This window comes from Patiriisocius marinus, assembly GCF_008974325.1.
Taxonomy (GTDB): domain Bacteria; phylum Bacteroidota; class Bacteroidia; order Flavobacteriales; family Flavobacteriaceae; genus Patiriisocius; species Patiriisocius marinus.
This window is the reverse complement of record NZ_BKCG01000001.1, coordinates 807402-922744: the sequence shown is the minus strand read 5'-3', so window position 1 is coordinate 922744 and position 115343 is coordinate 807402. Positions and strand designations below refer to the sequence as shown.

Here is a 115343-nt window from a genome sequence, read left to right as displayed (position 1 = left end):
GTTGTAGATTCATTCCGCTTAGAAAAACTGTTGTTTCTTTTAAAATCATCTTTATGAGAATTGCGTTGTTCATTCACATGTTCTGAAACAACTTGAGTACTATTCTGCTGTACAGCAGTTGCGTTTAAATTAGTCGCCGCATTACCTTCTTGCTCATTTTGAGAATCTTTAGTCGATTTTTCTGCAACTTCTATAGCGTTATTGGTAGTCGTAAATTCTTTCTCCGTATCTATTTGAGGAGAGATATCATTAGCTGCTTTTTCAATCTCGTTGGTTTGTTTTACTAAACTATTTGTTTCATTCGTATTGAAAACAGTTGAGCCAATAGTAAATAGAATCGCTAGCAAAGCTGCGACTCCTCCTACTTTCCACCAAAGTGGAATTACTTTTCGATCTTTCTTTTCCTCACGCATTGCCGCTTGGATATTTTCCCAAACTTGCGGAGCAGGTGCTACTTCATGATTCTTGAAGCGCTCCTTAAAAAGTTGATCTATGTTTTTTTTGTTACTCATTGTTACTTTATACTCAAACCTACTCTTGTTGAGACCTATAGGCCTCTATTTTTGTTTTTAATATTCCTCTAGCTCTGGCTAGATTAGATTTAGACGTACCGTTACTAATACCTAACATTTCGCCTATTTCTTTGTGAGAATAACCATCCATAACATACATTGAAAAAACCAACCTATATTGATCTGGTAATTCTTGGATAATTCCTAAAAGATAATCTAACGGCAATCCTTCATCAACAATGTCATCATCAATTGTATCCTCAATTTGTCCTTCATCTTTAATATCAAAAACCTTTTGTTTTCGGTATTTCTGAAGAACAGTGTTTACGGTAATTCGTTTTATCCATCCTTCAAAAGAACCTTTGTCTTTAAATTGTTCTGCTTTATTAAATATCGTTATAAACGCATCCTGCAAATTATCCTCAGCCTCAGTTTTATTAGGGGAATAGCGCAAGCAAATAGAGAACAATACGCCACTGTAGCGCTTGTATAATTCACCTTGTGCCCTAGCGTCCTTCTGTTTACAACCGTGTATGAGTTCCTCTAAAGTCAAGCGTAGTACGTTGGTTTAACAATTACAAAACAAGCCTTAAATAGACGTGCCTGAACCATAACAACCTTGGTTTCTACAGCAAGTAGATGCTTGAATATGAAGAGGGTTGCGTTCAGGTTGTTGGTATTTTGGTTAGTTACCCAAAGTTAACAGTTCTAATTAAACATTTAGTATTAAAACACTAAAAGATTATTTAGCATCAAAAAAGGAGTCAATTGCTATGAGGCATAAATACAAGTAAGGTTTTAAATAATTTCACTAAAACAAAAACTTCGGAAATGCTAAGGGTTCTTAGTATTTCCGAAGTTATAAAAATTGTGCATTTTTTTAACTCTCAGCTAATGCTTTAATGCTGTCCTTAATTTTAATTTCTAACTCCTCCATTAAATCTGGATTGTCTAGTAATAAATTTTTAACAGCATCTCTACCTTGCCCTAGTTTTGTATCGTCATAGCTAAACCAAGATCCTGCTTTATTAATGATTTCAAAATCAACACCAAGATCAATTATTTCTCCTACTTTAGAAACTCCTTTCCCGTACATTATATCAAACTCAACCGTTTTAAATGGTGGTGCTACTTTATTTTTTACCACTTTAACACGGGTTTTGTTACCCATAACATTACTGTTAGTGTCTTTAATTTGAGTTGAACGGCGTATATCTAAACGTACTGAAGCGTAAAATTTAAGTGCGTTACCTCCTGTTGTAGTTTCAGGATTCCCGAACATCACACCAATTTTTTCACGTAATTGGTTAATGAAAATTACTGTACAATTTGTCTTTGAAATAGAACCCGTAAGTTTACGTAATGCTTGAGACATTAAACGTGCATGAAGCCCCATTTTACTATCTCCCATTTCACCCTCAATTTCACTTTTTGGAGTCAAAGCGGCAACCGAGTCAATTACAATAATATCAATTGCACCTGAACGAATTAAATTATCTGCAATCTCTAATGCTTGCTCTCCATTATCTGGCTGAGAAATTATTAAGTTTTCAATATCAACGCCAAGGTTTTTTGCATAATCTGGATCGAAAGCGTGCTCAGCATCAATAAAAGCGGCAATACCACCTTTCTTTTGAGCTTCAGCAATTGCGTGAATAGTTAATGTTGTTTTACCTGAAGATTCTGGACCGTATATTTCAATTACACGCCCTCTTGGATATCCTCCAACTCCTAATGCAACATCTAGACCTAATGAACCTGAAGGTATAACATCTACCTCCACTACAGGCTTATCACCCATTTTCATTACGGTTCCTTTTCCGTACGTTTTATCAAGTTTATCAAGCGTAAGTTTCAATGCTTTTAATTTAGCATCTTTTTCTTTATCTGACTTATCTGCTGCCATGTATCTATATATTTATATGTAAAATTTAAAAGTTTAAAAATACTGTTTCAAAAACCGAAAGGCAATAATAACTATTCCTTGAAATGGTAAATTATCAACAAGTATTTTTAATTTTCTTGTGCACAAATATATAACTAATTTGGAATATTTCCTAATTATGGATATTTTCCACAAAAAATGCATCTTTGTTGAAGAAGACGCATTTTAAATTATAGACATTAATTTACTCTTTGATAATTTTATGCGTAGAAACTAGACCTTCGTTTGTTGTTATCTTTACAAAATAAACCCCTGCTATTAAATCTTCCGTATTAATCGACACCTTATCTGTAAATGATGTTTGTTGTTTTACTAATTGCCCTGTAATACTATAAATTTTTAGTTGATCAATGACAGCAACTGTTTTCAGGTATAGTTCATTTTTTACAGGGTTAGGGTATAAAACAACATTTTCTAACTGTTGTTCATTGGTATTTAACAGTTGGTTTGCATACAGCGCTTTGTTACCATTTGCATTTGTAAACTCTAAAAAACGAATGCCGTTGTCAGTTGTTATTTCATAGGAGTAAGGATTAGCCCCATCTAAATGCTCTTCTAAATAATCAAAATAAATAACATGAAAGTCGTTATCGTCTGGGTGGTTACAGCCAAAACCTAATTCTGTAAATCCATTTATATTGAAGCTACTATCAGTATTAAAAATTATCTCACAAACTAAACCATCACAATACCCTGTTTCGAATATCATATCATTCTCAAAAAAAATATGTTCCGTTATAGGATTTGAGTTATTTGGTGGGAAATAACCCATATCACTTATGGTCAGTTTTTGTAAGTACCACGTATCTTCAAAAAGCTGTGGGTCTTGTGCTAAAACTTGAGTGCTTATAAACACCCAAGCTAATAATATTAGATTTTTCATATTAATTAATTTTTAAAAAGGTTTTTTGAGGCTACAATCTCACTGTCACACACTAATGCAATTGCATACACACCATTTTCATAGGTAGAAACGTCAATATTTATGGATGTTTGTTGCGTATCTAGAATATAATTATTAGAAGTACTATTTTGAGTACCCACAATCATTAAAAGAAGTAACGTTGATCTTTTCATAATTGATAATTTAAAAGAGCATGGGAAGTTTACATCGTACAATATATATATATATATATAAAACCAACCCCAGTGGAAGATTAAACTCATTTTCCCTATTTTTGTAGTCTAGAATATTTCAAAATAATTTTTCAACCTTAAACCAGTATAGCATGCAACTGTACAATACCTTAAGCGCGAAAGAGCGAGCAGCTTTGCTCGAAGAAGCGGGACAAGACCGCTTGACGCTCTCTTTCTATCAATATGCCAAAATTGGCAATCCAGAACTTTTTAGAAACCACCTATTTATTAAGTGGAACGAACTTCAGGTACTAGGACGTATCTATGTAGCAAACGAAGGTATCAATGCCCAACTATCACTTCCTGCAAATCAATTTGAAGCTTTTAAGGAGTTTTTAGACGGCATTTATTTTCTTGAAGATGTTCGCCTAAACATCGCTATTGAACACGATCTAAAATCGTTTTTAAAACTGAAAGTGAAAGTGCGCAATAAAATTGTTGCAGATGGATTAAACGACGAAACTTTTGATGTTCGAAATAAAGGAATCCACGTAGACGCTGAAGCTTTTAATGCCCTTATTGAAGATCCAAATACCGTACTTGTAGATATGCGAAATCACTACGAAAGTGAAATTGGTCATTTTAAAAATGCCGTTACACCAGATGTAGATACTTTTAGAGATTCGTTAGATATTATTGAAGAACAACTAAAAGACCACAAAGAAGAAAAGAAACTAGTAATGTATTGCACCGGTGGAATTCGATGCGAAAAAGCGAGTGCTTATTATAAACATAAAGGATTTAAAAATGTATTCCAACTAGAAGGTGGAATTATTGAATACGCCAGACAAGTAGAAAACAAAGGACTTGACAACAAGTTTATTGGGAAAAATTTTGTTTTTGATCATCGTCGTGGCGAGCGTATTACAGATGATGTAATTGCACAGTGCCATCAATGTGGAACGGCTTGCGATAACCACACAAATTGCGAAAACGAAGCCTGCCATTTACTATTTATTCAATGTGAAGAATGTGCAAAAACAATGGATAATTGTTGCTCAACAGAATGTCAAGAAGTTATTAAACTTCCGTTTGAAGAACAAAAAGCATTACGTGCAGGAACTCATAACAGTAACAAAATATTCAAAAAAGGAAGGTCTGAAAAACTGAAGTTTAAAAAGTAAAATTCCTACAAATACAGTTAGTTTTAATTCTGAAATTTTAATGCGGTAGCACTTGTTCCGCTGCATTATTAATCGGTTTTTAAGATAATGGCAACCATTATTAAAATTTCAGAATTAAAAAAGTACCTTTACCTATTACAATTATTGTTTAATTTTTCGAGAGAAATTCTTTAATAAATAATGTTGTTTGTCGAGCAATTTTGGTCATTAAGTCGCGTATTTATTGACACTGTGAAAACTACACGATTAAGATTATGTAGTAAATTTAACCGTTTTCACTTAAAGCTCCATCTGCATTAAAATTATTTCTCCTCACTATATACTATATAATTTATGGGCTGTACAAGCTGTGCCTCTGGTGCTGATGGACAACCTAAGGGATGCAAGAACAACGGTACTTGCGGAACGGACGGATGTAACAAACTAACAGTATTTGACTGGCTTTCAAATATGGCGCTCCCAGCAAACATGACTCCTTACACAGGGGTTGAAGTTCGCTTTAAAAATGGACGCAAACACTTTTATCAAAACAACAGTGATCTTTCACTTTCTATAGGCGATGTGGTTGCCACAGAAGCTGAATCTGGACATGACATAGGCCAAGTAACCTTAACGGGTGAACTAGTTAGAGTCCAAATGAAGAAGAAAAAGGAAAATCCTGACGCTACAAAACTTCCTAAAATTTATCGCAAAGCAACTCAAAAAGATATTGATATCTGGCAAGCTGTGCGCGATCGTGAAGCTGATGTTCAAAAACGTTCTCGCGAAATTGCTATTCGCTTAGGATTACGAATGAAAATTAGTGATGTAGAATTTCAAGGAGATGCCTCAAAAGTAGTTTTTTATTACACCGCTGAAGAGCGTGTAGACTTTAGAGAATTAATTAAAGAGTTTGCACGTACATTTAATTCGCGGATTGAAATGAAACAAATTGGTTTCCGTCAAGAAGCAGCTCGTTTAGGAGGAATTGGATCTTGCGGTCGTGAGCTTTGTTGTTCAACTTGGCTTACTGATTTTAGAACTGTAAATACCTCAGCAGCTCGTTACCAACAACTTTCGCTTAATCCTCAAAAACTTGCAGGACAATGCGGAAAGCTTAAATGTTGTTTAAATTATGAGTTAGACACGTATATGGATGCTCTTAAAGAGTTTCCAAGAACCGATGTGAAGTTAAAAACTGAAAAAGGATTTGCAGCTTGTCAAAAAACTGACATTTTTAAAGGCTTAATGTGGTTTGCTTACGAGAAAGATGGAATGAATTGGCATACGCTAGAAGTAGCGAAGGTTAATGAAATTATTGCCATTAATAAAAAAGGAAATACCGTTGCTAGCTTAGAAGAGTATGTAGAGGAAGTAGTGATCAAAGAAGCGGAATTATACAGTAACGTTGTAGGACAGGACAGTTTAACGCGATTTGATCAACCTAAAAAATCTAGAAACAACAAGCGACGTAATAATCGTAAACGCACACCAGTTGCAGCAGGAACTGGTGGAGGCAACAATCGCCCTAAAAAACAAGGGGGGCAAAAGCCAAATGCAAAAGGAGCTACACCTAAAAAAGGTGGCACGCCTAAAAAGGCAACCGCACCACGTAAAAAAAGACCTGCAGGAGCAAACACTAATCCTAATAGTAAGAAACAAGGAGGTGCTCCTTCTAACAACCGAAACAGAAAACCTAATCCTCGCAAAAAAGGGGGCAATACTCCAAAGGAATGATCAGAACAATGCTTTTGATTTTTATGTCACTGTTACTATTAAACAGTTGCGACACTAATACAATCGCTGGAGATTTACAGTCGATGCAGTCTGAACGTTGGCCAGCATCACAAAAAGTTAATTTTGAGTTTCCGAAGTTAGATAGTATTCATCCGTTTAATGTGTATCTAAACATTCGAAATACCAATGCCTATCCTTTTAGCAATATCTTTTTAATTGCTGAATTAGAATATCCTTATGGTAAAATCAAGGTCGATACATTAGAATACAAAATGGCAAATCCTGATGGAACTTGGTTGGGAACAGGAATAGGTAGTATTAAAGAAAGTAAACTCACTTATTTAGAAAATTTCAATTTTGATGAACCTGGAACGTATAAACTTTCTATAAGTCAGGCTGTTCGCAATAATGGTGATACACAAGGCGTTAGCCAACTAGAAGGAATTACAGATGTTGGATTTACCATTGAAAAAACAACCAATAAATAGTATTTCTGAAATATTCAAAATTCGAAAACAGCTAATAACAACACACTTACACGTTAATTATTAACGCTTACTATTTTTAACAGTAATTAGGTAGATTCATTGCTTTAAATTTGCCTAGAAATAAATCGTAAATAGCCGTCTTGAAGTTTATAATATTTCGGCTAAAAAAGTAAATTAATCAGTATGGCTACTACACAAGCAAAAAAGAAGAAATCTAAATCTAAGTGGAGTCCGGCACGTATTTTCTGGACCTTATTAGGTTTAGGAATTATAAGTGTTCTCCTTTTATTTTTACTAGCTTCAATTGGAGCATTTGGGAGTCTTCCAGATGAAACAAGTCTAGAAAATCCGGAAAAAAACTTAGCTACCGAAATTATTTCATCTGATGGAAAAGTAATTGGGAAATTCTATAAAGAAAATAGAACTCCCGTTCCTTTTGAAGCATTACCAGATCATTTAATTAATGCATTATTAGCAACTGAAGATATTCGTTTTTACGATCACAGTGGTATTGACGTTCGTGGTACACTTCGTGCCGCAGCATTTTTAGGTACAAAAGGAGGTGCAAGTACCATCTCTCAACAATTAGCAAAACAGCTTTTTACAGATCAGGTTTCTAGAAATAAAATACAACGTGGTCTTCAGAAAATCAAAGAATGGATTATTGCTACGCGTTTAGAACGCCGTTATACAAAAGACGAAATTCTAACAATGTACTTTAATGAGTATGATTTTCTTAATCAAGCAATTGGAATTGAATCTGCTAGTAACATTTATTTTGACAAACCACCAAATGAGCTAACAACATCAGAATCTGCAATGCTTGTTGGGATGTTCAAAAACTCTTCACTTTATAACCCACTTAGAAACCCTGTAGGAGTTAAAAACAGACGTAATGTAGTACTGTCTCAAATGGAGAAGTACGATTTTATTACAGAGCAAGTAAAAGACTCACTACAAGCGTTACCACTTGAACTTAAATATACCCCTCAAGGTCACGTAGAAGGTATTGCTACTTATTTTAGAGAGTATGCAAGAGCTTTTATGGCAGACTGGACAAAGGCAAATCCACGCAGTGACGGATCTAATTTTAATATTTACCGTGATGGTCTAAAAGTCTACACTACCATAGACTCCCGTATGCAAACTTATGCTGAAAATTCTATGGAGAAGCATATGGCGAACCTACAAGAAGAGTTTAATAGTCAAAATAAGAAAAACAAAACCGCTCCTTTTAGAGATGTAACTGAAGAGGAAATCGATAAAATTATCAATAATTCAATTAGAAGAAGTGAACGCTATAGAGCAATGACCGAAGAAGGTAAAACAGAAAAAGAAATTTTAGCTAGTTTCGACAAAAAAAGAAAGATGTCAATTTTTACTTGGAATGGTGATATTGATACAATAATGACTCCGCGGGATTCCATTAGATATTACAAACGTTATTTACAAGGTTCACTTATGTCAATGGACCCACAAACTGGTGAAGTAAAAGCATATGTAGGAGGAATTAACTATAAACATTTTAAATACGATATGGTTAAAACTGGTAAACGCCAAATAGGCTCTACGTTTAAACCATTTGTTTACGCTACAGCAATTGATCAAATGCATATGTCTCCTTGTGATACATTGCCAAACACACCGTATTGTATTCCAGCAGGAAAACGCGGAAATACAAAAGATTGGTGTCCTAAAAATGCTAGTGGTAATTATGGTGGTATGTTATCATTAACTAATGCACTTGCAAATTCCGTAAATACAATTACAGCACGATTAATTGATCGTGTAGGTGCAGAACCTGTAATTGAGCTTGCGGGAAAAATGGGAATAGACACAAAGGATATTGTCCCTGTACCTTCTATTGCTTTAGGAACAGCAGATTTATCTTTATACGAAATGGTAGGTGCCTACAGCACATTTGCTAATGAAGGAGTTTATGTAAAACCTTCATTAATAACAAGAATTGAAGATAAAAACGGAACTATCTTATATCAAAACACTCCTGAAACTAAAGATGTTATAAGCAGTGAAACAGCGTATGTAACAATGAAATTAATGGAAGGTGTTACACAATCTGGTTCTGGTTCTCGATTAAGACACAGAGGAAGAACAAGTGGAGCTTATAAAAAAGCCGTTACAGGATATCCATATCAATTTACAAATGCGATTGCTGGTAAAACAGGAACTACACAAAATAATAGTGATGGTTGGTTTATGGGTATGGTCCCTAACTTAGTTACCGGAGTATGGGTAGGTGGTGAAGATCGTTCTGTGCATTTTAGTACAACCTCTTATGGACAAGGAGCTACGATGGCGCTACCGGTATGGGCAATGTATATGCAAGATTGTTATAAGGACGAAGCGTTAAAAATTAGCAAAGGGAATTTCAACAAACCAGAAAATGTAACAATTGAAACAGATTGCGAGAAATGGAAAGAAGAACAAACTCCTATTGAGGAAGTTCCAGACGAATTTGATTTCTAGTTTATAAAATAAAAATTATTGAAACCTCTTAGTTCCTAAAACTAAGAGGTTTTTTTCTGTATTTTTATGAAAAATTAATTACCAATGATTGATAAAACAGTCGCTAATGTGACAGAAGCTTGTAAAGGAGTTTCAGACGGAATGACCTTTATGTTAGGAGGTTTTGGACTTTGTGGAATCCCAGAAAATGCCATTGCACAACTAGTAAAACTAAATGTGAAAAATGTAACCTGCATTGCAAATAATGCTGGTGTAGATGATTTTGGCTTAGGTTTATTACTTCAGAAACATCAAATCAAGAAAATGATTTCCTCTTATGTAGGAGAAAATGCTGAGTTTGAACGCCAAATGTTAAGTGGAGAGCTTGAAGTAGATTTAATACCACAAGGAACATTGGCACAACGTTGTCAATCTGCTAAAGCAGGAATACCTGCTTTTTACACACCTGCAGGTTATGGAACCGAAGTTGGTGAAGGAAAAGAATCCCGAGAATTTAACGGTAAAATGCACTTATTAGAGCACGCATTTAAAGCGGACTTTGCTTTTGTAAAAGCTTGGAAAGGTGATACAGCTGGAAACTTAATTTTTAAAGGAACTGCTCGAAACTTCAACCCAAATATGGCTGGTGCAGCAAAAATAACTGTAGCCGAAGTTGAGGAACTGGTCCCAGCAGGAACTCTAGATCCTAATGATATTCACGTACCTGGAATATTTGTACAGCGAATATTTCAAGGAGAAGTTTATGAAAAAAGAATTGAGCAATTAACAGTGCGTAAAAAATAAAACATGGCATTAAGTAAAGAACAAATAGCACAACGCATTGCGCAAGAAGTAAAAAATGGATATTACGTAAATCTTGGAATTGGTATCCCTACACTTGTTGCAAACTTTGTACGTAACGATATTGAAGTAGAGTTTCAAAGTGAAAATGGAATTTTAGGTATGGGGCCTTTCCCTTTTGAAGGGGAAGAAGATCCAGATTTAATTAATGCTGGTAAACAAACAATTACTGCATTAAAAGGAGCATCATTATTTGACTCAGCTACAAGTTTTGCAATGATTAGAGGGCAACATGTAGATTTAACCATACTAGGAGCAATGGAAGTTTCTCAAAACGGAGATATCGCAAACTGGAAAATTCCAGGTAAGATGGTAAAAGGTATGGGGGGCGCTATGGACCTTGTAGCTTCCGCAGAAAATATTATTGTTGCAATGATGCATACAAATAGAGCTGGTGAGTCTAAGCTTCTTAAAACTTGTTCTCTGCCATTAACAGGAGTTAATTGCGTAAAGAAAATAGTAAGCAACCTTGCCGTTATTGAAGTGATTGGTGGAAAATTTAAATTAATAGAGAGAGCACCAGGAGTTAGTGTTTCGGAAATTGAAGCTGCTACTGAAGGAGATCTTATTATTGAAGGCAAAATTCCAGAGATGAAATTTTAATAAGATGAAAATAGGTTCATTAACCAATACATTTACTTTATACGCTTACCAAGAAGACCGCGATTATAATGCAATTGCAGATCGTTTTACACGAAACACGCATATTGCTTTAGATTTTTTGGTTAGAACAAACATCCTAACGTTACCATTTGAAGACGATGGTATTGAAGAAAAAATTGACATAATTGATGTCCTTGTTGCAGATACAACTAACAACATTACAATCGTCCCTGGAAATCGTAACGCTTATAATCATAGATTGAATAGTGTCATGTTTCAAGACACTCACGGCGTTCTATTTAGAAAGAACCACCGTAAATCTTGGTTTAGAAAAAATAAAGGGGTGAACAGTCCCGTAGCACTACTCTCTCACGAATTGATACATTGTTATAATGAACTTTATGACAATGAAGACTATCTAAGCCGTAAAAAAGATCATTCACACCGAGGTCAAAAACTAGATTTAGATGGTCACGATTTATCGTTTCCTAATGCAGAAGAGGCTTTTGTAATTAAAATGACAAATCTAGTAGCAAAAAGATTGGGCGAAGATAAACGCTCAAACTACGGTCGCACCTACTATCCTACTCAAGGTGTTTTAACTACAAAACGAAAACGTAAAGGGTAATACACCCTGTTTAGCAAAGCTGAAATTTTCTTCAAAAAAACACTTTATCCGATTAAAAACAGCAATTATCGGTAAAGAGTGTTAAAATTTAGTGTGTTTCGTCGAAAATATATGTTTTTAATCGTTTTAGTTTAGAAAGAGCTTGTATGTTAGCAGTCCCAAACAAAAATGAATTGCCTACTATGCAAAAGGTTTTAACATCTGTAAAAGATACCGTAAGGTTAACAAAGAGCATATTTTATATTGCAATGAAAGTATTTTTAGTTTATTAATAGTTAAAAAAATACCCCCGAATCTGCTACGATACAAAAACAGATAAGGATATAAGCCCGTTCTTTGTGAGGTTAGAACGGGTTTTTTTATGCTTTAATTTTTCAGAACAAATTAGTAATCTATACTAATTGTGTCGTTAAGAAGTTGTTTTAGCCTTACCAGGAATAGCATTTATTAATCGTTGAGTGTAGGGTTTTATTGGATTTGCATAAACTTCATCTGCATCACCCATTTCTTCAATTTTACCAGCATTCATAACCACTAATTGATCACTCATATACTTTACAACTGCTAAGTCGTGCGAAATAAATATGTACGTAAAACCAAAATCTTCTTTAAGTTCGTTTAATAAATTAAGCACTTGAGCTTGCACCGAAATATCTAAAGCAGAAACACTTTCGTCACAAATAACGACTTTGGGTTCCATAGCAATTGTCCGTGCGATTCCAACGCGTTGTCTTTGCCCACCAGAAAGTTCGTGTGGGTATCTATAATAGTATTCTGAAGAAAGTCCAACACGCTCTAATAAAGCCAGTGCTTTTTCTTTACGTTCTTTTTGGTTGATTCCTATATTATGAACTTCCATAGGTTCGGTAAGTGCCTTTCCTATTATTATTCTTGGGTTTAACGATGAAAAAGGATCTTGAAATATGAGTTGGATATCTTTTCTAAAGCTTTTTAATTCATTTTTTGTTAGCGAATTAATTATTTTACCTCGGTATTTTATTATACCGTTTGTTATATCTTCTAACTTTAAAATGACTTTTCCTAAGGTCGATTTTCCGCAACCAGATTCACCTACTAGACCCAAAGTTTCACCTTCGTAAACATTAAAACTAACTCCTGCCACCGCTTTCACATTTCGGTCTTTATTAAACAAACCTCCTTTTGTGATATACGTTTTAGAAACGTTATTAATTTCAAGGATAGGGTTTTTAGTGTAAAGTTTTTTATGAGCTATAGCTCTTTGGTTTACGCCTACAATTTGTTTTTTAAAGGTTTCATCTTGTATTGATGCAATTGTTGGCAATTGTTTAAGACGTTCGTTAAGCGAAGGTCTTGAGGCTAATAATGCTTTAGTATATGGATGTTGAGGATTATTAAAAACGTTTTTAGCTAATCCTTGTTCTACAATATATCCATCTTTCATAACAAGAACGGAGTCTACAATTTCAGAAACCAAACTCAAATCGTGCGATATAAAAAGTAAACTCATTCCATAAGCTACTTGAAGTTCTTTAAGTAGTTCTAAAATCTCTTTTTGAACGGTAACATCTAGTGCAGTTGTTGGTTCGTCAGCGATTAATAATTGTGGTTTGCATGCAATAGCCATCGCAATCATTACTCGTTGCATTTGTCCTCCACTTATTTGATGAGGGTAACTATTGTAAATTTGGTTAGGGTTAGGAAGTTTTACTTGCTCAAAGAGATGAAGGGTTTCCTTTTTTACTTCAGAATTCTTAACAATTTTATGTTGTTTTAATATTTCGGCTACTTGAAATCCACAGGATAAACTAGGGTTAAGAGCACTCATAGGCTCTTGGAAGATCATAGAAATCTGCTTTCCTCTAATTTTTTGGAACTCTTTGAGTGATAGATTAGTTAATTCTACTCCATCAAAAACTATACTCCCCGCTAATTGCACTTTTTTCTTAGGCAATAAACCCATCAATGCCATAGAAGTAACAGATTTACCACTACCCGACTCCCCTACTATTCCTACAATTTTATTTTTAGAAATTTCGAATGAACTGTCAAATATTGCCGTATTGATGTTCTTTCCATTTTTAAATGAAATGCTAAGATTTTCAATTTTTATTAAGGTGCCATCCATATGGGTATAAAGATACTTAAACAGGTTTATTATAATTGCAAATCACAAAAAAGGAGGTAGTACATCGAATAAAATTTTGTTTTATCGATTATTTACTTTTATTTACAAGACAAACCTTAATATTTTAACTAAAATTTTAAAGATTTATGAATTAAAAGAACAAAATGCTAAACATTTCTTCAACCAACAATTGATTCTTTGTATTAATAAACGAAAATTTATATGCGCAACACCGTATTGATATAAAAAGAAATGTGAAACAATCACCTCATCTAATAGATTGAAACAAAACCTATTTATCACGTTTTGACAATCAAATGATGATAGTACCCTAAATGTTATAAATACGTGTAACACTTCAAGAATATCTACACCATTTACTAACATTTTTTTTTACTAATCTAAAATACCTAACTACGATGAAAAACAATTATTCACTATTTAGTTTAATCGCTTCAGGCCTTCTGCTTGTTTCCTCAGGGGCTTTAAATGCTCAAACAACAGCAGAACGACTAAGTATCCAAAATAAGTCAAACGTTGCTCAACTAACTATTCTCGAAGCAGATTTTAATCAACAATACGACTCACAAAAACAAAGTGCAATCCAACTTGCACAATCACAAAACATTCCTGTAAAATTAACACTTGAAGATGGTGGTTTTGCAGAGCTACAACGTTTTGCTGAAGATGGAAGCCCTATTTATTATCGTACATTTAATGTTGCTGCAGCTAGGTCAACTAGAGCAAATCACCTTAACATTGGCGGTAGTTTAGGTCTAAACTTAGATGGTCAAAATATGACTGCATACGTATGGGATGGAGGTCACGCTCGTGCTTCTCACCAAGAGTACGATGGTGCTGGTGGTACAAATAGAGTTACCATTCAAGATGCAGCCTCAGAAGGTGGAACACAACTTAATTTTCATGCCGCGCATGTTACCGGAACAATTACCGCATCTGGAGTACAGGCTTCAGCAAAAGGAATGGCTCCACAATCTAAGGTAAATGGTTATATGTGGAATAATGATGTAGCTGAAGCTACAGCCGCGGCTGCTAATGGAATGTTACTTTCTAATCACAGTTATGGTTTTAGAAGTGACTTAGTTCCAGATCAATATTTTGGTGCATATATTCAAGATTCTAGAGATTGGGATAATGTTATGTATAATGCTCCTTATTACTTGATGGTTGTTGCAGCAGGTAATGATGGAAGTACTAACTACAACGGAAATCCTCTAGGGGGAAACTCTGCTTACGATAAATTAACTGGTCACGCTACTTCAAAAAACAACATGGTTGTTGCAAATGCACAAGATGCAAATATTGCTAACAATGGAGATTTAATAAGTGTTTCTATCAATAGCTCAAGTAGTGAAGGTCCAACAGACGATTACCGCATAAAGCCAGATATAACTGGTAACGGAACATCTGTTTATTCTACATACGAAAGTAGCAATACTGCATATGCAAGCATAACAGGAACATCAATGGCATCGCCAAATGTTACAGGATCTTTGTTATTATTACAACAACATTACAATAGCTTAAATGGAAGTTTTATGCGTTCTGCAACATTAAAAGGTGTCGCGTTACACACAGCTGATGATGCTGGAGCGACAGGACCTGATGCTATTTATGGATGGGGATTAATGAATACAAAAAAAGCAGCTGAGGTTATTTCAGCAAATGGAGCAGCTACTAAAGTTGAAGAAAGAGTTTTAAACTCTGGTCAATCATATAGCGTACAAGTTCAGTCTGACGGTGTAAACGATTTATTTGCTTCAATATCTTGGACAGATGTTGCAGGAGCTGTTAATAATGGAACAAATTCAGGAACCGCAGCCTTAGTAAATGATTTAGATGTAAGAGTTACTCAAGGTGGTGCTACATTCTCTCCTTGGAGATTAACAGGAGTAACAACAAACGGTAAAGGAGATAATACTAAAGACAATTATGAGCGTGTAGACGTAGCAAATGCTTCTGGAACATACACTATAACTGTAACTCATAAAGGATCATTAAGCAGCGGTAGCCAAGCTTTCAGTTTAATTGTTACTGGTCTTGGAAATTCTGTAGCAGATACTCAAGCACCTAGCACACCTACTTCATTAGTAGCTTCAGGAGCAACAAGTAGCACCGTTGGATTAAACTGGAATGCTTCTACAGACAATGTAGCTGTTTCTGGATACGATGTATATCAAGGAACAAATGTTATAGCTACTGTAAGTGGAACTTCTTATACAGTTACTGGATTATCTCCTTCTACAGCTTATTCTTTTAGAGTACGCGCTAAAGATGCAGCAGGAAATGTTTCTGGATATAGTAATACAGCAAATGCTACAACAACTGTACAAGGAATAACCTATTGTTCATCTGCAAGTACAAATACTAACGATGAATATATTTCTAGAGTTCAATTAAACACTATTAATAACGCAAGTGGAGCACAGTTTTATTCTGATTTTACAAATATCTCTACAACCTTATCACAAGGTAATCCTTATACCGTTACTGTAACACCAACGTGGACAGGAACTATTTATGATGAAGCTTACGCTGTATGGATTGATTATAATAAAGATGGAGATTTTACAGATGCGGGAGAATTAGTCTGGTCTAAAGCTCCTTCTAAGGATACACCTAACAGTGGTTCGTTTACTATTCCTACAAGTGCATCACTAGGAGCCACAAGAATGAGAGTTGCTATGCAGTATAACGCTATCCCAACTTCTTGCCAATCGTTTACATATGGTGAAGTTGAAGATTATACAGTGACAATAGCTGCTGCTGCTGCAGACACACAGGCACCAAGTAATCCAACAAACTTAACTGCTTCAAATATAGCCGAAACATCAGTAACATTAAACTGGACTGCTTCAACGGATAATGTAGCGGTTGTCGCATACGATGTGTACCAAGGAACAGCACTATTAGGGGAGGTAACTGGAACATCTGCAAACGTAACAGGATTAACCGCTGCTACTGGTTACTCTTTCAATGTTAGAGCTAAAGATGCTGCTGGTAATATTTCAGGAAATAGTAATACACTTAACATTACTACACCTGGAGGTTCTTCAGGAGGTTGTATAAATGGAATTGCAGCATTCCCTTACAGTGAAAGTTTTGAAAGTGGATTAGGATCTTGGTCACAATCTAGTGATGATGATATTGATTGGACTCGCGATTCTGGTGGAACACCATCAAGTAGTACTGGACCTTCAAATGGTGCATCGGGAACTTGGTATATGTTTGTTGAAGCTTCAGGAAGTGGAACTGGATACCCTAATAAAAGAGCAATTTTAGACTCGCCTTGTTTAGATTTAAGTGGAGAAACTCAAGCTTTCGCAACTTTTAGCTACCATATGTATGGTGCAGCAGATATGGGAAGTATTACGCTTGAAGCTAGTTCTAACAACGGTAGTTCATGGACAGCCTTATGGACTAAAACAGGTAATCAAGGCAATACTTGGTTAGAGGAAACTGTAGATTTATCTGCATATACTGGCGGAAATGTTCAATTACGTTTCAATAGATTAACAGGGGCAACTTGGCAAGCTGATATTGCAATTGATAATTTTAGAGTAGCTACATCTGTAGATCAATGTGCTGGGGTTGCAGCATATAATAGCAGTACAAGTTATTCAACAGGAGATAGAGTAACGTACAACGGTTCTCTTTATGAGCGTACAACTTCTGGATGGACTAACCTAGGTTCTTGTGGAACGCAGAGCTCAAACAGCACGCAATCTGAAGGAATTACAAATGACGGACCTCCAGTAGGTAATTTTACAATGTACCCTAACCCAGTAACTCAAGGTGTTTTAAACATTGAAGTACTAGGGAGTACTGCTAAAGACTATGTTGTTTACAATCTAACGGGACAAGTTGTTTTGTCTGGCGCTTTTACACAAACACTAGATGTTAGTCTTTTAGCTAGCGGTGTTTATATGCTTGAAGTACATACAGATCAAACTACTTTTGTAGAACGATTTGTAAAGGAGTAATACTAAATACCATTATTAATAGAAAGAACCCCAGCTCATTTGAGTTGGGGTTTTTTATATGTATGGCAAAGCCGAAATATTATTAGATTGACATTCGTTATTCTCAAACAAACTTTAGTTCATTTTCAACTAATAATGGTTCATTTCTAAGTTTTAATAAAATTTGGGCTACCGTTATGGTATCTTTTTCGCAGTAGGTTGCTATTCGGTCAATATTACCGTCGTTGTAAAACACATCTCTAACTTGACTTCCGTCAATATCATCCTTTGGAGAAGGTATTCCAAGCACATGTGCCATCAACTTTAAAGATGTAAATGTTTTATAGTCTCCAAATTTCCACAACTCAAGTGTATCTAAATGCGGAATTTCCCAGGGCTTTTTTCCAAACAAATTTAGCTTACTTGGCAAATCAATTCCGTGGATAATCATTCGTCGTGCTATGTATGGAAAATCGAATTCTTTCCCATTATGAGCACATAATAAATGATTCGATTTTTTAAAATGAAGCTCTAGTAGGGTTTTAAAATCTTGTAGAATATTTAATTCCTCTCCTTTAAAAGAAGTGACTCTAAAATTTCTAGTGTCTCCTTCAATTTTAAAGTAACCTACAGAAATACAAACTATAATTCCAAATTCAGCCCAAATTCCTGCACGGTCATAAAACTCTTCAGCAGTAAATTCTTCTTTACGTTGATACTTGGTTTTTTGTTCCCAAAGAAGCTTGGTTGTATCATCTAAACTTGAATAATTTTCAAATTTGGGTACAGTTTCTATATCCAAAAAAAGGATGTGTTCTAGGTTTATTCGTTTAAGCATAAAGGTGATATTCTTTGTAGGGGAGTCTAGTTAAAACTACGGAAAATAAAATTAATTGAGTTTTAACATTGCATATGCTTCTTCAATATATGTATAAAAGTCAGTAGTAAAAGGCAATCCTGATGGGCCTCCTCGTTGATGTCCTAGTCTAACAATTATTAAATTATCTTCCGGAATGGTAATTACATACTGTCCTAAAATACCACGCATCACAAAAATTTCCTTGTCTAAATAGTTACTTAACCAAAACCCATAGCCGTACTCAGGACTCACTTCAAATCTAGGTTTTATTGCTTTAGCTACAAATGTTGAATCTAACAATTGTTCCCCATTAAAATTTCCGAAGTCTTTAAAAAGTTTACCGAATCGCGCATAATCCCTAGCATTACTCGCTAAGCAACAATACATTTTAGCCAGGCGATGTTCAGCATCATCAACTTGCCAAGTGGCAGGTTGTTCAAATCCCATTGGCTCATAAAAAGCTTGTTGCAAATAAGAACTAATAGTCATGTTAGTTGCTTTCTCAATTACCATTCCTAGTAACTGAGTACTTCCGCTTAAGTATTCAAAAGATTCTCCCGGAGTTTCAGTAATTGCCAAGTCAAACATTGTTTCGGCTAGATCATCATCATAGTAGGCTCTTGCGGTAGTACTAAATGGGCTTTTATAACTCTCATCCCAGTTTAAACCAGATGCCATGGAGGATAAATCGCCTACGGTTACACCGTTACCAAACTTCGGAATAAAATCGGCTACTGGTTGATTTAAGTTTTTAATAAAACCATCTTTTATTGCTTTTCCCAAAAGTGCCGTAATGATACTTTTAGACATTGAAAAAGCATTAGTTTGAGATGTTACCGAATAATTTTCAGCATAATTCTCATAAATTATACTATCATTTTTAATAAGTAGAAATGCTACTGTACCTAACTCATCATTTATAGTAGTTAATGTATTGGTGGGTTTTATTTTTCCTAGCAATGTGTGCGATGGCCAAGGTTGAGGTTTAGAACTTGCATTTATACTGTCATTTTCAAAATGTGGCGCATCATCAATGTAGGCAGTTGTTCGGCCTGTTAGATACACAACCCTCACTCCTTTTAAAATGTAATCGTAATCTGTAATATATGCTAGGCTTACAATAAAGGCTATAAAAATTAAAACGCTAATTAACAGTTTCTTCATGTAGTTATGGATGTGTTTCGGTTTAAAGATATTTATCTTTACGAAGTTAAATCCTATTTGATGAAAAAAATTTCGCTATTATCATTATTACTAATTTCATTTATAAGCTTCTCACAAGGTATTAAACTGGGAAATGAATATAACGACGGTGTCGTTGTTCTTAAAGATGGCGAAGTTGTAGAAGGGAAGATTTCCGAATTTTTAAATGTTGTTTTTGAAGGAAGTGAATGGGATCATCCATTTGGGAAATTTGAAGAACATTTTGGTCTTAACGATGATAAATTTGAATTACTAGATACTAGCTTTAATCGTCGTGTTTTTTACGCAAAAGATGTTGAAAGTGTCACTATTACAGATGAAAATGGCACTCGAACATTTAAGCAGTATAAAGTATTACTAGCCAATGGTGATATTGAAATCGAGGATAGAAATAGAAAATTGTGGATGCAACAAATCCATGAAGGAAATACACTAAATCTTCATGCCTTTTTTATTAGTGCTGGAGGAAGAAAAAAGAAGAATATTAGGTTGTTTTATATACAAAAACACGGTAGTGATACAGTAATGTTTGCTTTTGACTATGGTTATTTCACTGTAATTAAAACAAATAAAACCAAATTGAGAACTGAAAAGGCACTTAAAGAAGCTTTCAAATCTTGCCCTAAAATGTTAACCTATTTAGAAAGTTTCGATGTTGAAACACTAAGAGTTCCGTGGAAAGAACTTAAAAAGGAGCTTAAAGAAATTGAAAAAAGAACTAAAAACTTTAGCGAAGAAGTTCAAGAAGATGAGTTAGATGCGCATTATTACAAACGTGTTTCTCAACCTATGATTGACCTAATGCTTAAATACGATTCCATTTGCGGTGGAAACTAAAATAGTGACCCCTGAGTTACTGGACTTTCTAATGCTAACAACCATTTTTTTCGATGTAACCCTCCGGCATATCCCGTAAGTGAACCATCGCTACCAATTACCCTATGGCAAGGTATTATTATTGAAATTGGATTTTTTCCGTTAGCTGAAGCAGCCGCTCTAATAACTTTAGGATCTCCAAGCTCGTATGCCATTTGCTGATATGATTTTGTTTTACCAAAATCAATAGACCGTAAATGTTGCCAAACTTTTTTCTGAAAATCTGTTCCCTGAGGGTTTAATTTCAGCTCAAAGCTTTCGCGTTTACCATCAAAATATTCTTGTAATTGTCTAACGGTTTGTTTGAGGCTATCAGGTATTATATCTGAAATATTCTGGGGTGAATCAATAGCAAAAAGAACAGAAAATAATCCCTCATCATTTCCTTTAATTTCGAGTATTCCAATTTCAGTCTGTAAAAAATAACAATCCATAAAAGCGAAGATAGTATAAGAAGTGGTGTTTTATTACACATTGTTTTTGCTAGGAGCCTAGAATTGTTAAATTTGGGTTAACTAAACTAACCTAATGACTAAAAGTCAACACTATATATTGCTGTTAGTGGTAATAATCTCACCATTTATTTCTAACAGTCAAACTTCCCCGCAAACGCTCAGAACATTAGATAGTTTGTATGAAAGCACACACAGACTTTCGTATAACTATGACTATGCTGGTGCCATTGCTGAAAGTGATGGGTTAATTAAACTTTCTATAGATCAAAAAAACGATCATTATACCTCATTAGGATATTCAAGACTTGGAGCTATTTATCTCTCCATGAAAGACTCTATTAATTGTTTTGATTTTTATAATAGATCTCTCGAGTTCGCTAAAAAAGCAAAAAACGACACTGTTATTGCTGATGTTTACAACGACATTGGAAATGCAATAATGGTGTTAGATGGTAATGTAATTGAAGCACAAACAAATTTCAAAAAAAGTTTATCATTTAACAATAGAGATGGAAAACCAAAGCTTGGTATTATTATTAATAATATTAATCTTGCTTGGACGCATCTTAATTTAAAAGAGTTAAATCAAGCACTACCCTATTTAAATTATTCAAGAAACGCCATTGAGAATGACACAACGCTTCACCCCTTATACAGTATTGGACTAGATGTTTTAAGAGGAAGGTATCATTTATACAGAAACACTGACCTCAATAGAGCTATAGACATATTAAAAAGTGCTGCCGAAAGAGCTTCAAGCGGAAATTTTCTAGAAGAAGCATATGAAGCACAAAAATATTTATCTATTGCTTATGAGAAAAATGGCGATTTAACTGAAGCTATCGCAAGTATTAAAAAAGAAAATGAGTTTAGGATAGAACACGAAAAATTAATTAGAAAACAACAATTAGCTGAAACAAGTACAAAACATAAACTACAACAGTTTCAACAAGAAGCTGAGTTAGCCAAAAAAGAACAGATAATATCAGATACACTTGTTTCAAAAAGTAAAGAGGTTTCTATCTTTTTCATTGTAATAAGTATCATACTCCTTTTGGGCTTATTGAGTGTGTTTTTGCTTTATAGAAGTAGACGTAAGCTCATCAACAGACTTCGCGAACAAAATATAGAACTCACCGAGGCTAAGGAAAATGCAGAGCGCCTCTCTAAACTTAAAACACAGTTTTTCTCAACAGTGAGTCACGAATTGAGAACTCCGCTTTATGGTGTAATTGGTCTATCTTCAATATTGCTTGATGACGTTGAACTTAAATCGCATAAAGATGATTTAAAATCTCTTAAATTTTCAGCAGATTATTTACTTGCTTTAATTAATGATGTATTGACTTTAAACAAAGCTGATGCTCAAGGAATGAAGTTAGAGAAAACTCCGTTTAGCCTCAAGAAGCTTGTGGAAAGTATTGTCAACTCGTTTTCATTTAGCCTACAACAAAATAATAATAAAATAAACGTTGTTATTGATGAAGCCATACCAAGACGTCTTTTAGGCGATTCTATTAAGCTCTCTCAAATATTAATGAACTTAGTTGGAAATGCCGTTAAGTTTAATGAAAATGGAACTATCGAAATTATCATCAAACTAGTTGAACGTACTAGGGATGGCGTTTACAGAACGCAGTTTTTTATTAAAGACAATGGAATTGGGATTCCCAAAGAAAAGCAAGCTTCTATTTTTGAGGAATTTTCACAAGTTGAAAACAACAACTATAATTATCAAGGTACAGGTCTTGGACTGCCAATTGTTAAAAAATTACTTGATGTTTTTGGCAGTGAAATAGCCCTACAAAGTGATGTGGGAAGAGGCGCTATTTTTTCATTTATTATACCACTAGAAGAAAACACCTCAACAGTTGACACTGAAGCTGAGGAACTACTTGCTACAAGTAAACAAACACCTTCGTTTGAGAATGTTCATATTCTAATAGTAGATGACAACAAGATCAATCAAAAGGTGACACAGAAAATTTTACAATCAAGAAGTTTCAAAACTAGCCTTGCAGACGATGGACAAGAGGCCGTTACTTTAGCTCAAAAACAAGATTTCGGTTTAATATTAATGGACATACATATGCCCGTAATGGGAGGTGTTGAAGCAACTAAAGTAATTCGTTCATTTGATGATAAAACTCCTATTATTGCATTAACCGCTGTTGAAATAGAAGAGGCTAGAAAAGCTATTTTAGACGCCGGTATGAATGATATTATTTTAAAACCATATGATGTCGCACAGTTTTTAACCGTTATCCTTCGTAATTTAACTGTTGCTTTTAATAGAAATCAATAATCTGTTTTTTAATATCGCTCAATTAATTTAGGTCGTTCAATAAAATACGCTCTAAAAAACAAGAGCAAAAACCAAAGTGATTTTAAAACAGAATAGCCTAAAAAAGTTCTGTAAAATTTGTAATTATAGTTGACAAGTTTCCATTTATTAGAACTCATATTTCCATCGTGAACACGATAGTAGGCTAAATCCTCTTGTATCCCAAGGGCTGGCTTTCCGCTTTTTTCTATTGCCATTAGCCATACTGCCCAGTCTTGGCGTTTCCTAATATTTGGGGCTATAATTTTACCTAAAACAGCACAATTGTAAATGCCTGTCAAATTTCCGAGGTAATTATTACTTCGCTCTTTTTTATATGATAATTCTGGTAAGGCTTTAATGCGTTTTCCTAACAATTGCCCACTAGCATCAATTTGCACATAACTTGAATAGCAAACAGGATTATTTGCTGTTTTCATAGCGTTTAATTGCTTTTCGAGCTTAGAGCTGAGCCAAAGGTCGTCTGCGTCTAAAAACGCAATATAATCTCCCCTAGCCGTCTCTGTCGCTTTGTTGCGACATACTGCTGCGCCTTGATTAGATTTTTGGGAATAAATATGTATTCTCGAATCTGTTTTTGCAATTGATTTAGCAATTTCTAATCCGTTGTCCGTAGAGCAATCATCAACAATTAATAACTCCCAATTGGTGTGCGATTGTTGTTGAACAGATACTATTGTTTTGGTAATGTAGTTAGCTGCATTATACAGCGGAGTGATAATGGAAACGAGCGGTTGCTCTAAAGTTTTAGTATGCTTTTTCTTCTCCTTTAACGGCATTATAAACTGTTTGGAATACTATTTTAAGATCCATAATTAAAGACCAATTTTCTAAATAGTAAATATCAAATTTTACACGATTAATTATATCCTCATCACTTTCTACTTCACCACGATACCCACTAGTTTGTGCAAGTCCAGTAATTCCAGGTTTTATGAAATGTCGAACCATAAATTTATCTATGCGCTCGGCATACATGTGTGTGTGACTTACCATATGTGGTCGAGGCCCTACTACACTCATATCACCGCGCAATACATTGATAAATTGCGGTAACTCATCCATACTTGTTTTTCTAATAATTTTCCCTACTCTCGTAATACGTTCATCACCTTTTTTTACTTGGTGTAAATCTGCTGTAGGGTTAGGTTTCATTGACCTAAACTTGTAACAATAAAACTCTTTATAATCAAGTCCATTACGTTTCTGTTTAAAGAAAATAGGTCCCTTAGATCCCAATTTAATAAATATTCCTAAAATTGGGGTTAGCCAAGATAACACTCCAACAATTACTAAAAGTGACATTACTATATCAAAAAGGCGTTTTATGAATTTATTTATAGGCTCATCAATGGGTATTTTACGTAAAGATAAAACAGGAACGTAGCCGTAGTAAGTAAAATCCAGCTGTTTTCCATAAATCTCTTTATTATCTGGCAGAAACTTTAATACTTTAAGATTGTTGTCTGCAAAATCAATTAATGCAGCCATTTCTTCTTCGTTTAAATCTCCAACCGAACAATAAATTTCGTCTACAATGTTAGTTGTAAGAAATTTTAATATTTCCTCTTGTGATGTTTTATTAGCACCTTTAACAACAAATGATTTTACAAGACTATAGCCATATTCTGGGCTATCATTAAAAAAGTTCTCAAGCTCTTTTGTTTTATCATTCAACCCAACTATAACAACTTTGCGAACGTTACCACCTAATAAGCGGCGGTATTTTTTAAGAAGGTAAAATATGGCAATTTTAATAACCGAAATAACCCCCATTGTCACTAAAGAATACTTAAAAATGACTCCTGAGTCTTCCATTAACTCACTGTAATACCCATAAAATGCATATACAATAAGTAAGAAAACTAAGGTTTGTTTTACTATTAAAGAGAGTATTTTAATATACTTAGTAAAGCGATAAATTTCATAAAAATTTAAGATGAGTGTTGAAACAATCCAAGCACCCGAAATAAAAATTATATAATTTACAAACTCAATCCCACCGCCAAAAAACAAATAGGCAAGCACGTGTATCACCACTAAATCGATGACATACGAAATGGGCCTCAAAAAGCCTGAATATCTACCTTTTTTAAATATCATTAAGAGCGAATATGCTTTGAGAAATCTTTGTGCTCACTTTTTTCAAGCTCTTCTTTTGATAAGCTTTTAAAATACTCATACGTTATTTTCATTCCTTCTGCCCTAGAGACTTTAGGTTCCCAACCTAGAAGTTCTCTCGCAAGCGTTATGTCTGGTTCTCGTTGTAATGGATCGTCCTTAGGAAGTTCTTTAAAAACTATTTTTTGATCTGTACCTGTAAGTTTTATAATTTCCTGTGCAAAATCAAGTATGGTAATCTCGTCTGGGTTACCAATATTTACTGGATGTGTGTAGTCGCTCATTAATAAACGATACAATCCTTCAACTTGATCATCCACATAACAGAAAGAACGTGTTTGCATTCCATCACCAAACACCGTTAAATCTTCTCCTCTTAAAGCCTGCCCAATAAAAGCTGGAATTACACGTCCGTCATTTAGACGCATTCTTGGCCCATAGGTATTAAATATACGTGCTATTCTAGTGTCTAAGCCGTGGAAACTATGGTATGCCATAGTAATTGATTCTTGAAAGCGCTTTGCTTCATCATAAACGCCACGAGGTCCTATTGTATTAACATTTCCGTAGTACGTTTCCTTTTGTGGGTGTACTAATGGATCTCCATAAATTTCACTGGTAGAAGCAATCATAAACCGTGCTCCTTTCTCTTTTGCTAAACCTAGAAGATTGTGTGTTCCTAAAGACCCAACTTTTAGCGTTTGGATTGGTATTTTAAGATAGTCGATAGGGCTTGCAGGAGAAGCAAAATGCATAATATAATCAACATTTCCAGGTACGTGGACAAATTTTGTAACATCGTGATGGTAAAATTCAAAATCCTCTAACTGAAATAAGTGTTCTATATTTTTTTTATCTCCAGTAATAAGGTTGTCCATCCCTAATACTTTAAACCCTTCTTTTATAAAACGATCGCACAAGTGAGAACCTAAAAATCCTGCTGCACCTGTGATAAGTATTGTTTTTTTCATAGTATGTTTTCTTGGCAATCTATCTATTATTTTAACTCTAGAGTGAGGTCTAAAAACCGATTATCTACCTATTGATATATACGTAAAGTCTTCTGCTTTCATATCGTTAGTGTCGTAAAGGTTACGACCATCAAATATTACTTTATTTGTAAGTAGTTTGCTAACTTTAGCAAAATCTGGTGTTCTAAAAATACTCCACTCTGTACAAATTAATAATGCATCTGCATTTTCTAATGCTTCGTACATTCCAGATGCGTATGATAAAGTATCTTCAAATCGTTTTTTTATGTTTGGCATTGCCTCAGGGTCAAACACCTGAAGTGTTGCTCCTCTTTCAAGCAGTCCCTTCATCATATACAACGATGGTGCTTCGCGAATATCGTCTGTTTCTGGTTTAAAAGCTAATCCCCATATTGCTATTGTTTTTCCATTTAAATCTCCATTAAAATGTGATTCAATTTTTGGCAATAATATGGTTTTCTGTGTTTCATTAACTTCTATAACACTGTCAAGTATTTTAAAGTCGTAATTAGCATCACTTCCTGCTTTTTGAAGTGCTTTAACGTCTTTTGGAAAACAAGACCCTCCATATCCTATTCCTGGGAATAAGAAACGTTTTCCGATACGACTATCGGTACCCATACCTACTCTTACTTTATCAACATCTGCACCTACTTTTTCACAGTAGTTAGCAATCTCGTTCATGAACGTAATTTTGGTTGCTAAAAATGCATTTGCAGCATATTTAGTTAACTCAGCACTTTTCTCATCCATGATGATAATAGGGTTGCCGCTGCGTACAAATGGTTTGTATAATTTTTGCATTAAAGCAGTTGCTCGATCACTACTAGAGCCTACAACAATACGTTCAGGTTTTAAAAAATCGTCTACCGCAAACCCTTCTCTTAAAAATTCTGGGTTTGACACCACATTAAATTCACAACCAGCGTGTTTACTAATTGTAGCCTGTACTTTATCTGCAGTACCTACAGGCACTGTACTTTTATCTACAATTACTTTATAGCTTTTTATCTTTTTACCTATGTCTTCGCTTACGCCTAAAACATAACGTAAATCTGCACTTCCGTCTTCGTCTTCTGGTGTTGGTAGTGCAAGGAAAATAATCTCGCCATGTTCAAGGCCTTCGTCTAATGATGTTGTAAAAGTTAATCTTCCCGCTTTAATATTTCGGTCAAACAACACGTCTAAATGTGGCTCATAAATGGGTACCACACCGTTGCGCATTTTAGCTATTTTCTCTTTATCTATATCAACACATACCACCTCATTACCGGTTTCGGCAAGGCAGGTTCCTGTTACTAATCCTACATATCCTGTTCCTACTACTGTTATTTTCATAATCTGCGCACTCGTGTGAGTATCTTTTAATTATAATTCAATTTCATTAATGGTGCTTTCATTAAGCACTCGCTTCTTTATAAATCGCTTCGAGGTTACTAATATTGTTCTCGATATTGAAATGCTTTTCAAAGCGAACTAAGGCATTTTTCTCAAATTGCTCTCTTAGTGTACTATCCTCCAAAAGTGCAAAAATACGATTTGCCATAGTAACCGCCATACCATCTTTAATCACATATCCATTATGGCTATCGACAACTAAATCTCTATTTCCATCACAATCTGAAACTACACAAGCTTTACCCAAGGCTAAAGATTCAATTATTGAGTATGGCAAACCTTCGTAACGTGCTGTAGAAATGTATAGTTGCGACATTTTAATAAGCTTAAAAATCTTTTCGCGTTCAATCCATGAAATCATTGTAACGTTATCTTCAAGCCCGTATGTTGAAATTAATTTTTCGACAGCTTCTTTATTAGGGCTATATTCCCCTACTCCCATGAGTACAAGATGTATGTTTGGTTGCTTTGTTTTTAGCACTTTTAATACTTCAATCATCATTTCAATATTTTTTTGAAACGATGGTCTGCCTACTGTACAAATGTAATTAGCTGGTAACTTGAGATCTCCAAGTGAAATATCTGTATTTAGTACAGGGTTAATACTGTTATTAAAATTTAGTGCTTTTGACACTTTATAACCTACTTCTTTTATCCCTCTATTTCTTTCAGAATTTGATGATGCAACTAACGTTGAATTTATGTTCTTGAAAAATTGTTCAATTCCTAAAAAAACTTTTCTTTTAAAGCCTTTAGGCTCACTCATAAAAGAATAAGCTTGTGGAGTGTGCAAAACTGGCACTTTGTAAAATATTGATGCTGCTCTAGCAATAATACCTCCTTTAGCACTATGTGCGTGTACTACATCTGGTTTTTCATTCCGAAATATTCTAGCCGTTGCAATAATAGCTTTTAAATCATTTACAGGACTGATTTCTCTGTCTATTGGGAGTTTAAATTCCTTTAAAATTTCCGAAGTATTACTTAAATATGGTTTTTTAGAATCTGTCTTTCCGTGAATAATTATCGTTTCGAAAGCAGCCGAATTTATATTTTCTGTGATTAAACGTAATGAAACATCTACACCGCCAACCGAATGGAGTACGTGTATTATTTTAAGTTTTTTATCCATTAATTGTGCAGCTATAATGATGTTTTTGAAGCAATACTTTTCTTGTGCTCAATGAGTAATATAATTAAGAAAAATCCAAAATAGTAGGCTCCTATTTGTCGATGAAAGAAATTTTCAATCATTCCAAAAGCCACAATTGCAATTAGAAAAGCGGTTAAATTGTAATTGTTGCGGTTTTTGAAAAAAGTATAAATAACCCATAATAATAATAGTGCAAGCGCTATAATCCCTGAACTCATTAAAAAGTCTAGAAATTGATTATGGCTATTATATTTTTTCTTAGAAAACCACTCCTTTGTATTGGCATCTTGTATTTGTTCTTGATAACAATTTTTTAATGTGTTTTTTGTTCCTTCGAATCCTAATCCACTAACTAACAATCCTTCATCTTTAATTATTGATACAGCGCAAGACCAAATTTCTTTACGGGGATCAAATGAGTTATTGTCTTTTACTAATAACGCATTCGTTGCGTAATCTTCAGCATAAATAAATCGTTTTGCAGAGGTGTCTTTAATACTATAAACTATAACCGATAGTACAGCGATTGCAGCAATTGCAATGCCTAATCTAAGTCCTCTTTTCTGCCCATAAAATTGTTTTACAAGCGCTAAAACTAAAAGTGCTACAACCGCATATCTTGAAACAATTAGAAATACGAATAGTAAATTGATTATAATATTAGCGAGGTAGTATTTATTGTTGGCATCGTATGTTTTTTTCATACTCCAATACGAAACAAGAATGCTTATAACACTTAACAATCCCAAGTACTGGCGGTCTATAAGTAATGTGTCTACAGAACGTAATGGATTTCCTATATTAAAAATTCCTTCTTGATTAATAACTAGTACAATACTATACATAGAGAAGAGAATCGCAGCTAATGCTGAAAAAATAATGGCCTTATTCACCTTTTTTATATCTCTAACTGGAAGGTATAGTATAACCAACCCTAGAGAAACCAATACTTTATTGACTACCGCAAAATTAGTTTCAGATCTGCCTGTAAATAATGTGTTTAGAACAAGGTATAAAGCAAAAGCACAAAATATAAAAAATGGCGTTTTCTTGATACGAGAGAAATCTGCTTTTTCTATTACTGACGGAAATGCCACAAGCAGAATAATTAATAAAATATTAGGCAACGAACGTGCGTATTCATCAAATGGCAACATTAAAAATAATGCCGAAAACACATAAGGATATATGGAGCTTAATACTATTTTCATGGGTCAATTTTATGCATATAAAGCATAATACGAAAGTAGTTAAAATGAATATTTTATAGGTGTTCTTGCAATAACTTTTTGCAGAATAGAGTTATAATTAAATATTCACAAATAAATATTTTAACGTGTGGAACTAATAATAGACAATACAAACAATAATGAAGCTGTTTTACTAAACTTCATTCAAGACTTAATAACAGCGGGGAATCAATCTGGAACAATAGTATTCAATGAGAGTGTTGTTATTTCTAGTAATACCGACGATTTTTTGTTTCCCTCTTTCGTTACTCTAAGGTTTATTAACGGTAATAAACTTTTAATTGGTAATAGGGTGATTAGAATATTTGGACAAATTGAAAGAAAATAAACCAAATTATTCAAGCCCCTTTAAATCATAATATAACTATATTTAATGAGATAATATATCCCGAATGGTTTGGGGTTTGTACCTACCAAGTAGTGGATCTTGTAGGCCCTCCATTATATAATGACAATATCGTTATACAAAAAGCAATAAATTCAGCAGACATAGGTGGTAGTTTATGTCTTTTAGGTAAATTTTACAGAATAAACGAAGTTGTTAATATTGATGTTGAAGGTCTTAGAATAACGGGACTTGGAAAATATTATAGTACTGATACACCCAGCAATTATTTACAGCCAACTACTTTAAATAATCAAGGCGTATTTAAAATTAGCAGACCTGGTATTAGAATCTCCGACATTAATTTTACTGGTAATATCTCTACTAATAAAGGGGCAGGTGCTATTGGTTTTGCTTTGAAATATGAGATACTCGATTTAAACGGAATAGTAATTAAAGACATTGATACTGGTGTAAATAACTGCATGTTTGTTGATTTTAATATGGCAATTATGACAAGAGGTGCAAACCTAAAAGTAACTAATTGTACTTTTACCGCCTGCTATATTGGTATAATGGCAGACAAACCTTTAAAAACACCTATAACCAACCATAGTAATGATGATGTTAATGCACAAACAAGATCACATGTTATTACAAGAAATAGATTTCACTCAATAGGTAGCTCTAGTAAAGACGCTTCATTGATTGGGTCAGCCTGCATAAAAATATGGAATGACACTGGTATCACTAGTGAGTCAAATGGAAATGGCGAAAATTATATCGTAAGAGGCTACAATAATGAAATTACTACAAATCATGCTGATGATTGTAAAACTTTTTTTGAAGGTAGCTTAGACCGAACCAAAATTGACGGTAATACTATTTTAACTTCTGGGGGTACAGCAATCAAAGCCACTACAGGAAATTATGGGTCAATTTCTAACAACCTTATTGATGGTTCACATACATGGAACGGTAACAAACTTTTCCCTGAGACATATAATAATAGCACATCCTTCCCTAGTGGACATGGAATACATATTAATAACTCTAATTACTTAACAATAAATAATAATCAAATTTCAAATAAACGCTTTAATGGTATTTATATAGAAAAGTCTAGAAATTCATCTATTCAAAACAATACCATTCATAACTTTAACCGTCACGCATTTATTAAAAAGTCTACTTTAGCGCCCGAAGTACAAGATGGATCAACATATTGCGGAATAAGGATTGAAAAAAGCCCTACTAAACAAAAAAACAATATTCAAAACATTGTATCTAATAATATTATTTCAATACATCACCAAAAAGTAGAGGGTAAATATGGTATATACGCTGGTGATGGTGATGATTTTGAATTTATTAAAGACAATTTCATTTTACCTACTCGTATAACCACTGCTGCTATTTTAATTGATTAAATATGCTTATATAAAAATCGCTCAACTGAAACCTCAAGTACTATATTAGGTTTTATTGAATCAACCATTTGCTGATTATATTCATCTCTCAAATAAATAACTTCTTTAAAATGAAGTGAATAAAAAGGAATCATATTATTACTATAAGAGTCGCCAAATACAAGTAATTTTTTTTGTTTTGCATCAATCGAATTATTGGTGGTTCTTATAGCTCTTGGTGGTAAACTTTCTAAAGTATCATAAACATATTTATTTGACTGAGATTTTAGATCAGAAAGCGGTCTATACTCTTCATATCCAGCTATTGAATCTAATCCTGCTAATTTTGTTAAATCACCGAAACGCTGATGAACATTTCGCCATCTAAAATCATTGTATTTATATGGAGTTACATCCAACTCCGTAAAAGTTTTAAAAAAATCTTGATAAGCTTGAAATGAACCCAAGTTAGACCAATGTGTATCTAATTTAAGATACCGAAGCGCTTCTTTTCTTTCAGGATAAACAGAAGGTTCAAATAAAGTAAACCCATTTAAAGATAAACCTTTTTTAAGTTGTGTTGCTAAAGATATAGTGTCCCTAATTTGAACCCGCATTGCTTTAGGCAACTTCTCAATGTAAATATTGTGCTTGTTAGGAAAATAACCAAAATAATAGGAAATCCCTCTTGCCTTAAGCAGACTGTCTTTTTTTACAATTTTGTCTACAAATTTATTTAGATCATCAGTTGTAAGTAGATCCCTTCTTGAATAACTTTTTAACGCCTCATCTGTATTTATAAAAAGAAAACCATCATTACCTATTTGTACTTTATCTGGAAATGGCGATACCTTAAAGTACTTTATTTTTATCTCCGCATTTTTTGCTATAAATTTTTGTCTATTCGGAAATCGATCATTAAAGTATAATTCAAAGTCTTGAAAATATTCTTTTGTGAAGGATTGCTCTGGCAATCCTGTTAGTTTCCTATTTTCGTTTGAAACGTTTGCTTCTGGTAAAATTAAAAACCCTATAAATGGCGCTATTAAAAGAAGTGCAAACGCCACAATAAAAAACACTTGTAATATAATTTTTGCTTTTTTCATATACTTAAAATCTAAAATATATAAAAGGGTTATAATTAGATTGTATTATTTCAAAAACACTTAGCAGCAACAAAACAAAATGCACCCCATAAGTAATACTTGTAAATAATATTGTATTTATACCTTGCGAATATTTAATGATATATTTTCGTAATGGAACTGAAAAAATCACTCCTAAAGTAATTATTAAAACCGTTAAATTATTAACATATAATAACGCATACAGATTTGTTCCTTCACTAAATACAAACAATCTACCAATATAGTCCACGGCATAGTTTAAGTTTTCAGCTCTAAAAAAAACCCAACCAACCATAACCACTACTAGCATATAGATGTTTGAAAGCCACGCTAATGTTCTCGGCAATTTCATCGAAATGTTTTTTTCTACCAATAAAAAGAATCCGTGAAACAAACCCCAAACAATAAAATTCCAACTAGCACCGTGCCATAAGCCCGTTACAAAAAACACAAGTAACAAGTTTCTATAGGTAAATAATGTACCGCCCCTACTTCCACCTAGGGGAATATATAAATAATCTCTAAACCAAGTCGATAAAGAAATATGCCACCTACGCCAAAAATCTTTAATGTTTTTCGCGCTATAGGGATGTTGGAAATTTTCTTTAATATTAAACCCAAACATTCTGCCTAAACCAATAGCCATATCAGAATAACCAGAAAAATCAAAATAAATTTGTAACGAATAACACAATATTCCTAACCAAGACATGGACGTACCAAGTTCAGTAATGGGAATGTCAAAAACTTTGTCTGCTATTAGGGCCACATTATTCGCAATCAAAACTTTTTTAGCAAGACCTCTTGTGAATTTTAATATCCCACTTGTAAACCCTTCAATTGTAGTTTTTCGATATAATATTTCTTTATAAATATCTTCATAACGAACAATAGGACCTGCAATTAATTGTGGAAATAATGAGATGTATAGTCCCAAATGAACAAGGTTTTTTTGTGGTGGCACTATTCTTTTATAAACATCAACTAAGTAAGAAATACTTTGAAATGTGTAGAATGAAATACCGATAGGAAGTAAAATAGAACCCTCAGTAATTGATGCTTTAAACCCAAATACTTGTAAGTTTTCAACAATAAAATAAGCGTATTTATAATAAATAAGTACTGCTAGATTAAATAAAACACCTATAAATAAAATTAATTTTGGATTGAGCCAAGTCTTAACTTTGATTGTTGATTGTTGATTGTTGGTTGTTGGTTGTTGGTTGTTGGTTAAAATAATATTTCCAACCAAATAGTTAAACAAAATCGAAAATACCATTACCAACACAATGACCGCTTCACCCCAAGCATAAAAAAACAAAGATGCTAGCAGTAGAAAAATATTTTTTAACTGAATTTTAGGCAGTAAAAAATAAACCACTAAAACTGTAGGTAAAAAAGCAAATAGAAAGATTAACGAATTAAATATCATATTCTTTGTTCAATAGCTTTTAAATGTACAGAAACGAGAGAAACAAACATACAAAAGTAAAATATACCTTGTTGTAACTCAAAATAACTCTCGGTAAACATTGACACTATCATTAATAGTGTCAAAACAATAAGTGGTGTTTTTTTATTTTTTAGAACTTTAAAAAATAGTGCCAAGCAAATTGTTAATAGTAATAATGCACCTATCATTCCATATTGAATCGAGCTTGACAACAATTGATTGTGAGCGTGAAAATTTTTTACTTTCTCGTAACCTGCTATTTCATAAGCCGTATTTAATGCCTTTTTTTCAGCACCTCCTCCATACCCTAAAATAGGTTTTTCTTTTATAACATTAATAGCGGTACTCCATACTTTCCCTCTCAAGCTAATATCGTGATATTCTGCACCTATTTTTGAAACCTTATCGCCTGTATCAAAGCCTATTTTTTCTAAAGTATCATAAAATTTATCTTGGGCAAATTTGTTTATACTTAGTAATGAAACCATAGCCGCTATTGCTATAACCGCAACAACCAGTGTTTTAATATTTAAAAACAATTGTATGTTTTTAAGCATATACACTCCTACAATACAACCATAAATAAACAACCCTAATCGCACTCCAAACAACACAATAATTACAAAAAAGAGTGAAGCAACTGTCAATTTTATATGCTTTTTAAAAGTGCCAAATAACAAAAAAATTAAAGCAGTATTTAAGTACATAGCATCTTCTGGCATGTATTTGTGATACATGGATTCTTGAATAAAATTATACCAATGACTTTCATCGAAACGTATTATATAATTGTAACCAAGTTTTGTAAGTGAGAATAGACAAAACAACGTACAAGCAAAAACAAATACACGTTGTGCTTTTTTAATTAGCTGGTTGTCTGGGTTCACCAAAACAAAAACCAACGGAATTAATAAGAAAGCAATATTCTTACCTATTTTTTCCACAGTTTTATCAATAGTTATAGAATAAGTCAAGCTTAGAAGGGTTAGAATGAAATAACTTATTAATAACACAAGTAAAGGTTGCTTAGCTATGTTTTTAAAAAAATTAAATTTCGGCTTAAAAGCCAATGACAATACAAGGCATAAACCCAAAGCTATAGGCGCTAAAATATCTAGAAATGGCAACACTGCAAAGACACTTAAAAAGCTAAGAGACACCCAATCATCTTTAGTATTTAGTTGATTAATCACGTTAATTTTGGTTTTCTGAAATGAACAAAAAGAAAATACACCGCTAAAAAACCAAACGCAAAATACAATTTGTAAAAATAACCCATTACAAAGGCATAAATAGTCCAATTAAAAAGTTGATACGCTATAATTGACAAAAAATAGGCCTTCTTTACCATCAGTTCTTTTAGAACCCATCCCATAAGTGCTAGAAAACCAATAACCAATATAGTGTGATAAACAAGCGCTAATGACACTGGGAAAATTTTAAATAATATTCCTGGATATGCATTAGTAAAGTTGTACCCTCCAGTATTGTTTGCTGTAAGCACCATTTTTTTATCTGCAGCAAACTCTTCCATCATTATTGGCATTCCGTAAAGTAGATCTGCTGGATTAAATGATTTTGGTTCTTCATTATGAACTACGAATCTATCTGTTGCTCCCCATAATAAATGCCCTTGAAGTCCAAAAATTCTATAAAGCATTGCTTCATTGGGGTCGTAGATTTTAATGTTAGCAAATGGTTTTGTTTCTTCGTATTTCGTATAAGTAATTTTATAAATTACACCTCCCATTAAAATCGAAAACAAGAATAAAGGTACAATTGATCTAATCAAGAATTTTTTCATGTTTGCTCTAAACGTAAAAACAATTGGTAGAAGAAATGAAAAAGTTCCTTGTACAATGGGTGAAAATTTTTGTCCAATAGCAAAGTTGTATCCAAAGAAAACAAGTAACATTACTATTGAGAATTTTTTATATTTTGAAAAAAGTAATCCAATTGCAAAAGGAATGAAAATTGCGGTATTTCCAAAAATTGAATTTAAAAAAGGAAAACGTGAATGAGACCAATAAGTAAATCTTGTTATTTCTGGATTCAATATAGGTAAAGGTGAAAGTGCCGCGTTAATAAGGAGAATTCCTTGCGCAAATAGTATTAAACCTATTATGAGAGGTACTTCTATATTCCGCCCCTTAAATGCAATATTAAAGACGGGCAAAGAGCGTTTATTAAAACTTTTAAACGCCATAGCTATTAACACGAACGTAAAAATAAAATAGAGTACACATAAAATAGTAGCACCCGTAAAAAAGCTCATACGTCCCTGCTCATTAATGTATACTCCTTGTTCTAAATAAATTAGCGAAGGAATTACACTAAAGGCTTGAAAAAAAACCAATCCATATAAAAATGCCAACGTAAAACTTTGCCTAAAATAATAGAAGACAAATGCTACAAATAGCAGTGCAAATAATATGTTGACAAATAATCCCATTAACAGTTAGTTGAGAGGCTTTATAAAGTTAAAATTAAGCTTTTTAAATACGTGTATTAACTCATTGTCTTGAATAGGATATACTGAAAATTCAATTTTCGCCCTATCTTCTTTACTTAAACGTGCGTAAATATTTATTAATGTGCTAGAGTTAAAACTTGTTACAAAGCTACACGGTAATTCTTCAAAAAATAGATCTTCAGCGGTTTTCGAAGTCGTTACTAAACGAACTTTCTTTCCAGGAAAATAACCCGACAAAAACTCTTGCGTTAAACGCACTCCGTTTCGGTGAGGTTTATAATGTATTGTTGTGATTGTGTTATAAAAAGGTTGTTTTTTTAGCATCTCGAAAAAATCCTTAAGAGCCGTCATAAAAACATCCTGGCCTATTAAATTACAAAAACCTTCCTGTCCAATTATATACAGTTCATCTACGGTATTATCTACAGAAGTTGTTTCAACAGGAAACTGTTTTACCTTTTCTGCAACAAACGCTTGATCTGGAAATGTTAGGTATTGCGCAATTACATGGGCATAACCAGCACCAGATGAGTGCCCCACGTATTTTTTAAAAGGAATCCCTCTAAGCTTTGCAATAGTTTGTTTTAGCCGAAATTTTAATACGGAAACATTCGCTAAACTATGATTGTAATAGTTAAGTGTTCCGTCTTCTACAATGACTATTTTAGCTTTATCACTAAAACTGAAAAACATATAATTACTAAGTATATCTTCAATATACGCTAAGTAAATAACGGTGCTTTCATTTTTATATTTTTTCAAGCTTTTAATAATGGTCGCGTACGCTTTTGCTTTATTAGAAATTGAAACAAGTTGTTGTACACTAGAACTTGCCGTATTATTAAACGATATTGTCGCTTTAATAACTGTTGGCCATAGTGCCTCATTATAAATAATGGTATTGTCTACAACTAAAATTCGTTCGCCTATAGACGCGATATTATCATTCAATAATGTTTCAAAATTATTGAGATGTGTCTGTCCTATGGCTATAAAAATGTGCTTCATATTCCCATTAATTGCTTAGGTGCTGCTTTTCTTCTCAAAATAAAAATAACAATTGCCGTTACTAAAAATGCTGATGCCGCTCCGTATAACCCATAATAATAGGTTAAAATCCACGTGGCTATTATATTGATAATTCCTGAAATTATTACAATTTCTAATAGCTTTTTCTCTCGATGCTTAATGTATAAATATGCGTGGTATAATAACGAAACATTCATTAAATAAGCACCTCCTAACAAAAATAAAAGTAATGGCCATAATGCTATAAACTCGGTTTTGCCTTGCCAAATTAAAATAGGGTACATACAAATTACCACGACAACACTTGCTATTGCCGCATGGAGAAATAATAACTTCTTGTACCTTTTTAATTTGTTTACAAAGTTATCGGTTGTGCTACTTTCAATTAAATCTGGAAGCTCATATGATACCACAATGGTACTTACGTAAATGGTAACAACCATTGCAAAATTAGAATAGAAAGAAAAAATTCCTGCCGCACTTTCATCTAAAACTGCCTCAACTACATATCTATTTGAGTATTCAATTATTTTCAAAAATATGGTTGCAGTATAAAAAATCACACTCACTTTGAGTCCTTTTATTAGCCAACTTTTATCCCAAGTAGCTACTTTTAAATTAGTAATCAAAGGTTTAGCAAAGATGATTAACGTTAGCACAAGTGTCATTGCGTTGAACGATAACCAAATGATTAATATTTCGGCTATGCCTAATGAAGCTTCTTCTAACAATAGCTTATAAAGCACATACAACGTCCATCCTGCAACTCTAATGAAAAGCAATATGTTAGCCACTAATACTTTTTTAAAAGCGAGCAGTAGTCTGTAAATTTCTTGATTGAGATGTTCCGTAATGCAAATACCTATTAACAACCACGTGTATTGTGCGAAGTAATCAATTTGATTAAACAATACATACCCAATTACTGCAAATAATACGTACGATACTGCATAAAGGGACATTGCTGTCAAAACCTTAGTTGCAGTGCGTTCTTTGTTTAAAAGAATATCGCGAATTGCATAATTGTAAAAGTCAAATCCTAGTATAAATATGGCAATGGTAATGGTGGTAGCTTGCAATGAATACACACCGTAGGTATCTGTATCAAAATACTTAGAAAGAATTGTAAATATTACAAATTTAGATGCCATTGCTGACATCCTTAAAAATAAAGAACTGAGCTTATTTATGGACAATGCCTTAAGTAATCGCTGCATAAGTGCTCCTATAAATATCCTTTTAGGATTATTGTTCTATTAAAGTTACTTGCGCTACGGTACTAGCTAACACATTGTTTTCTTCTAAAATATACTCTACAAATTCTCTAAAAACACCTTCTCCTCCTTTTTTAGTTAACACAACATCTGCAATATCTTGAATGTAAGATGGTGCAGAAACAGGAACTGCTGAAAAGCCTACGGCTTTTAATAAGTGAATATCGTTTAAATCATCTCCTACATAAGCAACCTCATCCAGGGTAATGTTTAACTCTTTGCACAGTTTTGTTGCGATAGCGACTTTATCTTTTGCTCCCTGAAACAAGTATTCTATGTTAAGTTTTTCGGCACGACGTTGCACCATATTGGTGATTTCGCCTGTTAAAATACCTACTGGAATATTGAGTGCTCTACAAAAAAGCACACCTGCGCTGTCATAGGTATTAAACTTTTTTAGTTCACTACCATTGGCATCATAATACATTCCACCATCAGTCCAAACGCCATCAATATCCGTCAATACAAGCTTAGGAAGTTTAGGCATTCGATACATTTTTAGTGTAAATAATTTCGTTTTTAGGAACTGCATTCGTTACCGTAGTACCAATTAGCGTGTTTCTATCAACCCATTTAACACCATCGCCTGGGCTTAATAAGTGAATATCATTTTCTGTAATAACGTGTCCTGGAGCTAAATCTTTATTACTAGCAATAGATCGTTCCAGTTTAAAACGTGCCTTCTCAACGCCAGGTTCGATAAACATTTCTTCTTTCCCCATCCATCTTTCTGCAATTCGAATATCGCGTACCATACGGATTACACCTTCTGGTCCAAGAGATCCTGCTTGATCTGTTCCTTTAATTCTTCTATCAATAGTAATATGCTTCTCAATTATTTTTGCTCCCATACCTACTGCAACAACAGGTGCTGAAATACCAATGGTATGGTCTGAAAACCCTATAGTATATTGTCCATAGTGCTTTAATAAATAATTGATAGTGTTTAAGTTTAAGTGATCTGGATGGGTAGGATATTCCGAAACACAGTGTAATATTGAAATATTGCTGTGGTGTTTTGTGATAACTTCTAATCCTTCGTCAAGCTCCTTAGTACTAGCCATTCCTGTTGAAAGAATCATTGGAATTTTAGTTTCGGCCATCATTTCCAATAATGGAATATTTGTCAAATCTCTACTAGCAACTTTCAGAAAATCTGGAGAGAACAATTTTAATAATGAACGACAACCTGGGCTACATAATGTTTCTACGAAATCTAAGCCAAAACTTTTTGCGTGTTTATACACTTCAAAATGTTCCTCATCACTTAGTTCTAGAAAAGCACGATGTTCACCATAGGTTTTTCCAAAAGAGTTAGGAGTATCATACAAACTTGCCATTTGACTAGCAGATAGTTCTTCATTTAAATCTCGTTTGGTAAGCTTTACAGCGTCCATTGGTTTTAGATCTAAATCAAAAAGTCCTTCTTTAACAGGTTTCGCCGCTAGTTCGGTAATCAACTTTGCTATATCTACTGAACCGTTATGGTTTTGCCCTATCTCCCCTATTATGTATGTATCTTTCATTCTTTATTTAATGTTATTGCGCATTTCGGTAGTCATTGCTTCCATCCACTTTGGGTGTTTTTCAATAAATGCGACAATGTGCTCTTGTTCTAAAACTATATGTTCTTCAATAAGCTTAGTATAGATATTTTTAATCAACTCGTGATCTTTTGGTGTATCTATCGTTAAGCGTATTGATTTATTTGTTGATACTGTTTTTGGAATCTCTTCTTTATGTATTGTAAAGTTAGTATCGTGAGTATATATATAGTTTGTAACGTGTTCTATATATAATTTTTCAGTAGTCATTTCAGCTACTTTTTCTAATGCATCTAGCGTTACTCCTTCCGTATAAAAACCATAACTCGTTTTAATGCTTGGTAAACTTTCAGAAGTACAATAACACCAGTAATCTACATCACTGTTATTAAAAGCTGTTATTTGATGTTGTAATGCCGAAATATCAAGCAACGGATTATCTGCACATATCCTGATAATTCTGTCTACAGAAAATTGTTTAGCAGCGTTGATAAAGCGTTCTAACACATTATGTTCACTACCTCTATAGACTGAAAGCCCTCTATCATTTGCTACCGTTGCAAGTACATTATCTTGTTCGCTATTAGTGGTTGCTACTATAATAGGCATTTGTAAGCCTGCACTCAACAAACGAGAAACTAACAATTCGAAAATACCTTCATTCTCGTAAAAAGGAAGCATCATTTTATTAGGAAGCCTTGTAGCTCCCATTCTTGCTTGTATTATTATTCCTGTTTGTCCCAAATTGTTCGCTATTTAGTACTACTCGTTGTCTTGAGAAAATTGCTTTAACGTTCTAAACAAATACAAAATGAAAAATACAGATGAGAATAATAGCACTAAATAAATTGGAAATTTGATTTTTTTACTAAATCCAAAAATCCCTTTATCTACAATTTTATAATTTGCACTTGCCACTTTAATAATTTGGTCTTGATCGTGCTGCATTTTTTCAAGTTCTAACTTTTTAGCAAGCAATACCTCTTGATAGTCTGAAAGCTCAAACATATCACTGTTGCTGTTAGCTGTAAGTGATAACACACCATCCTTTTCTTCTGGAACATAACTTAAAGCAACCATAATATTTTCAATATTATTAGCTGTTTTCATTGCTTTATCAATACGCAAAGCCATATTTTTCTGATAGATGTCTTGGTATCCTTTGTAGAATTCATTTTGATTAAGGTACTCCATAATTTTATTCACAACTACAGGAGCATCTTCACCAGCAACATAAAAGTTTAAACGATGGTATTTAAATGATCTGCTTGTAGTGTTGTCTTCCAAAAACTCAGAAAGTTCTTGGTTCTCAAATAAAATTCTGAATGCATCAAGTTGCTCTCTAGATTGAGTTACAAAATTGTAAATATCTGGTAGCGCTTCTATTTCAATAGTATTAAATCGTTTCCAGTTTTCTCCTGTAAATTGTTTAATAAACACAGAATCCCCTTGCTTTCTTTTTAAGTTTATTTCGTCAACTTTATCATACAAGTAATCTGTACTTTCGAAGTTAGGAACAACTAACAACTTGTTTTGATACATTGTTGCTGAATTTCTTTCCGCAAAATAGCCTAATACAACTCCAGCGATTATCAATAATGAAATCCAAAGAATGTTTCTTTTAAAGAAATCAAACATCATAAATAATAGACGCGCAAAACCTCTAAAAAAGTTTGAAATTTGTTTAAAGAAATAGCCTAAATCAATCTCCTCAGCAGCTGTAGTTTGTTGTTCTGTATTCATATAATCCTTAATGACGTAAATTTTATAATAAATTAATCTTTTAAAAGATGTAAAAATAACCCTAAGGTTGCGTGTACACATCTTCCATAAAACCCTTTAAACGCTCATTCCAAAGCGGAATAACAATACTAAACGTCTCCTTTACTTTTTTAGTATTTAAAATGCTGCGTTCGGGTCTTCGGGCAAAAGTAGAATAATGATTGGTACTACCAAGATTTGCTTGTGGTATTTGCCCTGCATTTTTTAAAATTTCCGAAGCAAAATCATACCAAGTTGCTTCGCCATCGTTGCTATAATGATACACGCCATATTGGTAAACCTCACTTAAAATAATAGTGAGTAGTACAACAGCTAAATCCTGAGCATTTGTGGGAGTTCCTGTTTGCTCTGTTGTAATTTTTAACGCAGTACCCTTTTTAAAGTGTGAAAGCATTGAGGTATAAAAATTGTGCCCATATTGCGAATACAACCACGAAGTTCTTACAATAAAATGTTTTTGGCATAAAGCCGAAACATGCTGTTCTCCAGCTAATTTAGACGCACCATAAACATTTATAGGTCCGGTGTTATCAGTCTCTTTATACGGTACTGTTTGCGTACCATCAAAAACATAATCTGTTGACACATGAAGTAAAACAACATTATGCTCCTCACATTGTATTGCTAGGTTTTTTACTCCTTCGCTATTAATTAAATATGCGTTTTCTTTATCTGATTCTGCTTTTTCAACATTGGTATATGCTGCTGTATTGATACAATAGTCAAACGAATGATTTCTGAAATATAAAGCAACCGCATCATTATTGCTAATGTCTAATTGCTCTCTTGAAACAAAAGTGCACGCTAAAGAGGTGTGCTTAATACTAGCATCTTTTATACATTTTGCTAGTTGACCATGTGCTCCAGTAACAAGAATTCGCATTATAGTAGGGCATTTTTAAATAACGGTAACTCAAGATCTTTTTCTGAAATTATCATGTCATTTTTAGGTAATCTCCAATCCAAATTTAGATCTGAATCATTAAAGATAATTCCGCTTTCAGATTCTTTATCGTAAAAGTTATCACATTTGTAAGCAAAAATACTTCCCTCTTCTAACACTGAAAATCCATGTGCAAATCCTCGAGGAACATATAATTGTTTTCCATTTGCTGCACTAAGTTCTATTGAAAATGATTTTCCAAAAGTTTCAGAACCTTCTCTAACATCAACAACAATATCTTGAACTCGACCTTTTACTACGCGAACCAATTTTGCTTGCGCCAGGGAACCGCGTTGAAAGTGAAGTCCTCTTACCACTCCGTAACGAGAAATTGATTGATTGTCCTGAACAAAATCTTGCGAAATTCCAGTTACTTCTTCAAACGTTTTACTGTTGAATGTTTCGCTAAAAACTCCTCTTGAATCTTCAAAAGTTTTAGGTGTGATGACAAAGCATCCAGATAAAAGTGTTTGTTCTATTTTCACGTTAGTCTAATTACTTTATTGGTTTAATTGAGCAAAATTTACAGTACATAGTACTACAACTTTATTTTTGACAGCATTAAAACTCTTTTCTTAGAAAACACATCGAAAATCAAATGAGCCGCCTATTTATAGCATTTTGTTGCTTTTCTAAAACAGATTTTAGACTAATCTAAAATATGTTTTAACATTTTTTCGGTGATAACGTAGGTAGGTTTTACCCCTGTTGTTCCTAATCCACCAGATGCTAAAGTGCTTCCAGTTTCTAAAGGATTATCACTTGCATAATACGCGTACATTACCTTTACATTTTTGCTAATACTACCTCGTATTCTTGATGCTGCTTGTATGGCTTTTTGGTAATGTGCACCCTCCATTTCAAGACCAATTACATTCCAAGTAGAGTTATAAAAAAACTTCAATACATCTCTATTTTGTAATGATGTTCCAAGCACACTTATCATAGATCCTTTAAAAACTGCTACGTCATCATCTTTAAAATCTGATGCTTTTAACTTGTTTTTAAATGGGTAATTATCTGCTGTTCCTTCAAAAACATGTGCCGATGGTATCATAATATCACCTTTTCCTCCTTCAAGAATTCCAGCTTTACCCATAATTCCAATAGATACAATATTCAAAAATTGGGTCACATTATCTTTCACATAAGGTTTCAATAACTCGTCCATAGTTTCATACGCTTGCTCTCCAAACGCATAATCCATAACGACAATTACTGGCGTATCTTCTTCGTTTTCGATGGTAGATTCAAGACCGTATGGTAGTGATTTCAGCTTTGCTGTATCAAAAACCTGAACGTCTATATTGGTACCGCTTTCGTCTTTAATATACGTCATTCCCTCTTTAAGGGCTAACTTCATTGTTTTTTCACGCTCTTTAGAACTCCCTGAACTACTCAATAGCTCAAACAATTGCATTTGAGAATTCTTTTTAGAAATTACCGGTAAAGCTCTTTCAGCAAATAAACTATTCATTACGCTATGCATATTTGCACTTATAATGTGAATAGGGCGCTGTATTAAGCCTTTTTCATCTAGAAGCTGCTTGATGTTCATCGCCCAACGTTCTCCATGAATATGGTGTCCTAAACGCTCTCGCAATACAGGACTAAATGTGATAATTCGTTTATCATCACGTACAACTTCATCAATAGCTAGTTTTCCTAAATAATAGATAATATTTAAAAAACGGTGCTCGTTTTCTGCACAACTAAAAGCATCATAAACTGAAAGCACTTCTTCAAACGTTCTACCTAAAAAGTTAGCAGTATGTGTTAATGCTATCTCTTTTTCTTCCTGCGTTAGCTTTCCTTTTTTGTTTACGGCTATCTCTAATTTTTTCCAATCTCTAATAACACCGCCTTCTTCATTAATTAAAATAGCACGCATAATTTTATGCGATTCTATATAAAGAAAAGTTAGGTGTGTAAGAATATCGTAAATTTCACTTCGCCCACGAGTTACCTCAATGTTCATTTGCTCATCGTCAATACGGTAGCAATTACGGCGACGTTTAGGTGGAATAATAGGTTCGAAATGAGAATTTTTATACCCTTCATCACTAGTTAAATTGATAAAACGGCATTCTTCAATCCCAATTGGAAGTCTGTCAATAACATATAATAAGCCTTGTAATTCTATCTTATCTTCTGCGATAGAACCATAAATTTCAGGTCTTAATGTTAGAAGGGAATCGCGTAAGGATTCACCAGAAACGCCCATTGGTTTGTAAAATCCTCTATTAAAGAGGTGACGCATAGTAATGTAAAGTCTTTCAATCGCGCCTGTACTCTCTTGTGCCCTAGAACGGGTATGTGCTTTGAGTTTTGTCATGTAGATTTCTCGGCAAAGATACACGTTTTATTACAGTTATAGCTATTTCGTATTATTTCGCATTAGAAATAATTGAAGTTAATGCATCTGCAATCTTGCGATCATTAGATAAACGGGGCACTTTATTTTGCCCTCCTAGTTTTCCTTGTGACTTCATATATTGCTGAAAAGCATCCTTAGGCAAAGCCGAAATTTTAAGTGCTTGCAACATATTTCCATCAATTAAATCTTTGTAATAACTGTTTTGTTTTTGGAGCGAAACGTCAATACTTTTAGCAATCGAAGTTAAATTTTTTGGAGTATTTTCAAACTCGACAAACCATTCGTGATATGCTAACGCTCCTTCTTTAGGATTTGTTTGAGGCGCCACTGTAAATTCTGAAATACTAAAACCATGTGCCTCAATAGCTTCTAACATTGCGGTTTCTACTTCTTTACCAATAACGTGTTCGCCAAACGCTGAAATAAAATGTTTAATCCTTCCAGAAACTACAACACGATAAGGCGCAGTTGAAGTAAATTGCACCGTATCACCAATGTTATAACCCCACAATCCAGCAGAGGTTGAAATTATCATGACATAATTCACTCCTTTTTTAACTTCACCAATGGTTAATCTTGTTGGCGTTTCAGAAAAAAACTGATCTGCTTCTATAAATTCATAGAAGATTCCGCTGTCTAATTGTAGTAACATTCCTTCCGCTTTTTGACTGTCTTGAAAAGCAAAAAAGCCCTCACTTGCTGGAAATAATTCTATACTATCAACCTTTCTACCTATTAATTGTTCAAATTTTGCACGATAGGGTTCGTAATTAACACCTCCGTAAATAAATAAGTCAAAGTTTTTAAATAAATCACCTATTTTTTTTCCTGTAGTTTCGGTTAATCTTTCAAAATACATCTGTACCCACGGTGGAATTCCGCTAATAACAGTCATATCTTGATCTTTAGTTTCTGTTACAATTGCTGCGACTTTTGTTTCCCAATCATCAATACAATTGGTTTCTAAAGATGGAAGTCTGTTTTTTTGTAAATATGCAGGAACATAATGCGCTACAATACCTGAAAGTCTACCTAAACCTATCCCATTTTTTTCTGTCATCTCTGGGCTACCTTGTAGAAAAATCATTTTACCATCTACAAATTTTGTGTTGCCAGTTTCGTTGATGTAGGATAAAATAGCATTTCGCGCAGCTTTAATGTGCGTAGGCATAGACTCTTTTGTTAATGGAATATACTTAGCGCCAGATGTTGTCCCTGATGTTTTTGCAAAATACAATGGTTTTCCGGGCCATAAAACATCTGGCTCTCCAGAAACTACTCTGTCCACATAGTTTTTTAACGCCTCATAATCCCTAATAGGAACATGGTTCACAAAATCTTGATGAGATGTAATTTTAGAAAAATTATGATCATTTCCGAAGGCTGTATTTTTTGCTTTATCAATTAATTGATTAAAAACCTTCTTCTGTGTTTTAATTGGAGTAGCAGCCCATCTATTTTGCCTATTTATGACAAATTGAGCAAAAATTTTAGCGCCAAAAGCTTTTATAGACATAGTTTAAACTTCAGTATTAATCAAAATCAATAAAATCTGTAGGGTTTACAGGGTGCCCATTTCGCCATAATTCGAAATGTAAATGTGGTCCTGTAGTCAAGTCGCCCGTGTTACCTACCGTTGCAATTACTTCACCTCCTTTTACAATTTCTCCTTGTTGTTTACTTAATGAAGCATTATGCTTGTAAACGGTCAATGTATTATTAGAATGTTTTAAAATAATAACATTTCCAGTGTTTGAAGTCCATCCAGCAAAAACAACAGTACCATTTGCTGCTGCTTTTACAGGAGCATCTTTAACGGTCACCACGTCAATAGCATAATGCTTATTTTGAGCATTATATTTTTCAGAAACGGTACCTTTAACAGGAGCAAAAAAGACAAGTCCAAGTGTTTCTTCTCCTAAAAGCGGATTGTATTTATCTTCTCTTGCTACTTTTTCTCGTAATAAAGAATCTTCTTTTGAGGCTTGTAAATTAACTTGTGATGCTTCAAATTTTGCCGCTTCAATAATAGAATCTTTATTGAAATCTACCGACTTAATATCGCCTGATAATACTTTTCTAACACTATTTAGATATTGATCATTAATATTGATAATTTGTTGTAATGAATCGGTTTTAAAAGAAAGTTCAGTCGCTTTCTTTTTAAGTTTTGTGGAAGAATAGCCTGGAATATATTCTCTAAGCGGTGTAAAGGCGATAATTAGTGTTGTTATCCCAATTAAAAAAAGAGATAATAACACTGTAAACACAAATACATTTAAACGATTCAATTTAAATGAGAACCGCTCCTCGAAAGTTTCTTCATTAAGTACCACTAGGCGATACTTATGCAAGAGTTTTTTCTTGATTTTTTTAGATCGTTTTTCTTTTTGTTCCATAGTACTCTTGTGTCCATCACAAATATAAAACTTTAGTACGGTGATGCACGCTTATCTTAAATCAAAACGTTGTATGTGCGTTTTTCTTGTTACCTTTGCTTAACTAAATTATTTAACATGGAAGCTTTAACAATGTTCTTAGTGATAGGTTGGCCTCAAATCGCTTTAATTGCGGTGGTCGTTTTATTATTATTTGGAGGTAGAAAAATACCTGAATTAATGCGCGGTCTAGGTAGCGGAATCAAGGAATTTAAAGATGCCTCTAAAGATGAGGACGAATCCAAAATTGAAAAATAGATAGATTTTATTCTATATAAAAAGCCCCAAGAAATTGTTATTTCTTGGGGCTTTTCTTTTTAATTTGGTAAGCTATTATTTCAATTTGGCAGATTTTAATATCGATTCTAACTCAAATTGCAAATCTCTTTTACGAACTGAAGGTGCATGTGTAAATCCTTCAATCATTAACCAACGATCATTTGCTTCATCTTTTATTGCGTAGTTTACAAAAGGTCCGGCCATCCACTTATCTTTTACTTCCCACGTCCCTTTCGTTTCATAGGCAAAATGTCCGTCTATTTCACTATCGAAAATATATGGTGCATATGCCTCTTCTGTCATAAAAATACCATCGTCTTCTACAGGCATTTCACGCTCCCCTACTAAGTCTCTTATTTGAATAATAGATGCAATTGCAGTGCTATCTTGTTTTATAGCAGATAATGGCACCTCATACACAATTATATTAGTGCTTCCAGCTTCTAGATCTTTCTGCATCCAGTAAAATTCCTTTGTAGATTTATACATTCTATATGCCGAAGGAATTTCTAGACTTAAACCAAAATCTGTTGGTAACGAGTCTAATCGCATTTTTGAAATTTTAGTGCGTCGTTGACGCTCTACTATTTCGCTATTTTTAAATGCTTTAATAATTCTGTCGCTATTTTCACGAATTATTTTCACCAAACCTTCTGGTGTTTTTGCAGTAATAAAAGCTCCTACTTGTGGTTTTGCATAAGGGTTTTTTCTTATAGCAATTGTATCCTTGTCTGCTATTGTAGCCTTTATAAATAAACGATATTTTCTTGCAAAACCACTATAAGCATCTGGTGGCATTTGATTCATTGAAAATAACGGTTCGTCTTGCGGTAATCCTGGAGTGGGAGCTGCAAATCGTTCTCTAATTACCTCTCCTACACTATCATTCCACAATTCGTTTGTAGTAACAATTTGTAATGTGTTAATATTTCCGAGGGACTCCTGCTTGTACTTAGTTTTAGAGTCTGAATTATCACCACAAGAAACAAGTACTATTAATGAAACTATTGCTATATAAACTGCTTTCATAAAATTGTCATTTATGTATTAAAGAATTTTTAATTCCATTCCTACCTTTAGTTTTGTACCACTAAGATCGTTCCACTTTTTAATATTCTCTACAGTAACTCCTGGATGCTTTTGTGCAATAGTCCATAAAGAATCTCCATTTTGCACAATATATGATTTTGCATTAGGATCTGTTGTTACGTTACGTACTTTTTCTGTTTTAGACGTTGTTGCGGACGGTTTTCGAGGGTGTATAGTTAATCTTTGCCCAATCTTTAGGTTGTTGCTTTTAAGTCCGTTCCATCGCTTTATTTCGCTTACTCTTACGCCGAATTTATTCGCAATTTTCCCAAGATAATCTCCATTACGCACCTTATATCTAGTTTTACTGTCCTGTCTTAAAACTTCTGGAAGTGGCTTTTCTCTTTTATTAAATTCGTTTGCTGCGTACGCATAAATGGCATCTTCATTCGCAACAAATTTTCCAATCATATCTACAGGAAGTCGAAGCGAATAAATTTCATCTTTGACTACTGGAATAATCCCTAACCTATATTGTGGGTTTAAAAATTCTATTTCGGTTAAATCCATTGAAGTCACTGCAGCAACATGATCTAAAGCTATTTGCTTTTTGACATGAATTGTATCTGTTGCAATATAAGGAATGCGTGGTCCTTCACTTTTAAAACCGTGCTCTTCAGCATATTCAAATATGTACATTGTTGCTAAAAAAGCAGGCAGATATCCTGCTGTTTCACGTGGAAGGTGCGACCTAATATTCCAATAGTTTTTATATCCTCCGGAGCGTCTAATCGCTTTTGACACATTTCCTGGCCCAGAATTGTATGCAGCCAAAGCAAGATCCCAATCTCCTAAACTATTATATAATGATTGTAAATATTTACAAGCTGCTTCCGTTGCTTTTATTGGGTCCGTTCTATCGTCAACATACGAGTTTACATCTAAACCAAACATTTTACCAGTACTAAACATAAATTGCCACAATCCCGTTGCTCCCACACGAGACTCAGCCGTAGGGCGTAAGGCAGATTCTACTATAGCAAGGTATTTTATTTCTAAAGGAATATTATATTTAGCTAACGCCTCTTCAAACATTGGAAAATAGTAATCACTAGTACCTATAAGCCTCCCCATTGTGCGACGTCTATTTTTAAGGTAATTTTTAATTACACTTTCTAGCGCTGGGTTATATTCTACATTAAAAGGTGTGCGTGAATTTATTTCTGCAAGGCGTTGTTTTAGCAGTTCGGTTGGTAATTCTTGATAATCAACAGGTTCATACGTCATGTTAGTAACGCTTCCATAAATCTCTTCAAAACGAGGAGCATTATATAATTCCTGTAGCCATAAACTATCATATTTTCTAGCCGCAGCCATATCTTCAAGTAAAATAACTGTTGTGTCTTTTATTTGAGTAGCTACAACTGTAGAAGGTAAATCCTGACTAATTCCAGTAACTTTAATAGAATCTACAACCTTTATATGAGTCGTTTTAAGCGAATCAATTTTTACAATTTGAGATTGAGTAGTTGTAGTAACAGGTTTTACTTCCTGTTGATTGGTTGAAATAATACTATCATTTTGGCACCACGAAAGCAGTGAAAATGAACTAAATAATACTGTAAAAAAATACTTCATATATTTATAAACGACAGCTTGTGTCTAAAATTTTAACCAAGTAATACTAATTGATAATCCAGCAAAATAAAAGTTGATGGCTACGCCGAAATTTTAACACTTAAAATACACTAAGTTAAAACACTAATTGCTAGGCACTTAATTAGTGATATTATGCTAAAATAGCAGCTACTCCAGGAAGTTCTTTACCTTCAAGCATTTCGAGCATCGCTCCACCACCAGTTGAAACATAGCTCACTTTTTTACCTAAATTAAACTGTTTAACTGCAGCAACAGAATCACCTCCACCTACTAAAGAAAAAGCGCCATTTTTAGTTGCTTCAGCAATTGCATTTCCTAGTGATTTCGTTCCTGTAGCAAAAGGTTCCATTTCAAAAACCCCTACTGGACCATTCCATAGAATAGTTTTAGAGTTTTTAATAACTTCAGCAAAAATTTCGTTTGTTTTTGGTCCTGCATCAAGACCCATCCATCCATCCGATATCGAATCAATTGGACTAATTTCAGTGCTTGCTAATTCTGAAAAGCTATTAGCAATAATTGCGTCTACAGGTAAATATATTTGCACATTTTTAGCTTTAGCAGCAGCTAAAATTTCTAATGCCAAATCTTGTTTATCATCTTCAACAAGCGAACCCCCAATTTTTCCTCCTTGTGCTTTGATAAATGTGAAAGCCATTCCACCGCCAATGATAAGGTTGTCCACTTTGTCAAGAATGTTTTCAATTACACTAATTTTAGATGAAACCTTAGCGCCACCTATAATAGCTGTAACTGGTTTTTCATTATCATCTAGTACTTTTTTAACATTTAAAATTTCCGAAGCTAATAAGTTTCCGAAGCATTTTGCACCTTCAAAATAATCAGCAATAATTGCTGTTGAAGCGTGTGCCCTATGTGCTGTACCAAAGGCATCATTAACATATATATCACCAAGTTTTGCTAAGTTTTTAGCAAATTCTCTGTTCCCTTCTGTTTCTTCTGCGTGGTAACGTAAGTTTTCTAAAAGTAATACTTCGCCAAATTTTAGATTGGCAGCGGCTTCTTCGGCTAAAGGTCCTACACAATCTTCCACAAATTTTACTTGAATTCCTAAAATGGAAGTAGCCTTACTCACAATATTTTTAAGTGAGAATTCAGCTTCGTGATTTTTTGGTCTTCCTAAGTGTGACATTAAAATACAAGAGCCTCCATCTTCAAGAACCTTCATTATAGTTGGCTTTGCAGCCTCAATTCTAGTTGCATCGGTAACTTCTAGATTGTCATCTAATGGCACATTGAAGTCTACACGGATTAATGCTTTTTTATTCTGAAAGTTAAAGTCGGAAAGTGTTTTCATAAAAGTAAAATTAAGATAACAAATATAGTAGTTTTAGGTTGAGATAGAGAACCATATCTTAGCTTGAATTTACTCATTGTTTAGCTACATTTGCATATGCATTTTAACGACGTATTAGGACAAACGCATTTAAAAAATCACCTTCTCAAAAGTGTTGAAAACAACCGTATACCACATGCACAGTTGTTTGTGGGATCTGTTGGAAGTGGTATTTTACCAATGGCTATTGCTTATGCACAAGCAATATTAACAAGTCAATATCAACCTGGGAGTGTCGAAGAGGCTGCTTGTATTCAAAAAGTAACAAAACTGGCACATCCAGATTTGCACTTTTCATTTCCTATGAATACCACAGATAACGTTAAAAAAAATCCTGTTTCCTCTTTTTTTTTAGAAGAATGGAGAAGTTTTGTCAATACGCAACCTTACGGTTCTTTATATGAATGGTTAGAAGCACTTGGAATTGATAAAAAACAAGGAAATATAGGTGTTGATGAAGCTAAAGAGATTTCAAAAACGTTAATCCATAAACCATTTGAAGGTGGTTATCAAGTAATGGTAGTTTGGATGGCAGATAGAATGAATACGGAAGCATCAAATAAAATATTAAAGCTAATTGAGGAGCCGCCTAAAAACACCATTATATTATTGCTCACTGAAAAAGAAGAAATGATTTTGGGAACTATTAGGAGTAGGTGCCAAAAATTACAATTTCCCGCTTTACCTGATTCAGAAATATTAAAATATCTAACCGATAATGAGAATGTTGATGTTAAAAAAGCAACAAAAGTTAGTAAATTAGCACACGGAAATCTTAATATAGCGCTCCAACTCCTAAATGAGGAGGGTGACGATTTACAATTCGAAAAATGGTTTGTTGAATGGGTACGTACTGCATTTAAAGCAAAAGGTAATAAAGCTGCCATAAACCCTTTGTTACAATGGAGTATTGATTTAGCATCTCAAAACCGTGAAACACAAAAGAAATTTTTAGCGTATTGTAGTACAACTTTTAGGCAAGCAATGCTAAAAAATTACAGCGCTGACTCGTTAATTTATTTTGATGCTCCTGCAACTGGATTCTCTATTGAGAAATTTGCACCATTTATTCATCAAAATAATATTGTGAAGATTTTTGAAGCTTTAGAAGAAGCTACTTACCATGTTTCTAGAAATGGAAATGGAAAAATTATTTTCACTGATCTTTCTATTAAACTTACTCGATTGATCCAAGCTAAATCTTAGTATTAGTCTTTTCTATCGTGTTGTTTTAATATAATAATATTTATTTATTAAAACAGGCCTGTTTTTAAGCGATTTAAGGAGCTTTTAGCAACTTGCCTACAAAGTGCTTATAAAAAGGTTTTCGGTTTAGTTTCAGCTCTTAAAAGGCTAGATCACCCTTTCCTAAGACAATAAACTACTGATGAATACTCTTTAGTGAAAATTGCCTTAACATTTGATATTAATCCCACAAATAAGGCTTTAATTGAAAAGCCAGATCCTGATTTATATTTTTCAGAAAGTAAACTCACATAAAAAGAATCGAACCACATTGGTTTAATAGATTCTACTTTAAAGCTTTCTTTAAATAACCTAGGAATGCTTTCTTTAGAAAAATGCCATAAATGACGAGGCACATCAAATGCTGCCCAGAATGATTTATAATAGCCCGCATCAAATGAATTGTAATTGGGAACAGCTATTATTAAAACTCCATTGGGTTTCAATAAATCTGAGAGCTTTTTGATTACATCGTCAAGATTAGGAAGATGTTCTAGCACATGCCATAATGTAATTACATCGTATTTTTTGTCAACTACATTTTCTATAGAAGTATACATTTTAATACCTTTTTCATTAGCAAATTTTAATGCCACTTTACTCGGCTCTACTCCTTCAACTTTCCAATTATTATCAAATGCGACTTTACAAAATTCTCCTGTACCAGCTCCAACATCTAATAAACTTCCTTTAGTACCTAGACGAGATTCTATTAATGAAATTTTGTTTTTTAATGATCGCCTTTTTACTGTTCTATATAAAAATGCCATGACACCTTTCGCATCATCATTATGTGAAATGTAATTTTCACTTTCATAATAATAGGACAATTTTTCTACTGAAGGTTGTGGTGTAGTAATCAGCATATCGTGATCAGTATTCCAAACCAATGAGAACTCCTCACCTGTTTTAAAATGATCTTTTGTTTTACTATGAATTAGAGAAGTGTTCAAAATTATTTTTTAATGTAGGGAATAATTTTATTAGCTATTGTAAAATCAATTAAATGATTTGTCGTCTAATAGCATTTAATTTAAATCTTTGGTTTCGAAAATGAAATTCATTGTTCCACGTGAAACAACTTTTTAACGCCCCATATAAACAAGCATCACAGAAATATCATTTGGAGATACACCACTAATTCGAGAAGCCTGTGAAACAGTTACCGGTTTAATTGCAGATAGTTTTTCGCGTGCCTCATATGATAAAGACTTAAGCTTAGAATAATCGAAGTTAGTAGGTATCTTTATCCCTTCTAATCTGTTTAACTTGTCAGCATTATTCTTTTCTTTAGCAATATAACCAGCGTACTTAACTTGGATTTCTGTTTGCTGAAGCACTTCGTGATCAAGTTGATTTTTATCTATATAATCTGCTACTTCTATAATGGTAGCCATATCATCCATTGTAATATTAGGACGCGAGAATGATTTAAAAATCTTGTCACTTTGTTTAACAACTGCCGAGTTTTTACTCTCTAAAATAGGATTAATAACTTCCGGAACGACACTAGTATCTTTTAAGAATTTTACAAAATTTACACTTTGTTCTTTCTTTTTTTCCATTCTTCTTAAACGATCATCAGATGCCAAACCAATCGTATTTGACATAGGAGTTAATCTAAAATCTGCATTATCTTGTCGTAAGAGAGTTCTATATTCTGCTCTAGAAGTAAACATTCGATAAGGTTCTTCAGTTCCTTTTGTAATGAGATCGTCAATCAAAACACCGATATAAGCTTCATTTCTTTTTATAATAAACGGCTCCTCCTCACGCACTTTTAAATGTGCATTTATTCCAGCCATTAAGCCTTGAGAAGCGGCTTCTTCATAACCAGTAGTTCCATTAATTTGACCTGCAAAATAAAGACCATTGATACGTTTAGTTTCTAATGTATGCTTTAATTGTGTAGGTGGGAAATAATCATATTCAATTGCATAACCAGGTCTAAAAAACTTTACATTTTCAAAACCCGCTACTTGACGTAAAGCTTTAAATTGAATATCTTCAGGCAACGAAGTTGAAAAACCATTTACGTAATATTCTACAGTATTCCACCCTTCAGGCTCAACAAATAATTGATGCCTATCCTTGTCTGCAAAACGATTAATTTTATCTTCTATGGAAGGACAATAACGTGGGCCAATACTTTGAATAGATCCATTAAACATTGGAGATCTATCAAAGCCTTCTCTTAATAAATTATGAACTTCAAGAGAAGTATAACTCATATGACAATCACGCTGAATTTTTAAAGGCGATGTACTATCTAAATAACTAAATTTCTCAGGTTTTTCATCCCCTGGTTGAACTATCATTTTAGAAAAATCTAATGATCTCCCATCAACTCTAGGAGGTGTTCCTGTTTTCATTCTACCAGCTTCAAAACCAAGATCGGTTAATTCTTTTGTAATTCCATGTGCTGCTCTTTCTCCAGCTCTACCACCACCAAATTGTTTTTCACCAATGTGAATTAAACCATTTAAAAATGTTCCGTTTGTTAAAATTACAGATTTAGCTCTTACCTCAACACCAAGTGATGTTTTAACACCCACAATTTTATCACCTTCGACCATTAGTCCTGAAACCATTTCTTGATAGAAATCTAGATTTTCAGTTCCCTCTAACATAAGTCTCCACTCTTCAGCAAATCTCATTCGATCACTTTGAACTCTCGGACTCCACATTGCTGGTCCTTTTGATTTATTCAACATTTTAAATTGAATAGCCGTTTTGTCTGAAACAATACCACTATAACCACCAAGAGCATCTATTTCTCTTACTATTTGCCCTTTCGCTATTCCTCCCATAGCAGGATTACAAGACATTTGCGCAATATTTTGCAAACTCATTGTAATAAGTAACGTACTTGAACCTAAATTAGCTGCTGCTGCTGCTGCTTCAGAACCTGCATGACCACCACCAACTACTATAACATCATATTCTTTATCAAACATAAAAAGGGATTTTAAAAATTGTTCCACGTGGAACAATTAAAAAACAACAAAAACACTCATAAAAATGGGCGGCAAAGATAGTTAATTAACTTATAATCAAATAGTTAAATGTATAAAATATTGAATATCAGTCCTCTAACTAAAAGAACGCATAGTTAAAGCAATGTTTTCTTTAGTTCTCATCAACGCTTCTTGATCAATAGTTTTGTCTTTATAACCACAATAATGTAAAACTCCGTGTATGATTACTCTATGCAATTCGTCTACAAATGAAACATTAAATTCTGTAGCATTCTCTCTTACTCGCTCAATAGAAATATATATTTCACCGTGAATTTGCTTCCCTAAAGAATTATCAAAACTTATAATATCAGTCAAAGTATCGTGGTTCAAAAATTGAACATTCAATTTATGTAGGTATTCATCGTCACAAAAAACATAGGTAATTTCTCCTAGTTCACAGTTTTCTGATTTGATAACACTTTCAATCCACTGGGATATAACCTCTTCATTTGGTAATGAAAAATCTGTTTCTGAATAAAACTCAATCATTGATTTTTTTAAAATATGTTTGGACTTTTTGCTTATACTCTGGTCGTAGTGGTAAAGCTTCACGGTTTAATATTTCGGTTGTATTAAAGTACTTTTTTATATCCTCTGGTGTCATACGTAAAGTATTGTTATACTTCTTTTTATTGGTTTGAGATTCACGTTTAGTATCTTGGCCTTGTTCAAAATCTGCTTCTTCTAGTTTTAGTAATTCATATTGAAGATTGAGCATTTTCTCAAGTGTACGTTGATTAAACCCCTTATCCAACAACTGATCTTCAATCTGTTCCATTTTTTTCAACAAATCTCCTCCACGACCATCTAGTCCTTCCTTACTCAACTTATCCTCTAACTCTTGACGCAATTGCTGTTGTTGTTTATATATTTCATATAGTTCACCATCATTATTTTCGCTTTCACCATTCCCTTCTTTACTATCATTCCCAATCGCTCCTCCATTACCGTTTTCACTTCCTTTTCCATCTCCATCTCCTTCGCCCTCACCTTGCCCTTCACCCTCTCCTTCTCCTTCTCCTTCTCCTTTACCTTCTCCTTCTCCTTCACCCTCTCCTTTATTACCTTCACCTTTGCCCATTCCTTCTTCCATTTTCTCACCTAAACTTTTTTGCTTTTCGATAATATCTGGTAATTGAAAACCTTGACCTGAGCCACTTCCTTGACCTGGAGAAGGTTGTCCTTGACCTGAACCACCACTGCCTTGGCCCATAGATTGCTGTTGCATATTAGTCAACATATTGGTAAGCAAATTAGCTAATTCGTTGGTTCCTGTTACCGTGTACTGTTGGCTACTAATACCTTGTCTAAGCTGATTTTCGGCAAGACGCTCCATTGACTTATCAATGTTGTATTGCACCTCAGTAATCGATTCATTTATCTCTTCGCTCAATGCTGGTTGACGCAACGATAGTGTAAATAAGCTATCATCAATGTGTTGAAAATTTTGTTTTAAATCGTTTTGAATATTTAATCTTTTTCCAAAAATAGGATTTCCGTAGTCTGTGGTTTTAAATTCCTCCATCAACCCTTCTTGTCTAAAAGAAAACACTACTAGATTATCTAGAATTTGGCGAAGCATCGCTACATCTTCTTGTATTTGCTCTTCGCCACCACTAGCCATTTGCATCTGCATTTGTTGACCCATTTCCTGCATTTTTTTTCCTGCATTCTTTTGGCTTTTTTTAGCACCTTCTGAGTCTTGCTTTTCTAACTTATCAGTAGCATTTTCTTGCTCTTTATCAACTATTTTTTCACCTATTTTATCCTGCTCCATTTTCATTGGATCTTTCAATGCTTCGTTTTCTTCTTGAAGCTTTTCCATTTCCTTTTTGTACTGTTCAAACTTTTCGTTGATTTTTTCCTGCTCCTCTTTCGTATTTTCTTCCTTAGGTTTGTCAGCAAGTTGTTCTTGTTCTTCTCCTAATTTAAAAAGCTCTTCAGCTAACTTTTCACTTTTCTTATTTACATAATAGCGTTTAGTAAGCTCTAATAGTTGTTCAAGATTTTTTTCTTGATTCTTGTTTTGTTTTGAAACTTTTTCTAATTTTTCGGTAAGTTCTTCTTTCGTTAGTTTTTCTTGAAGTTTTTCTAATTCTTCTAAAAGCTTTTCGTTCTCTTTTAATTTTTCTTGATTCTTTTCTAAACGTTCTTCTAGTTTCTCTTTAAAAGGATCTTTTTCTTCATTTTCTGGCTGGAAATTTTCTAAATTTTCTTGAAGCTCTTTAGAAAATTTCTGCATCATTTGTTCTTGCTGTTTTTGACGTTTAAGAACATCTTCTAGCTTTTTTTGGTCGTTCCAATTAAGCTCTTCTTTTTCTTTTTGAAGTTTTTCAATTTCTTCAAGGCGCTTATCTTGTTTCTTCATTTCATCAAGCGCTTTGTCCATTCCTTTAATGGCATTATCTTGATTTTGCAATTGTTCGTTTTCTAACTCATCTTCCGTAAGTTTTCTGAAATTATAAACACCAGATTTAGTGCTCTTAAAATTGTGAACTTGGTCATTATCGAATATTTCAAAGTAATACTCATAAGAAACACCTTCTGTTAAATCTATATCACCAGGAAAAGTATATATAAATTGATCTACATTACTTTTAGAAATAGTTAATGTTTTAAACTTTTTTGCTTCTTGTTGACCATCTGGATAATACACTAATTGCAATTTTGTTAAACCATAATCATCCGATACATCTCCAAGAAAATAAACTATTTCACTACTTAAGCTGTCTTGTTTAGACTGCACATCAATCTCGGGATATTCATCTTTGATTACATTAAGTGTAAATGAAAGGTTTTCGTATTCCTTTAGATTTGAGTTAGATGTAGTGATAGCATAATCTAACTTGGAGTAAATACCTTTATCAAAATTAAACTGATCTCCTTTACTTGAGAATAAAAAGCTGGTGTCACGGAGTTTTAACGAAACTTTGTCTGTGTTTTTTGTTTGAACTTTCCAAGATGCACGGGTTCCTTCAGGGACTGTTCCATTTCCTGTGCTTTTTAAAACCTCATCACGTCTACCTGTATAGCTTGGAAAATCTAAAATCATTTCAAAACCTAATAACGATGGTGTTTTAACCACACTTAAAGAGTATTCTTTCGAAGTAACTTTATTTGCTTTTAACTCAAATGTGATATCCTCATAAGGTTGTAAAAAAGTATATTCAAATACCCCTGGTGCTGTTTGTTGTAAAAAATAACTTTCTCCATTATAAATTACACTTGCCTTTTCTGGAACTGCTTCGCCTTCTGTTCTAACTTGAATTGTAAATGGTTTATTCTCAATTGCATTCAAGTTTTCATTAAGCACGTAAAAACTAAATGGCGCTGGTGGTTCATAAGCTGTATCATAATTTACAACACGCTCATAACTACTACTAAAAGTGTCTTTCTCACCAAGTAAACTAACCAATCCAAAAATTACTAATGGAATAGCCGCATATTTCAAATACTTTGCGTTCTTTTTAAAGTTTACAGCTTGATTAAAAACCACAGGTTGCATTTCTCCAGCTTTCTGGTCAATACTTGCGGCTAATAATTCCGATTCTCTTTGGTTTTGATTTAATTGAATAACGTTTAATAATTTATCACTTACCTGAGGAAAATGACTCCCTATTATAGTTGCAGCATCTTCATTACTTATTCCCTGTTGTAGTTTAAACAACTTCATTAACGGAAATGCTATAAAACGCACAAATAACCCTGCTTCAACAACAACAAACGTCCAGAAAAGAATTGTTCGTCCAGAAGGGTTCAACCACAAAAAGTACTCTAACAGTAATGTGATAAGAAACCACAATAAACCAATAGCGAAAAAAAGAATAGCTCCTTTAATCAACTCGTTTGTATAGTATTTTTTTATAAATTGTTCCAGCTTTTGCTGGATAAGAGAAAATGAACTCATAGGTTTTTTTCTGAATTTTACAGAACATCTAAATTACAACAATTATACTCCACAAAAAATAAGCCGAAAAACACTGTTAATGAAAGATTTAAAATATTTACTAGCCTATGCAATTCCGTTAACTGCGGTAGTTGGCATTGTATTTAGAAGTTATTGGTCTTTTTTTACACCTGTTTTCACTTTTGTAATTATTCCTATTTTAGAAATACTACTCCCTGTAAAAACTGAAAATCTAGACGAAAAGTCACGTATCTCTAAAAACGAAAATAAGTATTACAATTTGCTTTTATACTTAAACGTACCAATTGTGTTCGGTATTATATTTTGGTTTTTAGGAAATTTATCTACAGCTAATTATTCAACATTTGAGGTAATTGGGTTAACTATTTCGGTTGGAATTGTAGTGGGTAGTAATGGCATAAATGTAGGTCACGAATTAGGACACAGAAAACTACAATTTGAAAGATTATTAGGGAAGTTATTATTACTTCCAGCCTTATATATGCACTTTTTTATTGAACACAATTTTGGGCATCACTTAAATGCAGCAACACCGGAAGACCCTGCTACAGCAAGGTTTAATCAAAGTGTTTATTCGTTTTGGTTAACTTCAACTTTTAGGCAATATATAAAAGCGTGGAAAATTCAAGGGGACTTACTAAAGCGATCAAATTTGTCATATTTCAGTTTTAAAAATGATATGTTTTGGTATTTGATTATACAAGCAACTTATTTAGCAACTATCTATTTTTTCTTTGGAAGTTTTGCTTTAATTATTGCGCTTATAATAGCAGTTACAGGTGTAATTTTACTTGAAACTATCAACTATATTGAGCATTATGGGCTAATTAGAAAGAAAAAAGCCTCTGGTAGATATGAACGCGTTACCGAAATACATTCTTGGAATTCTAACCACGTAATTGGTCGTGTTATTCTTTACGAATTAACAAGACATAGCGATCACCATTACCGATCTCATAAAAAATTTCAACTTTTAGATTACCATGATATAAGTCCACAGATGCCATATGGCTACCCTACTTCAATGGTACTGTCGTTAGTACCGCCACTGTGGTTTAAAGTTATGAATAAAGAAATTCCTAATGAGATGAAACCTTTAAAATAAGGACGTCTTTTACTTCGGAAATTTTAATGATAGTACTAATTGCTAAATAATTTTAACAATTTAAATATTGATTATCACTGAGTCAATTTTAAATATAGTAAGATAAATGTAAATGCTATAAAAAACGCTAAAACTAAAGTCCTTCTTTTTAAGAATATATACCTTTGCAATTGGTAAAAAATTACCCTATTTCATTAACAAAATTCCAACTTATACCGGAATTAAAATACGTTTTCGATGTCTCAAAAAGTTAGAGTTCGTTTTGCTCCAAGTCCAACAGGACCTTTACATATAGGTGGTGTACGTACTGCATTATTCAATTATTTATTTGCTAAAAAACACGGTGGTGATTTTATTCTTCGAATAGAAGATACAGATCAAACTCGTTATGTTGAAGGTGCTGAAAACTATATTGTTGAAGCTATGGAATGGTTAAATATTCCTTTTGACGAGTCACCTTCTAAACCGGGAAACTGTGGTCCTTATCGCCAGAGTGAACGTAAAGAAGTATACAGAAAATATGCTGATCAACTTATTGAAAGTGGGCACGCTTATTATGCTTTTGATAGTGGTGAACAATTAGATGCACAACGTAAAGAATACGAAGCTGCAGGCAAAACATTTATATACAATTGGCATAACAGATTATCACTTGATAATTCATTAAATATTTCGGCAGAAGAGACACAACGTCGTATCGAAGCTGGTGACAACTATGTTATTCGATTTAAATCACCACAAGGTGAAACACTTCATTTAAAAGATATTATTAGAGGAGGTATTCAAATAGATACTAATATACTTGATGATAAAGTGCTTTTTAAAAGTGATGGTATGCCTACGTATCATTTAGCTAATATTGTTGATGATCATTTAATGGACATCTCTCACGTAATTCGTGGAGAAGAGTGGTTACCATCAATGGCTTTACACATATTACTTTACAGATCATTAGGTTGGGAAGCTCCTAAATTTGCGCATTTGCCATTAATTATGAAACCTGTTGGTAAAGGAAAGTTAAGTAAGCGTGATGGAGATAAAATGGGTTTCCCAGTATTTCCTTTAGAATGGAAAACTGCTGATGGAGATGTTTTTGCAGGTTACAGAGAGGATGGTTATTTACCTGAAGCTGTTGTAAATATGCTAGCCTTTTTAGGATGGAACCCAGGTACAGAGCAAGAAATTTTCTCTTTAGATCAACTTGTTACTGCTTTTGAGTTAGAACGTGTTAATAAAAGTGGTGCTAAGTTTGATCCAGATAAAACAAAATGGTTTCAAAATCAATATCTACAAGAAATGGACAATAGTGCATTAGCACTTGAGTTTAGTAAGTATTTAGAAAGCCATCAACCAGAAGCATTACGAAATGCACAAGATGGTATTCCATTAGATTTAGAAAAAATTACATCGTTAATTAAAGAAAGAGCCAATTTTGTGAGTGATCTTTGGGAACAAGGAAGCTTCTTTTTTGAAGCTCCTACTTTGTATAACGAAAAAGCTGCAGGTAAAGCTTTCAAAGAAGGTACTGTTGAACTTTTAAAAAAGGTTGTTGAAAAACTTCAATCTGTTGACGATTTTAAAGCTGCGAATATTTCCGAAGTTGTAAAAGGATGGATTACTTCTAATGAAATAGGTTTTGGAAAAGTAATGATGCCTTTACGTTTATCTCTTGTAGGTGAAATGAAAGGACCAGATGTATTTGATATTATTGAAATTTTAGGAAAAGATAGTAGTATTTCTAGAATTGAAAAAGCTATCAAATTTATTGGGTAACCTTATTAAAAATAGATTATACCAGCTACTGTAATGGTACTGGTATAACCTTTAAAATCTGTGTTTTCTAAATTTTGATCATTTAGGCCACCTAGTATATTAGTAAGTCCGTATTGATAGTTAATGTTTAGTCTTACATTTTCATGACCTCCAGTAATACCTGCTAATATTGCTGCATTAATAGTATTGATATTTTGGATTTCTTCAGCTGTTGTTAAAGCGTATCCTTCTACTATATAATCTTTAAAACGATCATCATCAAGTTTCATTTTTCCGTTAATCATAAGCATTGGCCCAAGTTCAACAGATAAATTGTGCTTGATAATATTATAGCTTGCAAGTAGGTTAATTTGTGCCCCTATAATATTATACGTTAATGTTTGTGTTTCAGGACAATCGAGTATTCCACAAGGTAAGCCTGCTTTAATACCTATGTTATTGCTAATAAAATTAATACCATAAATAAGATCAAAATTATTTCTGTAAGAGCCTCTTGTTGTAAAACCTCCTTGAAAACTACCTTGACTTTCGGTTTGTAAGTCATTTGTACTAATGTCAAAAATGCTATAACCAGCCTGTAATCCTAATCTATTATAGTCACCTCCTCTACTTCCTCCGCGCTGAGCAAAAGCTGTAACGCTTATTAATAGTACGATTGTAACAAAAATTGATTTTTTATGACTCATTTATAACTATTTTTAGTGATGCTAAAGTAGCTTTAATTTTGTATATTAACACTAAACCTTAAACAAAACACTATGGGCGGATATCTCTTTTTTATTCCATTATTTCTATTTGGACTTTTTATTCTTTTCTCGGGAATATTTACTGTTAAACAACAAACAGCTGCAGTTATTGAGCGATTTGGAAAATTTTTCAGAACACGACAATCGGGATTACAATTTAAAATTCCTGGAGTAGATCGTATTGCGGGACGTATTAATTTAAAGGTACAACAGCTTGATGTATTAGTAGAAACTAAAACTAAAGATGACGTATTTGTTCGACTTAAAATTTCAGTACAATTTCAAGTTATTAAAGAAAAAGTCTATGACGCGTTTTACAAGCTTGAAAATCCACATGACCAAATAACTAGTTATGTTTTTGACGTAGTGCGTGCAGAGGTGCCTAAAATGAAGTTAGATGACGTGTTTGAACGTAAAGATGACGTTGCCATTGCGGTTAAAATGGAATTAAATGAAGCAATGATTAATTATGGATATGATATTATTAAAACATTAGTAACTGATATCGATCCAGATGTACAAGTAAAAGCTGCTATGAACCGTATTAATGCTGCTGAACGTGAAAAAGTCGCTGCAGAATATGAAGCTGAAGCTGAACGTATTAAAATTGTAGCTAAAGCACGTGCTGAGGCTGAGAGCAAGCGTTTACAAGGGCAAGGTATTGCAGACCAACGTAGAGAAATTGCACGCGGACTTGAAGAAAGTGTTGATGTTTTAAACAACGTAGGTATCAACTCGCAAGAAGCTTCTGCTTTAATTGTAGTAACACAACACTATGATACTCTACAATCCATTGGAGAAGAAACAAATAGTAATTTAATTTTATTACCTAACTCTCCTCAATCTGGAAGTAATATGTTAAATGATATGATTGCTAGTTTTGTTGCAAGTAACCAAATAGGTGAAGAAATGAAAAAAACTAATGCAGCTAAAGGCATTACAAACAAACGTAAAAAACGTACTCCTCCTCCTACTGAATCTATGTATGATGATGAATATGGAACAGAAGAATAACGTTTTTTCTAAATACTACTCTTTGAGAAAGCAAGAAGCCCAACAGACGAATGTTTGTTGGGCTTTTTTGATATTAAAATAATGTTATTTTTTCTTTTTTTTCTTATCAAAACTTGACATCAGCTTTGAAACACCAAAACTTGCTACAGGCGCTAGTAATTTTAAGACTAGACTACTTGTTGCTACTCCACCTAAAACACTGCCAAACAATTTAGAAGGTGTTACGCTATCTTTAACATGGTTGTAGCTTAATTTAAGCTCTTCTTTGCTAATTTCAGACATTAACTGTAACCGTTTTAAATCACGGTCAATTTCTTCAAATGATGTATAAGGTTTATTTTTGTTCATGGTAGCTGATCAATTTTAGTATCACTAACCTTAGAGACTCCTGTATTATCTTGTGTCATAGTATCGGAAAACTCTTCTTCATCAGCAATTAAATCTGAAAATTTAGAAAGCATTGCCTTAACAATATATTTCTTTCCAAAAATAGCGATTAGTATTAAAACGATTAAATAGAATCCAGCAACAATAAAAAATCCTGCTGATGGAAAACCTATCATACGGCTAATCATTAATGCTATACCAACTGACACGAAAGCTAAAAATAATAAACCAATACTTCCTAGCACAAGCATACTTACTAGTGAAGTAGTAAACTTCATAGAAGATTTAAAAAGACGCAGCTTATAATATTCTGCTGTATTTTCTAAATATTCCTGTGTTTTCTCTCCGCTAATTTTAATATTTTCTGAAAGTGCTTTAAAAGCCATATTATACTGTTGCTTTTTTAGCTGCTGTATCAGCTTGTGCCTTCTTAGTATCTAATTGTAATTTTGCATTCTGAGCTCTTAACTTTTCAAGTTTACTTTCTAAAGCAGTTAAAACATCGTCAGCTTTATAGCTAGCAGAAGATATTGCTCCTTCGAGTTTTTGTTCTAAAGTTAACTTAGTATCCTTTGCCGTTGTAGCTAAAGCTTCTTGAGTTTCCTTTAATTGTTTATTTAGTTTCTTTTGAGCTTTAGCAGTCTCTTTTGAAATCTTTTTACGAGTATTTTTTCCTTGATCTGGAGCATATAAAATTCCTATTCCTGCTCCTATTGCTGCTCCAGTTAAAAGTGCTAATAACGTTGTTCCTGTATTTGATGCCATAATGATGTTTTTAAAAATTAATTAATGTAGTACCAAAGGTAGTTACAATGTTATAGTAGCCTTGTTAACAACCGGTTAATAGTTAGATTAAGATCTATAAAATTATCTTAAAAACAGCTATTTACTCTTAAATTATCTTAATTTTTTAGCCGAAATGTTAATTACTTTAAAATTTCGGCTTAATATTTTTATTTAAAATTAATCATCTAATTTAGCCCAAGAATCTCTCAAACCTACCGTTTTATTAAATACCATTTTATCAGCAGTGGTATCTTTATCAACAGTAAAATATCCTAAACGTTGAAATTGAACTTTATCTTCAACTTGTAATTCTTTTAGGCTAGGTTCTGCATATCCTGTAATTACTTCTAAGCTGTTAGGATTTACATATTCCATAAAATCTACCTCCTTATTAGCATCTGGTGCTGCTTCCGTAAATAAACGGTCATATAAGCGAACTTCTACTGGTAATGCGTCTTTAATAGAAACCCAGTGTAAAGTTCCTTTAACCTTACGCATAGAAGCTTCTGTACCGCTTCCACTACGACTATCTGGATCGTATGTACAATGGATTTCAATTACTTCCCCATTTTCATCTTTAATGCAGCTTTCTGCTTTAATGATATAAGCGTTTTTTAAACGAACCTCTTTACCAAGTTTTAAGCGGAAAAACTTTTTATTTGCTTCTTCTCTAAAGTCTTCTTTTTCAATATATAATTCTCTTGAAAAAGGCACTTTTCTAGAACCTGCAGCTTCATCTTCTTGATTATTTTCAGCATCAAGCCATTCAGTTTCGTTTTCTGGATAATTGGTAATTACCACTTTTACAGGATCAAGAACAGCCATTACACGGTCTGCTACTTTATTTAAATGATCGCGAACACTAAACTCTAATCTTGAAACATCAATTAGATTATCACGTTTCCCAACTCCTATTCCATCTGCAAAATTTCGAATAGACTCAGGCGTATAACCTCTTCTTCTCAATCCTGAAATAGTAGGCATTCTAGGATCATCCCACCCAGTTACTACACCATCTTCTACAAGCCTAGCTAGTTTTCTTTTACTAACAACGGTATGGCTTAAATTACGGCGAGCAAATTCTCTTTGTTTTGGTCTAAGAGTACCTTCTTCGTGAATTTGATCTAAAAACCAGTTATATAATTCTCTATGCGGTAGAAATTCTAAAGTACAGAATGAATGCGAAACACGCTCTATGTAATCACTTTCTCCATGAGTCCAATCATACATTGGGAAAATTTTCCAATCTGTTCCTGTACGATGATGCGATTTGTGAAGTGTTCTATAAATAACTGGATCTCTCATCAACATATTAGTTGATTTCATATCAATTTTAGCACGTAAAACGTGAGCTCCTTCTGGTGCTTCACCAGTTTTCATTTGCTCAAATAATGCTAAATTTTCTTGAATTGTTCTATCTCTAAAAGGGCTATTAACACCTTCTTTTGTAGGTGTTCCTTTTTGTTCTGCTATTGCTTCACTTGTTTGTGAATCTACATAAGCCTTACCTTCTTTTATTAAATATATAGCCCAATCATATAATTGTTGAAAATAATCACTTGCGTAACATTCCTTTTCCCATTTAAATCCTAACCATTGAACATCACTTTTAATTGCATCTACAAAACGCTGCTCTTCTTTAGCTGGGTTTGTATCATCAAAACGTAAATTAACAGGGGCATCATAGCGTAATCCAAGTCCAAAATTTAAACAAATTGAACTCGCATGACCTATGTGTAAAAACCCATTAGGTTCTGGTGGAAATCTAAAGCATAATGCATCTTTAGAATGTGTAGACTTTAAATCATCCTCAATGATTTGTTCTATAAAATTTAATGATTCTTTTTCTTCGCTCATGAGTGTTTCTTTTCTGAAATAGTAATTGTTTAATAATGGTTCTAACAGATTATCAACCCTTAAAATTTCGGCTAAAATATTATAACAAAGATACCTTTTCTTGTTAAAATCTAGTGAATTGAAAGCGGCAACTGCGAGTAAAATTTTATATTTACCAAAAGCATACAATTATGAGTAAAATTGAATTAAAAAATATACGCGTATTTGCTAACCATGGCTGTTTAACTGAAGAGGAAAAAATAGGTAGTGATTATTTAGTAAATCTTTCAGTAGATGCTAATTTACTTCACGCTGCGCAAACTGATGAATTAGAGGATACTGTTGATTATGTGTCTTTAAATAGTATTGTAAAGGAAGAAATGGCAAAACGCTCTAAACTTTTAGAGAATGTGGGATACCGTATTATTGAACGTATATTAAGTGAACATACAGAGGTTACTTATGTTACTGTCACTGTTTCTAAAATTAATCCACCTATAGGTGGAGATGTTGAGGCGGTTAGTGTTACAATGACTTCAGCCTAAGGAGTTACCGTACTTAAAAACATAGTTAGATTATATTAGATTTAAAAATGGTGTTGTTTTTTTGTTTATGTAGTGGTTAATCTTTTATATTTGCGCTCTGCAATATGTGCTATAGAAAGTAATTTCTTCATTTGTAGAATTTATTGGCATCTTGGCCGAGTGGCTAGGCAGAGGTCTGCAAAACCTTCTACAGCGGTTCGAATCCGCTAGATGCCTCAAAAAAACCTTCAGTTTACGCTGAAGGTTTTTTGTTTTTATATATGTCTTTAAAAAATGCGATACTATTTCTAATCAGGTATATCTAAAGTAGGAATAGGTTGTTCTACATTTTCTAATGGTACTGGAATTTTCTCTAATTCAGCATTCATTCTTTTAGGGAAAATACCTTGTACAAGCATTAATACTCCAAATCCAATTATAAAAATACTCACCCATTTTTTTGTTTTAACAGTAAAACGAGGTGTCATTTTATTTTTAAGTTTTTTTGCTAAGGCAATTTTTAAAATATCTACTGAAATAAATACCACAAGTACAGTACCTATAAAAAACCAAACTCCTCTTGGTGTTGATTTATGTGCATTTGCAAGAATGATCATTCCTACCCATCCAGCTAAAACTCCAAAGTTTACAAAATTTAAAAAGAATCCTTTAATAAAAAGACTTCCCAAGTTTTTTTTAACTTCAAGTGCGTGATGTTCTCTAACAATTTTGTAAAGATTTTTTGAAGTTTGCATGTAGGATATTATACCATACGTAACTAAGATTCCACCTCCAAAAATCAATAAAGCAGGATCATCCTTTACTCTATCAAGTAGTTTAGTGGTACTAAAATAAGCTATTAAAATAAATATAATATCTGCAAAAATTGCTCCTGCATCAAATGCTATTCCAGCTCTAAAACCTTTTGTAATACTTGTTTCAATTAAAGTAAAAAATACTGGTCCCACGGCAAAAGCCATGAAAAAACCATAAAATGCTGCAAAAAGAAATCCGTCAAACATAGAGCCGTAAAGGTACAAAACCTTTTTTTTATCGCTACCAATAGCTAAATACGATGTAGTATATTAATAGATATATCTATTAATGAAGCTTAAGTTGTTAAAGTAATATATAAAAAAACGAATGACAATTTAAGAATCATCATTCGTAGTTATATTTAGTAAAATAAATTACTTAGTTCATCATCTTAATTTTTCCACCAAGACGTTTTTTCTTTTTAACTTTTTTAGGGTTTCCGTATATAGTAATTGTTCCACCTGCAGTTACTTTTGCTTCGATATTTTCACTAACATTAACATCAGCAAAACCTCCTGCAGTAACATGTATTTCAGCTTGTAGTGATTTTAAATCTTTACCATTAAAACCTCCACCTGAATTAACTGTTACTTCTTGACTATTACTGGATCCAGTAATAGTTAATGAACTTCCAGAAACTGATTTAAAAATAGCCGATTCAGTATCTATTTCAACGTGAACTTCGCCACCTTCTTGACCTTTGATAGTAATACTTTCTTGTCTTAAAGTATTTTCAGATGTTATTATAGCTCCTTCATTAGCATCAATAATTTCAAGATTAGTATAATATACTTTAACATTAGTATCATTACCATTAAATCTAGTTTTAGTCATCATTCTAATTTTAAGAACACCATCATCAGTAAGTATTTTTACTTCATCGATGTTAGCACCAGTGACAACTACTTGATTTTTTTCAGCTTTAATTAATTCTACTTCAATTAAATCAAATACCTTAATTTCTTTAAATTCAGGTATATTTTCTTCTATACGATTTTGTGCAAAAGTTACTGCAGTTATCAACAGTACTATTGCTAAAGCTACCTTTTTCATAAAAATTTATTTTATTTAAAAATTATATTTTCAAAAAACGTTCCAAAACAAAAAGTTGTTAACTTTCTTTATTATGACCTAGCATTGTAAAATCTAAATGTTTTTTAACAAGGTCTGCATTTTTTACTTTAACATAAATTTCATCACCCAGTGTATATGTAGTATTAGATTTACGGCCTACAACAGCATAATCCTCTTTGATAAACTCGTATTGATCATCGCGCATATCTTGGATTCGTACCATTCCTTCACATTTATTACTTACTATTTCAACATAAATTCCCCATTCTGTAACACCACTAATAACTCCTAAGAATTCTTCATTCTCGTGATCTTTCATGTATTTAATTTGCATATACTTAATACTATCACGCTCTGCACTAGATGCTAAATTTTCCATATCACTAGAGTGTTGACAACGTTCTTCGTACGTGTCTGCTTTTGCGCTGTCTTTATTATCTAAATAGCGTTGTAGTAATCGATGTACCATTACATCTGGATATCTACGTATAGGCGAAGTAAAGTGGGTGTAATAGTCAAATGCAAGACCGTAATGGCCTATATTATTTGTGGTGTACACCGCTTTACTCATACTTCTAATTGCAAGGGTATCAATTAAGTTTTGTTCTTTTTTACCGTTTACGTCTTTCAATAATTTATTCATTGATTGAGCTGTAGACTTTTTATCCTTTGTATCAAGTTTATAACCAAATTGCTTAATGATATTTTCTAATGCTGAAATTTTCTCGTCATCCGGTTCATCGTGAACTCTGTATACGAATGTTTTCTTTTGTTTACCAATGTATTCGGCTACACTACGGTTAGCTAAAAGCATAAATTCTTCAATTAGCTTATTAGCATCTTTACTTTCTTTAAAATAAACTCCAGCTGGATTATTATGTTCATCTAACTTGAATTTTACTTCTACTTTATCAAACGAAATTGCACCATTATTCATTCTTGCGGAACGCATAATTTTAGCAAGACGATCCATTTCAATTATAGCTTTCGCAATTGGCACATCAACATCATATTGTTTATCAGTTATTGAAATTTCAGCAGGAATAGTTGTGTTTATTTCTTTTGTTGCTTGGTAATTTTCAATAATTTCCTGTGCTTCTTCATAAGCAAAACGAGCATCTGAATAGGTAACTGTTCTACCAAACCATTGGTTTACAATTTGAGCTTTAGAATTCATTTCGAAAACTGCTGAAAATGTATATTTTTCTTCATGTGGACGTAGTGAACAAGCACCGTTTGAAAGTACTTCAGGTAACATAGGTACTACTCTATCAACTAAATATACTGAAGTTGCACGCTCATAAGCTTCATCGTCGAGTAGTGTTCCAATTTTTAAATAATGAGAAACATCTGCAATATGAATTCCTATTTCGTAATTACCATTTTCTAGTGTTGTAAAAGATAATGCATCATCAAAATCCTTAGCATCTTTTGGGTCAATGGTAAAGGTTAAATCTTTACGCATATCTCTACGCTTTGCAATTTCGTCTGGTTGAATACTAGTGTCTAGCGTATTAGCATATTCTTCTACTTCAATAGGAAACTCATATGGTAAACCATATTGTGCTAAAATTGCGTGTATTTCAGTATTATGCTCGCCAGGCATTCCAAGGCGTTTTATAACCTTTCCGTAAGGGGAGTCAGCTTTTTCTGGCCAATCTTCCATTTCAACAAGAACCATTTCGCCTTGTTCAGCTCCATTAATTTTTGCTTTTGGAACAAATATGTCAACGTGCATTTTATGGTCTGTCATAGACACAAAAGCAAAGTTTTCGTGTATATCAATAGTACCTACAAATTCGGTTTTCTTACGTTCTATAATTCTAGTAATTTCACCTTCAGTTTTACCACCTTTACGACGTTTAAATACATAAACTTCCACAGTATCACCGTGTAAAGCTTTGTTTAAATTTTTACTTTTTACATAAATATCTTCCTCAAGATCATCTGTAATTATGTAACCTTGGCCACGTCCAGCCATATCTACACGACCTGTGTAATAGTTTTTTGATGGCGTAATTATATATTTTCCACGATCCACTTCTTGGATAGTTTGTTCTACTTGTAATTGTTTCAATTTTTTAATAATCTGATTGCGGCTGTTAGCATCGTCAAGATTCAATTTTGCTGCAATTTGTTTGTAATTATGAGGTTTAGAATGATCTTTTCGTAAAATAGAAAGTATATTTTGTGAAAGATTATCAATCTTTTTAGGTCCTCGTTTCTTATATTTTTGTGACATTTTTAATCTGTTATTGTGTAAAAGTAGTTGTAATAAATTGCTAATAGTCCTTATTTTGTAAAGTTTTAAGATTGTGAACTTTAGCGCCTACAATTTATGTTTATTTAATCTGTATCTTTATTATTTAACATTAAGAAATTACTATGAAATTAGGAGCTTTTTCAATAAGTCTAGCAGTTAAAGATATTAAGGTATCAAAGTCATTTTATGAAACCTTAGGATTTTCTGTATTTGCTGGTGATTTAGAACGGAAATATTTAATAATGAAAAATGAAGATTCTTTAATTGGACTGTTTCAAGGGATGTTTGAGAATAACATTTTAACCTTCAATCCAGGATGGGATGTTGATGCAAAGGTATTAGAAAAATTTGACGATGTAAGAAAAATACAAAAATCTTTAAAAAATAAAGGTATAGAAATAGAAACGGAAGCTGATGAAAATAGCTCAGGACCAGCTAGTTTAGTTGTATTAGATCCTGATGGAAATGTTATTTTAATTGATCAACATATTTAATAAATTACTAGTGAAAGACTTCAAAACCATCGCTATTTTCACTTTTCAAAGTGAATATACGGTTCTTCAACATTTGTTGGAACAGGCAAACTTACGTTATGTTTTTCAAAATGAAATGATGATAAGCGTTCTTCAATTTCATAGTAACGCGGTTGGAGGAATTCGATTAAGAGTTCACATAAATGATATTGAAAAAGCGAAAATTATTATCAATTCATTAGAAGATAATAGTCATTTAAGTGTTGTTTAATTTGTTTTTTTTAAACCAATAATTTTCTTCTAATACATAATAAATTTCCTCAATTAATGGAATTTTAAAAATTGAGTGTTTCAGAAATTTTAAGGTTCCTTTTTTCTTTTAAGACTTTTTAAATACGTCATATTTCAGAGTAAAAAAAAAGGAAAATTGATAGTTATCCCTGTTATCAACAACTATATATATAACATCTTTTCTTTTTTAAAAATTTAAAATAAAAATGATAGTCATGATAGCTTGTTAACATGTAGCATAACTTTATAGCACAAGTGTTGTTTTAATAGTTGTAGTTTGTTTTGTGTAGGTTATTAACAAGATATCATTAATTTTATCTCTTGAAATTTAACAGTTTAAGTAGTACTGTTAACAATTGTTGATAAGGTGAATTAACAAGGTTTTTTTAATAAAAATTTTATTTTTTCTTGTTTGAAAACTCACTTTTTTATCTAATAACTCACCTATAAATAGTAAAGTTATATTCAGGTATTTCGATTTAATTATGGATATGAACTATTCAAATCACTTATGCAACTTTTTCTATCCTTTTCTAACTTATAAATATAAACATAGTTGTTAACTAAAATGTTAATTAAATGTTATGTGTTGATTAATTGTATTTTATGAAAAAAGTAAGCTTATATTATGCACTTTTGATGTAATTATACATCTGTAAACTTGATTACCTTTGTATAAAATTACTAATCATTAAAAACACCCTTTTTTTGGGAATATTAAAATGAAAATAGCCATAGGAAACGACCACGCAGGACCAGATTATAAATTTGCCATTGTAAAATATCTTGAAGCGCAAGGCCTTGAAGTTATTAATTATGGAACTGACACTTTAGATAGTGTTGATTATCCAGATTTTGCTAATCCAGTTGCAAAGGCAGTTAACGACGGTGAAGTACCTCACGGAATTCTTATCTGTGGTAGTGCTAATGGTGTTGCAATGACGGCTAATAAATATCCTAAAGTTAGAGCAGGAATTTGCTGGACTAATGAAATTGTTGAACTTATTCGTTTACATAACGATGCTAATATATTATGTATTCCGGCAAGATTTACATCAATTCCACAAGCTGTAAAAATGGTTGAAACATATTTAAATACTGATTTTGAAGGAGGTAGACATCAAAATCGTATAGATAAAATTTGTATGTAATACTCCAATAATTAAATATATAAAGGGTCAAAAGTTAACTATTATTTTAGCTTTTGATCCTTATTTTTTATATAATATATGCGAGTTTTACTACCGTAAATTTCTCCTATTTAAGTAATTTTATAGTAAATAAAAATCTTTCTTGTCACACAATCACTCACATAGTCATACACACGACCACCCAGATTTAAAGGGTAAAAAATTGCTTCTATCAATTCTTTTAAACATTGCTATTACTGTGGCACAAGTAATAGGTGGTTTAATTTCTGGTAGTTTGTCACTATTGAGTGATGCACTACATAATTTCAGTGATGTTCTATCATTAATTGTAAGTTATATTGCCGATTTATATTCAAAAAAAGAGGCTTCTTTTGAGCGTACTTTTGGGTATAAAAGAGCTGAAATTATAGCAGCATTTATAAATGCACTTTCATTAATAATTGTAGCTATTTATTTAGTGTACGAAGCGGTACAAAGGTTTTTAGATCCTCAAGAAATTGAGAGTTCTATTGTAATTTGGTTAGCATTATTAGGTATTCTTGCAAACGGATTTAGTGTTTTATTACTTCGAAAAGAGGCAAATAATAATATGAATATGCGTTCGGCATATTTACATTTACTAACTGATATGTCTGCTTCAGTTGCTGTGTTAATTGGTGGACTATTAATGAAATATTATAATTGGTTTTGGGTAGATAGTGTATTGACAGTTTTAATAGCTATTTATTTAGTGATTATGGGATATCAACTTTTAAAAGAAAGCTTTAAAGTATTAATGCTTTTTACTCCAGATCATCTTAATTTATCTGAAATTAGCGAGAAAATACAAACAGTTAATACTATTAAAAATGTTCATCATGTACACGTATGGCAACTTAATGAAAAGGAAATTCATCTAGAAGCTCACTTAGAATTTACAACCGATATCACTATTTCTCAATTTGATAAAATTTCCGAAGAAATAGAAGAACTCTTATATCATAGCTTTCAAATTAATCACGTTACGCTGCAACCTGAATTAAATAAAGATGATCCTAAAGAGTTAATTGTACAGGATTAATAATTATGCCAACTTTCAATACTTCAAACTATGGAAATTACTATAAAAACATTCGATGAATTAACACCAATAGAACTTCATAATGTACTACAATTACGCAGCGAAGTTTTTGTAGTAGAACAGGATTGTGTGTATCACGATATTGATGGTAAAGATTTTAAAGCGCTACATATAATAGGGCAGAAGGATGGTAAAGTTGTTGCATATTCAAGATGTTTTTCACCAGGTATTTATTTTGAACAAGCTGCAATAGGAAGAGTTGTGGTACCTAAAGATCAACGTGCTTTTGGTTATGGTCATGTAATAATGAAAGCTTCTTTAAAAGCTATTAAAGAGCATTATAAAACAGAAAACATCAAACTATCAGCTCAAGAGCATCTTAAAAAATTCTACGAAAGCCATGGGTTTTCACAAATAGGCGAGGGGTACCTTGAAGATGGTATTCCACATATTGCTATGGTAAAGGATTAATGATATAATTATCACTAATACGCTACAAATAAAAGAGAAATAGCTAATTAATATACTATTTTATTCAAACGCTACCTTAGTGTTAATGTTCGCTATTTGAGAGTTTATCGGAATAAAATCTTCCCCATTTGTTATATATGCTAACACTTTTAGATTTTCAGTATTATAATTGTTTGGAATATCAATCTCAAATTCTTTAGTAAAAGCAGTTAAAGCTGGTGTAAATTCCATGTAGTCTCCTAAAAAATTAGAGACCGATTTTCGGTAGAGATTATTATACTGAAAATTAGGAATAGGATCACCTTTTCCGAACCATTCACTTGCTTCATTGTTGTTGAGACTATTTTTTTGTGGTCCTATTACATTATCTTCAATTAAGTAAACAACTAATTTATACTCAAACATGTCTATCTCTGCAACAACATTGATTTCAATAGTTAATGATTGGTTATTAAGTATTGATGAAATGCCTACAGTACATGAAGAATCAATACCGTCAGCTTCAGTAACAAGATTTTCTATGTTATTGACTGAAAACCAACCATCTCTATTTATGTAAGCAGATGGAAAGGACGGATTTCCTAAATTATTATTCATATACCCAGCTTCTATAGTTGTTAAAGGATCAATATCGTCAGGGTTTATTCTAGTAGTTATCCAACTAATATTTATAATATTACTAGAATAAGTTTTAGCTTCTTTGAGATATGAATTTATTTTTGGGCTTTGGCCATGAGAACGATCCAATACCATATCAAGAAAAATTTTATTTTTGGGAATTATTATTTCAATATTTTGTGTTGGGGTTTGTGTAATCGTTCCTGCTAAATTGTATTCTGCAAATACTTCATAACTTCCAATATTTTGTGATGAAAAAACAGAACTTTCAATCATACTTCCATTAATATAAAATGTAGCTTCTTCTGAGAAATTTTCTCCGTTAGATCCTTCTAAAGACAAAGAAATTTCTTGACCTCTTAAGCCTTTATTAAATTCTAATTCTAGTTTAGCAGTATCGTTTATTATATAAATTGTGTCATCTGTTTTACAAGAAATAGAAACAGTCAATAATACTATTAACCCAATGCTTACTAATAGTTTTAAATTTTTCATATTAAAATAGATGTTTTAGGTTTATTCGAATTGTTTAAATTCGCCTACATGAGCCTCTTGAGCATTCATTGCTTTATTATCTTCGTCAGAAATAATAGCAACGATTACAATATTTTCCAATGTTATTTTTGTTGGGATGTCTACAGAATATTTTTTTTCGAATAGACTTAGAGCATTTATTTCAGGTAAAGAGTCTCCAAGAGCATCAGTTAAAGAAATTCTAAGTACATCGTTGTGAACAAAGTCTTCTATAATTGGACCTAAAACATACCATTCGCTTTCTGGATCTTCATTAAGATAGTTTACTTGTGGATAGACTAAACCATTTTCAAGTATAAAAATTGTAATTTTTTTATTTTGTAAATTTTCTTCTGAAATTAACGAGAGATCAATAGTAAGTTTTCTATTCTCAACTTGAGAATTAATAGATAGACTTATTGAAGTTTCCTTACCTGCAACTTCCATGACTTGGGGTGTAATATTATCTCTATCCCAAAATTCGTCTCTATTAATTACTCCTGTTGGAAATCCTAAAACCCCATAACTTTCCTTCAAATAAAAAGTTTCAAATATGGCGTATGGGTCACTTCCACTAAAAGCACTATTATCATGTAGTGCAACAGAAACAAGGTGAGGAGTAAATTCTTTTGCCTCTTTAATTAGACTTGTCATTAGCACACAAAATCCACACCAAGTACCGGTAAAATCTTCAATTAGAACTTTTCTCTTAGGAATAAAAATTTCTAGTTCTTGAGCAGTTGTAGTCGTTTCAACCCCCCTAAATTATATGTAGCATATACCTCGTGAGTGCCCTCTGTTGCTGAAGAAAATGTTGTGTTTGATATTAGATTTCCATCAACAAAAAATTTCGCTTGTGACGTAAAATCAGCATTTTCTTCACTTATTAAAGAAAAATTTACTTCTTGATTTCGAAGTGCTTTATTAGTGTCTAAAACTAAATATAAAGGTTCATTAATCGCAATATCACTATTGTCATCATGACTTTGACAGGAAAGTAGAAAAACACTTAAAAGACATAGTAGAATAAGAGGGAGATATAATTTTTTCATAACCAAATAATTTACATAAAGTTATGAAAATAATACTACAAAAAACAGTTTAAAAAGCATCTTGCTTTTTAAACTGTTTGTAGATTTTTAAAATGAAGTACTATTATTTCAATATCTTCTTATATTTCTTCTCATCATTCAGTACATCAATTGCTGCACGAATTTCAGGATTGTTTACTACTTGATAATCATATAAACCTTCTTTATAAAAATATCTTTTTAGAATTTCATCACTCATAAGCGACATAATTTCAGCTTTTTTGTTGACTATTTTTTTGTCTTTTGCTTGATCTAAAGCTACCATCAATGCATTATAACTACTACTGATATCATTTTTTAAATCATCGTCATCAGCCTTTCTAAGTGCTTTTTCAAATTCTTTTTCAGTTTCAGTTTCGTATTCAAAGTTATTATCTTTTAAATAACTCATAAAATTTTGAAAATCAGAATCGGTAATTTTAAAATTTGTCCAATCTGTTAATTGATTTTTGTAGTAATATTCCGTAGCATAATCAAATATCGCATTGTCTTTCAATAGGGCAGTAGTAACAGGACTAAATTTAGCTGTTTCAAGTTCAATATCTGGTAAAATTCCACCACCATCATAAACTGTTCTTCCACCCTTAGTCTTAAAAGCGCTGTATTCTTTAGCATCTTTTCTAACAGGATCTCCATTTTCATCACGATTCCAATAATCTAATGCTTGTATACAACGACCACTTGGTGTATAGTAACGGGAAATAGTAACTTTTAATTGAGTACCGTAAGTAAGCTTTTTAGGGCGCTGTACAAGCCCTTTCCCAAAACTACGGGCACCAACAACAATAGCACGATCAAGATCTTGTAAACCCCCTGAAACAATCTCACTAGCCGATGCACTACGACCATTTACAAGTACTGCTAATGGAATTTCGGTATCTACAGGTTCTCTTGTAGTTTTATATGTTTTATTATATTTTTCAATTACCGATTTAGTTGTTGTAATTACTTCTCCTTTTGGAACAAAAAGGTTTACAATATTGATCGCTTCATTTAGTAAACCACCTGGATTTCCTCTAAGATCAAGTATAATTTTTGTTGCTCCTTGTAGCTTTAAATCTTCAAGGGCACTTTTTGTTTGCGTAGTTGTTTTCTTATTAAATTTTGATAATACAATGTAGCCTATATCACCTTCAATTAATTTATAATACGGTACCGCATTAACTTCGACCGAACTACGTTCAATTTCGGTTGTATTTTTTTTGCCTTGGCGTAAATAAGTTACTTCCACTTTAGAACCTGCATTCCCTTTTAATAAGTCGCGAGGATCACCTTCATATCCATCAACTGAAATGTTACCAACTTTAATAATTTCGTCTCCGCCTTTTAATCCTGCTTTATCAGCTGGATAATTTTTAAATGGTTCAACAACAATTAATTTTTCGCCAGTACTTCTAATTGTAGCACCCACACCAGTATACACACCACTGTTTTTAATACGAGCATCTTCAACAGCTTGTTCATTCCAGTAAATAGTATAAGGATCTAGATCCTCTAAAACCCCTTTAATTGCGTTATCCATCAATGTTGCGGGCGTAACTTCGTCCACATAATTCATGTTCAACTCTTTGTAAAGTGTTGTAAAAATTTCGAGTTGTTTGGCAATCTCAAAAAAGTCGCTTTTTACTACCGTTGTAAAACCTACTGAGGCAAATACAATTGCCGATATTACAACTGGAAGGATGATTTTCTTTTTCATGTTAAATGCCCAATAAGTTGGGGAACTATTTATTTAGAACCGTTTGTAGGTACTTTGGCAAAGCCAAAATCCTACAAATAATATGATTTTATTCTCTCTTTATACTATTAAGACGCTATAAAATGTTTAAAATTTCAGAAAATAAACTGAAAGTAAATAAACAATATTGTTAATCGTTAGTAGTAGATTTTGTTCGTTTTGAACGTCGAATTAACCAACGGATTACCAAAATAACAATAATTGCTAAAACAAACAACGGCCACATATACAAAAGACCTAGAAAGAAAATGGAGATTCCATCCCATCCTCCTTGTAAGGCGTTTTTTATTTTCTGTCCGTAGGAAAGTGTGACTCCAGTTTCAGCTGTTGTCTTGTAAAAATCTAAGTGTACGGTACTCATTGAAACTTGACTTTGTAAGTATTTTAATCTTCCTTGTCTTGCTTCAATTTCTTCTCTAATTGTAGAAAGCTCACGCTCAATTTCAAGCATTTCCTTTACATTTTTAGCTTGCTTTAATAACTCTAAGTATCGTTTTTCTAATTCCTTTTTTGCAATTAATCTAGCTTCAATATCAACAAACTCTTCAGTTACGTCACGCTGGCTTATCTCACGTCTATCAAAGTATGCCACACCATCACTAATGCCGTCCACAAATACCTGAAAGTTTTTAGATGGAATTCTAATAGTCATTTGTTGAAAAACACGACTATAATTTTTACCAGAGACATCTTGTTGAATAATACCTTCATATTGTTTTGAAAGCGTTTTAATTTTCTCGTGAGTTTTCTCCAGTTCTTGAGTTTCAAAAGAGAGATTCCCAGTTTTAATTATTTTTTGTTCTTGACTTGGAGCTTGAGGGCTTTCAGTTTCATAGGAAACGATCATAGATTCTTCTACCATCATATCGTTTTCAAGGCCATATTCTGGCGAACTGGTTTTAAAAAAACCATTGTTTGAAGGAGCTTCATCGCAAGAAACTAAAAATAAAAGTGCAAATAGTAGACTATAGAGTTTCATTATTTAGTTTTTTAAGAAGTTTGAACATCGTTTTTTCTAAAGTAGCAAATGGGAGTTCCGTTCTGCCAACGTAGATAAAAAGTATCACAAAGTTAGTGCCGTCCTTTTCAATGAGTTCCGTTTTATGTAATCTGTATGCTTCTCTTAATAAACGCTTAAGCTTGTTTCTTGTTACTGCAAGTTTAAAGTTTCGTTTGGGAACAGCGAAACCTGCTTGATTGTAATCAACATTCTCTACGGGCAGATATAATAATTTTATAGGATATTTAGATATGCCTTTTCCATCTTCAAAAAGCTGTTTAATGGCCTTTCGAGATTTTAATTTTTCTTGCTTCGGAAATGTTAAACCCATAAAACAAAAGTACTAGAAATTAGAATGTGATTTATCTTGCTTTTAAATCCAAAAAAAACCTCTCCATTTTTAAATAGAGAGGAATTAATAATAGACTTAATTAAAGTTTGAAAATTTTATTTTTCTTCAACTTCAATACCCCAACTGTTATTTTCAGGATTTACATCAGCTAATCTTTTAGAAGCATCAATCATCATTGACTTTACTTTTTTAGTACTTGGAATACTTAATTCGTAAGTAGGATAAGCCCAAGCCCAATCTGGTGAGATTGTTCTTTTGTAATCGATGAAATCTGATGGTTTTTCACCACGCATCATTTGTAACGGAATATAAAATTGTTCTTGAGTTCCATCCGTATAAGTTACATCAAGGTCAATAGGCATTCCCATTAAGCCTATTCGCTCTAATGTAACAACAGTCGCATTTTTTCTTGTTTCTACACTTTTAATACCATAATCAATTTGGTTTGTAGTTTGTGTCCAGTCCATTAAATACCAGTCTAGTTCTAATCCACTCACTTTTTCAGCAACTCTAATAAAATCGTTAGGGGTAGGGTGTTTAAAAGCCCAATCTGCAAAGTATTTTCTTAGTGTTTTATCTAAGTTCTCTTTTCCTATAACATATCCTAATTGAGTCAAGAAAACAGCGCCTTTACTATATGCTGTAATACCATAAGCACGGTTACTTGCATAACGGTCTGCGTGAGTTGTTTGTGGTTGTTCTTTACCGCTATTAGCTAAAAATACATAACCTCTATATGATCCTGAATGTGGGTTAGGGTTATTATCTTTATTGATAAAATTCATAGCCTCGTCAGAAATATATGAAGTAAATCCTTCATCCATCCATTCGTGTTTACCTTCATTAGTTGCTAATAAAAACTGAAACCAAGTATGTGCTAATTCGTGAGCAGTAACACCAACTAAACTTCCAAATTTTCTATTTCCTGTAATTAAAGTACTCATAGCATACTCCATACCACCATCACCACCTTGAATTACAGAGTATTGTTTGTATGGATAAAGACCTACGTTTTTGTTATAATAATCTAACATTTCAGCAGTTTTAGGCTGAAGATTTTTCCAGTTTTCTTTAATCTCTGGGTTGTTTTTGTAGTAAAAGTTTAATGTAACACCATTAGGCCCATCATACTGATCGTGAATATAATCTGGATCTGCAGCCCAGGTAAAGTCATGAACATTAGGCGCTATAAAATTCCAAGTACGAGTTCCTTTTTTTCCTTTTTTTACGTCTTTGTATTCTGTTGATCCTTTTACATTTTCAGCGCTATATCCTGTTGCTGCAACCACATATTCTTCGTCGATATTGATTGTAACATCAAAGTCTCCCCAAGGGCTATGAAACTCACGCCCAATATATGGGTCTGCGTGCCATCCTTGAAAATCATATTCTGCTATTTTTGGGTACCATTGTGTCATTGAAAAACGAACACCTTCTTCATTATCACGTCCACTACGTCTAATTTGTAATGGTACTTGTGCATCCCATTCCATTTTAAAAGTGGTACTTTTCCCTGGTTTAATTGCATCATTTAATAATACTGTCATTACAGTTCCTTCAATAAAATAAGCTGCTTTTTTACCATCTTGTTTTAACTTTGTTGGTTTAATGTACCCTATTTCGTCTGGAGCTAATTTTGAAATTCTGTCTCCAACACGACGGTCTGGATCTTCAATAGATAAAGATCTTACGTCCATTTCACTTCCAGGTTGGAACGCGTTAAAATAGAGGTGAAAGTAAACTCTGTCTAATACATCTGGAGAGTTGTTTGTGTATTCAAGTGTTTGTTCTCCTTTGTATTGATTTTTTTCAGCATCAACATCAATTTCCATTGTGTAGTCAACGTGTTGTTGCCAATAGCTTGTGTTGTTTTGAGCTGTCACATTTCCGAAGAAAAATAATGCCAAGCTTAAATTTAATAGATATTTCATAGTATAATTTAGTTTAAAAAAAATCCTCAGCTTCACTGAAATACCATTTTACTTTGGTATCCAAGCGGAGCCGAGGACTTGTGTGTATTTTATTTGCTCCATTACCTTTCTAATTGAAAGGCAGAACGAGTGTTACATTTTAGACGCCATAATAAATGCGTTATACATGTTTACCATTTTTCCTGAAGTTGAAATTGAACTAAACGGAGCAGTGTTTGAAGGATCTCCACCAAGTACGACAGGGGTTTTAGTTGTTAAACCACTATCCATTAAAACTTGCTTTACTTGCTTAGCAGATAGTTTTGGGTAGTACGATCTAATCATTGCAGCAACACCAGCAACATTAGGTGCAGCCATTGATGTTCCTTGTAAGTACTCGTAAGTATTTAATGGTGTAGTTGCCCAGATTTTAACTCCTGGTCCAAAAACATCTACATTCGTTTTACCGTAGTTTGAGAAATTTGCAACTAGTTCACCACCGTATTTGTAGTTTAAAGCTCCAACAGTTAGAAAAGTATCACTGTATTCAGCGCCAGTTTTTGTTTGGTCATTTGGATATACTATATTTTCATCAAGGTTGATTCCTTCGTTTCCTGCAGCGTTAACAATTAACACATCTTTTTTAGCTGCATATTTAATTGCGTCAATTACCCATTCTGGGTGCGTTGAGTAGTATTTACCAAAACTAGTATTGATTACTTTTGCTCCATTATCAACAGCATAACGAATTGCATTTGCAATATCTTTATCGTATTCATCTCCATCAGGTACAGCACGTACAACCATAATTTCAACGTTTTGAGCAACACCGTTCATTCCTACACCGTTATTACGTTGTGCAGCAATAATACCAGAAACGTGAGTTCCGTGTTTTGCATCTTCTTTTTTAGGATCTGGACCATCTACATCGTTATTACCGTAATATTTAGTTGAAGCATCATCTGCATCATCTTTTAAAACTTCAGCTCTAAAATTACGATCCATGTTAAAGTGCGAATCTAAACGACCTTGGAAGTACGAAACTCCACCTTCAACTTGTTTAATGAAAGCAGGAATAGTATCGTCATAGTTTAGCATTTGTGTTAACAACCCTATTTGTTGTTGCTCAGCTTCAGTAGGGTTAGTAATTCCTGCTAAATCAGCTTTAGAATAATCAGCTTTTCCTAATTTTTTTGTCATTGCAGCGTGAGCTGGCTTTAATTGACTAAGGATACCTGTGTATTGAGTTACATTAGCATTTGTTTGTTCAATCTCTTTACTCATTTCAGCTTTTGCTTTTTGATATAGAGCAAATTCTTCACGGTCTGCAGCGCTTACTGATGCTTCCGTTTTACCTTCATATTTAGTGTTCAATTTTTTAACGATACGAACATATTCTAAATTTTCAGCTACGATATCTCCTAAAAAGTTCCATCCGTGAATATCATCAACATATCCATTACCATCGTCATCTTTATTATTTCCTGCAATTTCGCCAGGATTTGTCCAGATTACGTTTTTTAAATCTTCGTGTTCAATATCAACACCACTATCTATAACACCTACAATTACTTTTTGACCTTTACGGTTTTTAATAATTTCAGTATAAGTACGATCTACTCCCATTCCTGGAATAGTGTCATTTTGTAAATCCAAATCACTCCACATTTTTAATTGTGCGTCAGAAATAGGAGTTATTTTTAAAGGAAGCATGTCTATGTTTTCTACAGGAGTAGAAATAATAGGAGCTGATCCTGAGCCACAACTTGCTAATAATGAAGCTGCTGCAATTGCAATAAATGATGATTTTAAAATTGTCATAGGTGATTGTTAATTAAATAATTCGTCAAATGTATAAGTCTGATCTAGACGTACGCCTTTTTCAGTATGTTTTACTGTAATAATCTCGTTATGAGCATCGTGCTCCAAAAATAAATAATAATTATTGTCTGCTGCCGCGTTTAAAAACTTTTCTTTTTCGGGCATTGTAAGCAGTGGTCTTGTATCATAACCCATCACAAAAGGTAATGGTAGATGGCCAGTTGTTGGTAGTAAATCTGCCATAAAAACAAGTTTCTTTCCTTTGTATTGTATTACAGGAAGCATTTGTTTTTCAGTGTGTCCATCTGCGAAGAAAGTTCCAAAGTCAAGGGGTGTGTTAGCTAAAAAATCGTGCGTATTATTTTCTTCGGAAATGCTACTTGTGGCACTATTGATAAAATTCAATTGGCCGCTTTCTTGCATTGGTAATATGTTCTCTTTTAGAAAAGAAGCTTTCTCTCTTCGGTTGGGGTTTGTTGCCCAATCCCAATGATTTTTATTACTCCAAAATTTTGCATTTTTAAAAGCTGGTTCATATCCTGTTTTGTCTTTATTCCATTGTACACTACCACCACAATGGTCAAAGTGTAAGTGTGTCATAAAAACATCGGTAACATCATCTCGATGGAACCCTGCTTTTTTAAGTGAGCTATCGAGTGAGTAATCTCCCCAAGGGAAATAATAACCAAAAAATTTATCGGATTGTTTATTACCCATACCGGTGTCGATTAGAGTTAATCGATTTCCGTTTTCTATTAATAAACAACGTGCAGCAATATCAATCATGTTATTGCTGTCTGCAGGGTTAGTTCTAGTCCAAAGAGATTTTGGAACCACGCCAAACATAGCGCCGCCATCTAGCTTAAAATTTCCCGCTTCAATAGGGTGTAGTTTCATAGGTGATGCAAATTACAAAAAGGACAGTTCATGTATGATAAAGTTAAGATTTTATTAAGATTACTTCAATACATTTTCATAAATGAACACATACATAATACTTAAAAAGACTAGAAAATTTCAACAGGTTGTAATTTTCTTGAAGATATTGTAGTTTCTAATCGTTCTCCAAAATCTCTCAAACTCTTAATTTCTTTTATTCCAGCAATTCGCTCTTTACTATAGATAAGTAGTGCTTCGCCATTAGATTCAATATGATAATAAGGATTGCTTTCAAAGAATATTACAAGTTCATCATTAAAAAACTCTTTGATTGAGGCTTCATTTTGACCTTTTAAATAAAAACGTTTTGTGAAGTCGCTATGGTTATCAATAGGGATATCTTTAAAACCAGCTAGTAGCGATACTTTTTCTAAAAAACCTTCACGATCCAGTGTAAATGTTGGAATATTTTGATCTAGTTTTATATGAAGCATTGTTGTTTTTACTTCCTCTTTAGCAATAAATTCTCCTTCTGAATAGTTAACATCAAAAATTTTAAACGTACTTTTTTTAGTAAACAACCTATTATAAACACGCTCTATTTTCTTTGTTCTGAAAAACCTATATGAGTCTAAAAAGTGCGTATCACTAAGTTTTCCAGCTTCATACTGCATATTGAAATCTTTAGCAATTTCCGAAAGTGTTAATTGACGTTTTGTGAGTGTTGTTCCTTTCTTTTGTAAACCAGGAACAAAACGTCGTAAGGCAAAAGGGTGAGCACTTTCTGTTCCATGCAAGTCAAGACCAATAACATCAAAATGGCCATCTCTTTTTACAAATACCTCTTGGTATCCACTTAGATTTTCCATAACGGTATGGTCAACAAACTGGCATAGAGAGAAATCAATAACGACGTCTTTATTTTCAGGAATGTCATCTAGTTTTTGTTTCAGTTTATAGAAATTTAGGAAACTACAAAAGTGCTTCACACTTATATAATATGTACCTGTTGCTTGTTCTTGAAACATCAGAACATTAGGTTTCATGACATTTCGGAAGAAAATAGAAGCTCCTTTATTTATAATTATATGAATGATAAATGTCATAATCACTCCAGCAACAATACCTGTAATTAAATCTACGAAGAGTGTTACTAAAAGCGTTGTAAAGAAAATTAGTAGTTGCTCTTTTCCTATTGAAAAAAGCTTTCCAATTAATTTTGGAGAAGCTAATTTATATCCTGTATAGACTAAAATAGCCATTAAAGCGGGTAGTGGTATCCTAGTTAATTGACTACTAAAAAGAACGATAAAAATTACTAGAAAACTTGCGTGAGCAAAGTTGGCACTTCGATTACTACCTCCATTATTTACATTTACAGAGCTTCGGGCAATTACAGTAACTACATTTAAGCCCCCTAAAAACCCACTACCTATAGTAGCAAGACCAAGTGCTTTTAAATCGCGATTTACATTGCTACGTCTTTTTTGAGGGTCTAATTTATCTACAGCTTTAATACTAAGTAATGACTCAATACTTGAAATTAATGTAAGTGCTAAAACGCTTACCCAAAAGGATCCACTTGCAATTGCGCTAAAATTAGGTGTAGGAATTTCATTAATAATTTGAGCTGGAGCAGGGATACCAGAAATCATATATTCTGGGCTTACTGGGTTTGGTTGTTGTAATACTAGTTCGTAATAATAACTAATACCAATTGCGATTAGAACAATCCACATAGGAGCAGGAACTAGTTGTAAAAAGCGGTTTCTAATTTTACCATAAAACGCCATTATAAATAAAGAGCTAATACCAGCTATAGCTGCAAAAATTAACCCTGAGTCTGTGTATTTAAATACTCCAATTATTGTAGAAGGAATTTCTAATAAATAAGCAATACTTCCATCGAGAGATAGTTTATTACCCATCATAATATGAAACTGTTTTCCTAAAATTATTAGCCCTATGGCAGCAAGCATTCCTTGAATTGCTGATGAAGGAAAGAAATCTGCTAATTTCCCCATTTTCAAAAACCCTAATAGAATTAATAAAATACCGGAGCAAATAATAGCAGCATAAGCACCTTCGATCCCTAAAGTTGTAATCGCGACAAGAAGCACTCCCACTAATCCATTTCCAGGACCTGAAATTGTAACATTGCTTCCACCTAAGATAGAAACTAAAACACCACCAACAACAGCAGCAATAATTCCTGCTATTGGAGGCGCTTCACTTGCCATTGCAAGACCAAGACCTAAAGGCAACGCAATTAAGCTTACCACAAAACCTGAAAATATATTTTTAGGTAATGCTTTAAAGAATAAGCTTAAGTTGTTTTTTTTAGGACTCATCTAATTATTAAAATATCGTTAGGCAGTTCAGTTAAAATGTGTTCAATATCGTGTGGAAATAATCGATCAAAAAACCCTGACTTTTCAGGAGCATTCATCACTAATAAATCTGCCCGAACTACTTGAGCGTAATGCCCAATACTATAACCTCTTTTTCCAAAAATAGCCTGAGTTGCTATATTTTGATTTTTTTTATGAGCCTCAGGAATGTGCGATAATATTGTTTGCACACGTGTATCTTCTTGACGCTTTATTTTTTCTTTTAACAAGTTGGTTTTTCGTAGTGACTTAGTATCTTCCACTGTACCTACTTTGTCGTGAGATATTTCTTCTACAATGGTAATTTTATCACTCTCTAGAGCTGTTGCCACAACAAAAGCTGTTGCAATTGTTTGTTCCGTTTTTTTGTCTTCAAGACCATTAACAACAATGTGCTTGCATTGTACTCGCTCAATAGAGGGATTAATAAGCAACATTACAGAGCAGCTTACATTACGTGTAATTTTACGCGCAATTGAACCTACATAATATTTTAATAAGCTTTCTCTTTTAACAGCACCTAAAATAAGTAAGTCAATATTTTGCTTTGTGACTGATTCTAAAATTGCATCAACAGGTTTACCTGGCTGAAACACTACTTGTGCATCTAATCCATCTACAATAAATGGTTGTAGAATTGTTTCGAATTTTTGTCTTTTTTCTTCTGAAACATCACCTACGTGAATAAGTAGTAATTTAGATTGAAAGACCATCGCTAACCTTGAAGCTTCATAAATGTTAGCTTTAAGATTAGGAGAGAAAGTAACCCCAATGCCTATGGTTGTAAAATTTTTGTGTGCCAAATGGTTTGTTTCATTAACATTTCGGCTTTGCCAAAATCATTGAAAGAGCGACAAGATACTGTTTTTATAAAAAAGGCTATAAGAGTTTGAGGTTTAATAGAATTTGAAGTTAAAATATGGGTGTGTAAAACAGTACTGAATTACGAAGTTTTTATTAAAATTGTTGTTGATTTAAAAGTCAAGAATAAGCGCTTACGGTTAATCTTTTATTAATTGTTTTCTGCTGATACTGTATCTTTATATTTTCACAGCCTAAACAACCACTTTATGTTAGAACTTGCAGGAATTATTATATTAGGAATCTTTGCACAATGGATTGCTTGGAAATTTAAAATTCCCGCGATTTTACCTTTAATACTTATTGGACTAGCAGTAGGGCCACTTTCAACATTTTATAGTGAAGATGGAACTCAATGGATTCAACCTATTTGGAATACTGAAAAAGGATTTTTCCCTGGAGAGAGTCTTTTCTATTTTGTTTCATTAGCGATTGGTATTATCCTTTTTGAAGGGGGATTAACACTAAAAATGGGTGAAATTAAAAAGGTAGGTGGCGTTATTGGTAAACTAATCAGTTTAGGTTCAATAATCACATTTTTTGGAGCAGGTGTCTCTGCGCATTACTTTTTTGGGCTAGATTGGCAAATTTCATTTTTATTCGCAGGATTGATTATTGTAACAGGACCAACGGTTATAACGCCTATTTTAAGAAACATTCCATTACGAAAAGATATTTCAGCTGTATTAAAATGGGAAGGTATTTTAATTGACCCAATAGGTGCTTTAGTAGCAGTACTAGTTTTTGGTTTTATAAGCGTTAATGTCCCTACAGAACTTATCGATAATGCTGCAGAAAGTTTAGGTGCAGCAGACAGCCATGGAGCTGGAGGAAGTTATACAAAACACGCCTTATTAGAGTTTGGAAAAATTATCGTTATTGGTTTTGCCTTTGGTCTTGCAGGAGGTTTTGCTATGTACCACGCAGTAAAACGAAAGGTAATTCCGCACTATTTATTAAATGTTGCCTCCCTTTCTATGGTGTTACTCATTTTTGTTTTGAGTGATTTATTTGCTCACGAAAGCGGACTTTTAGCAGTTGTAGTAATGGGAATGTATCTTGGAAATAGTGATTTACCAAACCTAAAAGAACTACTGTATTTTAAAGAATCGCTAAGTGTTTTACTTATTTCAATTCTATTTATTTTGCTTTCAGCAAATATTAGCATTGACGATTTGTTGTTGATCTATAACTGGAAAACAGCTTTACTTTTTGGGATTATCATCTTTGTTGTGAGGCCTATAGGCGTGTTTTTAAGCACTGCAGGATCCGATTTAAAAACAAATGAAAAGCTATTTATTAGTTGGGTAGGACCTCGTGGTATTGTTGCCGCAGGTATTGCTTCGCTATTTGGTACTAAACTTGTAGAAATGGGTGTTTCTGGAGCAGAGTATATTACACCATTAGTTTTTGGTTTAGTATTGGTTACTGTTTTACTAAATGCAACAACAGCTAGACTAGTAGCTTCCTTGCTTGGAGTTTTTCTTAAAAAATCTGAAGGAATTATGATAATTGGTGGATCTAGAGTTTCTAGATTGATTGCTAGTTACCTACAAAAAAACAACCGTCACGTGGTATTAGTAGACAGTAATAGAACAAACATTGAAAAGGCAAAAGAGTTGGGTATTGATGCAATTAATGCAAATATTTATAATGATGACCTTACAGATAATATTGAGTTGAGCGATGTTGGTTACTTATTAGCAATGACTGGAAGTGATGAAATTAATCGACAAGCGATGACAAGGTTTGGAAAACGTTTTGGAGAAAATGGAACGTTTAGGTTAATGACCACAGAGGAACTGAATAACAATCAAAATGTTAATAAAGATGAGATATTTAGTAACTCTCACGATTTTTTAAGGTTCACACAAGTTGCTCGCGATTTCCCATCAATTCAAGAAATTGAAGTTAATGACCATGAAATGTTTTTAAAAATGCTTGAATCTATTCGTGACAATCGCGATGCTATTCCATTATTTATTAAAAGTCCGGAAGGTCAAATTGATCTTATTGACACATTGAAAGAAATCAATGTGGAAGACGGAACTATTATCGCATATTTAGGTAAACCTATCGATTTTGAGGATATTGTAACAGCAAAGCTTGAAGTGCCTATAAATGAAGATCATTAATAAAATAAACTTTTTTCTAGTACGTTTTACTACTGAAATATGACCTTATGAAAACCTTTTCTTCAATTTTAATAATTGTAACTACATTACTTGCCTCTTGTGGAAGCGATGATTCTCGTTCATGTACAACGTGTACTTCAGACCAAACTATACCTTTTACTATTTGTGAAGAAAGTAATGGTAATGCATCAATTAATGGTGAAAACACAGGTGTTGTATATGCTACTTACATAGATGGATTAATAACTGCAGGAGCTACTTGTGGCGAATAAGATATTAAAAACTTGTTTTTTGTATACTGTATAAAACCATATATTTACGATATAACTTAAAACCAAACATAATGAAAAAAGTATTTTTCGCAGCTGTATTTGCTGCATTCGCATTAACTTCTTGTGGTAGTGATGACGATGGAGGGCAAGCTTGTACGACGTGTAATAGTGGAGGGCAAAGTGTTGAAATTTGTCAGGGTGATAATGGAAATGCATTTGTTGCTGGTACAGATACAACAATAAATTACAACACTTATATTGATGCGCTACAAGCTTCAGGAGGTTGTAACTAGTATTAAATATATATAATATAAAAAGGCGATTCAGTTAATTGAATCGCCTTTTTTAGTTTTAGTCATTTAGCTTTAATACTGCCATAAAAGCTTGTTGAGGTATTTCTACGTTACCCACTTGGCGCATCCGTTTCTTACCTTTTTTCTGCTTTTCTAATAGTTTACGTTTACGTGAAATATCACCACCATAACATTTTGCTGTTACATCTTTACGTAATGCTTTTACAGTTTCTCTAGCAATAATTTTTGCTCCAATAGCTGCCTGAATAGGTATATCAAATTGTTGACGAGGAATAAGTTCTTTTAATTTCTCACACATTTTTTTACCAATGTTATGTGCATTATCTGCGTGTATTAAAGCAGAAAGTGCATCAACAGGCTGTGCGTTTAATAAAACATCTAAACGCACTAATTTTGAAACCTTCATTCCTATAGGGTGATAATCAAAAGAAGCATATCCTTTAGAAACAGTTTTAAGTCTATCGTAAAAGTCAAATACAATTTCGGCTAAAGGCATTTCAAATGTTAACTCAACACGAACAGGCGTTAAATATGTTTGATTAATTATCATACCACGCTTTTCAATACAAAGAGACATTACGTTTCCAACAAAGTCAGACTTTGTAATAATTGTAGCTTTTATATACGGCTCTTCTACACGATTAACGGTTGAAGGATCAGGTAAATCTGATGGGTTATTTACAATAAAAGGGATATCAGGGTTTTTGTTTGTAAAAGCGTTGTACGATACGTTAGGTACTGTAGTAATAACAGTCATATCAAACTCACGTTCTAAGCGTTCCTGAATAATTTCCATATGAAGCATTCCTAAGAAACCACAACGAAAACCAAAACCTAAAGCTGCAGAACTCTCTGGAGCAAACACTAATGAAGCATCATTTAATTGAAGTTTTTCCATAGAGTTTCTAAGCTCCTCGTAATCTTCTGTATCTACTGGATAGATTCCTGCAAAAACCATTGGTTTTACATCTTCAAAACCTTCAACTATATTAGTAGTTGGATTTGCAAAATCTGTAATAGTATCACCTACTTTAACTTCTTTTGCAGTTTTAATACCGGTAATTAAATATCCTACATCACCAGTTTTAACACTCTGCTTTGCAATTTGGGTTAGCTTTAAAGTTCCAACTTCATCAGCATTATATTCCTTATCTGTAGCGACGAATTTAATTTTTTGTCCTTTTTTAATCTCACCATTAAAAACTCTAAAATACGTTTCTATACCCCTAAAAGTATTATAAACCGAATCAAAAATTAATGCTTGGAGTGGCGCATCAGGATCTCCTTTAGGAGCAGGAACACGCTCAATTATTGCTTTTAAAATGTTTTCTACACCAAAACCTGTTTTACCACTTGCGTGTATGACATCTTCTGGGTTGCAACCTAATAAATCTACAATATCGTCTGTAACTTCTTCTGGATTTGCACTTGGTAAATCTACCTTATTAAGTACTGGAATGATTTCTAAATCATTTTCTAGTGCTAAATATAAATTAGAAATTGTTTGTGCTTGTATACTTTGTGCTGCATCTACAATCAACAAAGCCCCTTCACAAGCTGCAATAGATCGTGAAACCTCATAAGAGAAGTCTACGTGACCAGGAGTGTCAATTAAGTTTAATATGTACTGTTCCCCTTCATAGGTATAGTCCATTTGTATGGCGTGCGACTTAATGGTAATACCACGTTCGCGTTCTAAGTCCATACTATCTAATAATTGCGCTTGTTGTTCACGGGCAGTTACTGAGCCTGTAACATCGAGTAAACGATCTGCAAGCGTACTTTTTCCGTGATCTATATGTGCAATAATGCAAAAATTGCGAATGTTCTTCATATTCGTTCCCCGTCTAGAACGAGGCGTCTATTTAATTTTACCTTTTAAACACTAAGTTTTAAAGGGGTGTTTTATACACTACTTGTTAGATTACAAGCTAAATGCAAATATACTTTAAATGCAATTGTTGTACACGTGTTTGCATTTAATCGATAAAACAGATTTACTAACATTTATTTAAGAATAAATTAACATATTTGTTGATTACGAATTATTTGAATGAATCTCATAACTCATCTCCCCCTCTTAATTCGGATTTTATAGTAATAATTAAATATTTTGAGAGCTATACTCAACATTTTTTATGAGATTAAAAGGAGCACTTTTTTTGTTTTTATTTCCTGCCGTATTAATAGCACAGGAATTTACAATAAGCGGAAATGTGAAGGACGAAAAACAACAAGCTATTTCATTTGTTAACGTTATCGTATCTAAAACACCCGAAGGGGGAAAATCTGAGCTTAAATTTGTAAAAGCAAGTATAACCGATGAAGAAGGAAACTTTTCAATTGAGGGATTACCTAAAAATAACTACTCTGTTTCTTTTAGCTATTTAGGGTATGAGAATATTTCAGAAACAATTGAGGTAACTTCAAATTATCAACTAGGCACCACTTTTTTAACTCTTGCTACGGAAAATCTTGATGAGGCAGTTGTTGTTTCAAAAAAGCCAACAATAAAAAAAACAGCCGGCAAACTTATATTTAACGTAGAAAACACATCGCTATCCGTTGGAAATACGTTCGATTTATTGAAAAAAACGCCAGGAGTATTAATAATAGGAGATGGAATTTCCATAAAAAACCAACCCACAACTATTTATTTAAACAATAAACGTGTTTATTTATCAAGTTCTGAAATTGCAACATTTTTGCAAAGTCTTGATGCTAATGTTATCAAATCTGTAGAGGTGATAACAACACCTTCTTCTAAATATGACGCAGAGGCTAGTACTGTATTAAATATTATTACCAGTAAATCAATTAGCCCAGGTTATAAAGGGAGTGTTAACACTACTTATGAGCAAGCTACTTTTGCTAAATATCAATTAGGTACGTCTCACTTTTATAAAAACAATAAAGTAAATCTTTACGGAAGTTATAGTTTTAGTCCACGTAAAGAAAATAAAGATGACGATAGTTTTATTCGGTATTTTAATGAAGATGGTTCAACTAAATCAATTTGGGATGGAGACTTTACGCGTATTACAAGAAGTAGAGCACACCAAGCAAATATTATTGCAGACATTACAATCAATGATAGAAACTCATTAAGTATCTCTGTAAACGGTCTAATTTCACCTAATAAAAAATTTGAAAACAATCAAACAAACGAAATACGAAACGCTCAAAGACAAATTGATTCTACTTTTATTACAAATAGTTCCTTAGAAACGGACCAATCTAATTTGTCTTTTAATGCAGAATATGTTGCAACAATTGGAGAAAAAGGTGCCAAGACCACTACAGGATTTAATTATATAAAGTATAAAAAAGACAGAATACAAGATTTAAACAGTGATTATTTTGGGCCGGATGATGCTTTTTTACGAAATAATAGTTTTTCAACAAGTGCTATTCAAGATACGGATATTTTTATTGGAAAATTTGATGTTGAAACCCCTCTAGCTGAGGGTAATTTAGAAACAGGGGTAAAATACTCTAACATTGACACCACAAGCGGTCTCGATTTTTTTGACACAGAAAACAATACCATGGTTTTCAATCAAGCTTTCTCAGATTTGTTTTTATACAAAGAGTCAATTTTTGCCGGTTATGTCAACTATCAAAAACAATTTGGAAAACTAAATTTAAGCGCAGGACTGCGGGCTGAATATACAGCCGTGAATGGAGACTCCAGATCACTAGGTGTTGTCAATACACAAAACTATTTTGAACTCTTCCCTACAATTTCTACCGAATTTCAACTTAATGAAGACCATTCAGTAGGAATAACTTATAAAAGAGCAATAAATAGACCTCGTTATCAAAGTTTAAATCCGTTTAGCTATTTCTTAAATGAGAATAATTTTAATTCGGGAAACCCCAATTTGATGCCTTCGTTAGAGAACAAAGTGACCTTGAGCTATAATTTAAAAAACAAATTTTTTATTGACGCCTATTATCAAGAAATTGACAACTCATTAGAAGTTTTAAACTTTCAAAATAATACTACGCAGACACTCCGTCAATTAGATGCTAACGTAATAAGTTTTTATCAATATAGCCTTGATTTTATTTATTATACCCCTCTAAAAGATTGGTTGTATTTTAGTGCTGTAACATCAACTTTTTACTTAGAAAACGAATTTTTTGCTTTAGAAAGCGTTGAAGAAACAGCAGTAAATAATACGTTTGGATTTTATGCACAAATGTATAGTGGACTTACGTTGTCTAAAGATCAAACATTTACCTCAGATGTGACATTGTTATATATTTCAAACTTAATTTCCGGATCAAGTGAGTTTAATAATATTTTTAATTTTTCAATATCCCTTAGAAAATCATTTTGGAACAAACGCGCTAGTGTAAGTGCAGGTGTTGATGATATTTTTAATACAAACAATGTTCCCGTAACAACAAAATATCTTAACCAAGATAACAGCTATTTTGCACAGCCAGAGTCTCGATTGTTTCGAATAAGTTTTAAATATAACTTCGGAAATTTTAGACTAAGTGATAATAATCGCACAAAGAAAACGGATGAAAAAGATAGATTAGAGTAGCATATTTTTTGGCTAACGCCGAAATTTTAAATCGTTAATATTTCCGAAGATAACCCACCTAAAATCTGATTAAATTTTACAGCTAAAAAATTGTTTATTTTTGTACTCTAAATAACACTAAACTAATTCGCTTTTTGAGCGAAGTTGAAGTATGAGCAAAATAGGCGACATAGATGTAGGAGATTTCCCATTGTTACTTGCACCAATGGAAGATGTTAGTGACCCACCGTTTCGTGCGTTATGTAAGGAACAAGGGGCAGATGTTGTATATACTGAGTTTATTTCTAGCGAAGGACTTATACGCGATGCTTCTAAAAGTGTTATGAAATTAGACATTTACGAAAAGGAACGACCTGTAGGAATTCAAATTTTTGGGGCTGTTTTAGAATCCATGTTAAAGAGTGTAGAAATAGTCGAGGCTAGTGGGCCAGATATTATTGATATTAATTTTGGGTGTCCTGTTAAGAAAGTAGTTTCTAAAGGAGCAGGAGCAGGTATTTTAAAAGACATTGACCTTATGGTTTCATTAACTGAAGCTATGGTAAAACACACAAAACTTCCTGTTACAGTAAAAACAAGATTGGGTTGGGATGATGATTCTATAAAGATTGTAGAAGTAGCAGAGCGATTACAAGACGTAGGCTGTGCGGCAATATCTATTCACGGTCGTACGAGAGCTCAAATGTATAAAGGAGAGGCAAATTGGGCGCCAATTGCTGAGGTTAAAAATAACCAACGAATGCACATTCCTGTTTTTGGGAATGGCGATGTAGATACTCCTGAGAAAGCGATGCTAATGCGAGATAAGTTTGGTTTAGATGGAGCTATGATAGGTCGTGCTAGCATAGGGTATCCGTGGTTTTTTAAAGAAGTAAAACATTATTTTGAAACAGGAACACATGCGGCTCCTCCAACTATGGTAGAACGAGTAGCAGCAGCTAGACGTCACTTAGAAATGGCTATAGATTGGAAAGGCGAAACATTAGGGGTTTTTGAAACTCGCCGTCACTACACAAATTATTTTAAAGGAATCCCACACTTTAAAGAACACCGAATGAAAATGGTAACAAGTGACGCAAGTGCTGATGTATTTGCCGCATTTGATGAGGTACTAGAAAAATTTCACGACTTTCAGTTTGTGTAGAATATTGTTTTAGGGACTGTTATTCTATTAAGCGTTCTCTTACACGACTAGCAGCAATTGTTGCAGCAAGAAGCCCTAGAATTGAAATTGTAGCAAAAACGATAAGAATGTTTTCAAATTTTAGTTTTACAGGATATGGAAGTGTAGGGGTAATGTGTATAAATTCAAATTTAAGCTGAAGCCAAACAACAATTACTCCAAGTATAATTCCTAGAACACCTCCAAGAAAAGTCATTAAGGCACCTTGTAAAAAGAAAATACGGCGAATACCGCTAAGTGTAGCGCCCATGTTGTAAAGTGTTTTAATGTTTTTACGCTTATCTAGAATCATCATAATTATAGATCCTATTACATTAAAAAGCGCAATTATCATTACAAGCGTACAGATTAGATACACAGCAACATTTTCAGTATTAAGCATTTTATAAAGCGCATCATTTTGCTCAATTCTGTTTTTTAATAAAATATCATTATTAAAAATTTGAGATATTTGATCTCTAACATCATTTTCTAAAGCACCTTCTTTCAACTTAATTTCTAAACCTGAAATTTTAGTAGAGTCGAGGCTTAGTAAATTTCTAGCAAAATTCAAGTCACTGAAAACATATTTACTATTGAGCTCTTCGTTCACAAAATAAACTCCAGAAACAACAACACTTTCCTTGTTAAAGTCTTTTCCAGGATTTAGAGGGTCTAGTTGTCCAATACCAGGTTTAGGAACAAAGATTTCTAAAAAGTTTAAATAATCTCTCGCTCCTAAACCAAGTTTCTGTGATATTCCATAACCTATTACGACCTCTTGTTTATTAGGTTCGAACCAGGGAGCAACAATCATGATACTATCTATAGCATTTACATTTCCGAAGTTTTCATCAACCCCTTTTATGTAACCAATAGTTTTTTTACCTCTAAATTGCATAAAAATGCGCTCCTCTATTATTTGAGAATAAGAGCTAACACCATCAATTTTAGATAATTGTAATTGTTGAGCATCACTAAAATTTATAGTTTTCCCTGAAGAAGGGAGCACCTTTAAATCTGGATCAAAAATGCTTGTGTATTGCAAGCTAAAATCTTTTAAACCAGAAAACCCGCTTAAAACAATAAACAACACTAAAGAACTCACTACAACACCTGTTGCAGCAATAATAGTAATAATGTTGATAGCGTTATTACTGCTTAATGAAAACAGATAACGCTTTGCTATATATAGCGAAAAATTCAATCTAAGACTTTTTGCGTTTTGGCATTAAATCAGGGTTTTTCAATGGATCTTCCTCACCTTTAACCGCTTCATCAATTTTTTCAATGTAATCTAACGAGTCGTCATTGTAGAAATATAACTCCGGCATACGTCGCAATTGGTGTTTAGTCAATTGAGATATTTCGTGTTTTATTTGTGGCTTAATAGCATTTAATTCCTTTACAATATCATCTGCATTTGTAGACGGAAAAACACTCGCATATACCTTGGCTATTGACAAATCAGTTGTTACTGTAACTTTGCTTACTGAGATTAAAATTCCCATTTGTCCAGCTTCACGCAATCTGTTTTGTAGCACATTAGCAAGATCTTCTTGAAGAACTCCTGCTATCTTTTTTTGTCTATTACTTTCAATCATAGCGCAAAAATAGACAATAAATGACATTGACGGACGCTAAGGTGTATAGTAATTGGTATTTTTGATAGCTATTCTGAAATATTAATGCGTTAAAACTTGTTATATTTCAAGATAAAAACTAAAAACTTAAATAAATGGAACATATAACTAAGATTGAACACATAGGTATTGCTGTGAAAAGTTTAAAAACAGCGAATGAAGTTTACAGTAAACTTTTAGGTTATGAACATTATAAAACGGAAGGTGTGGCATCAGAGGGTGTACAAACTTCTTTTTTTAAATGTGGAGAAAGTAAAATAGAGCTTCTTGAAGCAACAAACGATGATAGTCCAATTGCTAAGTTTATAAACAAAAAAGGTGAAGGGATACACCATATAGCCTTTGCTGTAGAAGACATTGTATGTGAAATTGAACGTTTAAAAGGAGAGGGATTCACAGTTTTAAACGAAACTCCTAAAAAAGGAGCAGATAACAAATTAGTAACTTTTTTACACCCCAAAAGTGCTCACGGAGTGCTAATTGAGTTGTGTCAAGAAATTAAATAGTGAAAAAAGTTTGTGAAAAACGTAAAACAGATTACTTTTGCACGCAGATTACCGGTCCTATAGCTCAGCTGGTTAGAGCACCTGACTCATAATCAGGGGGTCCATGGTTCGAGCCCATGTGGGACCACTAGTTCTTTATATACGAAAATATTAAAACCTACATTGTTAGTATTTAAGTAGTTAAGGGGCTAATACATAATAAAAATCAAGTGTAAAATTTGATTCAGAACAATATCTCACAATATTAACTGTTAATAAATAATAGATAAAAGGTCGATTTTATCCGTTATAATAAAAATTTTATTACTTTAGCCCACTGTATGCGACCCCAAATCGTTAAAATATTAGCCCCAGTATTCTGTTTTCTTACAGCTATACCTATGCTTGGACAAGGCCTTTCGGCTAGTTCAGGTCCACCACCACCAACCAAAATGTGTCCTACGTGTCCACCAGAACTTCCGTTAGATACTAACATTGCTATTCTAATTGTTGTGGCTATTTTTTACGGAATATATGTTGCCTATAAGAATAGAAAATTTATAAATATCCCTCAGTAATACGTTTAACGTATTTCCCAATTACATCAAATTCTAGATTCACAATCGTGCTTTTTTCAAAGGTATGGAATACCGTATGTTCATATGTATAAGGTATAATAGCAACACTAAAGCTATCTTTTTTTGAATCTACAACAGTTAAGCTTACGCCGTTTACAGTTATTGAGCCTTTTTCAATAGTAATGTTGTTTAGTGATGTGTCATAACTAAAAGTGTACTTCCAACTCCCATTAGTTTCCTCTACCTCAGTACAAGTTGCAACTTGATCAACGTGCCCTTGAACAATGTGTCCATCAAGTCTTTCTCCTAATTTCATTGCTCTTTCAAGATTCACCAATGATCCAGTTTTAAGTGATGATAAGTTGGTTTTTTGTAGCGTTTCATTAATTGCGGTTACTACATAGCTTGTATCATTTAGTGAAACTACCGTTAAGCAAACTCCATTATGTGAGACACTTTGATCAATTTTAAGTTGTGGTGTTAGTGTGCTTTCTACTTCAATATGTATATTATCATCATCTTTTCTTAATGATTTTATTTTACCTAAGGACTCAATAATACCTGTAAACATAGTCTAATTCGTTACATTTGTGATACCAATTCATTCGTGATATTAAATTGGTTTTTAGCAAAAATAACTATAACAGTCATAAGCATAATGAGCAAAGGAGATAAAATAATAGTTGGAATTTCAATAGGTGATCTTAATGGAATAGGAAGCGAGATTGTTTTGAAAACATTTGAAGATTCGCGAATGCTTGATTTTTGTACACCGGTGATCTTTGCGAATGTGAAATTGATGTCCTTTTTCAAAAAGCAATATGGGAAAGAAATTAATTTTCATGGGATAGATACTTTAGATAAAATTGTATCTAAAAAAATAAACGTACTTAATGTTTGGAAGGAGCAAGTTGAAATAAAGTTTGGTGAAGAAGATTTTAAAATAGGTGAGTACGCAATTAAATCATTATCTTCTGCTGTAAAAGCACTTAAGGAAGAGGCCATTGATGTTCTTGTAACAGCACCTATCAACAAAGCGAATATTCAAAGCGAAACGTTTAAATTTCCAGGACATACAGATTATTTAAACCAAGAATTAAAGGGGGATAGTTTAATGTTAATGATTAGTGAGACTTTAAGAGTTGGGTTATTAACAGATCATGTTGCAGTAAAGGATGTGTCAGCAGCTATTACAAGAGATTTAATCGAGAATAAAATAAACACAATACATAAAACTTTAATTCAAGATTTTGGAGTTGAAAAGCCAAAAATTGCAGTATTAGGGATAAATCCTCATACGGGTGATAATGGAGTAATTGGGGATGAGGACGATACTGTTTTACGCCCTACTTTAGATAATTTAAGAAATAATGGCAAGACAATTTTTGGTCCTTATGCCGCAGATAGCTTCTTCGGTTCTGGAAATTATAAAAATTTTGACGTAATTATTGCTTCATATCACGACCAAGGGCTAATTCCTTTTAAAACATTAGCTTTTGGTTCTGGAGTTAATTTCACAGCTGGTTTAGACAGAATAAGAACATCGCCAGACCACGGTACAGCCTACGATATAGCTGGAAAAGGGTTAGCAGATCACTCATCATTTAGAGCTGCTGTATTTAGTGCTATTGAAATTTTTAAAGCACGTAAAGAATATGCGATTATTGCAGATAACCCGTTAAAAATCAGCAAGCGAAAGCCGTTTGTAAAAAAGTAGTGATAAAATAATTTGCAAATCAAATATTTTTTTATCTTTGCACCCGCTTTATACGTAAGGCGTGTTTTATAATTAAGGTGTGACAATGAGAGATTTGAAAGAATTTACAATTCCATTCGTGGGATTGAAACTAGGAAAACACCATTTTGACTATAAAATAGAACGAAAGTTCTTTGAGCACTTTGAGTTTGACGAATTTAATTCAGCAGCTATTAATTTAGATGTTTTATTAGATAAAAAAACAACTCTTATGGAGTTTACACTTACTTATTCAGGAAGTGTAAATGTTAATTGTGATGTAACTAATGAGCCTTTTGATCAAAAAGTTGAAGGTAGTTATCACTTTGTAGTTAAATTTGGCGAAGAGTATAATGATGAAAATGAAGATTTACTCATTATATCTCACGGAAGTTACGAAGTAAACATTCAGCAATTTGTATATGAGTCAATTGTTTTAAATTTACCAGCAAGAAAGGTACATCCAGGTATAGAGGATGGGACTCTTAAAAGCGATATATTAGACAAACTTGAAGAATTAAGCTTAAAGTCGACAGAAGAAGAAGTAAACGAACCCAAAGAAGGACCAACAGATCCTCGATGGGATTCATTAAAAAAATTATTAAACGATAAATAACATAAAGTAATGGCACATCCTAAAAGAAAAATCTCCAAAACAAGAAGAGATAAAAGAAGAACACATTACAAGGCAGTTGCTCCTCAAATAGCTACTGACCCTACAACTGGTGAGTCGCATTTATACCACAGAGCACACTGGCACGAAGGTAAATTATACTACCGTGGACAGATTGTAATCGATGCTGTTGAAGAAATAGAGGCATAAAGTATTGCTTTAAAACTTATTGATTGAAAAACTCTCACGGTCTGTGAGAGTTTTTTATTTATCTAAATTTTTTAGATTCTCCAAAAAAGGTGAATTTCTCATTTTTTTTGATTAAAATTCAGTATTTTTCGTGCCCTTTAGAGATACTTTATCTCATTAAAGCCGAATTTAAAAGAATTCTATGAGTACAATCACTGCTGCAATTACAGCTGTAGGAGGCTACGTTCCTGATTATGTTTTAACTAACAAAATTCTGGAAACCATGGTCGATACCAACGATGAATGGATTACCAGCCGAACAGGAATTAAAGAGCGCCGTATCCTTAAAGGTGCTGATAAAGGAACCTCGTTTTTAGCAATTGAAGCTGCGAAGGATTGCCTTTCAAAAAATAATACAAACCCAGAAGATATTGACATGGTGATTATGGCTACGGCCACACCAGATATGCCGGTTGCGGCAACAGGCGTTTACGTTGCATCCCAAATAGGAGCCGTTAACGCTTTTTCATTTGATCTAGTAGCTGCTTGTTCAAGCTTTCTGTATGGAATGTCTACAGCAGCACGATATATCGAGTCTGGAAGATATAAAAAGGTTCTATTAATAGGAGCTGATAAAATGTCTTCAATTATTGACTATACAGATAGAACAACCTGTATCATTTTTGGTGATGGAGGTGGAGCTGTTTTATTTGAAGCCAATGAAGAGGGCTATGGTCTTCAAGATGAAATATTAAGGTCTGATGGAATAGGTCGCCACAGCTTGAAAATAGACGCTGGTGGTTCAATCTTACCCTCATCTGCAGAAACTGTTGCAAACAAGCAACATACGGTTTTTCAAGATGGGAAAACGGTATTTAAATTTGCCGTTTCAAATATGGCAGATGTTTCAGAACAAATAATGATGCGTAATAATCTTACGGGAGATGATGTTCAATGGTTAGTGCCTCATCAGGCTAATAAACGAATTATTGATGCAACTTCAAGGAGAATGAAATTACCAGAAGAGAAAGTGATGATTAATATTCATAAATATGGGAATACTACATCAGCAACACTTCCGTTATGCCTTAATGATTATGAGAGCCAACTAAAAAAAGGAGACAATCTTGTATTTGCATCCTTTGGAGGAGGATTTACTTGGGGGGCTATTTACGTTAAATGGGCATACGATTCAAAATAGAATTTTAAACCAATAGAAAAGTATATAAAAACTAACAATATGGAATTAAAAGACATTCAAAATTTAATCAAGTTTGTAGCTAAGTCAGGTGCTAGTGAAGTAAAACTTGAAATGGAAGACGTTAAAATTACCATTAGAACAGGAGAGCACGGTAAAGGCGAAACTACGTATATACAGCAATTGCCTACTATGGCAGCTGCAGCTCCACAAGCTGCGCCAGTAGCACCAGCTGCACCAGCAGCTCCAGTTACTCCAGTAGCAGAGGAAGAAACTTCTAAATTTATCACTGTAAAATCTCCAATTATTGGAACTTTTTACCGTAAGCCATCTCCAGACAAACCTATGTTTGTTGAAGTGGGAACTCAAATAGGTGAAGGTGACGTACTTTGTGTTATCGAAGCTATGAAACTTTTTAATGAAATTGAAAGTGAAGTTACTGGTAAGATTGTAAAAATCTTAGTAGATGATGCTTCACCTGTAGAATTTGATCAGCCACTTTTTCTAGTTGATCCGTCTTAAGTTTAATCATAATTCTCTTTTCTAATCACGATTAATTTCGAGAATAGAACGTGGAATTTACTAATTTCAGAATTTATGTTTAAAAAGATATTGATTGCCAATAGAGGTGAAATTGCATTACGTGTAATTAGAACTTGTAAAGAAATGGGTATTAAAACTGTAGCAGTTTACTCAAAGGCAGATGAAGAAAGTTTGCATGTAAAATTTGCAGATGAAGCTGTATGTATTGGTCCAGCACCAAGTAGTGAAAGTTATTTGAAAATGTCAAACATCATTGCTGCTGCAGAAATTACTAATGCTGATGCGATTCATCCAGGATATGGGTTTTTATCTGAAAATGCGAAGTTTTCACGTATTTGTGATGAGCACAATATTAAATTTATTGGAGCATCACCAGAAATGATTGAAAGAATGGGAGATAAAGCAAATGCTAAATCTACCATGATTGCAGCAGGAGTACCTTGTGTTCCTGGAAGTGAAGGTGTAATACCAGATTTCAAAACCTGTCTTAAAGTAGCTAAAGAAACTGGATATCCAGTAATGCTTAAAGCTAGTGCAGGTGGTGGAGGTAAAGGAATGCGTGCCGTTTGGAAAGAAGAAGATTTACAAGATGCGTGGGAATCTGCACGACAAGAAAGTAAAGCTGCTTTTGGAAATGATGACATGTATATGGAAAAGCTTATTGAAGAGCCTCGCCACATTGAAATTCAAATAGTAGGTGATAGCAACGGAAGAGCTTGTCATTTAAGTGAACGCGATTGTTCTGTACAACGTAGACACCAAAAATTAACTGAAGAAACTCCAAGCCCGTTTATGACAGATGAGCTTAGAGAAGCAATGGGTACAGCAGCAGTAAAAGCGGCTGAATATATTAAATATGAAGGTGCAGGAACGGTAGAATTTCTAGTTGATAAACACCGTAACTTCTACTTTATGGAAATGAATACTCGTATTCAAGTAGAGCACCCTATTACTGAACAAGTGATCGATTTCGATTTAATTCGTGAGCAAATAATGGTAGCAGCAGGAATTCCTATTTCAGGAAAAAACTACCTACCAAATCTTCATTCAATTGAATGTAGAATCAATGCTGAAGATCCTTATAATGATTTTCGCCCATCACCAGGTAGAATCACAACATTACATGCTCCAGGCGGACACGGTGTTCGTTTAGATACTCACGTGTATGCAGGATATTCAATACCACCTAATTACGATTCAATGATTGCTAAGTTAATTACAACAGCGCAAACACGTGAAGAAGCAATTAGCAAAATGAAACGCGCATTAGATGAGTTTGTAATTGAAGGTATTAAAACTACAATTCCTTTTCACAGACAATTAATGGACCATCCAGATTACGTTGCAGGAAACTATACAACGGCATTTATGGATACGTGGAAAATGAATGACCCTGTAGACGAAGAATAGTACTTATTAGTTAGTACTGTTTTTTGCAACATGCATAAATTTTATATAAAGCACCAAGAGTTTCTATTCTTGGTGCTTTTTTTTATCTTGTTTTTAACTTCTGAAATATTAAAAAAATGAACATTTCGTATTGGGAACAAACCTCTTGGTTCAACAATATTGATTACGCAATAATAGGTAGCGGAATAGTGGGATGTAGCTGTGCGTTAGAGTTAAGAAAAAGATATCCTGAAGCTACGATAGTACTATTTGAAAAGGGATTTTTACCAAGTGGAGCAAGTACAAAAAATGCTGGATTTGCTTGTTTTGGAAGTCTTTCAGAAATATTAGACGATTTAAAAACCCACAGTGAAGACAAAGTTGTTGAACTAGTTAAAGAACGAAAAAAAGGACTAGAAACATTACGCTTGCTATTAGGTGATGAGGCAATAGATTACCAAGAGCATGGAGGTTACGAATTATTTGAAGCAACTCAATTAGAGTTCTATAACGAATGTATTTCACAAATTGACACTGTAAATAGACTGTTAAAACCAATATTTAATGATAGGGTGTTTTCTGAAATTGACACCCCATTTGGATTTAAAGGTGTACACGCTAAAACAATATTCAATAAGTTTGAAGGTCAGATTGATACAGGAAAAATGATGCGGGCTTTAATTCGTAAAATTTCCGAAGAAAATATAACAATTATTAATGGTGTAACAGTAGGGGATATAACCTCACTTAAAAATATTTGTTCGTTACAAATTAATGGTGGAATAACTATAAAAGCTAAAACTGTTTGTATTACAACCAATGGATTCGCAAAGCAATTGTTGAGTGAAGACGTAGAGCCTGCAAGGGCCCAAGTGTTAATCACGAAACCTATTGAAGGTTTAACAATAAAAGGAACTTTTCACCTTGATAGGGGATATTATTATTTCAGAAATATAGAAAATAGAATACTTTTTGGAGGAGGTCGCAACTTAGACTTTAATACCGAAAAAACTACCGAAAATGGATTAACGCCTATAATACAAAATACATTAGAGTCTATTTTAAAATACACAATACTTCCATCAACACCTTTTGAAATTGATATGAGGTGGAGTGGTATAATGGGAGTAGGTGGTCAAAAAACACCTATTATTAAAAAAATTGACGACCATATTTATTGCGGTGTTCGTTTAGGTGGAATGGGAATTGCAATAGGAAGTTTGATTGGCAAAAATTTAGCAAATCAAGTTCGCTAGCAATATAAATTTGAAGTACTTTTATCTTCTAGATTCGTCATATAAATGAACACAAAGGAATTAAAATCTGCCCTTTTACAAGACTGTGAAGCCATAGTCAACAATCGATTGGAAAAAATTCAACAAACTATAGCTGGTATTGTTGAATCTTTAGACGATGAGTCTAAAAGTAGTGCTGGAGATAAACATGAAACTGGAAGAGCAATGCTTCAAATTGATCGCGAAAATGCTGGTAAGCAATTATTAGAAATAGAACAGCTTCAAGCCTTAATAAGACGTATAGACGTTTCTCAAACTACAGACTATGTTAGACTAGGAAGCTTAGTTTATACTAGCCTAGGAGCCTTCTTTATTAGTATTTCAGCAGGATTAATAACTAAAGGTAAGTCAAGTTACATTTGTGTTGCTTTAAAAGCACCATTGGGAATGTTATTTTTAGGAAAGAAAAAAGGGGATGTTGTTGAATTTAACGATAGAAAATATACAATTACAAGTGTTGCCTAATGAATGATTTTATTTTTTATTTTAAGCAAGGACTAGCTCATATTTTAGATATTGATGGTATAGACCATATGTTATTTATTCTTGCTATGGTTGTTTTCTTCGACATTAAGCAATGGAAAAAGTTACTCATATTGGTAACTGCCTTTACACTTGGACATAGTATTACTTTAGCATTATCTTCATTCAACATTGTACAAATTGATAGTAGTTTAATAGAGCTATTAATACCAATAACCATAATCATTACTTGTTTTAATAATATTATTAAAACAAGAAAAGAACAACGAACTAACTACGTATTTCTTTATGGATTAGTTCTGTTCTTTGGGTTAATTCATGGATTAGCTTTTTCAAATTTCTTAAAAATGTCCCTTTTTGAAAGTGATAGTATTTTGTTACCGCTTTTAGGTTTCAATTTAGGAATTGAAATAGGACAATTGTTGATTGTAACGGTATTTATGATTCTCGTTACGTTGATTTTAAAGACTACATCTGCAATAAGACATCAACATATTACAATTGTTGTTTCAGTTATTATTATGTTAGTCTCACTATATCTGTTGCAAGGTTTGTTGTTAGACTAAAGTTTTACATCATCCATTAGAAACGAATCAATTTCTAGTTCTTTTGTCGAGTGAAGTACACTAACATCACCCGTAGTTTCTAGTATAACAGCTTTTACTTGGCTTAATTGTAAAACATTAGCTTCTCTTAACTTTCCTCTTAGTTCATCTTTAGTAACTTTTGTTTTTTTCAAAGCCTCTTCAATAATTTTACCATTCTTCATTAATAATATTGGCGAATTATCAATTAGATTTTGAGCAGTATCACTTTTAAAAAGCACTAAAGAAATTAGATAATTCATTCCATATAGCAAACCTACAATTAAAGCTCCCATTAAAAGTTTAGGGCTTCCTGTTCCTATGCTCATTGCAAAAATATTTCCAATTGCTATAGTATTAATGAAATCAAACCCTGTCATTTTACTAAAGCTTTTAAGCCCAAAAATTCGAGTATAAATAATTAGCGCTGTATATATAATTGCTGCACCTATTATAATTGACAACAATGTATTCCAGTCTAAATCCTTTGTAAAGTAATCCCAATTCATAGTGTATCTATTTAGCGTTCAAGGGAAGATACTTTTTATACAAAAGACTATGCGTTAATAATTTCAGAAATAATGTTAAGTTTTTCAGTATCGCTCATTTTATAAGGTATATATGCGAAAACTAACAGAAAGAATAAAAAGTAATGTCCATAATACTGTTCTAATCCAGTTACGGATAATCAAAGAGGATAACGTTTTTAGAGTACTTGTACCTTGTGCTATTTTGCCATGTAGTGGAACGAAAAATACAAATGTAATTAACCATAACGACCACACTAAAATTGCGTATACGCTATTGTTAAAATCAACTTTTTCAAATAGCTGAATAATTGAAATAATTAGTTGGCTAAACATTAAAGGAATAACAATTACCGCTAATCTCCCACTATATTTTTTGTGCCATAACACCAGATGATTCTTATTACAATACTTGAAACTAGGATAGACAATAAGTTGTACCATCCATATGAGCACAGCCATTCCGCCATCGATAATGAGTCTAATTTCAGTTAAATCCATCTACTTTTTTAAATACACAAACTCACCAGCAACTAAAGCGTTAGGATTGTTGAAGTAAACAGTATTGCTATTAATAGTTGCAATTATTAAATAGTGAGAGCCCTTAAAAAATGATTCTTGAATTTCTACTTTTAAAGAAGTCTTTTCAGCTGAAATTTTCAATTGATGAGGTAGTAAATATAGTGATTTTAAAGTAGTACTTGTAGGTAAAAGCTTAGGCTCAATAACTGAAACTTCACCAAAAAATCCACCCTGATATTCAGTAGAAAATGAATTGAAAAGATGCTGAGGGGTTCCATACATTTCCTCTTTTCCGTTTTTTAATAAAAGAATGTTATCTGCAAAAGCAAGTGCTTCTTCACTATCATGTGTTGCAGAAATACAGACAATATTTGATTTTTTTAAATAGTTAAAAAGTTGTCTGCGAAGTTTGTTTTTTAGAAAACTATCAATACTACTAAATGGCTCGTCAAGTAATAATATTTCAGGTTTCTTTGCTAAGGCTCTAGCAATTGCTACGCGTTGTTTTTGACCTCCGCTAAGGTGTGCAACTTTTGTGTTTTTAAATGCTTGTAATTCGACTACTTCAAGTAACTCGTCAACTCTTGCATTATCTGAAATTTTATCTAAGCGGTTAAGGTGTTCTGCTATATTTTCGGCAACGGATGTATATGGCATGATATCCAGATCTTGACTCACCATCTTCATAAACAGTTCTCCAGGTATGAGTTTGTGAGTTGGTCCTAAGAGTTTAATCTCATTCCATTTGACTTCTCCATTTTCTAAATGAAAGAGTCCGTATATTATAGATAACAAAGTAGATTTTCCGCATCCACTTTCTCCTAAAACAGCTAAGTGTTCACCAGGCTTTAATGAAAATGAAAGATTTTCGAGAATTAATATTTCCGAAGCATTGGGATATGAAAATTTATCTATGGTTACCTCGAGCATTTGTATTCTTGTTTTGGATGTTCTAAAATGTGGAATTAGAATATGGTAAAAATACAACCTCCTCCAAAAAGGAGGAGGAGTTTATTAAAATAAAAGTAATTTTAGTCTATTGTTTTAGTGTAGAACCCACTTTTTTAGGAAGTACTTGGAAGCCCATATTGTACAAAGTGAAACCATAGATGTCTGCATATTGTTCAATGGTTTTACTTACAGGCGTTCCAGCTCCGTGTCCTGCATCAGTTTCAATTCTAATCAAAACAGGGTTTTCACCTGTTTGTTTGTCTTGTAATTCTGCAGCAAATTTAAAACTATGTGCAGGAACCACTCTGTCATCGTGATCTCCCGTAGTTATCAACGTAGCAGGATATTGTGTGTTTGCTTTTACATTGTGTACAGGGGAGTAACCTTTAAGATATTCAAACATTTCTTTACTATCCTCAGCAGTTCCATAGTCATATGCCCATCCTGCTCCAGCTGTAAAAGTGTGATAACGCAACATATCTAATACACCCACCGCTGGTAATGCTACTTTTGCTAAATCTGGTCGTTGAGTCATTGTTGCTCCCACGAGTAATCCTCCATTTGATCCTCCTCTTATTGCTAAGTAATCGCTTGAAGTATATTTTTCATTAATTAGATATTCTCCCGCAGCAATAAAATCGTCAAATACATTTTGCTTTTTCAATTGAGTTCCAGCATCGTGCCATTTTTTACCATATTCTCCACCACCACGTAAATTAGCAACGGCGTAAACACCTCCTTGTTCCATCCATACGGCATTTGCGATGCTGAAGCTAGGTGTTAGGCTAATATTGAAGCCTCCATATCCATAAAGTATGGTTGGGTTTTTACCGTCTAGTTTTAAGCCTTTTTTGTGAGTTATTATTAATGGTACTTTCGTTCCATCTTTGGAAGTATAAAATATTTGATTGCTTTCGTAAGCTTCAGGATCAAAATCAATATCTGGTTTTCTATATAATTGAGAATCGCCTGTTTTCATATCAAATTTATAAATGCTTCCTGGCGTTACATAGTTTGTAAATGAATAGTAAAGTTCAGTTTCATCTTTTTTAGAACCAAATCCTCCAGCAGAACCTACTCCTGGTAATTTGATTTCACGAATTAGTTTTCCGTTGAAATCATATTGCATCACTTTACTTACGGCATCCACCATATAATTTGCGAAGATGTAACCTCCACCAGAACCTGCACTAAGCACATTTTCGGTTTCTGGTATTACATCAACCCAGTTTTCTGGATTTGGGTTAGATGCGTCAACTTTTACAACTCTCTTATTAGGCGCATTTCGGTTTGTTAATAAATATAATGTTGATCCTTCATTGTGGAGGAGATTTGTATCACTATCAGTATCGTCTAAAATTGTAATGAAGTTGCTCTTTGGGTTTGATAGATCTTTGATAAAAAGCTTATTACCTGAAGTAGATACAGATGCGGATACCATTAAATACGTATTGTCTTCACTAGTATAACCAGCTACATACCTATGTTTTTCACTTGCAGTTCCACCATAAATAAGGACATCATCTTTTTGTTTTGTACCTAGTTTATGATAAAAAAGTTTGTGTTGGTCAGTTTTAGCTGAAAGCTCACTTCCTTTTGGTTTATCATAACTTGAATAATAAAAACCATCATTAGATTTCCAAGAAATCCCACTAAACTTAATATCAATGAGGGTGTCCTCAACAATTTTATTAGTTTCAGCATTGATAACTAAAATTTTCCTCCAATCACTTCCACCTTCACTAATGCTGTAGGCGGCCATCTTTCCACTATCACTAAAACTTAAACCTCCAAGCGATATGGTTCCATCCTCTTTAAATGTATTAGGATCTAAAAATACTGTAGCAGTTTCTGGGTCATCACCTGTTTTGTAACGGTAGATAACATATTGATTTTGTAGACCATCATTTTTATAGAAGTATGTATAATCACCCTCTTTAAATGGAGATCCAACTTTTTCATAATTCCAAAGTTCTGTTAGACGTTCCTTAAGTTCATTTCTGAATGGAATATTATCTAAATAACCATATGTTGCTTTGTTTTCAGCTTTTACCCACGCTCCAGTTTCTTCACTCATATCATCTTCAAGCCAGCGATATGGGTCTTTTACTTGAGTGCCAAAATAATCAGTTATAGTATCAACTTTAGTTGTTTTAGGGTAGGTCACTTTTATACTTTCTTTAATTTTTGTTTCTTCTTTACAGCCTGTAAATAGGCAAAGGGCAACAATAGGATACATAGATAGTTTCATAGAAAATTTGTTGAGGTTTTTTTTATAAAAATACAAAAAACTGTTTTTAACAATGCTAAAAACAGCTTTCTATATTTTGACTGTGTGGGTGTTATGACTGAAAAAGAGGTCTGTATGCTTTCCAGTATTTATAGATTAATATCACATTAATTAAAACGATAATTGCTGCAACTAGTATTCCTGATATATCTAAAAATATATGAAATAGCAAGATGTTAATTGCAATGGGGGCTAACAGTATTAAAGCAAATGGAACCCATTTATTTAGGATTAATAAAAGTCCAATTAATACTTCTAGTGCGGCGACAATGTATAATACATATCCAGTACTCTCTAATGAACTAATAAAATTTGCAGCCGCAGGAGCCATTTCAAATATTGGGATAAATGGAACAAATTTATTAATTCCAAACACTAGCAAAGTAATACCCAACAAAAAGCGTAAAATAGTAGTAAAAGTAGAATTCATATAAATTAGATTTTATGGTTATCATTTAAAGATACATAAAATTAAAAAGCCATGTTCTAATTTATTGCAATAGGGTTAGTTAGGCAGCCATATTAGTCGCAGGAATCTGATAAAGAATTAATGTAATTAGTTAACAGCTCAATACCTTCATCATGAATTAGACGTCTTCCTAAAAGTGGCATTCTCAAATTTTCTTCTAAGGTATTTAGTCTTGCAAAAATAACAGAGTTTTCAGGATCTCCAGGCTTAATTAATTTTTGGTCGACTAACCCATCTAAAAATTGATCCGGATTAACACAAACTCCTAAGTTTTCAGGATCTCCGTTTTCATCAAAAGCAAAACGCATAGGGCGATAGTTACAATGTCCTTCATCTCTATGGCAACTAGCACAATTAATATCTACATAGGACCTAAGTCTAAGTTCAAGTGATTGAGAAACATCATTATAGTCTACAACTGTTGCAATGTTAGTTGGGAGAGTATTTTCTAAATACCCGATATCAATCCACTTTTGTAGTTGGTTTTGAATACCATCATTATATAGATAATCACCATTTAAATTTTGAGGTTTTACCCCTATAGGTTGATTTACAGCATTATTTTTATGACACGTAAAGCATTCACTTCCTGATGGCATATGATACGTAAACGATCGTTCTATGCCATTTTCAATAAATGTAACATCTTTGAACCCACCATCTCCTTCGGTGTCTAAAAAGGCCTCTGTTTGATCTTCGTTCCAGAAATATTCGGCAAAAGTCCACCCTTCTTCTTTTCTAATCATTAGTCTAGTCTCAATGATTTCTTGAGTGTTTGACGGGAGCACATTTTCGTAGAAAAAACTTTTAATAATAACGGAACCAACAGGAAATTCTATAGGTTCTGCTTCGCCATTATATGTCGCTTTAGTATTTGGTGGAAGCCAAATAAATCTTTTTTTGTGAGCATAATCTGAAAATAAAGAACTTATAGGTTCATATGGTAAAACACCGCCCACTGGTGTTAAACTGTTAAGAGGAGTTTCAAAAAAGTTATACTCTGAAAGGGTGTTATATGGAACTAAAGCAAGGTTAACTGAAACTGCATTAGTAGCTTGTACCGTAATTTTTATTGTTTCCGTTTTACATGCTGTTGCGCTATTGCAAATTGTATAGAACATTTCGGTTTCACCTAAAAAAATATCATTAGCAGTATATAGAATTGTATTGTCTAAAACACTATCAATATTTGCACCCTCATCAATAATTGCAGTTCCATGTGCAGGAGTTTCTATTGTGAGCACTCCAGACTCGCTGACATTGCTGTCATTGTTTAAGACTGAAATTTGAAGGGTTTCTCCTTGGTTAAGAACAACAAAATCTGCTGAAGTAGTTATAGGAAGGCCTTCATATTGTTGTTCTTCGTCATCATTACAACTGATAATTGAAAGTAATAAAACAAAGATTAATGGATATAGAATGTGTGGTGATTTCATAAAATAAAAAGCACCATTAAGATTTGTCCTAATGGTGCTATTAACTATTAAATTATTAGGATTATCGCTTAGTAAATTTCTTTGATTTCAACGTTTTACGTTTAAATTTTTTGTCG

General features: G+C 33.2%; 105 protein-coding genes and 2 tRNA genes (2 of these 107 cut by a window edge). 40 read left to right on the top strand and 67 right to left on the bottom strand.

Going from position 1 to position 115343, the window contains the following annotated elements; all coding sequences use genetic code 11:
• The 5 genes from GBH57_RS04060 to GBH57_RS04040 all read right to left on the bottom strand — a co-directional run.
• Positions 1–512, bottom strand: partial view of a putative outer membrane beta-barrel protein gene (locus tag GBH57_RS04060; RefSeq protein WP_151672768.1) — the 5' portion only. The gene continues 1090 nt to the left of window position 1, outside the view; only the first 512 of its 1602 coding nucleotides appear in the window; its start codon is at positions 510–512; the stop codon falls past the left edge of the window.
• 19 nt (positions 513–531) lie between these two features.
• Positions 532–1065 carry an RNA polymerase sigma factor gene (locus GBH57_RS04055; RefSeq protein WP_151672767.1) on the bottom strand — a complete coding sequence of 178 codons (534 nt, stop codon included), beginning with the start codon at positions 1063–1065 and terminating at the stop codon, positions 532–534.
• Between the two features lie 327 nt (positions 1066–1392).
• On the bottom strand, positions 1393–2418 hold the full coding sequence (gene recA, locus GBH57_RS04050; RefSeq protein WP_151672766.1) for a recombinase RecA: 1026 nt from the start codon (positions 2416–2418) through the stop codon (positions 1393–1395).
• 223 nt (positions 2419–2641) lie between these two features.
• Positions 2642–3340, bottom strand: a complete 699-nt coding sequence (locus GBH57_RS04045) for a T9SS type A sorting domain-containing protein (protein WP_151672765.1) — start codon at positions 3338–3340, stop codon at positions 2642–2644.
• Positions 3341–3345: 5 nt separating this feature from the next.
• Positions 3346–3534, bottom strand: a complete 189-nt coding sequence (locus GBH57_RS04040; protein ID WP_151672764.1) for a hypothetical protein — start codon at positions 3532–3534, stop codon at positions 3346–3348.
• A 152-nt stretch (positions 3535–3686) separates the two neighbouring features.
• Between GBH57_RS04040 and trhO the strand changes: the two genes are divergently transcribed.
• The 7 genes from trhO (at position 3687) to GBH57_RS04005 (ending at position 11480) form a co-directional block, all read left to right on the top strand.
• Positions 3687–4718, top strand: a complete 1032-nt coding sequence (trhO, locus tag GBH57_RS04035) for an oxygen-dependent tRNA uridine(34) hydroxylase TrhO (RefSeq protein ID WP_151672763.1) — start codon at positions 3687–3689, stop codon at positions 4716–4718.
• A gap of 333 nt (positions 4719–5051) precedes the next feature.
• Positions 5052–6434, top strand: a complete 1383-nt coding sequence (locus GBH57_RS04030; RefSeq protein WP_151672762.1) for a PSP1 domain-containing protein — start codon at positions 5052–5054, stop codon at positions 6432–6434.
• 23 nt (positions 6435–6457) lie between these two features.
• Positions 6458–6922: a gliding motility lipoprotein GldH gene (locus GBH57_RS04025; protein WP_235904638.1), complete on the top strand. Its 465-nt coding sequence runs from the start codon at positions 6458–6460 to the stop codon at positions 6920–6922.
• A 183-nt stretch (positions 6923–7105) separates the two neighbouring features.
• Positions 7106–9409, top strand: coding sequence for a penicillin-binding protein 1A (locus GBH57_RS04020; RefSeq protein ID WP_151672760.1), 2304 nt, complete (start codon positions 7106–7108; stop codon positions 9407–9409).
• 84 nt (positions 9410–9493) lie between these two features.
• Positions 9494–10192 carry a CoA transferase subunit A gene (locus GBH57_RS04015; protein ID WP_151672759.1) on the top strand — a complete coding sequence of 233 codons (699 nt, stop codon included), beginning with the start codon at positions 9494–9496 and terminating at the stop codon, positions 10190–10192.
• 3 nt (positions 10193–10195) lie between these two features.
• Positions 10196–10852 carry a CoA transferase subunit B gene (locus tag GBH57_RS04010; protein ID WP_151672758.1) on the top strand — a complete coding sequence of 219 codons (657 nt, stop codon included), beginning with the start codon at positions 10196–10198 and terminating at the stop codon, positions 10850–10852.
• A gap of 4 nt (positions 10853–10856) precedes the next feature.
• Positions 10857–11480, top strand: coding sequence for a hypothetical protein (locus GBH57_RS04005; RefSeq protein WP_151672757.1), 624 nt, complete (start codon positions 10857–10859; stop codon positions 11478–11480).
• Positions 11481–11889: 409 nt separating this feature from the next.
• Here the strand turns inward: GBH57_RS04005 and GBH57_RS04000 are convergent, their stop codons facing one another.
• Positions 11890–13587 (bottom strand): ABC transporter ATP-binding protein, encoded by a 1698-nt coding sequence (locus GBH57_RS04000; RefSeq protein ID WP_151672756.1) that lies wholly within the window; start codon positions 13585–13587, stop codon positions 11890–11892.
• A gap of 419 nt (positions 13588–14006) precedes the next feature.
• Here GBH57_RS04000 and GBH57_RS03995 point away from each other — a divergent pair, with 419 nt between their 5' ends.
• Positions 14007–17591 carry a S8 family serine peptidase gene (locus tag GBH57_RS03995; protein WP_151672755.1) on the top strand — a complete coding sequence of 1195 codons (3585 nt, stop codon included), beginning with the start codon at positions 14007–14009 and terminating at the stop codon, positions 17589–17591.
• 103 nt (positions 17592–17694) lie between these two features.
• Here GBH57_RS03995 and GBH57_RS03990 read toward each other — a convergent pair whose 3' ends face one another.
• Together GBH57_RS03990 and GBH57_RS03985 are read right to left on the bottom strand one after the other, a co-directional pair.
• Positions 17695–18408 (bottom strand): 3'-5' exonuclease, encoded by a 714-nt coding sequence (locus GBH57_RS03990; RefSeq protein ID WP_151672754.1) that lies wholly within the window; start codon positions 18406–18408, stop codon positions 17695–17697.
• A gap of 51 nt (positions 18409–18459) precedes the next feature.
• On the bottom strand, positions 18460–19593 hold the full coding sequence (locus tag GBH57_RS03985) for a serine hydrolase domain-containing protein (RefSeq protein ID WP_151672753.1): 1134 nt from the start codon (positions 19591–19593) through the stop codon (positions 18460–18462).
• 60 nt (positions 19594–19653) lie between these two features.
• On the opposite strand from GBH57_RS03985, the gene GBH57_RS03980 reads away from it, so the two are divergent.
• Positions 19654–20469 carry a hypothetical protein gene (locus GBH57_RS03980; RefSeq protein WP_151672752.1) on the top strand — a complete coding sequence of 272 codons (816 nt, stop codon included), beginning with the start codon at positions 19654–19656 and terminating at the stop codon, positions 20467–20469.
• On the opposite strand, the gene GBH57_RS03975 is transcribed toward GBH57_RS03980, so the two are convergent.
• Positions 20466–20942, bottom strand: a complete 477-nt coding sequence (locus tag GBH57_RS03975; protein WP_151672751.1) for a methylated-DNA--[protein]-cysteine S-methyltransferase — start codon at positions 20940–20942, stop codon at positions 20466–20468. The two genes, GBH57_RS03980 and GBH57_RS03975, sit on opposite strands and share 4 nt — an antisense overlap.
• Before the next feature lie 94 nt (positions 20943–21036).
• On the opposite strand from GBH57_RS03975, the gene GBH57_RS03970 reads away from it, so the two are divergent.
• Positions 21037–23268 (top strand): tetratricopeptide repeat-containing hybrid sensor histidine kinase/response regulator, encoded by a 2232-nt coding sequence (locus GBH57_RS03970; protein ID WP_151672750.1) that lies wholly within the window; start codon positions 21037–21039, stop codon positions 23266–23268.
• Positions 23269–23276: 8 nt separating this feature from the next.
• Here GBH57_RS03970 and GBH57_RS03965 read toward each other — a convergent pair whose 3' ends face one another.
• The 6 genes from GBH57_RS03965 to GBH57_RS03940 form a co-directional block, all read right to left on the bottom strand.
• Positions 23277–24086 (bottom strand): glycosyltransferase family 2 protein, encoded by an 810-nt coding sequence (locus tag GBH57_RS03965; RefSeq protein ID WP_151672749.1) that lies wholly within the window; start codon positions 24084–24086, stop codon positions 23277–23279.
• The gene (locus tag GBH57_RS03960) at positions 24055–25410 is read right to left on the bottom strand and encodes an exopolysaccharide biosynthesis polyprenyl glycosylphosphotransferase (RefSeq protein WP_151672748.1); all 1356 of its coding nucleotides are present in this window, start codon (positions 25408–25410) and stop codon (positions 24055–24057) included. Before GBH57_RS03960 ends, GBH57_RS03965 begins: the two co-directional genes overlap by 32 nt.
• The gene (locus GBH57_RS03955) at positions 25410–26399 is read right to left on the bottom strand and encodes a UDP-glucuronic acid decarboxylase family protein (RefSeq protein ID WP_151672747.1); all 990 of its coding nucleotides are present in this window, start codon (positions 26397–26399) and stop codon (positions 25410–25412) included. The genes GBH57_RS03960 and GBH57_RS03955 overlap by 1 nt, the downstream gene beginning before the upstream one ends.
• 60 nt (positions 26400–26459) lie before the next feature.
• A complete protein-coding gene (locus GBH57_RS03950; RefSeq protein WP_151672746.1) occupies positions 26460–27758 on the bottom strand; it encodes a UDP-glucose dehydrogenase family protein in 1299 nt (432 codons plus the stop codon).
• 61 nt (positions 27759–27819) lie between these two features.
• Entirely contained in the window at positions 27820–28950 is a 1131-nt protein-coding gene (locus GBH57_RS03945; RefSeq protein ID WP_151672745.1) for a glycosyltransferase, read from the bottom strand.
• Positions 28951–28961: 11 nt separating this feature from the next.
• A complete protein-coding gene (locus tag GBH57_RS03940) occupies positions 28962–30182 on the bottom strand; it encodes an O-antigen ligase family protein (protein ID WP_151672744.1) in 1221 nt (406 codons plus the stop codon).
• A gap of 459 nt (positions 30183–30641) precedes the next feature.
• On the opposite strand from GBH57_RS03940, the gene GBH57_RS03930 reads away from it, so the two are divergent.
• On the top strand, positions 30642–31976 hold the full coding sequence (locus tag GBH57_RS03930; protein WP_151672742.1) for a right-handed parallel beta-helix repeat-containing protein: 1335 nt from the start codon (positions 30642–30644) through the stop codon (positions 31974–31976).
• Here the strand turns inward: GBH57_RS03930 and GBH57_RS03925 are convergent.
• The 15 genes from GBH57_RS03925 to GBH57_RS03855 form a co-directional block, all read right to left on the bottom strand.
• Entirely contained in the window at positions 31973–33061 is a 1089-nt protein-coding gene (locus GBH57_RS03925; RefSeq protein ID WP_151672741.1) for an alginate O-acetyltransferase AlgX-related protein, read from the bottom strand. The two genes, GBH57_RS03930 and GBH57_RS03925, sit on opposite strands and share 4 nt — an antisense overlap.
• 4 nt (positions 33062–33065) lie before the next feature.
• On the bottom strand, positions 33066–34334 hold the full coding sequence (locus tag GBH57_RS03920) for an MBOAT family O-acyltransferase (RefSeq protein ID WP_208997612.1): 1269 nt from the start codon (positions 34332–34334) through the stop codon (positions 33066–33068).
• Between the two features lie 176 nt (positions 34335–34510).
• Positions 34511–35728 (bottom strand): O-antigen ligase family protein, encoded by a 1218-nt coding sequence (locus tag GBH57_RS03915; RefSeq protein ID WP_151672739.1) that lies wholly within the window; start codon positions 35726–35728, stop codon positions 34511–34513.
• Complete coding sequence (locus GBH57_RS03910; RefSeq protein WP_161596061.1) at positions 35725–36909, bottom strand: DUF6418 domain-containing protein; 1185 nt, start codon at positions 36907–36909, stop codon at positions 35725–35727. The genes GBH57_RS03915 and GBH57_RS03910 overlap by 4 nt, the downstream gene beginning before the upstream one ends.
• 84 nt (positions 36910–36993) lie before the next feature.
• Positions 36994–38016: a polysialyltransferase family glycosyltransferase gene (locus GBH57_RS03905; protein WP_151672737.1), complete on the bottom strand. Its 1023-nt coding sequence runs from the start codon at positions 38014–38016 to the stop codon at positions 36994–36996.
• On the bottom strand, positions 38013–39254 hold the full coding sequence (locus GBH57_RS03900; protein ID WP_151672736.1) for a lipopolysaccharide biosynthesis protein: 1242 nt from the start codon (positions 39252–39254) through the stop codon (positions 38013–38015). Before GBH57_RS03900 ends, GBH57_RS03905 begins: the two co-directional genes overlap by 4 nt.
• A 28-nt stretch (positions 39255–39282) precedes the next feature.
• Positions 39283–39798: a 3-deoxy-D-glycero-D-galacto-nonulopyranosonate 9-phosphatase gene (locus GBH57_RS03895; RefSeq protein ID WP_151672735.1), complete on the bottom strand. Its 516-nt coding sequence runs from the start codon at positions 39796–39798 to the stop codon at positions 39283–39285.
• Positions 39791–40837, bottom strand: coding sequence for an N-acetylneuraminate synthase family protein (locus GBH57_RS03890; RefSeq protein ID WP_151672734.1), 1047 nt, complete (start codon positions 40835–40837; stop codon positions 39791–39793). The genes GBH57_RS03895 and GBH57_RS03890 overlap by 8 nt, the downstream gene beginning before the upstream one ends.
• 3 nt (positions 40838–40840) lie before the next feature.
• Positions 40841–41599 carry a cytidylyltransferase domain-containing protein gene (locus GBH57_RS03885; RefSeq protein WP_151672733.1) on the bottom strand — a complete coding sequence of 253 codons (759 nt, stop codon included), beginning with the start codon at positions 41597–41599 and terminating at the stop codon, positions 40841–40843.
• Positions 41600–41617: 18 nt separating this feature from the next.
• Positions 41618–42598: a hypothetical protein gene (locus GBH57_RS03880; protein ID WP_151672732.1), complete on the bottom strand. Its 981-nt coding sequence runs from the start codon at positions 42596–42598 to the stop codon at positions 41618–41620.
• A 61-nt stretch (positions 42599–42659) separates the two neighbouring features.
• The gene (gene rfbD, locus GBH57_RS03875) at positions 42660–43520 is read right to left on the bottom strand and encodes a dTDP-4-dehydrorhamnose reductase (RefSeq protein ID WP_235904637.1); all 861 of its coding nucleotides are present in this window, start codon (positions 43518–43520) and stop codon (positions 42660–42662) included.
• Positions 43520–44065: a dTDP-4-dehydrorhamnose 3,5-epimerase gene (rfbC, locus tag GBH57_RS03870; RefSeq protein WP_151672730.1), complete on the bottom strand. Its 546-nt coding sequence runs from the start codon at positions 44063–44065 to the stop codon at positions 43520–43522. Before rfbC ends, rfbD begins: the two co-directional genes overlap by 1 nt.
• Positions 44066–44229: 164 nt before the next feature.
• Positions 44230–45915, bottom strand: a complete 1686-nt coding sequence (locus tag GBH57_RS03865; RefSeq protein WP_151672729.1) for a DUF6909 family protein — start codon at positions 45913–45915, stop codon at positions 44230–44232.
• Between the two features lie 52 nt (positions 45916–45967).
• A complete protein-coding gene (locus GBH57_RS03860; RefSeq protein WP_151672728.1) occupies positions 45968–47473 on the bottom strand; it encodes a GH3 auxin-responsive promoter family protein in 1506 nt (501 codons plus the stop codon).
• A gap of 16 nt (positions 47474–47489) precedes the next feature.
• Positions 47490–48356 (bottom strand): M23 family metallopeptidase, encoded by an 867-nt coding sequence (locus tag GBH57_RS03855; protein ID WP_151672727.1) that lies wholly within the window; start codon positions 48354–48356, stop codon positions 47490–47492.
• Between the two features lie 117 nt (positions 48357–48473).
• On the opposite strand from GBH57_RS03855, the gene GBH57_RS03850 reads away from it, so the two are divergent.
• Positions 48474–48653, top strand: a complete 180-nt coding sequence (locus tag GBH57_RS03850; RefSeq protein WP_151672726.1) for a Sec-independent protein translocase subunit TatA/TatB — start codon at positions 48474–48476, stop codon at positions 48651–48653.
• Between the two features lie 75 nt (positions 48654–48728).
• Here the strand turns inward: GBH57_RS03850 and GBH57_RS03845 are convergent, their stop codons facing one another.
• The 3 genes from GBH57_RS03845 to GBH57_RS03835 all read right to left on the bottom strand — a co-directional run bounded on the left by GBH57_RS03845 (position 48729) and on the right by GBH57_RS03835 (position 52680).
• The gene (locus GBH57_RS03845; protein WP_151672725.1) at positions 48729–49703 is read right to left on the bottom strand and encodes a DUF4837 family protein; all 975 of its coding nucleotides are present in this window, start codon (positions 49701–49703) and stop codon (positions 48729–48731) included.
• 18 nt (positions 49704–49721) lie between these two features.
• The gene (locus GBH57_RS03840; RefSeq protein ID WP_151672724.1) at positions 49722–51341 is read right to left on the bottom strand and encodes a lytic transglycosylase domain-containing protein; all 1620 of its coding nucleotides are present in this window, start codon (positions 51339–51341) and stop codon (positions 49722–49724) included.
• Between the two features lie 151 nt (positions 51342–51492).
• Complete coding sequence (locus GBH57_RS03835) at positions 51493–52680, bottom strand: phosphoglycerate kinase (protein ID WP_151672723.1); 1188 nt, start codon at positions 52678–52680, stop codon at positions 51493–51495.
• A 96-nt stretch (positions 52681–52776) separates the two neighbouring features.
• On the opposite strand from GBH57_RS03835, the gene GBH57_RS03830 reads away from it, so the two are divergent.
• Complete coding sequence (locus tag GBH57_RS03830) at positions 52777–53925, top strand: DNA polymerase III subunit (RefSeq protein WP_151672722.1); 1149 nt, start codon at positions 52777–52779, stop codon at positions 53923–53925.
• A 152-nt stretch (positions 53926–54077) separates the two neighbouring features.
• On the opposite strand, the gene GBH57_RS03825 is transcribed toward GBH57_RS03830, so the two are convergent.
• The 4 genes from GBH57_RS03825 to GBH57_RS16140 all read right to left on the bottom strand — a co-directional run bounded on the left by GBH57_RS03825 (position 54078) and on the right by GBH57_RS16140 (position 60891).
• The gene (locus tag GBH57_RS03825) at positions 54078–54917 is read right to left on the bottom strand and encodes a class I SAM-dependent methyltransferase (protein WP_235904636.1); all 840 of its coding nucleotides are present in this window, start codon (positions 54915–54917) and stop codon (positions 54078–54080) included.
• 132 nt (positions 54918–55049) lie between these two features.
• Entirely contained in the window at positions 55050–56921 is a 1872-nt protein-coding gene (mnmG, locus tag GBH57_RS03820) for a tRNA uridine-5-carboxymethylaminomethyl(34) synthesis enzyme MnmG (RefSeq protein ID WP_151672721.1), read from the bottom strand.
• A 135-nt stretch (positions 56922–57056) separates the two neighbouring features.
• A complete protein-coding gene (ybeY, locus tag GBH57_RS03815) occupies positions 57057–57473 on the bottom strand; it encodes an rRNA maturation RNase YbeY (RefSeq protein WP_151672720.1) in 417 nt (138 codons plus the stop codon).
• Positions 57466–60891: a DUF4175 family protein gene (locus GBH57_RS16140; protein WP_161596060.1), complete on the bottom strand. Its 3426-nt coding sequence runs from the start codon at positions 60889–60891 to the stop codon at positions 57466–57468. Before GBH57_RS16140 ends, ybeY begins: the two co-directional genes overlap by 8 nt.
• Before the next feature lie 79 nt (positions 60892–60970).
• Here GBH57_RS16140 and GBH57_RS03805 point away from each other — a divergent pair, with 79 nt between their 5' ends.
• Both GBH57_RS03805 and gltX read left to right on the top strand, forming a co-directional pair.
• Positions 60971–62017: an alkane 1-monooxygenase gene (locus GBH57_RS03805; RefSeq protein ID WP_151672719.1), complete on the top strand. Its 1047-nt coding sequence runs from the start codon at positions 60971–60973 to the stop codon at positions 62015–62017.
• Positions 62018–62254: 237 nt separating this feature from the next.
• Complete coding sequence (gene gltX / locus GBH57_RS03800; RefSeq protein WP_151672718.1) at positions 62255–63790, top strand: glutamate--tRNA ligase; 1536 nt, start codon at positions 62255–62257, stop codon at positions 63788–63790.
• Between the two features lie 5 nt (positions 63791–63795).
• Here gltX and GBH57_RS03795 read toward each other — a convergent pair whose 3' ends face one another.
• Complete coding sequence (locus GBH57_RS03795) at positions 63796–64476, bottom strand: outer membrane beta-barrel protein (RefSeq protein ID WP_151672717.1); 681 nt, start codon at positions 64474–64476, stop codon at positions 63796–63798.
• A gap of 72 nt (positions 64477–64548) precedes the next feature.
• On the opposite strand from GBH57_RS03795, the gene GBH57_RS03790 reads away from it, so the two are divergent.
• Complete coding sequence (locus GBH57_RS03790) at positions 64549–65550, top strand: SPFH domain-containing protein (RefSeq protein ID WP_151672716.1); 1002 nt, start codon at positions 64549–64551, stop codon at positions 65548–65550.
• Positions 65551–65634: 84 nt separating this feature from the next.
• Here GBH57_RS03790 and GBH57_RS03785 read toward each other — a convergent pair whose 3' ends face one another.
• From GBH57_RS03785 to GBH57_RS03770, 4 genes are all read right to left on the bottom strand, one after another.
• The gene (locus tag GBH57_RS03785) at positions 65635–65898 is read right to left on the bottom strand and encodes a DUF6327 family protein (protein WP_151672715.1); all 264 of its coding nucleotides are present in this window, start codon (positions 65896–65898) and stop codon (positions 65635–65637) included.
• The gene (locus GBH57_RS03780; RefSeq protein ID WP_151672714.1) at positions 65895–66323 is read right to left on the bottom strand and encodes a phage holin family protein; all 429 of its coding nucleotides are present in this window, start codon (positions 66321–66323) and stop codon (positions 65895–65897) included. The genes GBH57_RS03785 and GBH57_RS03780 overlap by 4 nt, the downstream gene beginning before the upstream one ends.
• A gap of 1 nt (position 66324) precedes the next feature.
• The gene (locus tag GBH57_RS03775; RefSeq protein WP_151672713.1) at positions 66325–66702 is read right to left on the bottom strand and encodes a YtxH domain-containing protein; all 378 of its coding nucleotides are present in this window, start codon (positions 66700–66702) and stop codon (positions 66325–66327) included.
• A gap of 198 nt (positions 66703–66900) precedes the next feature.
• Positions 66901–68580 (bottom strand): glutamine--tRNA ligase/YqeY domain fusion protein, encoded by a 1680-nt coding sequence (locus GBH57_RS03770; RefSeq protein WP_151672712.1) that lies wholly within the window; start codon positions 68578–68580, stop codon positions 66901–66903.
• Between the two features lie 170 nt (positions 68581–68750).
• On the opposite strand from GBH57_RS03770, the gene folB reads away from it, so the two are divergent.
• Both folB and GBH57_RS03760 read left to right on the top strand, forming a co-directional pair.
• Positions 68751–69104, top strand: coding sequence for a dihydroneopterin aldolase (folB, locus tag GBH57_RS03765; RefSeq protein WP_151672711.1), 354 nt, complete (start codon positions 68751–68753; stop codon positions 69102–69104).
• 145 nt (positions 69105–69249) lie between these two features.
• Positions 69250–69320, top strand: a tRNA-Cys gene (locus GBH57_RS03760).
• 71 nt (positions 69321–69391) lie between these two features.
• On the opposite strand, the gene GBH57_RS03755 is transcribed toward GBH57_RS03760, so the two are convergent.
• The 3 genes from GBH57_RS03755 to rnr form a co-directional block, all read right to left on the bottom strand.
• A complete protein-coding gene (locus tag GBH57_RS03755; protein WP_151672710.1) occupies positions 69392–70105 on the bottom strand; it encodes a LysE family translocator in 714 nt (237 codons plus the stop codon).
• 172 nt (positions 70106–70277) lie between these two features.
• Positions 70278–70952, bottom strand: a complete 675-nt coding sequence (locus tag GBH57_RS03750) for a head GIN domain-containing protein (protein ID WP_151672709.1) — start codon at positions 70950–70952, stop codon at positions 70278–70280.
• A gap of 58 nt (positions 70953–71010) precedes the next feature.
• Positions 71011–73215: a ribonuclease R gene (rnr, locus tag GBH57_RS03745; RefSeq protein ID WP_151672708.1), complete on the bottom strand. Its 2205-nt coding sequence runs from the start codon at positions 73213–73215 to the stop codon at positions 71011–71013.
• A 143-nt stretch (positions 73216–73358) separates the two neighbouring features.
• Here rnr and GBH57_RS03740 point away from each other — a divergent pair, with 143 nt between their 5' ends.
• The 5 genes from GBH57_RS03740 to GBH57_RS03720 all read left to right on the top strand — a co-directional run bounded on the left by GBH57_RS03740 (position 73359) and on the right by GBH57_RS03720 (position 76682).
• The gene (locus GBH57_RS03740) at positions 73359–73730 is read left to right on the top strand and encodes a VOC family protein (RefSeq protein WP_151672707.1); all 372 of its coding nucleotides are present in this window, start codon (positions 73359–73361) and stop codon (positions 73728–73730) included.
• A gap of 10 nt (positions 73731–73740) precedes the next feature.
• Positions 73741–73980 carry a putative signal transducing protein gene (locus tag GBH57_RS03735; RefSeq protein WP_151672706.1) on the top strand — a complete coding sequence of 80 codons (240 nt, stop codon included), beginning with the start codon at positions 73741–73743 and terminating at the stop codon, positions 73978–73980.
• A 742-nt stretch (positions 73981–74722) separates the two neighbouring features.
• Positions 74723–75151, top strand: coding sequence for a ribose 5-phosphate isomerase B (gene rpiB / locus GBH57_RS03730; RefSeq protein WP_151672705.1), 429 nt, complete (start codon positions 74723–74725; stop codon positions 75149–75151).
• A 142-nt stretch (positions 75152–75293) separates the two neighbouring features.
• Positions 75294–76211 carry a cation diffusion facilitator family transporter gene (locus GBH57_RS03725; protein ID WP_151672704.1) on the top strand — a complete coding sequence of 306 codons (918 nt, stop codon included), beginning with the start codon at positions 75294–75296 and terminating at the stop codon, positions 76209–76211.
• Positions 76212–76241: 30 nt separating this feature from the next.
• Positions 76242–76682 carry a GNAT family N-acetyltransferase gene (locus GBH57_RS03720; protein ID WP_151672703.1) on the top strand — a complete coding sequence of 147 codons (441 nt, stop codon included), beginning with the start codon at positions 76242–76244 and terminating at the stop codon, positions 76680–76682.
• Positions 76683–76742: 60 nt separating this feature from the next.
• Here the strand turns inward: GBH57_RS03720 and GBH57_RS03715 are convergent, their stop codons facing one another.
• From GBH57_RS03715 to GBH57_RS03665, 11 genes are all read right to left on the bottom strand, one after another.
• Complete coding sequence (locus GBH57_RS03715) at positions 76743–77795, bottom strand: Omp28-related outer membrane protein (protein WP_151672702.1); 1053 nt, start codon at positions 77793–77795, stop codon at positions 76743–76745.
• A 21-nt stretch (positions 77796–77816) separates the two neighbouring features.
• Positions 77817–78467, bottom strand: a complete 651-nt coding sequence (locus GBH57_RS03710) for an Omp28-related outer membrane protein (RefSeq protein ID WP_151672701.1) — start codon at positions 78465–78467, stop codon at positions 77817–77819.
• 71 nt (positions 78468–78538) lie between these two features.
• Complete coding sequence (locus tag GBH57_RS03705; protein ID WP_151672700.1) at positions 78539–78865, bottom strand: hypothetical protein; 327 nt, start codon at positions 78863–78865, stop codon at positions 78539–78541.
• A 103-nt stretch (positions 78866–78968) separates the two neighbouring features.
• Entirely contained in the window at positions 78969–80603 is a 1635-nt protein-coding gene (locus tag GBH57_RS03700; RefSeq protein ID WP_151672699.1) for a S41 family peptidase, read from the bottom strand.
• Positions 80604–80772: 169 nt separating this feature from the next.
• A complete protein-coding gene (locus tag GBH57_RS03695) occupies positions 80773–81621 on the bottom strand; it encodes a DUF4349 domain-containing protein (protein WP_151672698.1) in 849 nt (282 codons plus the stop codon).
• Positions 81608–81973, bottom strand: coding sequence for a ribonuclease P protein component (rnpA, locus tag GBH57_RS03690; RefSeq protein WP_151672697.1), 366 nt, complete (start codon positions 81971–81973; stop codon positions 81608–81610). The genes GBH57_RS03695 and rnpA overlap by 14 nt, the downstream gene beginning before the upstream one ends.
• A 116-nt stretch (positions 81974–82089) precedes the next feature.
• Positions 82090–83925, bottom strand: a complete 1836-nt coding sequence (locus GBH57_RS03685) for a M1 family metallopeptidase (protein WP_151672696.1) — start codon at positions 83923–83925, stop codon at positions 82090–82092.
• 132 nt (positions 83926–84057) lie between these two features.
• Positions 84058–85725, bottom strand: a complete 1668-nt coding sequence (locus tag GBH57_RS03680) for a S8 family peptidase (RefSeq protein ID WP_151672695.1) — start codon at positions 85723–85725, stop codon at positions 84058–84060.
• 9 nt (positions 85726–85734) lie between these two features.
• On the bottom strand, positions 85735–86622 hold the full coding sequence (locus GBH57_RS03675) for an MBL fold metallo-hydrolase (protein ID WP_151672694.1): 888 nt from the start codon (positions 86620–86622) through the stop codon (positions 85735–85737).
• A gap of 110 nt (positions 86623–86732) precedes the next feature.
• Positions 86733–88955, bottom strand: coding sequence for a SulP family inorganic anion transporter (locus GBH57_RS03670; protein ID WP_151672693.1), 2223 nt, complete (start codon positions 88953–88955; stop codon positions 86733–86735).
• Positions 88952–89797, bottom strand: coding sequence for a universal stress protein (locus tag GBH57_RS03665; protein WP_151672692.1), 846 nt, complete (start codon positions 89795–89797; stop codon positions 88952–88954). The genes GBH57_RS03670 and GBH57_RS03665 overlap by 4 nt, the downstream gene beginning before the upstream one ends.
• Before the next feature lie 267 nt (positions 89798–90064).
• On the opposite strand from GBH57_RS03665, the gene GBH57_RS03660 reads away from it, so the two are divergent.
• From GBH57_RS03660 to GBH57_RS03650, 3 genes are all read left to right on the top strand, one after another.
• Positions 90065–91990, top strand: coding sequence for a cation:proton antiporter (locus GBH57_RS03660; protein WP_151672691.1), 1926 nt, complete (start codon positions 90065–90067; stop codon positions 91988–91990).
• A gap of 47 nt (positions 91991–92037) precedes the next feature.
• Positions 92038–92262, top strand: coding sequence for a hypothetical protein (locus GBH57_RS03655; protein WP_151672690.1), 225 nt, complete (start codon positions 92038–92040; stop codon positions 92260–92262).
• A gap of 71 nt (positions 92263–92333) precedes the next feature.
• On the top strand, positions 92334–92555 hold the full coding sequence (locus GBH57_RS03650; protein ID WP_151672689.1) for a hypothetical protein: 222 nt from the start codon (positions 92334–92336) through the stop codon (positions 92553–92555).
• 58 nt (positions 92556–92613) lie between these two features.
• Here GBH57_RS03650 and lepA read toward each other — a convergent pair whose 3' ends face one another.
• A complete protein-coding gene (lepA, locus tag GBH57_RS03645; protein WP_151672688.1) occupies positions 92614–94410 on the bottom strand; it encodes a translation elongation factor 4 in 1797 nt (598 codons plus the stop codon).
• A gap of 304 nt (positions 94411–94714) precedes the next feature.
• On the opposite strand from lepA, the gene GBH57_RS03640 reads away from it, so the two are divergent.
• Both GBH57_RS03640 and dusB read left to right on the top strand, forming a co-directional pair.
• Positions 94715–97135: an outer membrane beta-barrel family protein gene (locus GBH57_RS03640; RefSeq protein ID WP_151672687.1), complete on the top strand. Its 2421-nt coding sequence runs from the start codon at positions 94715–94717 to the stop codon at positions 97133–97135.
• A 151-nt stretch (positions 97136–97286) separates the two neighbouring features.
• Complete coding sequence (gene dusB / locus GBH57_RS03635) at positions 97287–98279, top strand: tRNA dihydrouridine synthase DusB (protein WP_151672686.1); 993 nt, start codon at positions 97287–97289, stop codon at positions 98277–98279.
• A gap of 19 nt (positions 98280–98298) precedes the next feature.
• Here dusB and GBH57_RS03630 read toward each other — a convergent pair whose 3' ends face one another.
• Positions 98299–99504: an ABC transporter permease gene (locus tag GBH57_RS03630; protein ID WP_151672685.1), complete on the bottom strand. Its 1206-nt coding sequence runs from the start codon at positions 99502–99504 to the stop codon at positions 98299–98301.
• Position 99505: 1 nt separating this feature from the next.
• Positions 99506–99928, bottom strand: coding sequence for a 30S ribosome-binding factor RbfA (rbfA, locus tag GBH57_RS03625; RefSeq protein WP_235904635.1), 423 nt, complete (start codon positions 99926–99928; stop codon positions 99506–99508).
• Positions 99929–100044: 116 nt separating this feature from the next.
• Between rbfA and mce the strand changes: the two genes are divergently transcribed.
• From mce to GBH57_RS16395, 3 genes are all read left to right on the top strand, one after another.
• Positions 100045–100446, top strand: coding sequence for a methylmalonyl-CoA epimerase (gene mce, locus GBH57_RS03620; protein ID WP_151672969.1), 402 nt, complete (start codon positions 100045–100047; stop codon positions 100444–100446).
• Positions 100447–100499: 53 nt separating this feature from the next.
• Positions 100500–100573: transfer RNA gene (locus GBH57_RS03615), tRNA-Ile, on the top strand.
• A 193-nt stretch (positions 100574–100766) separates the two neighbouring features.
• Entirely contained in the window at positions 100767–101003 is a 237-nt protein-coding gene (locus GBH57_RS16395; RefSeq protein ID WP_507763216.1) for an Fjoh_0651 family PID-CTERM protein, read from the top strand.
• On the opposite strand, the gene GBH57_RS03605 is transcribed toward GBH57_RS16395, so the two are convergent.
• Positions 100984–101574, bottom strand: a complete 591-nt coding sequence (locus GBH57_RS03605; protein WP_151672683.1) for a riboflavin synthase — start codon at positions 101572–101574, stop codon at positions 100984–100986. The genes GBH57_RS16395 and GBH57_RS03605 overlap by 20 nt on opposite strands.
• An 87-nt stretch (positions 101575–101661) precedes the next feature.
• Between GBH57_RS03605 and pdxA the strand changes: the two genes are divergently transcribed.
• The 9 genes from pdxA to GBH57_RS03560 all read left to right on the top strand — a co-directional run bounded on the left by pdxA (position 101662) and on the right by GBH57_RS03560 (position 109014).
• A complete protein-coding gene (pdxA, locus tag GBH57_RS03600) occupies positions 101662–102720 on the top strand; it encodes a 4-hydroxythreonine-4-phosphate dehydrogenase PdxA (RefSeq protein ID WP_151672682.1) in 1059 nt (352 codons plus the stop codon).
• 85 nt (positions 102721–102805) lie between these two features.
• Positions 102806–103354 carry a YceD family protein gene (locus GBH57_RS03595; protein ID WP_151672681.1) on the top strand — a complete coding sequence of 183 codons (549 nt, stop codon included), beginning with the start codon at positions 102806–102808 and terminating at the stop codon, positions 103352–103354.
• A gap of 9 nt (positions 103355–103363) precedes the next feature.
• Positions 103364–103561: a 50S ribosomal protein L32 gene (gene rpmF, locus GBH57_RS03590; RefSeq protein WP_151672680.1), complete on the top strand. Its 198-nt coding sequence runs from the start codon at positions 103364–103366 to the stop codon at positions 103559–103561.
• Positions 103562–103742: 181 nt separating this feature from the next.
• On the top strand, positions 103743–104741 hold the full coding sequence (locus GBH57_RS03585; protein WP_151672679.1) for a beta-ketoacyl-ACP synthase III: 999 nt from the start codon (positions 103743–103745) through the stop codon (positions 104739–104741).
• A gap of 39 nt (positions 104742–104780) precedes the next feature.
• Positions 104781–105260 (top strand): acetyl-CoA carboxylase biotin carboxyl carrier protein, encoded by a 480-nt coding sequence (gene accB, locus GBH57_RS03580; RefSeq protein WP_151672678.1) that lies wholly within the window; start codon positions 104781–104783, stop codon positions 105258–105260.
• A 75-nt stretch (positions 105261–105335) separates the two neighbouring features.
• Positions 105336–106691 (top strand): acetyl-CoA carboxylase biotin carboxylase subunit, encoded by a 1356-nt coding sequence (accC, locus tag GBH57_RS03575; protein ID WP_151672677.1) that lies wholly within the window; start codon positions 105336–105338, stop codon positions 106689–106691.
• Positions 106692–106807: 116 nt separating this feature from the next.
• Complete coding sequence (locus GBH57_RS03570; RefSeq protein WP_151672676.1) at positions 106808–107926, top strand: NAD(P)/FAD-dependent oxidoreductase; 1119 nt, start codon at positions 106808–106810, stop codon at positions 107924–107926.
• A 45-nt stretch (positions 107927–107971) separates the two neighbouring features.
• Positions 107972–108430, top strand: coding sequence for a 3-oxoacyl-ACP synthase (locus GBH57_RS03565; RefSeq protein WP_151672675.1), 459 nt, complete (start codon positions 107972–107974; stop codon positions 108428–108430).
• Positions 108430–109014 carry a HupE/UreJ family protein gene (locus tag GBH57_RS03560; RefSeq protein ID WP_151672674.1) on the top strand — a complete coding sequence of 195 codons (585 nt, stop codon included), beginning with the start codon at positions 108430–108432 and terminating at the stop codon, positions 109012–109014. Before GBH57_RS03565 ends, GBH57_RS03560 begins: the two co-directional genes overlap by 1 nt.
• On the opposite strand, the gene GBH57_RS03555 is transcribed toward GBH57_RS03560, so the two are convergent.
• From GBH57_RS03555 to GBH57_RS03525, 7 genes are all read right to left on the bottom strand, one after another.
• Entirely contained in the window at positions 109011–109541 is a 531-nt protein-coding gene (locus GBH57_RS03555; protein WP_151672673.1) for a DUF421 domain-containing protein, read from the bottom strand. The genes GBH57_RS03560 and GBH57_RS03555 overlap by 4 nt on opposite strands.
• A gap of 99 nt (positions 109542–109640) precedes the next feature.
• On the bottom strand, positions 109641–110060 hold the full coding sequence (locus GBH57_RS03550; RefSeq protein WP_151672672.1) for a hypothetical protein: 420 nt from the start codon (positions 110058–110060) through the stop codon (positions 109641–109643).
• Entirely contained in the window at positions 110061–111011 is a 951-nt protein-coding gene (locus tag GBH57_RS03545; protein WP_151672671.1) for an ABC transporter ATP-binding protein, read from the bottom strand. It abuts the gene before it with no gap.
• A gap of 106 nt (positions 111012–111117) precedes the next feature.
• Complete coding sequence (locus tag GBH57_RS03540) at positions 111118–113283, bottom strand: prolyl oligopeptidase family serine peptidase (protein ID WP_151672670.1); 2166 nt, start codon at positions 113281–113283, stop codon at positions 111118–111120.
• Between the two features lie 91 nt (positions 113284–113374).
• The gene (locus tag GBH57_RS03535) at positions 113375–113752 is read right to left on the bottom strand and encodes a DoxX family membrane protein (protein WP_151672669.1); all 378 of its coding nucleotides are present in this window, start codon (positions 113750–113752) and stop codon (positions 113375–113377) included.
• A 92-nt stretch (positions 113753–113844) separates the two neighbouring features.
• The gene (locus GBH57_RS03530) at positions 113845–115227 is read right to left on the bottom strand and encodes an Ig-like domain-containing protein (protein WP_235904634.1); all 1383 of its coding nucleotides are present in this window, start codon (positions 115225–115227) and stop codon (positions 113845–113847) included.
• Between the two features lie 61 nt (positions 115228–115288).
• On the bottom strand, positions 115289–115343 hold the end of the coding sequence (locus GBH57_RS03525) for an FG-GAP-like repeat-containing protein (RefSeq protein ID WP_151672668.1). It continues 1556 nt past the right edge of the window; 55 of the gene's 1611 nt are visible here — the last part of the coding sequence; its start codon lies off the right edge, out of view — the gene reads right to left on this strand; its stop codon occupies positions 115289–115291.

Excerpts from the sequence above, each read along its gene's own strand:
- recA (WP_151672766.1), bottom strand. The coding sequence starts at position 2,418 with ATGGCAGCAGATAAGTCAGATAAAGAAAAAGATGCTAAATTAAAAGCA.
- GBH57_RS04045 (WP_151672765.1), bottom strand. The coding sequence starts at position 3,340 with ATGAAAAATCTAATATTATTAGCTTGGGTGTTTATAAGCACTCAAGTT.
- GBH57_RS04040 (WP_151672764.1), bottom strand. The coding sequence starts at position 3,534 with ATGAAAAGATCAACGTTACTTCTTTTAATGATTGTGGGTACTCAAAAT.
- trhO (WP_151672763.1), top strand. The coding sequence starts at position 3,687 with ATGCAACTGTACAATACCTTAAGCGCGAAAGAGCGAGCAGCTTTGCTC.
- GBH57_RS04030 (WP_151672762.1), top strand. The coding sequence starts at position 5,052 with ATGGGCTGTACAAGCTGTGCCTCTGGTGCTGATGGACAACCTAAGGGA.
- GBH57_RS04025 (WP_235904638.1), top strand. The coding sequence starts at position 6,458 with ATGTCACTGTTACTATTAAACAGTTGCGACACTAATACAATCGCTGGA.
- GBH57_RS04020 (WP_151672760.1), top strand. The coding sequence starts at position 7,106 with ATGGCTACTACACAAGCAAAAAAGAAGAAATCTAAATCTAAGTGGAGT.
- GBH57_RS04015 (WP_151672759.1), top strand. The coding sequence starts at position 9,494 with ATGATTGATAAAACAGTCGCTAATGTGACAGAAGCTTGTAAAGGAGTT.
- GBH57_RS04010 (WP_151672758.1), top strand. The coding sequence starts at position 10,196 with ATGGCATTAAGTAAAGAACAAATAGCACAACGCATTGCGCAAGAAGTA.
- GBH57_RS04005 (WP_151672757.1), top strand. The coding sequence starts at position 10,857 with ATGAAAATAGGTTCATTAACCAATACATTTACTTTATACGCTTACCAA.
- GBH57_RS04000 (WP_151672756.1), bottom strand. The coding sequence starts at position 13,587 with ATGGATGGCACCTTAATAAAAATTGAAAATCTTAGCATTTCATTTAAA.
- GBH57_RS03995 (WP_151672755.1), top strand. The coding sequence starts at position 14,007 with ATGAAAAACAATTATTCACTATTTAGTTTAATCGCTTCAGGCCTTCTG.
- GBH57_RS03990 (WP_151672754.1), bottom strand. The coding sequence starts at position 18,408 with ATGCTTAAACGAATAAACCTAGAACACATCCTTTTTTTGGATATAGAA.
- GBH57_RS03985 (WP_151672753.1), bottom strand. The coding sequence starts at position 19,593 with ATGAAGAAACTGTTAATTAGCGTTTTAATTTTTATAGCCTTTATTGTA.
- GBH57_RS03980 (WP_151672752.1), top strand. The coding sequence starts at position 19,654 with ATGAAAAAAATTTCGCTATTATCATTATTACTAATTTCATTTATAAGC.
- GBH57_RS03975 (WP_151672751.1), bottom strand. The coding sequence starts at position 20,942 with ATGGATTGTTATTTTTTACAGACTGAAATTGGAATACTCGAAATTAAA.
- GBH57_RS03970 (WP_151672750.1), top strand. The coding sequence starts at position 21,037 with ATGACTAAAAGTCAACACTATATATTGCTGTTAGTGGTAATAATCTCA.
- GBH57_RS03965 (WP_151672749.1), bottom strand. The coding sequence starts at position 24,086 with ATGCCGTTAAAGGAGAAGAAAAAGCATACTAAAACTTTAGAGCAACCG.
- GBH57_RS03960 (WP_151672748.1), bottom strand. The coding sequence starts at position 25,410 with ATGATATTTAAAAAAGGTAGATATTCAGGCTTTTTGAGGCCCATTTCG.
- GBH57_RS03955 (WP_151672747.1), bottom strand. The coding sequence starts at position 26,399 with ATGAAAAAAACAATACTTATCACAGGTGCAGCAGGATTTTTAGGTTCT.
- GBH57_RS03950 (WP_151672746.1), bottom strand. The coding sequence starts at position 27,758 with ATGAAAATAACAGTAGTAGGAACAGGATATGTAGGATTAGTAACAGGA.
- GBH57_RS03945 (WP_151672745.1), bottom strand. The coding sequence starts at position 28,950 with ATGGATAAAAAACTTAAAATAATACACGTACTCCATTCGGTTGGCGGT.
- GBH57_RS03940 (WP_151672744.1), bottom strand. The coding sequence starts at position 30,182 with ATGAAAATAGTATTAAGCTCCATATATCCTTATGTGTTTTCGGCATTA.
- GBH57_RS03925 (WP_151672741.1), bottom strand. The coding sequence starts at position 33,061 with ATGAAAAAAGCAAAAATTATATTACAAGTGTTTTTTATTGTGGCGTTT.
- GBH57_RS03905 (WP_151672737.1), bottom strand. The coding sequence starts at position 38,016 with ATGAAGCACATTTTTATAGCCATAGGACAGACACATCTCAATAATTTT.
- GBH57_RS03900 (WP_151672736.1), bottom strand. The coding sequence starts at position 39,254 with ATGCAGCGATTACTTAAGGCATTGTCCATAAATAAGCTCAGTTCTTTA.
- GBH57_RS03895 (WP_151672735.1), bottom strand. The coding sequence starts at position 39,798 with ATGCCTAAACTTCCTAAGCTTGTATTGACGGATATTGATGGCGTTTGG.
- GBH57_RS03890 (WP_151672734.1), bottom strand. The coding sequence starts at position 40,837 with ATGAAAGATACATACATAATAGGGGAGATAGGGCAAAACCATAACGGT.
- GBH57_RS03880 (WP_151672732.1), bottom strand. The coding sequence starts at position 42,598 with ATGAATACAGAACAACAAACTACAGCTGCTGAGGAGATTGATTTAGGC.
- rfbD (WP_235904637.1), bottom strand. The coding sequence starts at position 43,520 with ATGCGAATTCTTGTTACTGGAGCACATGGTCAACTAGCAAAATGTATA.
- GBH57_RS03865 (WP_151672729.1), bottom strand. The coding sequence starts at position 45,915 with ATGACAAAACTCAAAGCACATACCCGTTCTAGGGCACAAGAGAGTACA.
- GBH57_RS03860 (WP_151672728.1), bottom strand. The coding sequence starts at position 47,473 with ATGTCTATAAAAGCTTTTGGCGCTAAAATTTTTGCTCAATTTGTCATA.
- GBH57_RS03855 (WP_151672727.1), bottom strand. The coding sequence starts at position 48,356 with ATGGAACAAAAAGAAAAACGATCTAAAAAAATCAAGAAAAAACTCTTG.
- GBH57_RS03850 (WP_151672726.1), top strand. The coding sequence starts at position 48,474 with ATGGAAGCTTTAACAATGTTCTTAGTGATAGGTTGGCCTCAAATCGCT.
- GBH57_RS03845 (WP_151672725.1), bottom strand. The coding sequence starts at position 49,703 with ATGAAAGCAGTTTATATAGCAATAGTTTCATTAATAGTACTTGTTTCT.
- GBH57_RS03840 (WP_151672724.1), bottom strand. The coding sequence starts at position 51,341 with ATGAAGTATTTTTTTACAGTATTATTTAGTTCATTTTCACTGCTTTCG.
- GBH57_RS03835 (WP_151672723.1), bottom strand. The coding sequence starts at position 52,680 with ATGAAAACACTTTCCGACTTTAACTTTCAGAATAAAAAAGCATTAATC.
- GBH57_RS03830 (WP_151672722.1), top strand. The coding sequence starts at position 52,777 with ATGCATTTTAACGACGTATTAGGACAAACGCATTTAAAAAATCACCTT.
- mnmG (WP_151672721.1), bottom strand. The coding sequence starts at position 56,921 with ATGTTTGATAAAGAATATGATGTTATAGTAGTTGGTGGTGGTCATGCA.
- ybeY (WP_151672720.1), bottom strand. The coding sequence starts at position 57,473 with ATGATTGAGTTTTATTCAGAAACAGATTTTTCATTACCAAATGAAGAG.
- GBH57_RS16140 (WP_161596060.1), bottom strand. The coding sequence starts at position 60,891 with ATGAGTTCATTTTCTCTTATCCAGCAAAAGCTGGAACAATTTATAAAA.
- GBH57_RS03805 (WP_151672719.1), top strand. The coding sequence starts at position 60,971 with ATGAAAGATTTAAAATATTTACTAGCCTATGCAATTCCGTTAACTGCG.
- gltX (WP_151672718.1), top strand. The coding sequence starts at position 62,255 with ATGTCTCAAAAAGTTAGAGTTCGTTTTGCTCCAAGTCCAACAGGACCT.
- GBH57_RS03795 (WP_151672717.1), bottom strand. The coding sequence starts at position 64,476 with ATGAGTCATAAAAAATCAATTTTTGTTACAATCGTACTATTAATAAGC.
- GBH57_RS03790 (WP_151672716.1), top strand. The coding sequence starts at position 64,549 with ATGGGCGGATATCTCTTTTTTATTCCATTATTTCTATTTGGACTTTTT.
- GBH57_RS03785 (WP_151672715.1), bottom strand. The coding sequence starts at position 65,898 with ATGAACAAAAATAAACCTTATACATCATTTGAAGAAATTGACCGTGAT.
- GBH57_RS03780 (WP_151672714.1), bottom strand. The coding sequence starts at position 66,323 with ATGGCTTTTAAAGCACTTTCAGAAAATATTAAAATTAGCGGAGAGAAA.
- GBH57_RS03775 (WP_151672713.1), bottom strand. The coding sequence starts at position 66,702 with ATGGCATCAAATACAGGAACAACGTTATTAGCACTTTTAACTGGAGCA.
- GBH57_RS03770 (WP_151672712.1), bottom strand. The coding sequence starts at position 68,580 with ATGAGCGAAGAAAAAGAATCATTAAATTTTATAGAACAAATCATTGAG.
- folB (WP_151672711.1), top strand. The coding sequence starts at position 68,751 with ATGAGTAAAATTGAATTAAAAAATATACGCGTATTTGCTAACCATGGC.
- GBH57_RS03755 (WP_151672710.1), bottom strand. The coding sequence starts at position 70,105 with ATGTTTGACGGATTTCTTTTTGCAGCATTTTATGGTTTTTTCATGGCT.
- GBH57_RS03750 (WP_151672709.1), bottom strand. The coding sequence starts at position 70,952 with ATGAAAAAGGTAGCTTTAGCAATAGTACTGTTGATAACTGCAGTAACT.
- rnr (WP_151672708.1), bottom strand. The coding sequence starts at position 73,215 with ATGTCACAAAAATATAAGAAACGAGGACCTAAAAAGATTGATAATCTT.
- GBH57_RS03740 (WP_151672707.1), top strand. The coding sequence starts at position 73,359 with ATGAAATTAGGAGCTTTTTCAATAAGTCTAGCAGTTAAAGATATTAAG.
- rpiB (WP_151672705.1), top strand. The coding sequence starts at position 74,723 with ATGAAAATAGCCATAGGAAACGACCACGCAGGACCAGATTATAAATTT.
- GBH57_RS03720 (WP_151672703.1), top strand. The coding sequence starts at position 76,242 with ATGGAAATTACTATAAAAACATTCGATGAATTAACACCAATAGAACTT.
- GBH57_RS03715 (WP_151672702.1), bottom strand. The coding sequence starts at position 77,795 with ATGAAAAATTTAAAACTATTAGTAAGCATTGGGTTAATAGTATTATTG.
- GBH57_RS03710 (WP_151672701.1), bottom strand. The coding sequence starts at position 78,467 with ATGACAAGTCTAATTAAAGAGGCAAAAGAATTTACTCCTCACCTTGTT.
- GBH57_RS03705 (WP_151672700.1), bottom strand. The coding sequence starts at position 78,865 with ATGAAAAAATTATATCTCCCTCTTATTCTACTATGTCTTTTAAGTGTT.
- GBH57_RS03700 (WP_151672699.1), bottom strand. The coding sequence starts at position 80,603 with ATGAAAAAGAAAATCATCCTTCCAGTTGTAATATCGGCAATTGTATTT.
- GBH57_RS03695 (WP_151672698.1), bottom strand. The coding sequence starts at position 81,621 with ATGAAACTCTATAGTCTACTATTTGCACTTTTATTTTTAGTTTCTTGC.
- rnpA (WP_151672697.1), bottom strand. The coding sequence starts at position 81,973 with ATGGGTTTAACATTTCCGAAGCAAGAAAAATTAAAATCTCGAAAGGCC.
- GBH57_RS03685 (WP_151672696.1), bottom strand. The coding sequence starts at position 83,925 with ATGAAATATCTATTAAATTTAAGCTTGGCATTATTTTTCTTCGGAAAT.
- GBH57_RS03680 (WP_151672695.1), bottom strand. The coding sequence starts at position 85,725 with ATGACAATTTTAAAATCATCATTTATTGCAATTGCAGCAGCTTCATTA.
- GBH57_RS03675 (WP_151672694.1), bottom strand. The coding sequence starts at position 86,622 with ATGAAACTACACCCTATTGAAGCGGGAAATTTTAAGCTAGATGGCGGC.
- GBH57_RS03670 (WP_151672693.1), bottom strand. The coding sequence starts at position 88,955 with ATGAGTCCTAAAAAAAACAACTTAAGCTTATTCTTTAAAGCATTACCT.
- GBH57_RS03660 (WP_151672691.1), top strand. The coding sequence starts at position 90,065 with ATGTTAGAACTTGCAGGAATTATTATATTAGGAATCTTTGCACAATGG.
- GBH57_RS03655 (WP_151672690.1), top strand. The coding sequence starts at position 92,038 with ATGAAAACCTTTTCTTCAATTTTAATAATTGTAACTACATTACTTGCC.
- GBH57_RS03650 (WP_151672689.1), top strand. The coding sequence starts at position 92,334 with ATGAAAAAAGTATTTTTCGCAGCTGTATTTGCTGCATTCGCATTAACT.
- lepA (WP_151672688.1), bottom strand. The coding sequence starts at position 94,410 with ATGAAGAACATTCGCAATTTTTGCATTATTGCACATATAGATCACGGA.
- GBH57_RS03640 (WP_151672687.1), top strand. The coding sequence starts at position 94,715 with ATGAGATTAAAAGGAGCACTTTTTTTGTTTTTATTTCCTGCCGTATTA.
- dusB (WP_151672686.1), top strand. The coding sequence starts at position 97,287 with ATGAGCAAAATAGGCGACATAGATGTAGGAGATTTCCCATTGTTACTT.
- rbfA (WP_235904635.1), bottom strand. The coding sequence starts at position 99,928 with ATGTCATTTATTGTCTATTTTTGCGCTATGATTGAAAGTAATAGACAA.
- GBH57_RS16395 (WP_507763216.1), top strand. The coding sequence starts at position 100,767 with ATGCGACCCCAAATCGTTAAAATATTAGCCCCAGTATTCTGTTTTCTT.
- GBH57_RS03605 (WP_151672683.1), bottom strand. The coding sequence starts at position 101,574 with ATGTTTACAGGTATTATTGAGTCCTTAGGTAAAATAAAATCATTAAGA.
- pdxA (WP_151672682.1), top strand. The coding sequence starts at position 101,662 with ATGAGCAAAGGAGATAAAATAATAGTTGGAATTTCAATAGGTGATCTT.
- GBH57_RS03595 (WP_151672681.1), top strand. The coding sequence starts at position 102,806 with ATGAGAGATTTGAAAGAATTTACAATTCCATTCGTGGGATTGAAACTA.
- rpmF (WP_151672680.1), top strand. The coding sequence starts at position 103,364 with ATGGCACATCCTAAAAGAAAAATCTCCAAAACAAGAAGAGATAAAAGA.
- GBH57_RS03585 (WP_151672679.1), top strand. The coding sequence starts at position 103,743 with ATGAGTACAATCACTGCTGCAATTACAGCTGTAGGAGGCTACGTTCCT.
- accB (WP_151672678.1), top strand. The coding sequence starts at position 104,781 with ATGGAATTAAAAGACATTCAAAATTTAATCAAGTTTGTAGCTAAGTCA.
- accC (WP_151672677.1), top strand. The coding sequence starts at position 105,336 with ATGTTTAAAAAGATATTGATTGCCAATAGAGGTGAAATTGCATTACGT.
- GBH57_RS03570 (WP_151672676.1), top strand. The coding sequence starts at position 106,808 with ATGAACATTTCGTATTGGGAACAAACCTCTTGGTTCAACAATATTGAT.
- GBH57_RS03565 (WP_151672675.1), top strand. The coding sequence starts at position 107,972 with ATGAACACAAAGGAATTAAAATCTGCCCTTTTACAAGACTGTGAAGCC.
- GBH57_RS03560 (WP_151672674.1), top strand. The coding sequence starts at position 108,430 with ATGAATGATTTTATTTTTTATTTTAAGCAAGGACTAGCTCATATTTTA.
- GBH57_RS03555 (WP_151672673.1), bottom strand. The coding sequence starts at position 109,541 with ATGAATTGGGATTACTTTACAAAGGATTTAGACTGGAATACATTGTTG.
- GBH57_RS03550 (WP_151672672.1), bottom strand. The coding sequence starts at position 110,060 with ATGGATTTAACTGAAATTAGACTCATTATCGATGGCGGAATGGCTGTG.
- GBH57_RS03545 (WP_151672671.1), bottom strand. The coding sequence starts at position 111,011 with ATGCTCGAGGTAACCATAGATAAATTTTCATATCCCAATGCTTCGGAA.
- GBH57_RS03540 (WP_151672670.1), bottom strand. The coding sequence starts at position 113,283 with ATGAAACTATCTATGTATCCTATTGTTGCCCTTTGCCTATTTACAGGC.
- GBH57_RS03535 (WP_151672669.1), bottom strand. The coding sequence starts at position 113,752 with ATGAATTCTACTTTTACTACTATTTTACGCTTTTTGTTGGGTATTACT.
- GBH57_RS03530 (WP_235904634.1), bottom strand. The coding sequence starts at position 115,227 with ATGAAATCACCACACATTCTATATCCATTAATCTTTGTTTTATTACTT.